General features: G+C 35.7%; 113 protein-coding genes (2 of these 113 cut by a window edge). 63 read left to right on the top strand and 50 right to left on the bottom strand.

What is annotated here, in order from left to right:
• Both DAY19_RS06055 and DAY19_RS06060 read right to left on the bottom strand, forming a co-directional pair.
• Positions 1 to 177, bottom strand: partial view of a GGDEF domain-containing protein gene (locus DAY19_RS06055; protein WP_114706303.1) — the start only. 786 nt of this gene lie to the left of the window's left edge; only the first 177 of its 963 coding nucleotides appear in the window; it begins with the start codon at positions 175 to 177; its stop codon lies off the left edge, out of view.
• Between the two features lie 8 nt (positions 178 to 185).
• Positions 186 to 1,853, bottom strand: coding sequence for a hypothetical protein (locus DAY19_RS06060; RefSeq protein WP_114706304.1), 1,668 nt, complete (start codon positions 1,851 to 1,853; stop codon positions 186 to 188).
• A 213-nt stretch (positions 1,854 to 2,066) separates the two neighbouring features.
• On the opposite strand from DAY19_RS06060, the gene DAY19_RS06065 reads away from it, so the two are divergent.
• Genes DAY19_RS06065 through DAY19_RS06075 form a run of 3 tightly spaced genes read left to right on the top strand, consistent with a single transcriptional unit; the run spans position 2,067 to position 4,218 of the window.
• Positions 2,067 to 3,128: a L,D-transpeptidase family protein gene (locus DAY19_RS06065; protein ID WP_114706305.1), complete on the top strand. Its 1,062-nt coding sequence runs from the start codon at positions 2,067 to 2,069 to the stop codon at positions 3,126 to 3,128.
• Between the two features lie 11 nt (positions 3,129 to 3,139).
• On the top strand, positions 3,140 to 3,874 hold the full coding sequence (locus DAY19_RS06070; protein ID WP_114706306.1) for a hypothetical protein: 735 nt from the start codon (positions 3,140 to 3,142) through the stop codon (positions 3,872 to 3,874).
• Positions 3,874 to 4,218 (top strand): bactofilin family protein, encoded by a 345-nt coding sequence (locus DAY19_RS06075; protein ID WP_114706307.1) that lies wholly within the window; start codon positions 3,874 to 3,876, stop codon positions 4,216 to 4,218. The genes DAY19_RS06070 and DAY19_RS06075 overlap by 1 nt, the downstream gene beginning before the upstream one ends.
• Before the next feature lie 64 nt (positions 4,219 to 4,282).
• On the opposite strand, the gene DAY19_RS06080 is transcribed toward DAY19_RS06075, so the two are convergent.
• Positions 4,283 to 5,671, bottom strand: coding sequence for a M16 family metallopeptidase (locus DAY19_RS06080; RefSeq protein ID WP_114706308.1), 1,389 nt, complete (start codon positions 5,669 to 5,671; stop codon positions 4,283 to 4,285).
• A gap of 5 nt (positions 5,672 to 5,676) precedes the next feature.
• Positions 5,677 to 7,068: a M16 family metallopeptidase gene (locus DAY19_RS06085; protein ID WP_158536814.1), complete on the bottom strand. Its 1,392-nt coding sequence runs from the start codon at positions 7,066 to 7,068 to the stop codon at positions 5,677 to 5,679.
• Between the two features lie 66 nt (positions 7,069 to 7,134).
• Here DAY19_RS06085 and DAY19_RS06090 point away from each other — a divergent pair, with 66 nt between their 5' ends.
• The 13 genes from DAY19_RS06090 to DAY19_RS06150 all read left to right on the top strand — a co-directional run bounded on the left by DAY19_RS06090 (position 7,135) and on the right by DAY19_RS06150 (position 23,968).
• Positions 7,135 to 7,923 (top strand): MBL fold metallo-hydrolase, encoded by a 789-nt coding sequence (locus DAY19_RS06090; protein WP_114706310.1) that lies wholly within the window; start codon positions 7,135 to 7,137, stop codon positions 7,921 to 7,923.
• An 88-nt stretch (positions 7,924 to 8,011) separates the two neighbouring features.
• A complete protein-coding gene (gene ald / locus DAY19_RS06095) occupies positions 8,012 to 9,121 on the top strand; it encodes an alanine dehydrogenase (protein ID WP_114706311.1) in 1,110 nt (369 codons plus the stop codon).
• 195 nt (positions 9,122 to 9,316) lie between these two features.
• Positions 9,317 to 10,555, top strand: coding sequence for a hypothetical protein (locus tag DAY19_RS06100; protein ID WP_133296899.1), 1,239 nt, complete (start codon positions 9,317 to 9,319; stop codon positions 10,553 to 10,555).
• A 309-nt stretch (positions 10,556 to 10,864) separates the two neighbouring features.
• Entirely contained in the window at positions 10,865 to 12,466 is a 1,602-nt protein-coding gene (locus DAY19_RS06105; RefSeq protein ID WP_114706313.1) for an ABC transporter substrate-binding protein, read from the top strand.
• A gap of 13 nt (positions 12,467 to 12,479) precedes the next feature.
• On the top strand, positions 12,480 to 13,505 hold the full coding sequence (locus DAY19_RS06110) for an ABC transporter permease (protein ID WP_114706314.1): 1,026 nt from the start codon (positions 12,480 to 12,482) through the stop codon (positions 13,503 to 13,505).
• Positions 13,505 to 14,404: an ABC transporter permease gene (locus DAY19_RS06115; RefSeq protein WP_233500247.1), complete on the top strand. Its 900-nt coding sequence runs from the start codon at positions 13,505 to 13,507 to the stop codon at positions 14,402 to 14,404. The genes DAY19_RS06110 and DAY19_RS06115 overlap by 1 nt, the downstream gene beginning before the upstream one ends.
• A 17-nt stretch (positions 14,405 to 14,421) precedes the next feature.
• Positions 14,422 to 15,387, top strand: a complete 966-nt coding sequence (locus DAY19_RS06120) for an ABC transporter ATP-binding protein (protein ID WP_114706315.1) — start codon at positions 14,422 to 14,424, stop codon at positions 15,385 to 15,387.
• Between the two features lie 23 nt (positions 15,388 to 15,410).
• Positions 15,411 to 16,346, top strand: a complete 936-nt coding sequence (locus DAY19_RS06125; protein ID WP_114706316.1) for an ABC transporter ATP-binding protein — start codon at positions 15,411 to 15,413, stop codon at positions 16,344 to 16,346.
• Between the two features lie 165 nt (positions 16,347 to 16,511).
• Positions 16,512 to 18,410 (top strand): cellulose biosynthesis cyclic di-GMP-binding regulatory protein BcsB, encoded by a 1,899-nt coding sequence (locus DAY19_RS06130; RefSeq protein WP_114706317.1) that lies wholly within the window; start codon positions 16,512 to 16,514, stop codon positions 18,408 to 18,410.
• Positions 18,403 to 19,209: a hypothetical protein gene (locus DAY19_RS06135; protein ID WP_114706318.1), complete on the top strand. Its 807-nt coding sequence runs from the start codon at positions 18,403 to 18,405 to the stop codon at positions 19,207 to 19,209. Before DAY19_RS06130 ends, DAY19_RS06135 begins: the two co-directional genes overlap by 8 nt.
• A 1-nt stretch (position 19,210) precedes the next feature.
• Complete coding sequence (locus tag DAY19_RS06140) at positions 19,211 to 21,037, top strand: glycosyltransferase family 2 protein (protein ID WP_114706319.1); 1,827 nt, start codon at positions 19,211 to 19,213, stop codon at positions 21,035 to 21,037.
• 250 nt (positions 21,038 to 21,287) lie between these two features.
• Entirely contained in the window at positions 21,288 to 22,565 is a 1,278-nt protein-coding gene (locus tag DAY19_RS06145) for a hypothetical protein (RefSeq protein ID WP_133296900.1), read from the top strand.
• Between the two features lie 23 nt (positions 22,566 to 22,588).
• Entirely contained in the window at positions 22,589 to 23,968 is a 1,380-nt protein-coding gene (locus DAY19_RS06150) for a hypothetical protein (RefSeq protein WP_114706321.1), read from the top strand.
• Here the strand turns inward: DAY19_RS06150 and DAY19_RS06155 are convergent.
• On the bottom strand, positions 23,958 to 25,196 hold the full coding sequence (locus DAY19_RS06155) for a hypothetical protein (protein ID WP_114706322.1): 1,239 nt from the start codon (positions 25,194 to 25,196) through the stop codon (positions 23,958 to 23,960). The two genes, DAY19_RS06150 and DAY19_RS06155, sit on opposite strands and share 11 nt — an antisense overlap.
• A 186-nt stretch (positions 25,197 to 25,382) precedes the next feature.
• On the opposite strand from DAY19_RS06155, the gene DAY19_RS06160 reads away from it, so the two are divergent.
• Positions 25,383 to 25,676, top strand: coding sequence for a hypothetical protein (locus DAY19_RS06160; RefSeq protein ID WP_114706323.1), 294 nt, complete (start codon positions 25,383 to 25,385; stop codon positions 25,674 to 25,676).
• A gap of 144 nt (positions 25,677 to 25,820) precedes the next feature.
• Positions 25,821 to 26,351, top strand: a complete 531-nt coding sequence (locus tag DAY19_RS06165) for a hypothetical protein (RefSeq protein ID WP_114706324.1) — start codon at positions 25,821 to 25,823, stop codon at positions 26,349 to 26,351.
• A gap of 63 nt (positions 26,352 to 26,414) precedes the next feature.
• On the opposite strand, the gene rpmG is transcribed toward DAY19_RS06165, so the two are convergent.
• A complete protein-coding gene (gene rpmG / locus DAY19_RS06170; RefSeq protein ID WP_114706325.1) occupies positions 26,415 to 26,591 on the bottom strand; it encodes a 50S ribosomal protein L33 in 177 nt (58 codons plus the stop codon).
• 115 nt (positions 26,592 to 26,706) lie between these two features.
• Between rpmG and DAY19_RS06175 the strand changes: the two genes are divergently transcribed.
• The 3 genes from DAY19_RS06175 (at position 26,707) to DAY19_RS06185 (ending at position 27,896) form a co-directional block, all read left to right on the top strand.
• The gene (locus tag DAY19_RS06175; RefSeq protein WP_114706326.1) at positions 26,707 to 27,003 is read left to right on the top strand and encodes a hypothetical protein; all 297 of its coding nucleotides are present in this window, start codon (positions 26,707 to 26,709) and stop codon (positions 27,001 to 27,003) included.
• 130 nt (positions 27,004 to 27,133) lie between these two features.
• Positions 27,134 to 27,403, top strand: coding sequence for a type B 50S ribosomal protein L31 (locus DAY19_RS06180; RefSeq protein ID WP_114706327.1), 270 nt, complete (start codon positions 27,134 to 27,136; stop codon positions 27,401 to 27,403).
• A 67-nt stretch (positions 27,404 to 27,470) separates the two neighbouring features.
• Positions 27,471 to 27,896: a hypothetical protein gene (locus DAY19_RS06185; RefSeq protein ID WP_133296901.1), complete on the top strand. Its 426-nt coding sequence runs from the start codon at positions 27,471 to 27,473 to the stop codon at positions 27,894 to 27,896.
• Between the two features lies 1 nt (position 27,897).
• Here the strand turns inward: DAY19_RS06185 and DAY19_RS06190 are convergent, their stop codons facing one another.
• From DAY19_RS06190 to pyrE, 3 genes are all read right to left on the bottom strand, one after another.
• The gene (locus tag DAY19_RS06190; protein ID WP_114706329.1) at positions 27,898 to 28,935 is read right to left on the bottom strand and encodes a small ribosomal subunit Rsm22 family protein; all 1,038 of its coding nucleotides are present in this window, start codon (positions 28,933 to 28,935) and stop codon (positions 27,898 to 27,900) included.
• Positions 28,936 to 29,000: 65 nt separating this feature from the next.
• On the bottom strand, positions 29,001 to 30,272 hold the full coding sequence (locus DAY19_RS06195) for a citrate synthase (RefSeq protein WP_114706330.1): 1,272 nt from the start codon (positions 30,270 to 30,272) through the stop codon (positions 29,001 to 29,003).
• 139 nt (positions 30,273 to 30,411) lie between these two features.
• Complete coding sequence (gene pyrE / locus DAY19_RS06200; protein ID WP_114706331.1) at positions 30,412 to 31,044, bottom strand: orotate phosphoribosyltransferase; 633 nt, start codon at positions 31,042 to 31,044, stop codon at positions 30,412 to 30,414.
• Between the two features lie 178 nt (positions 31,045 to 31,222).
• Here pyrE and DAY19_RS06205 point away from each other — a divergent pair, with 178 nt between their 5' ends.
• From DAY19_RS06205 to DAY19_RS06215, 3 genes are all read left to right on the top strand, one after another.
• On the top strand, positions 31,223 to 32,590 hold the full coding sequence (locus DAY19_RS06205) for an HD-GYP domain-containing protein (RefSeq protein ID WP_114706332.1): 1,368 nt from the start codon (positions 31,223 to 31,225) through the stop codon (positions 32,588 to 32,590).
• 129 nt (positions 32,591 to 32,719) lie between these two features.
• Positions 32,720 to 33,151 carry a DUF3015 family protein gene (locus DAY19_RS06210; RefSeq protein ID WP_114706333.1) on the top strand — a complete coding sequence of 144 codons (432 nt, stop codon included), beginning with the start codon at positions 32,720 to 32,722 and terminating at the stop codon, positions 33,149 to 33,151.
• Positions 33,152 to 33,197: 46 nt separating this feature from the next.
• Positions 33,198 to 35,057, top strand: a complete 1,860-nt coding sequence (locus DAY19_RS06215) for an Lnb N-terminal periplasmic domain-containing protein (protein ID WP_114706334.1) — start codon at positions 33,198 to 33,200, stop codon at positions 35,055 to 35,057.
• Positions 35,058 to 35,066: 9 nt separating this feature from the next.
• On the opposite strand, the gene DAY19_RS06220 is transcribed toward DAY19_RS06215, so the two are convergent.
• On the bottom strand, positions 35,067 to 36,419 hold the full coding sequence (locus tag DAY19_RS06220) for an HD-GYP domain-containing protein (RefSeq protein ID WP_114706335.1): 1,353 nt from the start codon (positions 36,417 to 36,419) through the stop codon (positions 35,067 to 35,069).
• 83 nt (positions 36,420 to 36,502) lie between these two features.
• Between DAY19_RS06220 and sfsA the strand changes: the two genes are divergently transcribed.
• Entirely contained in the window at positions 36,503 to 37,255 is a 753-nt protein-coding gene (gene sfsA, locus DAY19_RS06225; protein WP_114706336.1) for a DNA/RNA nuclease SfsA, read from the top strand.
• Here sfsA and DAY19_RS06230 read toward each other — a convergent pair.
• From DAY19_RS06230 to DAY19_RS06255, 6 genes are all read right to left on the bottom strand, one after another.
• Positions 37,250 to 38,071: a hypothetical protein gene (locus tag DAY19_RS06230; protein WP_114706337.1), complete on the bottom strand. Its 822-nt coding sequence runs from the start codon at positions 38,069 to 38,071 to the stop codon at positions 37,250 to 37,252. The genes sfsA and DAY19_RS06230 overlap by 6 nt on opposite strands.
• A 95-nt stretch (positions 38,072 to 38,166) precedes the next feature.
• A complete protein-coding gene (locus DAY19_RS06235) occupies positions 38,167 to 39,213 on the bottom strand; it encodes a quinone-dependent dihydroorotate dehydrogenase (RefSeq protein WP_114706338.1) in 1,047 nt (348 codons plus the stop codon).
• The gene (locus DAY19_RS06240; RefSeq protein WP_114706339.1) at positions 39,213 to 40,136 is read right to left on the bottom strand and encodes a hypothetical protein; all 924 of its coding nucleotides are present in this window, start codon (positions 40,134 to 40,136) and stop codon (positions 39,213 to 39,215) included. The genes DAY19_RS06235 and DAY19_RS06240 overlap by 1 nt, the downstream gene beginning before the upstream one ends.
• Positions 40,137 to 40,151: 15 nt before the next feature.
• Complete coding sequence (locus tag DAY19_RS06245; RefSeq protein WP_114706340.1) at positions 40,152 to 41,543, bottom strand: hypothetical protein; 1,392 nt, start codon at positions 41,541 to 41,543, stop codon at positions 40,152 to 40,154.
• Between the two features lie 47 nt (positions 41,544 to 41,590).
• A complete protein-coding gene (gene dnaE, locus DAY19_RS06250) occupies positions 41,591 to 45,232 on the bottom strand; it encodes a DNA polymerase III subunit alpha (protein WP_114706341.1) in 3,642 nt (1,213 codons plus the stop codon).
• Between the two features lie 77 nt (positions 45,233 to 45,309).
• Positions 45,310 to 45,747: a YqaA family protein gene (locus tag DAY19_RS06255; RefSeq protein WP_114706342.1), complete on the bottom strand. Its 438-nt coding sequence runs from the start codon at positions 45,745 to 45,747 to the stop codon at positions 45,310 to 45,312.
• A gap of 98 nt (positions 45,748 to 45,845) precedes the next feature.
• Here DAY19_RS06255 and DAY19_RS06260 point away from each other — a divergent pair, with 98 nt between their 5' ends.
• From DAY19_RS06260 to DAY19_RS06295, 8 genes are all read left to right on the top strand, one after another.
• Positions 45,846 to 46,328: a CBS domain-containing protein gene (locus DAY19_RS06260; protein ID WP_114706343.1), complete on the top strand. Its 483-nt coding sequence runs from the start codon at positions 45,846 to 45,848 to the stop codon at positions 46,326 to 46,328.
• A gap of 136 nt (positions 46,329 to 46,464) precedes the next feature.
• On the top strand, positions 46,465 to 47,091 hold the full coding sequence (locus DAY19_RS06265) for a hypothetical protein (protein ID WP_114706344.1): 627 nt from the start codon (positions 46,465 to 46,467) through the stop codon (positions 47,089 to 47,091).
• Between the two features lie 26 nt (positions 47,092 to 47,117).
• Positions 47,118 to 47,744, top strand: coding sequence for a hypothetical protein (locus DAY19_RS06270; protein ID WP_114706345.1), 627 nt, complete (start codon positions 47,118 to 47,120; stop codon positions 47,742 to 47,744).
• 19 nt (positions 47,745 to 47,763) lie between these two features.
• Positions 47,764 to 48,384 (top strand): hypothetical protein, encoded by a 621-nt coding sequence (locus DAY19_RS06275; protein WP_114706346.1) that lies wholly within the window; start codon positions 47,764 to 47,766, stop codon positions 48,382 to 48,384.
• A 38-nt stretch (positions 48,385 to 48,422) separates the two neighbouring features.
• Entirely contained in the window at positions 48,423 to 49,247 is an 825-nt protein-coding gene (locus tag DAY19_RS06280) for a TIGR02147 family protein (RefSeq protein WP_133296902.1), read from the top strand.
• Positions 49,247 to 50,323, top strand: coding sequence for a hypothetical protein (locus DAY19_RS06285; protein ID WP_114706349.1), 1,077 nt, complete (start codon positions 49,247 to 49,249; stop codon positions 50,321 to 50,323). The genes DAY19_RS06280 and DAY19_RS06285 overlap by 1 nt, the downstream gene beginning before the upstream one ends.
• Before the next feature lie 115 nt (positions 50,324 to 50,438).
• Positions 50,439 to 51,359, top strand: a complete 921-nt coding sequence (locus tag DAY19_RS06290) for a hypothetical protein (RefSeq protein WP_114706350.1) — start codon at positions 50,439 to 50,441, stop codon at positions 51,357 to 51,359.
• Positions 51,360 to 51,666: 307 nt separating this feature from the next.
• On the top strand, positions 51,667 to 52,014 hold the full coding sequence (locus tag DAY19_RS06295; protein WP_114706351.1) for a hypothetical protein: 348 nt from the start codon (positions 51,667 to 51,669) through the stop codon (positions 52,012 to 52,014).
• A 602-nt stretch (positions 52,015 to 52,616) separates the two neighbouring features.
• On the opposite strand, the gene guaA is transcribed toward DAY19_RS06295, so the two are convergent.
• The 4 genes from guaA to DAY19_RS06315 all read right to left on the bottom strand — a co-directional run bounded on the left by guaA (position 52,617) and on the right by DAY19_RS06315 (position 57,753).
• Positions 52,617 to 54,170 carry a glutamine-hydrolyzing GMP synthase gene (guaA, locus tag DAY19_RS06300; protein ID WP_114706352.1) on the bottom strand — a complete coding sequence of 518 codons (1,554 nt, stop codon included), beginning with the start codon at positions 54,168 to 54,170 and terminating at the stop codon, positions 52,617 to 52,619.
• 14 nt (positions 54,171 to 54,184) lie between these two features.
• Complete coding sequence (gene guaB, locus DAY19_RS06305; protein WP_114706353.1) at positions 54,185 to 55,663, bottom strand: IMP dehydrogenase; 1,479 nt, start codon at positions 55,661 to 55,663, stop codon at positions 54,185 to 54,187.
• Between the two features lie 91 nt (positions 55,664 to 55,754).
• Positions 55,755 to 57,068, bottom strand: a complete 1,314-nt coding sequence (locus DAY19_RS06310; protein WP_114706354.1) for a hypothetical protein — start codon at positions 57,066 to 57,068, stop codon at positions 55,755 to 55,757.
• Positions 57,034 to 57,753 carry a tol-pal system YbgF family protein gene (locus tag DAY19_RS06315; RefSeq protein WP_114706355.1) on the bottom strand — a complete coding sequence of 240 codons (720 nt, stop codon included), beginning with the start codon at positions 57,751 to 57,753 and terminating at the stop codon, positions 57,034 to 57,036. Before DAY19_RS06315 ends, DAY19_RS06310 begins: the two co-directional genes overlap by 35 nt.
• A gap of 234 nt (positions 57,754 to 57,987) precedes the next feature.
• Here DAY19_RS06315 and DAY19_RS06320 point away from each other — a divergent pair, with 234 nt between their 5' ends.
• Positions 57,988 to 60,189, top strand: a complete 2,202-nt coding sequence (locus DAY19_RS06320) for a cytochrome c biogenesis protein CcdA (protein WP_114706356.1) — start codon at positions 57,988 to 57,990, stop codon at positions 60,187 to 60,189.
• Here DAY19_RS06320 and DAY19_RS06325 read toward each other — a convergent pair.
• Positions 60,186 to 61,007 carry a flagellin gene (locus tag DAY19_RS06325; RefSeq protein ID WP_114706357.1) on the bottom strand — a complete coding sequence of 274 codons (822 nt, stop codon included), beginning with the start codon at positions 61,005 to 61,007 and terminating at the stop codon, positions 60,186 to 60,188. The genes DAY19_RS06320 and DAY19_RS06325 overlap by 4 nt on opposite strands.
• Positions 61,008 to 61,176: 169 nt before the next feature.
• Positions 61,177 to 61,455 (bottom strand): HPF/RaiA family ribosome-associated protein, encoded by a 279-nt coding sequence (locus tag DAY19_RS06330; RefSeq protein ID WP_114706358.1) that lies wholly within the window; start codon positions 61,453 to 61,455, stop codon positions 61,177 to 61,179.
• A 216-nt stretch (positions 61,456 to 61,671) separates the two neighbouring features.
• On the opposite strand from DAY19_RS06330, the gene DAY19_RS06335 reads away from it, so the two are divergent.
• Positions 61,672 to 62,187, top strand: a complete 516-nt coding sequence (locus DAY19_RS06335) for a MotA/TolQ/ExbB proton channel family protein (protein WP_114706359.1) — start codon at positions 61,672 to 61,674, stop codon at positions 62,185 to 62,187.
• The gene (locus tag DAY19_RS06340) at positions 62,184 to 62,585 is read left to right on the top strand and encodes an ExbD/TolR family protein (protein ID WP_114706360.1); all 402 of its coding nucleotides are present in this window, start codon (positions 62,184 to 62,186) and stop codon (positions 62,583 to 62,585) included. Before DAY19_RS06335 ends, DAY19_RS06340 begins: the two co-directional genes overlap by 4 nt.
• Before the next feature lie 11 nt (positions 62,586 to 62,596).
• On the opposite strand, the gene DAY19_RS06345 is transcribed toward DAY19_RS06340, so the two are convergent.
• From DAY19_RS06345 to DAY19_RS06355, 3 genes are all read right to left on the bottom strand, one after another.
• The gene (locus tag DAY19_RS06345; RefSeq protein ID WP_114706361.1) at positions 62,597 to 63,727 is read right to left on the bottom strand and encodes a glycosyltransferase family 4 protein; all 1,131 of its coding nucleotides are present in this window, start codon (positions 63,725 to 63,727) and stop codon (positions 62,597 to 62,599) included.
• A gap of 44 nt (positions 63,728 to 63,771) precedes the next feature.
• Positions 63,772 to 65,244, bottom strand: coding sequence for a lytic transglycosylase (locus tag DAY19_RS06350; protein WP_114706362.1), 1,473 nt, complete (start codon positions 65,242 to 65,244; stop codon positions 63,772 to 63,774).
• 96 nt (positions 65,245 to 65,340) lie between these two features.
• Positions 65,341 to 66,339, bottom strand: a complete 999-nt coding sequence (locus tag DAY19_RS06355) for an enolase C-terminal domain-like protein (RefSeq protein ID WP_114706363.1) — start codon at positions 66,337 to 66,339, stop codon at positions 65,341 to 65,343.
• Positions 66,340 to 66,395: 56 nt separating this feature from the next.
• Here DAY19_RS06355 and DAY19_RS06360 point away from each other — a divergent pair, with 56 nt between their 5' ends.
• From DAY19_RS06360 to DAY19_RS06370, 3 genes are all read left to right on the top strand, one after another.
• Entirely contained in the window at positions 66,396 to 67,328 is a 933-nt protein-coding gene (locus DAY19_RS06360; protein ID WP_114706364.1) for a J domain-containing protein, read from the top strand.
• Positions 67,329 to 67,342: 14 nt separating this feature from the next.
• Complete coding sequence (locus DAY19_RS06365; protein WP_114706365.1) at positions 67,343 to 68,986, top strand: amidohydrolase family protein; 1,644 nt, start codon at positions 67,343 to 67,345, stop codon at positions 68,984 to 68,986.
• Between the two features lie 100 nt (positions 68,987 to 69,086).
• Positions 69,087 to 70,187, top strand: a complete 1,101-nt coding sequence (locus tag DAY19_RS06370) for a type IV pilus twitching motility protein PilT (RefSeq protein WP_114706366.1) — start codon at positions 69,087 to 69,089, stop codon at positions 70,185 to 70,187.
• A gap of 234 nt (positions 70,188 to 70,421) precedes the next feature.
• Here the strand turns inward: DAY19_RS06370 and DAY19_RS06375 are convergent, their stop codons facing one another.
• From DAY19_RS06375 to DAY19_RS06390, 4 genes are all read right to left on the bottom strand, one after another.
• Entirely contained in the window at positions 70,422 to 70,667 is a 246-nt protein-coding gene (locus tag DAY19_RS06375) for a hypothetical protein (protein WP_114706367.1), read from the bottom strand.
• Between the two features lie 20 nt (positions 70,668 to 70,687).
• Positions 70,688 to 72,886 (bottom strand): carboxy terminal-processing peptidase, encoded by a 2,199-nt coding sequence (locus tag DAY19_RS06380; protein ID WP_114706368.1) that lies wholly within the window; start codon positions 72,884 to 72,886, stop codon positions 70,688 to 70,690.
• A 113-nt stretch (positions 72,887 to 72,999) separates the two neighbouring features.
• On the bottom strand, positions 73,000 to 74,190 hold the full coding sequence (gene thiI, locus DAY19_RS06385; protein WP_114706369.1) for a tRNA uracil 4-sulfurtransferase ThiI: 1,191 nt from the start codon (positions 74,188 to 74,190) through the stop codon (positions 73,000 to 73,002).
• 8 nt (positions 74,191 to 74,198) lie between these two features.
• On the bottom strand, positions 74,199 to 75,299 hold the full coding sequence (locus tag DAY19_RS06390) for a cysteine desulfurase family protein (protein ID WP_114706370.1): 1,101 nt from the start codon (positions 75,297 to 75,299) through the stop codon (positions 74,199 to 74,201).
• A gap of 145 nt (positions 75,300 to 75,444) precedes the next feature.
• Here DAY19_RS06390 and DAY19_RS06395 point away from each other — a divergent pair, with 145 nt between their 5' ends.
• Together DAY19_RS06395 and DAY19_RS06400 are read left to right on the top strand one after the other, a co-directional pair.
• Positions 75,445 to 75,927 carry a hypothetical protein gene (locus DAY19_RS06395; RefSeq protein WP_114706371.1) on the top strand — a complete coding sequence of 161 codons (483 nt, stop codon included), beginning with the start codon at positions 75,445 to 75,447 and terminating at the stop codon, positions 75,925 to 75,927.
• Between the two features lie 58 nt (positions 75,928 to 75,985).
• Complete coding sequence (locus DAY19_RS06400; RefSeq protein ID WP_114706372.1) at positions 75,986 to 76,783, top strand: phosphatase domain-containing protein; 798 nt, start codon at positions 75,986 to 75,988, stop codon at positions 76,781 to 76,783.
• 50 nt (positions 76,784 to 76,833) lie between these two features.
• On the opposite strand, the gene DAY19_RS06405 is transcribed toward DAY19_RS06400, so the two are convergent.
• Positions 76,834 to 78,393 carry an AMP-binding protein gene (locus DAY19_RS06405; protein WP_114706373.1) on the bottom strand — a complete coding sequence of 520 codons (1,560 nt, stop codon included), beginning with the start codon at positions 78,391 to 78,393 and terminating at the stop codon, positions 76,834 to 76,836.
• A gap of 47 nt (positions 78,394 to 78,440) precedes the next feature.
• On the opposite strand from DAY19_RS06405, the gene DAY19_RS06410 reads away from it, so the two are divergent.
• Complete coding sequence (locus DAY19_RS06410; protein WP_114706374.1) at positions 78,441 to 81,104, top strand: PEP/pyruvate-binding domain-containing protein; 2,664 nt, start codon at positions 78,441 to 78,443, stop codon at positions 81,102 to 81,104.
• A 27-nt stretch (positions 81,105 to 81,131) separates the two neighbouring features.
• Here the strand turns inward: DAY19_RS06410 and DAY19_RS06415 are convergent, their stop codons facing one another.
• On the bottom strand, positions 81,132 to 82,169 hold the full coding sequence (locus tag DAY19_RS06415) for a DUF3419 family protein (RefSeq protein WP_120404572.1): 1,038 nt from the start codon (positions 82,167 to 82,169) through the stop codon (positions 81,132 to 81,134).
• 63 nt (positions 82,170 to 82,232) lie between these two features.
• Here DAY19_RS06415 and DAY19_RS06420 point away from each other — a divergent pair, with 63 nt between their 5' ends.
• Positions 82,233 to 83,168 (top strand): UbiA prenyltransferase family protein, encoded by a 936-nt coding sequence (locus DAY19_RS06420; RefSeq protein ID WP_114706376.1) that lies wholly within the window; start codon positions 82,233 to 82,235, stop codon positions 83,166 to 83,168.
• A complete protein-coding gene (locus DAY19_RS06425; protein ID WP_114706377.1) occupies positions 83,158 to 84,072 on the top strand; it encodes a GNAT family N-acetyltransferase in 915 nt (304 codons plus the stop codon). Before DAY19_RS06420 ends, DAY19_RS06425 begins: the two co-directional genes overlap by 11 nt.
• Here DAY19_RS06425 and DAY19_RS06430 read toward each other — a convergent pair whose 3' ends face one another.
• Complete coding sequence (locus DAY19_RS06430; RefSeq protein WP_133296903.1) at positions 84,073 to 84,573, bottom strand: hypothetical protein; 501 nt, start codon at positions 84,571 to 84,573, stop codon at positions 84,073 to 84,075.
• 427 nt (positions 84,574 to 85,000) lie between these two features.
• Here DAY19_RS06430 and DAY19_RS06435 point away from each other — a divergent pair, with 427 nt between their 5' ends.
• The 4 genes from DAY19_RS06435 to DAY19_RS06450 are packed head-to-tail and all read left to right on the top strand — an operon-like array spanning position 85,001 to position 90,247.
• A complete protein-coding gene (locus DAY19_RS06435; protein WP_114706379.1) occupies positions 85,001 to 87,367 on the top strand; it encodes a phosphotransferase in 2,367 nt (788 codons plus the stop codon).
• Entirely contained in the window at positions 87,360 to 88,985 is a 1,626-nt protein-coding gene (locus DAY19_RS06440; RefSeq protein ID WP_158536817.1) for an AMP-binding protein, read from the top strand. Before DAY19_RS06435 ends, DAY19_RS06440 begins: the two co-directional genes overlap by 8 nt.
• Before the next feature lie 3 nt (positions 88,986 to 88,988).
• Positions 88,989 to 89,249 (top strand): acyl carrier protein, encoded by a 261-nt coding sequence (locus DAY19_RS06445; RefSeq protein ID WP_114706381.1) that lies wholly within the window; start codon positions 88,989 to 88,991, stop codon positions 89,247 to 89,249.
• Positions 89,234 to 90,247, top strand: coding sequence for a diiron oxygenase (locus DAY19_RS06450; protein WP_114706382.1), 1,014 nt, complete (start codon positions 89,234 to 89,236; stop codon positions 90,245 to 90,247). Before DAY19_RS06445 ends, DAY19_RS06450 begins: the two co-directional genes overlap by 16 nt.
• Before the next feature lie 35 nt (positions 90,248 to 90,282).
• Here DAY19_RS06450 and DAY19_RS06455 read toward each other — a convergent pair whose 3' ends face one another.
• Complete coding sequence (locus DAY19_RS06455; protein WP_114706383.1) at positions 90,283 to 90,651, bottom strand: response regulator; 369 nt, start codon at positions 90,649 to 90,651, stop codon at positions 90,283 to 90,285.
• Positions 90,633 to 91,910 (bottom strand): CFI-box-CTERM domain-containing protein, encoded by a 1,278-nt coding sequence (locus DAY19_RS06460; RefSeq protein WP_133296904.1) that lies wholly within the window; start codon positions 91,908 to 91,910, stop codon positions 90,633 to 90,635. Before DAY19_RS06460 ends, DAY19_RS06455 begins: the two co-directional genes overlap by 19 nt.
• A gap of 115 nt (positions 91,911 to 92,025) precedes the next feature.
• Here DAY19_RS06460 and DAY19_RS06465 point away from each other — a divergent pair, with 115 nt between their 5' ends.
• From DAY19_RS06465 to rpsD, 3 genes are all read left to right on the top strand, one after another.
• A complete protein-coding gene (locus tag DAY19_RS06465; RefSeq protein ID WP_114706385.1) occupies positions 92,026 to 92,535 on the top strand; it encodes a rhodanese-like domain-containing protein in 510 nt (169 codons plus the stop codon).
• Positions 92,532 to 93,401 (top strand): aminotransferase class IV, encoded by an 870-nt coding sequence (locus tag DAY19_RS06470; RefSeq protein ID WP_114706386.1) that lies wholly within the window; start codon positions 92,532 to 92,534, stop codon positions 93,399 to 93,401. Before DAY19_RS06465 ends, DAY19_RS06470 begins: the two co-directional genes overlap by 4 nt.
• Before the next feature lie 172 nt (positions 93,402 to 93,573).
• A complete protein-coding gene (gene rpsD, locus DAY19_RS06475; RefSeq protein WP_114706387.1) occupies positions 93,574 to 94,206 on the top strand; it encodes a 30S ribosomal protein S4 in 633 nt (210 codons plus the stop codon).
• Between the two features lie 82 nt (positions 94,207 to 94,288).
• On the opposite strand, the gene DAY19_RS06480 is transcribed toward rpsD, so the two are convergent.
• Both DAY19_RS06480 and DAY19_RS15310 read right to left on the bottom strand, forming a co-directional pair.
• Entirely contained in the window at positions 94,289 to 94,846 is a 558-nt protein-coding gene (locus DAY19_RS06480; protein ID WP_114706388.1) for an adenylyltransferase/cytidyltransferase family protein, read from the bottom strand.
• Positions 94,847 to 94,849: 3 nt separating this feature from the next.
• A complete protein-coding gene (locus tag DAY19_RS15310) occupies positions 94,850 to 95,164 on the bottom strand; it encodes a hypothetical protein (protein ID WP_199506623.1) in 315 nt (104 codons plus the stop codon).
• Positions 95,165 to 95,233: 69 nt separating this feature from the next.
• Between DAY19_RS15310 and DAY19_RS06490 the strand changes: the two genes are divergently transcribed.
• Positions 95,234 to 95,578 (top strand): hypothetical protein, encoded by a 345-nt coding sequence (locus DAY19_RS06490; protein WP_114706389.1) that lies wholly within the window; start codon positions 95,234 to 95,236, stop codon positions 95,576 to 95,578.
• Positions 95,578 to 95,988 carry an NINE protein gene (locus DAY19_RS06495; RefSeq protein ID WP_114706390.1) on the top strand — a complete coding sequence of 137 codons (411 nt, stop codon included), beginning with the start codon at positions 95,578 to 95,580 and terminating at the stop codon, positions 95,986 to 95,988. Before DAY19_RS06490 ends, DAY19_RS06495 begins: the two co-directional genes overlap by 1 nt.
• A 39-nt stretch (positions 95,989 to 96,027) precedes the next feature.
• On the opposite strand, the gene DAY19_RS06500 is transcribed toward DAY19_RS06495, so the two are convergent.
• The gene (locus tag DAY19_RS06500) at positions 96,028 to 96,594 is read right to left on the bottom strand and encodes a hypothetical protein (RefSeq protein WP_114706391.1); all 567 of its coding nucleotides are present in this window, start codon (positions 96,592 to 96,594) and stop codon (positions 96,028 to 96,030) included.
• 222 nt (positions 96,595 to 96,816) lie between these two features.
• On the opposite strand from DAY19_RS06500, the gene DAY19_RS06505 reads away from it, so the two are divergent.
• Complete coding sequence (locus DAY19_RS06505) at positions 96,817 to 97,038, top strand: hypothetical protein (RefSeq protein ID WP_114706392.1); 222 nt, start codon at positions 96,817 to 96,819, stop codon at positions 97,036 to 97,038.
• Between the two features lie 13 nt (positions 97,039 to 97,051).
• Here the strand turns inward: DAY19_RS06505 and dtd are convergent, their stop codons facing one another.
• Positions 97,052 to 97,486 (bottom strand): D-aminoacyl-tRNA deacylase, encoded by a 435-nt coding sequence (gene dtd, locus DAY19_RS06510; protein WP_114706393.1) that lies wholly within the window; start codon positions 97,484 to 97,486, stop codon positions 97,052 to 97,054.
• Positions 97,486 to 99,417 (bottom strand): hypothetical protein, encoded by a 1,932-nt coding sequence (locus tag DAY19_RS06515; protein WP_114706394.1) that lies wholly within the window; start codon positions 99,415 to 99,417, stop codon positions 97,486 to 97,488. Before DAY19_RS06515 ends, dtd begins: the two co-directional genes overlap by 1 nt.
• A gap of 132 nt (positions 99,418 to 99,549) precedes the next feature.
• Between DAY19_RS06515 and DAY19_RS06520 the strand changes: the two genes are divergently transcribed.
• The 5 genes from DAY19_RS06520 (at position 99,550) to DAY19_RS06535 (ending at position 103,349) form a co-directional block, all read left to right on the top strand.
• Positions 99,550 to 100,005 carry a tellurite resistance TerB family protein gene (locus tag DAY19_RS06520; RefSeq protein WP_114706395.1) on the top strand — a complete coding sequence of 152 codons (456 nt, stop codon included), beginning with the start codon at positions 99,550 to 99,552 and terminating at the stop codon, positions 100,003 to 100,005.
• Positions 100,006 to 100,082: 77 nt separating this feature from the next.
• Complete coding sequence (locus tag DAY19_RS06525; protein ID WP_114706396.1) at positions 100,083 to 100,739, top strand: inorganic pyrophosphatase; 657 nt, start codon at positions 100,083 to 100,085, stop codon at positions 100,737 to 100,739.
• Complete coding sequence (locus DAY19_RS06530; RefSeq protein WP_114706397.1) at positions 100,720 to 101,715, top strand: YceI family protein; 996 nt, start codon at positions 100,720 to 100,722, stop codon at positions 101,713 to 101,715. The genes DAY19_RS06525 and DAY19_RS06530 overlap by 20 nt, the downstream gene beginning before the upstream one ends.
• A gap of 95 nt (positions 101,716 to 101,810) precedes the next feature.
• A complete protein-coding gene (locus DAY19_RS15140; RefSeq protein WP_133296905.1) occupies positions 101,811 to 102,002 on the top strand; it encodes a hypothetical protein in 192 nt (63 codons plus the stop codon).
• A gap of 72 nt (positions 102,003 to 102,074) precedes the next feature.
• Complete coding sequence (locus DAY19_RS06535; RefSeq protein WP_114706398.1) at positions 102,075 to 103,349, top strand: alkaline phosphatase family protein; 1,275 nt, start codon at positions 102,075 to 102,077, stop codon at positions 103,347 to 103,349.
• Positions 103,350 to 103,406: 57 nt separating this feature from the next.
• Here the strand turns inward: DAY19_RS06535 and DAY19_RS06540 are convergent, their stop codons facing one another.
• The 3 genes from DAY19_RS06540 to DAY19_RS06550 form a co-directional block, all read right to left on the bottom strand.
• A complete protein-coding gene (locus DAY19_RS06540; protein ID WP_114706399.1) occupies positions 103,407 to 104,276 on the bottom strand; it encodes a hypothetical protein in 870 nt (289 codons plus the stop codon).
• A gap of 114 nt (positions 104,277 to 104,390) precedes the next feature.
• On the bottom strand, positions 104,391 to 105,614 hold the full coding sequence (locus tag DAY19_RS06545) for a chloride channel protein (protein WP_158536818.1): 1,224 nt from the start codon (positions 105,612 to 105,614) through the stop codon (positions 104,391 to 104,393).
• A gap of 44 nt (positions 105,615 to 105,658) precedes the next feature.
• Positions 105,659 to 106,117, bottom strand: a complete 459-nt coding sequence (locus DAY19_RS06550) for a VOC family protein (protein ID WP_114706401.1) — start codon at positions 106,115 to 106,117, stop codon at positions 105,659 to 105,661.
• A gap of 147 nt (positions 106,118 to 106,264) precedes the next feature.
• Between DAY19_RS06550 and DAY19_RS06555 the strand changes: the two genes are divergently transcribed.
• Entirely contained in the window at positions 106,265 to 106,603 is a 339-nt protein-coding gene (locus tag DAY19_RS06555; protein ID WP_114706402.1) for a 30S ribosomal protein S20, read from the top strand.
• Between the two features lie 31 nt (positions 106,604 to 106,634).
• Here the strand turns inward: DAY19_RS06555 and DAY19_RS06560 are convergent, their stop codons facing one another.
• Both DAY19_RS06560 and DAY19_RS06565 read right to left on the bottom strand, forming a co-directional pair.
• Complete coding sequence (locus DAY19_RS06560) at positions 106,635 to 106,874, bottom strand: hypothetical protein (protein WP_114706403.1); 240 nt, start codon at positions 106,872 to 106,874, stop codon at positions 106,635 to 106,637.
• Positions 106,875 to 107,008: 134 nt separating this feature from the next.
• Positions 107,009 to 108,919, bottom strand: coding sequence for a hybrid sensor histidine kinase/response regulator (locus DAY19_RS06565; protein ID WP_158536819.1), 1,911 nt, complete (start codon positions 108,917 to 108,919; stop codon positions 107,009 to 107,011).
• Positions 108,920 to 109,241: 322 nt separating this feature from the next.
• Here DAY19_RS06565 and DAY19_RS06570 point away from each other — a divergent pair, with 322 nt between their 5' ends.
• A complete protein-coding gene (locus DAY19_RS06570) occupies positions 109,242 to 109,988 on the top strand; it encodes an endonuclease I family protein (RefSeq protein ID WP_114706405.1) in 747 nt (248 codons plus the stop codon).
• Positions 109,989 to 110,040: 52 nt separating this feature from the next.
• On the opposite strand, the gene DAY19_RS06575 is transcribed toward DAY19_RS06570, so the two are convergent.
• From DAY19_RS06575 to DAY19_RS06595, 5 genes are all read right to left on the bottom strand, one after another.
• Entirely contained in the window at positions 110,041 to 110,397 is a 357-nt protein-coding gene (locus tag DAY19_RS06575; RefSeq protein ID WP_114706406.1) for a hypothetical protein, read from the bottom strand.
• Between the two features lie 2 nt (positions 110,398 to 110,399).
• Positions 110,400 to 111,143 carry a phosphatase PAP2 family protein gene (locus tag DAY19_RS06580; protein WP_114706407.1) on the bottom strand — a complete coding sequence of 248 codons (744 nt, stop codon included), beginning with the start codon at positions 111,141 to 111,143 and terminating at the stop codon, positions 110,400 to 110,402.
• A gap of 110 nt (positions 111,144 to 111,253) precedes the next feature.
• Complete coding sequence (locus DAY19_RS06585; protein WP_114706408.1) at positions 111,254 to 111,682, bottom strand: host attachment protein; 429 nt, start codon at positions 111,680 to 111,682, stop codon at positions 111,254 to 111,256.
• 111 nt (positions 111,683 to 111,793) lie between these two features.
• Positions 111,794 to 112,240, bottom strand: coding sequence for a GNAT family N-acetyltransferase (locus DAY19_RS06590; protein WP_114706409.1), 447 nt, complete (start codon positions 112,238 to 112,240; stop codon positions 111,794 to 111,796).
• 2 nt (positions 112,241 to 112,242) lie between these two features.
• The gene (locus DAY19_RS06595; RefSeq protein ID WP_114706410.1) at positions 112,243 to 112,491 is read right to left on the bottom strand and encodes a hypothetical protein; all 249 of its coding nucleotides are present in this window, start codon (positions 112,489 to 112,491) and stop codon (positions 112,243 to 112,245) included.
• A gap of 190 nt (positions 112,492 to 112,681) precedes the next feature.
• Here DAY19_RS06595 and DAY19_RS06600 point away from each other — a divergent pair, with 190 nt between their 5' ends.
• Positions 112,682 to 113,986: a hypothetical protein gene (locus tag DAY19_RS06600; RefSeq protein ID WP_133296906.1), complete on the top strand. Its 1,305-nt coding sequence runs from the start codon at positions 112,682 to 112,684 to the stop codon at positions 113,984 to 113,986.
• Between the two features lie 20 nt (positions 113,987 to 114,006).
• Here DAY19_RS06600 and DAY19_RS06605 read toward each other — a convergent pair whose 3' ends face one another.
• Complete coding sequence (locus DAY19_RS06605; RefSeq protein WP_114706412.1) at positions 114,007 to 114,414, bottom strand: GFA family protein; 408 nt, start codon at positions 114,412 to 114,414, stop codon at positions 114,007 to 114,009.
• A gap of 174 nt (positions 114,415 to 114,588) precedes the next feature.
• On the opposite strand from DAY19_RS06605, the gene DAY19_RS06610 reads away from it, so the two are divergent.
• Positions 114,589 to 115,343 carry the 5' portion of a DEAD/DEAH box helicase gene (locus DAY19_RS06610; RefSeq protein WP_114706413.1) on the top strand. The gene runs 1,234 nt beyond the window's last position, so 755 of the gene's 1,989 nt are visible here — the first part of the coding sequence; its start codon is at positions 114,589 to 114,591; its stop codon lies beyond the right edge, outside the window.

A 115,343-nucleotide genomic window follows, 5' to 3' on the forward strand; every position in this document is an offset into this window, starting at 1 on the left:
GTCTCGGATAATAGGATTACCATCATCAGTTTGGATGGTCGCAAATACCAGAGGAGTCCTTGAGTTAAACTCATTTTTGATAAAATCACGAAAAGATTTAAGAACAATATTGAAGTTCTCTTCTTCCACATTCTGGCAGATATAATTTAATAGTGCTTCGTATTGTTTTTCCAACATAATCGTTTTTAGTTTTCCATTTCAATATCGCTCAAATCCAAATCAATTGTATCTGAAACAATACTTAAAGATCCTCTTAAGTTATTAATTAATCTTTCAAGTTTCTGTTGAGCGAGCATGCGCTCTTTCTTGGCCTGTTTTTCATTGATGGCCATATTTTCCATATTAAACTCTAATGTATCAATCTTTCTCTTAAGTTCTAAGATTTTCTCATCGCGAGCTTTTATTTTATTATCACTATCAATTGCCATAAGCTCTAGCTGACTCTCAAGTTCTTGCTCACGAGCACGAACGCTTGCGTGATCTAATCTCATGCGACTGCCGATTTCATTCATTTCTTCTTTCATCGCTTTATTTTTAGCTTCACTTAATTCAAGCCCATGCTTGTAATTATCCAACTGAGACTTTGTCTCTTCTATTTCAAAAGCATGTCGCTTTTTAGCAATAGTTAATTCAATTGATTTCTCATCTGCTTCAGTTCTTAAATTAAGATTTTCTCTTTTTAAAATCTCAACCATAGATTGAAGTTCATTTATCTCATTTAATAAATTAGTACGATCTGTCTTTAACTCATTTACAGTAACTCGTAGATCCATTAACTGCTCTTCACTCATAGACGAAAGAATATGCCCAGGGTGAATCGTAGCTGCAGGAGACTGTGCAACACCACTAGAATCATGAACAAATGAATCATGTTGTTGTGATTTACTATCTTGGCCAACACCGATATTATAACTTGCTGTTTGCTCATTTGATTTCATCGGAGCATGCACTGTTTTCGTTTCTTCAGCTTCATTTGAAGCAACCGCAGTAACAGTAGCCTCCTCTTCTTGTGGCCTAGGTGTTTCATTTACCATACCATCCAGTTGGGCCAGAGTATCTTCTTCTTGTTCTTGCCCTTGAACTAAGTCTTCATCATGATCATCTTCACTAAGTCCTAGCTCCACTTCTGCTGTATCTTCAACATCAGAATCAAGAGAGTCCAGGTCCTCGTCAAGCTCATCATCAAGACTACTATCAAGATCAATATCCAGATCATCATCCAAATTAGCACTCGCCTCTAAGTCATCGAGTTCGCCTAGATCATCTAAATCACCTAAGTCGTCTAGGTCACCAAGATCATCCAAGTCGTCTAATTCACCAAGATCATCTAATTCATTATCAATATCACTTGAAGCTTCTAGCTCTTGAGTATCTTCTTCAGATGGGAGCTCTTGATCTTCTTGTGTAACTGCTTCGACCTTCTTCTCTACTATGATCGGATTATTATCTAAGTCTAAGTCATCTTCTCTTGCTGCCTCTGCTGGTGCATTGGGAATATCTTCACCTTTGGCAGTTAAATCGATAGAAAGGCTTCCTGAAATATCCAGATCCATATCAGTTGGGGAACTTGCATCTGCTGGGGCATTTTCTACTTCATCACCATCCCCACAAAGAGACATATCTAAGTCATCATCGAAATTTAATTCAATTCCACCCTCATCTGCCTCTTCATTTGAAGAGTTAAATTGAGACAGATCCATATCTGTTTCCACAAGTGTTAATGAAGTCTTATCTTCTTGATCGGCCATTTGAGCTGAATTATCAGAGTCTGAACCTAGAACATCGTCTACAGCGCTCTGAATCTTGTCACTTTCTTCCGTCAATTCTTCTTGTGCTTTCTTGTGTGCTGACATATTTTTCCCCAATAAAGTGCACTAAATTTGTTTAAATCTAAGTTTTCTTGCTTTCCTACACTCTCCTTTTCGCCTTTTTTTGAAAAAAGTTAAGTATTTACGTCGCATAAAGTCATTCTGTTTAAGAATATTCAAAATAGATGAGGTTTCCACTTGAGAACTAGTGAGGAAATGTTCTACAATATTAAGCAGTTATCAAGATAAAGGCTATCCATGATTAAGAAACTACTAATTTTATCCAGTATTTTAACAACGACATTAATTTCGCTAAGAGCGAATGCTCAAGACTTTCTCCCATCAAATCTACTTTTGATGAATGATTACTTTGCTCACCATGTGATTGTTGCAGAGAAATCTACTCATACATTATATCTCTATGAAAATGATGAGGGAAAACCAAGACTAATAAAAACCTTCCAAATGGCCACAGGTCAAAAAGTTGGAAATAAAGAATATCAAGGAGACAAGAGAACTCCTGAAGGTGTTTACTTCTTTAACCAATTCCTAGATCACAATGACTTAATTAAACGTCATGGTGAACTTGGAGCACAATACGGAGTTGGTGCCTTCGTTCTTGACTACCCTAATCCTATTGATAAAGCACAAGGGAAAACAGGTGGCGGAATTTGGCTACACTCAACTGATAATGAACCAAGAATTGATAAAGGTCTTGATTCTAAGGGATGTCTTGTTGCCCACAATGTTAACCTAATTGATATCGCTAGATATATTGAAATCAATAAAACGAATATCGTTGTTGTCCATAATTTAAAATTCTTCAGTGAAGAAACATGGAAAAGAGAAAAGAACGAAGTCATTGATACTTTTAATGGTTGGCTAGATGCTTGGTCTAAGGAAGATACTGATAAGTACCTTTCTCACTACTCTCGTACAGACTTTGAGGACCCATTTAGAGGTCGCTACAATACATTCGCTCAATATAAGAGAGCAGTCTTTTCTAACCCAGGAAAGCCAGAGATTAAAATCTCAAACCTTACAGTATTAAAAGCTGATGACTATGTTGTTGTTACATTTAAGCAAGACTATAAGAGTAACACTGTAAACGATATAGGAAAGAAGACTCTCTATCTAAAGCGTGATCCATATTATAAGTGGAAAATCGTCGCTGAGAGATGGCAGAGAATTCCAATGGATATTACAAATGAGAGGGAGCACTTAAGTTTTGAGCCGTCACAAAGGTTCTTTACTTCACAAGACCCAAAACAAATTTTCACATTGAACCTAACTCTAACTAGGCCATATAGCGAAAATTAAAAGGGAAACGGATGTCTTCAAATACCAAGGAAGCGGCAAAGAATAATCTTTCATTTATTCTTTATGAAAATAATAAGGTGCCAAGATACCTTCAATTAACACCTCGAGAATATAAGGCCATTCTTTATGTGCCTGTTGTCTTAACAGTATTTTCAATCTTTGCTTTGGCCGGTTCATACTTTTATACAAAGAATATCGAAAACCTAATTAAGGCAAAAGAGCCGTTAATTATCAAAAATCTTCGCGACGAGAATTCTGGACTTACTCAAAAGAACTCAGAACTTACAACACTAAACCTTGATCTAACAAACCGACTTGCCAATGAAACGATTAGTGGAGCTTCTGCAAGTTCACTTAATATCATTGCCCCAGTAAAGGGACAAAAAGACTTAACAAGTCCTGCAAGTATCAAGATTGAAGATATTAAGGTTAACAAAGGAAATGAGAAGGTTGAGTTAAGCTTTAATCTTATCAATATTACACAAGATAATAATCGCGTTTCTGGCTATATTCATATCTTCTTATTTGATGGGAATAATTACTTTCACTACCCAGAAGGTGGAGATTCAATCAGAAACTTCTCTCTTAATTACACAAAGGGTGAGTCATTTGCCACTTCACGCTTTCGTCCTGTAACAGCTAAGTTTGATCTTCCAAAGACCAGTACAGCAATGTTTAAGGTTTTTATCTTTAATCGTCTTGGTGATATTGTTCATCAACAATTATTCAGAGAAGAGATCAAATAATGGACTTAAGAGATCAAAACTTCACATTTGTAGGAATTGGATCCGTTATAAAGGGCGATATTGTTCTTAAAGGGCCATCACATATTTGCTCAACGATTGAAGGCGATATTCAAATTGATGAGAGCTTTACTCTCACAATTGAGCCACAAGGAATTGTGGAAGGTCGAATTCGCTGCGGAGACCTTAATATCTATGGAGAAGTCTCAGGAGATATCACGGCCCAAGGTAAGGTAAAGGTTTTCCCTACAGGTGTGGTCAAAGGTCAGATCGTTGCTAAGAATATTAATATTGCTCCAGGGGCAACTGTTAATATGCAAGGGCATACTCTCGAATCACAATCATAAATTTAATATCTTAAATATTTAGAAAAATATTAAGGGTAGGAAGCGAAGTCCTACCCTTTTTTATTTATAGAAAGTTTTTGTAGTTATAGACTTTAACCTTACCAATCTTACGTAAGGCCTTCTTCATTGACTTGTCACCAAGAACAACAATCTTAACTTTATCATATGGAAAGGCTGCATATACTGTTTTTGCGACATCTTCTTGAGAGATTTTATCAACAGAGCTTGTGTATTCAAGAAAGCGCTTAATATCGACATTTGCATTATCAAGGTTAACTAATTGTCTCATAAAGCTTGATGGCTTTTGGAATTGAAAAGCAAAACCACCCTTTACGGCCTTTCTTACCTTTTCAATTTCACTCATTGCTATATTCTTTGCTTCAGAATTATCTTTAAGAATCTTTATTACTTCTTGAACCATCTGCCCTACTGTTTCTTCTTTTGTAAAAGTAGAAAGAATTGAGCGTCCATAGTCTTTTTGCATGCCAGCAGTTGCCCAAGCAGAATAAGTTAAGCCTCTTTTTGTTCTAAGCTCTTTAACAAGAATAGAAGTGAATCCACCACCAAGATATTGGGACATAAATTCAAGGTTCTCAAATCCTGGATCTTTATCTTTTGCCATAAAGATTCCGGCCCTAACTTGTGCTTGATTTGCCTTAGGTACTTCAACAAAGTGGATTACAGGCTTTTGTGGGTCAAATGGCTTTAGCTCCTTAACTTTTGAGTCAAGAGTTCTTGTAAAGCTTGCTTTTGAATTAAATCCACATTCGTTTGTGATAATATTTTTAATATTTAAAACTGTTCTTGGCCCAGTTATATAGACTTTCTTTTTCACATCTTCTCTAAAGTACTTTAGGCGATCTAGAAGATAGCTTCTTCTCATGCGCTTAAGATCACTAAGTCTTCCTTTTACATCAGAGACGTAAGGAGTTCCTCTTAAGCTAATATCACGAAAAGCCGTTGAGGCAAGGGCCCCAGGATTTGAAACTAAGTTTTGTCTTTGAGCACGTAATAGCTTCTTTGCCTTTGCAAGTTCCTTTTTTGGATAAACAGCATCCCTAAAAATATGACAGATCTTCTTTGTTGTAGGAATGATATCTTTAGATAGGCCATTATACGAATAACTTGAATACTCATGAGTAACATTTGAAGATGTTGAAACACCATAGAATTCGAGATTATCTGCGATCTCATTTAAGCTAAATCGATTAGTACCACTCTCCAAAAGGTCAAACATCATATTTGTTACACCTTTTGTGCGGCCATCTTTCATTGCTCCATCTGCAAAGAAAATTGTTACATTATAAGTTGGAAACTTATCATCTTGAATATAAGTGACATCGATATTTTCCCACTTCATTTTCTCAATGCGATCAACTAACTCATTTGCGTAGAGTTGGCCTGCCCCCAAAAGAAGAGATGTGATTAGAACTTTATTTAAAATATTTTTCATATAAATTACCTTTTATTACGATCCCAAATTGATAAGAAGGCATAGTTATTACCCGAGATATAACGCTTACATACGTCTCTCACCTTCTCCACAGTCATTTCATCATAGCTCTTTAGTTGTTTCTTATACTCACGATAATCACCAAAGTAGAATTCAGTTGAGCCTAAGAAGCTTGCAAGGCCATCATTTGTAGAAATTGCTTGGAAGTATTGCTTTAATAGTAAGTTCTTAGTCTTTTGTACTGAACGAGGTGTAATGGCCTTTGAGCATGAACGACGTAAACTTTTTAAAAGCTTATTACGACTTGTGCGAATACTAAATTTTGGAAGAATCTCTCCTCCAATAACAAAAACACCACCATTCTTTAGGCCGTAATTGAAAGCATAAACGCTTGAAAGACGAGGTCTTTTAGAAACGACAAAGTTTTTAACAAGATAAGAGCTTGTACCAGTTCCTAAAATATCAGCTAAGAAGTCCAGGGCAAGTGCATCTTCATGAGTTATTGAAACAGCAGGAAATGCTAAACGAAACATTGGATTCTTTGCCTGTCCATTAAGGCCTTTAATATAAGGAAGCTTTGAAGTGCGCTTATAATTATCAACGTTATCAAGCTTCTCTTTTTTCTTATCAAGGTCACTATTTGTTTTAATCTTTCCAATTGTATCCTTAACTTTATCTAGTACCGAAGAAGGATCGATATCACCAACAATGATCATCGTCGCATTATTTGGTGCGTAGAAGTTATGATAAAACTCCATCATCTGATCTCTTTTAAGTGCCTTTACGTCTTTTGCATCGCCAATAACAGAGCCTCCATATGGAGTTCCTTTAAAGATCGCCTTCATCATTGCAAGATGAATTTTTCCATTTGGCTTATTTTCATAACGCATTTTTCTTTCTTCAAGAACGACTTGTCTTTCTTTTTCAAAAGGAACTTCTTCAAGAACAAGATTTTGCATTCTCTCCGCTTCAAGCTCAATCATCTTCTCAACAGTAGAGGCCGCAATATTTTCATAATAAACAGTGTTATCAAATGTCGTATATGCGTTTGAATCACCACCGTAAGTTTCAATATAATCTGAGAAATACTCCGCTGGATAATTCTTCGTCTTCTTAAACATCATATGCTCTAGGAAGTGAGTCGCTCCAGTCGTGCCTACTTTCTCATATCTTCCACCAACATCGTAGAATGTATAAATTGATGCAATAGGAAGCTTAGAGTCCCGTACTAGAAGTAACTTCAGTCCATTATCTAACGTATGTTTTTGAATATCGATATTTAACTCTAAGTCACCAAGTCCAATATCTTTATGATTTGTGCCCTGATCCTGCGTCGATGAACACGAGACAAGAAATAAAAATACCAGGCAGGCAAAGTACTTTGTCGTTTTAAACATTAAATCTCCAATAAAAGTTAACATAAGTAGTTTAAAAGCTTATAATTTTCATGGCAATATATACTTATGAATTTATCAATCACATTTCTAGGAACAGGAACAAGTACAGGCATCCCAATGTTAGGATGTAATTGCAAAGTATGTACAAGTTCAAATCCATTTAATAAGCGTCTTCGCACTTCTTTTCTCTTGCAAACGAAAAAGACGACTATCGTCTTTGACACTGGTCCCGACCTAAGGACTCAACTATTAAGAGAGAACGTCCAAGATGTTAATGGTGTTATTATATCTCACCCTCATGCTGATCACCTCAACGGGATTGATGATATAAGGCCATTCACATTCAATCATCCAATCAACCTCTACACATCAAGTGATTGTGCAAGAGTTATCCATGAACGATTTGGCTATATCTTTGGAAGTAATAAGGGGCATATCGGCTCAAGTCCCAGACTCTTAATGAATGAGATCAATATTAATGAAAAGATGAAAATTTGTGAGCTAGAATGTGAGTTCCTTCAGCTTCCCCACGGAAATGGAACTTCATTAGGTTTATTAACGGATAAGCTTGCTATAATTTCAGATTGTCATGAGATTGCGGACCAGACACTTTTAAAGCTTAAAAACTCAAACCTTGATGCGCTTATTATAGATTGTGTTCGAGAAGAGCCTCACCGCAGTCACCTAAACGTGGAGAAGTGCTTCTCATATATCAAAGAAATTGGCGCAAAGCAGAGTTTTCTCACTCATATGGGACATGAATTGGCCCATGACTCACTGCAAGCTAAGTGTCATGAGCATTTTCCTACAAAAAATGTCAAAGTGGCCTATGACGGCATGAAATTCGATGTTTAAATTATTGTAATTGCACGTTAAAAACATTATATATTTTAAACTATTTATAAGATTTATTATTACGCCTTTAGCTTTGATGGAGATTAGTATGATTATTGGTGTTCCTAAGGAAATTAAAAATAATGAAAACCGTGTAGGTCTAGTTCCAGGTGGTGTTAGACAACTAGTTCACGACGGTCACGAAGTGTACGTAGAAACAAATGCTGGTTATGGAATTGGTATTAGCGATGAAGACTTCATCCAAGCAGGTGCTAAGATTCTTGGCTCACTTGAAGATGTATTTGCTAAGTCGACAATGATCATCAAAGTAAAAGAGCCACAAGCTAGAGAGATTGCTCTTTTAAAGCCACATCATATTCTTTACACATACCTTCACCTTGCTGCAGATGAGCCACAGACTCGTGGCCTAATGGAATCAGGATCAACATCTATTGCATATGAAACAATCCAACCAGCAGACGGATCACTTCCACTTCTTACACCTATGTCAGAGGTTGCGGGAAGAATGGCAACGCAAATTGGTGCTGCTTACCTTCAAATTGATCATGGTGGAAAAGGTGTTCTTCTAGGTGGTGTACCGGGTACAAGAAGAGCAAAGGTTACTGTTATTGGTTGTGGTGTTGCCGGAACAAATGCAATTAAGATGGCCATGGGAATGGGTGCAGATGTAACTGCAATTGACCTTTCAACAAAACGTCTTGCTGAACTTGATGACTTATTTGATAACAGAATTACAACTCTATTCTCAAATATTGAAAATATTGAAACGACTGTACAAGAGTCAGATCTTGTTATTGGAGCAGTTCTTGTTCCAGGTGCAAAAGCGCCAAAGCTTGTTACAAGAGATATGATTGCAAAAATGGAAAAAGGTTCTGTTGTTGTTGATATTGCAGTAGATCAAGGTGGATGTATCGAGACATGTAAGCCAACAACTCACCAAGACCCTACTTTCCTAGTAGATGGTGTTGTTCATTACTGTGTTGCCAATATGCCAGGTGCCGTTGCTAAGACTTCAACATTTGCACTTACAAACGTTACACTAAAGTATGCTCGTATGATTGCAAAATACGGTGTCGAAGAAGCGGCCAGAATGGACGCCGCATTCAAGAAAGGGATCAATATCTACAAAGGTAAACTTGTTTACAAGCAAGTTGCTGACGACCTCAACCTAGAATACACTCCTCTAAATATCGATTAAATATGATATGGCCCCCAAAGTGGGGCCATTTTCTTACCAAAACCATCAACTTTTTCAAAAAAACCCGCTAATACACAGTCAAAGATCTTACATTACCTTACAATTATAGAGTTGAGCTAAATTAATTTCATTATATTTTTCAATTTTAATAGATTCTCGCTAAAAGTTACTTACTAATTCTTTTAAGGGGGAGAAATGTCTAAGTTTTTGAAAAGCATCATGCTTGTTTTAATCGCACTCACTGCGAATGCTAGTGAGAACCAATTAAACTTCTCATTTAACGGTGGACAAAATGATGTCCAAGTACTTGCCAAAGAAATTGAAGTAACAAAGTACAAGCAAGAGTCCTATGAAGGTACTTGCTACAATCAAGTTCCATATCAAGATGAAGAATGTGGGTATGAAACAAAGTATCGTCAAGAATGTAGTTACCGTACGGGACGAAATGTATGCCACACAGAATACGAAAGACAATGTCGTTATGAAACGAAGTACCGTCAAAGATGTACAACTGGCCCATCAAGACAAGTTTGTCGTGATGTTCCGGGACAAAGAATTTGTCGCGATGTAAACGGACGTCGTGTATGTAACCAAAGACCTGGTCGTCGCGTTTGTGAAACCAAGCCAGGACGCCAGACATGTCGTCGCGAGCCATACCAAGATCGCGTATGTAACTCAAGACCAGTTCAGCGTTGTGTATGGGAGCCAGGAAGAAATATCTGTCGTGACGTTCCTTACCAAGACTACGTATGTCGTACAGTAACAAAGTATCGTTCAGAGCCATACTCTTGTACTAAGCAACGTACAGTAGCTTACAAAGACACAGAAAATGTAACTCATAAAGTAAAAGTAGAATATATTGGAGCAATTGATAAGGCAGATGCAAACTTTGAACTAAGCTTTGCAAATGAAATGAAGAGCTTCCAAACTGTTGTAGAAAACCTTAACGAAGAATCAACTCAGATCAACTTCCAGGTAACTGACTTTAATGAGGTTCAAGACTATAACTATGAATCAACTCTTAAAGTAGAATTCTTTGACCTTGATAAGGCACGTGCACCGATCCTTGTTGAGCCAAAGAAGGTTGAAGTTAGCAAAAAAGGTAAATTTGAATTAGAAGTATCAAATCTTGAAGGTGTTGAATCTTTAAAAACTGAAATCGTAATCTACGACAAAGAAAAGAAGAAACTACACTTTAAGAAGACACTTGAGCTGCTCTCTTTTAAAAAGACTCAACTTAGTAACGGTAATATCCTTCTTACAGGTGAACTTAAAGAGCACGGATTTGAAAAGATTAAGAAGACACTTTTTGGTCCATTTGAAAAAGCTCGTAAACTAAAGGTAACACTGACAATCTTCCCACTGGACTCAACTGTTCCAGGACAAGAATTAAAGTCAGTTACACATACTTTAAATACAGAAGCTGAACTTTAAAAAGTATTAGACCTTAAGCACACACTTAAGGTCTTCATTCAATTGTAGGGGATTGTTTGAAGACCACGATAATACAATGAGAATATGCAGGCCTATGTCACTGACAAGGCCTGCTTTTTTTCATTTCTATACTCGTTTCTTCCTTTTAACTTGTTGTGTCTCTCACAACTCTCCAAATCAATGAATATTAAAGAAAAGCTTAATAAAGCGAGAGTGATCCGTAGCGTTGTTTACGATAGATAAAATGCTACGTATCATTTTTAAATAAGAAATATAGAAGAATCAAATAAGACATTCAGGGAGAAGTTAATGTTTAAGAAGTTAGTGGCCTTTTCACTTATGGGCCTATTAGTTGTCTCATGCACTGGAAATGGTGGAGCAAAGAAGAACACTTTTGTATATTGTTCAGAAGGATCCCCTTCAGGATTTAACCCACAATTTTTAACAGATGGCCCATCTCATAATGCAGCAGCTTACCCACTTTATAATCGTCTTGTAAGCTTTGAAACTGGAAGTACAAATATAATTCCTTCTCTATCTGAGAGCTGGACGGTCTCTGATGATCAACTAACTTACACATTCAACATTAGAAAAGGTGTAAAATTTCATACAACTAAATACTTCAAGCCAACAAGAGAGCTAGATGCCAGTGATGTTGTATGGTCATTTAACCGAATGTACAAAAAAGATCACCCATATAACAAAGTTAGTGGTGGTATCTATGAGTATTGGGACGGCATGGGAATGTCTAATATCATCAAAGAAATTAAGCAAACTGATAAGTACCAAGTACAGATTCGACTTCATTATCCAGAGGCTCCCCTACTTGCAAATATGGCCATGGCCTTTACAAGTGTCCTCTCGCGAGAATACGGAGAGAAGATGCTAGCAGCAAAAACTCCAGAGGAGTTTGACCGCAAACCAGTAGGAACAGGGCCATTTATTTTTAGTTCATATCAAAAAGATACAATGATTCGCTACACCGCCAACAAAGACTACTTTAATGGTGTACCTAAAATTAAGAGAATGGTTTTTTCAATTATTCCTGATCCATCTGTTAGAACACAGAAGCTTGTGGCCGGTGAATGTCATCTGGCCACTCAACCAGCTCCAACAGATATTGCAGCACTTAAGGCCAATAAAGAGATTACTGTCCTTGATGGGCCTGGTTTAAACGTAGCCTATCTTGCAATGAATACAGAAAAAAAGCCATTTGATAATATTCATGTAAGACGTGCAATTAACTTTGCTCTTAATCGTAGTGCATATATTGATCCTATTTATTTAGGCTTTGCTACAATTGCAAAGAATCCAATGCCTCCTACAATCTGGGGATATAACGATGATATTTCCGCTTCAGAATACAATATCAAAAAGGCAAAAGAAGAGTTAAAGAAAGCTGGCCTTCCAAATGGTTTTGAAACAACAATCTGGACTCTCCCTGTTTCACGTCCATATAACCCTAACGGAAAAAAGATGGGAGAACTTATGCAAGAGGATCTAGCAAAAGTTGGGATCAAGGTTGAGCTTGTGTCTTATGATTGGCCAACATATTTGAAGAAGGCCCATGCTGGAGAACACTCACTAATTCAAATGGGTTGGACCGGAGATAATGGTGACCCAGATAATTTCCTCTATATGCTACTAAGTTGTGAAGGCGCTAAGGCCGGATCAAATTATGCTAATTGGTGTAATGAAGACTACGATCGTCAAGTGATCATGGCCAAGCGATTAAGTGATCGCAAGAAGCGTGCAAAGTACTATCAAAAAGCACAAGAAGTCTTTAATAAGGACCTTCCTTGGATTCCACTCTTTCACTCAACAGTTCATCGAGCAATGAGAAGTAATGTGAAAGGATTTAAGATTCATCCACTTGGAAATGACATCTTTACAAATATTTCAATCGAGTAAGTAATTTAATTATATGAAAAACTTTTTAAAACAACGCCTTTTACAGCTAATCCCTACGATTATTGGGATTAGCTTATTTTCTTTTATTATTGTTCGTCTAGTCCCAGGAGATCCTGTTCTTCTTTTACTTGGAGAACGAGGTGCCGATCCCAAGGTCTATGCAGCCATGCAAAAAACATTGGGACTTGATCGTCCGATTCTAGAGCAATACCTATTTTATATGAAGAATGTCTTTTCTGGTGATTTTGGTATCTCCATTGTGACAAAACAAACTGTCGTAAATGAATTCTTCTCGCGCTTTCCAGCAACACTAGAGCTTGGAATTTGCGCTATGATCTTTGCTATCTTAATAGGAATTCCAGCAGGGGTTTATGCAGCATTAAAGAGGAATTCCTTTATGGACTATCTTCTGATGGGAACTTCTCTCGTTGGCTACTCCATGCCTATTTTCTGGTGGGGCCTTATTCTCATAATTGTCTTCTCAGTAAATATGGGAATAACTCCTGTCTCCGGTAGAATGGATGTCTTCTTCGAGGTCCCAAGTATTACGGGATTTATGCTTCTAGATACCTTAAACCCAGAAGTCATTGAGTTTGATGGCCTAGCACCATTTACTTCGGCCCTGAAACACCTCATTCTGCCAACAATTGCTATGGGTACTATTCCTTTAGCTGTTATTTCAAGAATGACTAGATCAAGCGTGCTTGAAGTTTTAAAAGCACCTTATATTCAGACCGCGAAGGCCAAGGGCCAAAGTTATCAAAAGATCGTTTGGAAACACGCTGTTAGAAATGCCCTCATCCCTATTGTTACTGTTATTGGACTCCTCTTTGGAAGTATTATTACAGGCGCAATTCTAACTGAGACAATTTTCTCATGGCCAGGAATTGGACGCTGGCTTGTAGCAAGTATTCATGCAAGAGACTACCCTGTTATTCAAGGAGGAATTCTCTTTATAGCTCTTATGGTTATCTTTATTAATATGTGTGTGGATATTATTTATTCTATTGTTAATCCTAAAATCGCAGGTTCAAAGTAATGAGTGATCAAATCATGAATCAAGATTCAAATATAACAAATATTAAACTTCTTAAAGAATTCTGGGATCACTTTAGTGACAATAAAGGCGCAGTCTTAGGCCTTGCTCTTGTGCTAGGTTTTATCATCATCGCACTTTTAGCACCAGTAATTGCTCCTCATGGTTCAAGTGAGATATTTGAGGGTCAACTTCGTATTCCACCAATTTGGGCAGAAGGTGGAACCACAAGCTTTCTATTAGGAACAGATGACCTTGGACGAGATGTTCTAAGTCGTCTTATTTATGGGGCCCAAATCTCACTATTTGTGGGTATCTCTATTGTCTGTATTTCAGCAGTCATTGGAACAATCCTTGGTCTTCTCTCTGGCTACTTTGGAGGAAAGACTGATGCTGTCATTATGAGATTCATTGATATTCTTATGGCCTACCCAAGTATCCTACTGGCCATCATCGTTGTTTCAGTTATAGGCCCAGGACTAATGAATGCAGTGCTTGCGGTATCTCTTGTTAGTGTCCCATCATTTACCAGACTTATTCGTGCCAATGTTATGGAGATTAAAAACCTTCAATATATTCAAGCGGCCAAAACTTTTGGGGCCTCTCCTATTCGCATTATGCTTAAGGAGATTCTTCCAAATTGTATGGCGACACTTATTGTTCAAGTCACACTTGGTCTTTCTGAAGGTATTCTTTCAACTGCCGCCCTAGGCTTCTTAGGACTTGGTGTTCAGGCACCAACACCGGAATGGGGAATTATGTTAAGTGATGCCAGGCCTTATATTCAAAGTGCTCCATGGCTTGTGACACTACCAGGACTTTGTATTCTTGCTGTTGTTCTAGGCTTAAACCTATTTGGTGATGGCCTAAGAGATGCCCTTGATCCAAAACTTAAGAGATAACAAAAGAGTTAAATGACATGAATTTATTAAAAGTTAAAAATCTAAATATACATTTTAAAACAAAGAAAGGTCTAATTCACGCTGTAAGAAATGTTTCCTTTGAAGTTGAAAAGAGTGAAACCTTAGGAATCGTTGGTGAATCAGGTTGTGGAAAGAGTATCACCAATATGGCGATCATGGGGCTCTTAGATGATAATGCTGTGGTTACTGCAGACGAGCTAAGTTTTGACGGAGTTGACCTACAGAGCTTAAATGAAAAATCATGGCAGCAAATTCGTGGCGGTGAAATAAGTATGATCTTTCAAGATGCTATGAGTAGTTTAAATCCATGCTACACAGTAGAGAATCAAATTGAAGAGGTTCTTCTAATTCACGAACCAACTCTTAAAAAAGAAGAACGTAAGCAAAGAGTTGAAAGGCTTCTTACTCAAGTTGGTATCCCTGCACCAAAAGAGAGAATGAAGTCCTACCCTCATGAGTTATCTGGAGGGATGGCCCAAAGAGTAATGATTGCCATGGCCATTGCTTCTGGGCCTAAACTTCTCATTGCAGATGAGCCTACAACAGCACTTGATGTTACAGTACAACAACAAATTCTTGATCTTCTTATTGATATTCAAAAAGAGACAGGAATGGCCGTAATCTTCATCTCTCATGATTTGGCCGTTGTTAAGGACTTCACGAGAACTCTGCAAGTAATGTATGCCGGCGAAGTTATTGAAAAAGGACCGACTGATGAGATTATTTCTCATCCAAGACATCCTTACACATATGGACTTCTCCAATCCATTCCTTCTTTTACAAATGATATTAATGCTCCCCTCTACTCAATTAAGGGTATGGTGCCTGATCTGGCCAGTAGGCCAGAAGGTTGTCAATTTAGAGAACGTTGCAACTATGCAAGTAATAAGTGCGGCGAATTACCAAAGCTCATTATTCATGATGAACACTCACTACGATGTATTCACCCACTTAATAACTAACCATACATAGAAAAAGATAGAATATGATTGATACAATAAAAGTCACAAATTTAAAGAAACACTACCCAGTAGGAAATAAGGCCGTTAAGGCCGTAGACGGATTAAGTTTCAACCTCCAGGAAAGAACAACTCTTGGAATTGTTGGTGAGTCTGGTTGTGGTAAGTCCACTCTTGCAAAATGTCTCATGGGACTTGAGCCATTAACCGATGGAAGCATTACGATTGCAGGAAAAGACTTTTCGCAGCTAAGTTCAAAAGAACTCTACCACAATATCCAAATGGTTTTTCAAAACCCTCTTGAGTCCCTTAACCCAAGAAAGAAGGCCTGGGAAATAATCGCTGATCCACTACTTATAAATGAGAAGGTCACTAAAAAAGAAGCTTATAACCGTGCATGTGATCTAATGGAAACCGTTGGGCTTAGACGAGAACATGCTCATAAGTACCCACATATGTTTAGTGGTGGCCAGCGCCAGCGTATTGGTATCGCACGTGCCCTAATCTTAAGGCCAAAGGTATTGATCCTAGACGAACCTGTTTCGGCCCTAGATGTATCGGTACAGGCACAGGTTTTAAACCTTTTAAAAGACCTGCAAAAGGAATTTAATCTTACTTATATTTTTATCTCCCACGATCTTTCAGTCGTTCGTTATATAGCAGATAAGGTTCTTGTCATGTACCTTGGAAAGGTATGTGAGTATGGAAAGAGTGATGTGATCTTTAATACTCCTCATCACCCTTATACTAAAACACTTTTAAAGAGTGCACATGCTGTGGATAATGAAGTAATCAAGGCATTTCCACCGCTAAAGGATGTGGAACTACCATCTCCTCTAAATCCACCAACTGGTTGTAATTTTCACACTCGCTGTCCCCTTGCTGTAGAAAAATGCAAAGAAAGCACACCAGAATGTCGTGATATTGATTATCGAAGTATTTTTTGTCATGAAATAATTTAATATTTTAAAAAGCTGTTAACATGGTGAACAATCTTTCACTTAAGTGTAGGTGTATAGACTACACTTAAGTGAAAGAAAGTATGGTAGTACTAAATCTAAAGAAATATACATAACTTAAGTTAATTGTTATTGTAAATTATCACAAATTTACTTTAGGACTACCATATGATGAAAAAGATTTTACTTACTGCTCTAATTCTACTTAGCATTCAAACTTTTGCAGATAAGATAGCTTACAAGATTGAAAAGAAAGGTTTTGCAAAGGGAATTTCTGGGCCATCTAATTTCTCTCAATCAATTTTCTTTGATATTACAGATAAGGAATATATAAACTCTGCCCAGTTAAGTATCAATTTATCATATTCATCAATTTTAAGGCCATCATCTTATGTAAAGGTATTAATTAACGACATTCCTCTTGCATCCAAAGACCTATCAACAGGTAAAAATAATTTCGCATTTAACAGATATAAGAACACGATAAATATACCGAAGTCATATCTATCGGCCGGAGCAATGAAGCTCACAATCACAGCAAATGCTGTTTTAAATAAAGACCAATGTATCAACACACAGCTTGCAAAGAATTTAATTCACATCCTTCCATCAACTGCGATACATATTGATTATAAAAATCAAAGAATGAATATTGCTAATACTCTAAAATCTTTCCCTGAAAAGATAAATATCTATACTGACCATAGCTATAATAATCATCAGATCTTTGACTTAATCTACTACTTAAGAAAATTCTCACATAAGATTAATTTCATTGATAACCCAAAAGACATAAAGAAGAACAAGATTCATATCTCACTAGCTAGCACTGAGACAAATAATAACCTATTACAACTTTTATCAAATGAAGATAGAGATATACTTGCGCTAAAGGATCAAATTGAGTCAAGATTTGTTTCTGATAACAATATGATTTTAATTGATACACAAAGTAGAAATGATACAAGAATCTACAATGCACTTGTTGAATATAGAAACTTACTTTTATCAAAAGGAATAAACTTAGAAAACTCTGAACCAAGTAGTCTTCTTGAAACGAAGGTCTATCGTGACCAACTAGGAATTAACGAAGAAGGTAAAGTATTTAACAATCGCCAAGAGTGGAATTTTAGTATTAATCCTTCACAGTACTTAGGAAAAAAACAACCAAGTTCTCTAACAGTATCAACAACGGTAACACCGACAACAGGTGATCACCCACATAAGCTAAATGTTTTCCAAAACAACCAGCTCATAAAAGTTGTTGAATTAGACAACTCAGGAAGACCAACATTATATAATTTTGAACTTCTACCTTATTTAAAAGAGCAAACTCAAACGATAAAAGTTCTTATTATAGCGTCAGATAAGGATGGACAATGTGGAAGTGGATCATACGGTGCAATTGCATCTCTATTACCAGACACACATGTAACACTAAAAGAGCTTGATCAAAAAACTGACAGTTTAGCAAAAATTAATTATGCATTTAAAGACACTGTTGATTTCTTTATTCCAAAAGACACTAGTAAAATTGCAGCAGCTTACAATAGTTACTTACTTTCAAACTCATACGGTATAAACCCTTTACGCATAAACTTCATTGAATTTGATAACGTTATACCAAAAACGAATAGACCATTCATCGCCATTACAAATAGAAATAGTAACACTGATTGGTTAGCTCCAATTAGAGATAGTAATATAACGACATTTACAACATTTCTTAAAAAGAAAATAATGGCAATAGAAGGCCTAGAAAATCTAAGTTTAATACAATTAGTAAATAAAGACGGACATAGTGGTGTTAACTTTCACTATCTTGGCAAAAGCTTTATATCAGAAGCAAATTATATAACATTTGACGATAATGACATTGTAATGATCGACAAAAGTAGTGAGGTATCAAGATTCAACTCTATGCTTTTAAGTAAAGAGCTTCCAGTCTTCGCCAAATCAAATATTTTAGAAGATCTCTATACAAAGTATAAATTTATACTACTCTTTGGTGTGTGGTTACTTCTAACATTTGGATTTATCAGATTAAGTAAGAGAAACAATGATTAAAGTTATTAACTTCATCATATTCACACTTCTTTCTCAGTCTATTTATGCGAGTGCCACCTTAACAAAAGATGGCGCTTACGAGCTATATACTTCTATAAACTTTTATCAAACAAGTGATAGCTTTAATAATAAGTCAAAATCTGAAAAGTATCCAAACAATGGAAGATTTAAAAAATATGAGCTTAGTTATTACTACCTTTATGGATTAAGCAATACGACTTCCCTGCTTGTAAAAGGAAATATACTTACAGACCTTAGTTATAAAGATGACTTCAATCAACTTGATAATACACAGATTGGAGAAAATGCAATTGGAATTAAGAAGCATATTAAAAAATACAAGCATGGAACCAGTGCCTGGATGGCCACAATAAGCTTTCCTTTATTTGATAAAGAAAAAGCACCAAGGCCAGCTGCTCATCAAAGTGACCTTGAGATAAGATATCTGCATGATATCTACTCAGCTTTCAAGTTGGATTTCATAAGTATTGAAACAGGGGTAAATTTTAGACTAGGTATTCCAGTAAACCAGTTCAAATTAGATATTACTATTGGAAAATGGTTCAACAACTTTCTACCAATGTTTCACAGCTACTTCGTAAAGAGTTTAGATGAAAGTAACAGTAACCTAACAAACTCTCCTCTGGATGCTGAAGACTGGGACCAATGGAAGATCGGACCAAGCCTTGCATACAAACTAAGTCGTACCTACAGTATTCAACTAGGCTACTTAAATGAAGTTTGGGGACGTAATATAGGTAATGGACACTCTATATTCATAAGTCTTTGGTGTAATTAAAATGAAGATCGGTCAACGTCTAATTCAAAAAGGATTTATTACCCCAGAGAAGCTGGAAGATGCCCTATTAATTCAAAGTAAAACAGGTTCTAGACTTGGTAGAATTCTTGTTGGTAAAGGATATGTAAAACAGAGAGACATCGATAAGTTAATGGCGGAGTACTTTAACTTACCATTTAAAGAAATCTCCACAGAGGATGTCGACACTGATAATATAAAACGCGAAGACTTTGATCTATACTTAGAGAAAAACCTCTTACCATTAAAGAATAATATGATGGCCATATGTGAACCACAATATGAGCAAATATCATTTATCGAATCAAACTTTAAAGAGTATGAAATAATTGTAACATCCCAAGACAGTTTAAAGCAGGCGCTACACCTTCACTTTGGAGGTAAGCTAAGCCATGAATCAATCTACTCTTTGGCAAATACATATCCTGAATACTCTGCAGCACAAGTTTTTATCTCCAAGCAATTGATAGGAATCTATTGTTTAGCAATACTTTTTGCTTATTTAGTATTTTACAACACTGATACAACATTTCTTACAATCAATATTATAACGACATTTTTTTTAATTATAAGTTTCATCTTCAAATTCAGTTTAACTTGGATAGGTTCTGATAACTCATTTGAAAAAAAAGTTACCGATGAAGAAGTCAATAATCTTGATGAGTCATCTCTTCCAGCTTATACAGTGCTAATTCCAATGTACAATGAACCAGAGGTATTACCTATTATTGTTAATTCAATTAGGAATCTTGATTACCCGAAAGAGAAACTAGACGTTAAATTAGTACTGGAAGAAAATGACGACAAAACTATTCAAGCTGCAAAAGACCTAGAATTAGAAGATATATTTGATATCTGCTTAGTTCCCCACTCTTTCCCAAAGACAAAGCCAAAGGCATGTAATTATGCACTTAAATTTGCAAAAGGAAAGTATGTAACAATATATGATGCTGAAGATAAACCAGAAAAGGATCAATTAAAAAAAGCAATTATTGCTTTTAAAAAGTCTCCAAAGAATACTGCAGTAATCCAAGCTAAACTTAATTATTACAACGATAAAGAAAATATTTTAACCAGATGTTTTACATTAGAATACTCTCTATGGTTTGACTTTTTTCTACCGGCCCTTGAGAAACTAGATGTCCCAATTCCATTAGGGGGGACATCGAATCATTTTGTTACAAAAATCCTTAAACAAGTTGGTGGATGGGACCCATTTAATGTAACGGAAGATGCAGACTTAGGAATTAGATATTCTGCTCTAAATTATGTCGTTAGAGTCGTAAACTCTACAACCTATGAAGAGGCAAATACAAAAGTTGGTAATTGGATTAGACAAAGATCTCGTTGGATTAAAGGTTATATGCAAACCTACCTCGTGCATATGAGGACTCCACTAAAGCTTTATCGTTCCATAGGATTTAAGGGATTCTTCTCTTTTCAATTCTTTATAGGGATGACAATTCTAACTTCTTTAATAACTCCTTGGCTTTATTCAGTCTACATATTTTGGTTATTCACTAAGACGACTATGTTTGATCCTTATTTTACAGAGAGTATTATCTACCTTAGTAACTTGAATCTATTAATGGGGAATGCATTCTATGTATATATTATGATGTTAGGAGTAACAAAAAGAAATAAGTTATACTTAATCCCGTATGCCCTAGCTGTTCCATTCTACTGGATACTAATGTCTATTGCAGGTTATAAGGGGCTGTATCAACTTTTCGTAAATCCATTTTACTGGGAAAAGACACAACATGGCCTTAGTAAAGTAACTCAACAAGAGGTACAAGACCTTGCTTAAAAAATATGCTTCCCCTATTGTATTCTTACTTGGCTTTAGTTTTCTGATAACGGTGTATTATTTATCACGTGTAAATGGATATCACTCAGATCTAGAAATAAAGACCTGGAAGTATCTGTACCTACTAAACAACAATAATAATATTTACTCTTTATTATCCAGTACCGCCCCCTTATCTTTATTCAATATTATAAACATATACAGATTAACTTTTTTCAATCTCACGATATTCGCTCCGTTCTTTCTTGGGATGCTAGCAATATCACTTGTGAGTTTCTTTAATAGTATTGATAAAAAAGGAAACTTCTTACAAATAAACAATACTCGTGCCTATGTACTTTTAGCATTTATGTTAAATCCATATGTATTGAATGCCATTAATAATGATGTTCTTAGCTTAATTGCTGCTTTAACATTATTTTTAATTTTCAAAGGTGTTTTTTATTACGATGTTAAACGATCATCAAAGGGAATATTTCTAATAGCAATAGGCTTAGCTGTCTTACTGACTTCAGGTGGAATTGGAGTTTCAAACTTCTTGTCATTATTTATATTCTTGCCACTGCTACTTCATACTTTATTTAAAGACAAATATACACTTGGCCCACTTTTCTTGATAGCCTTTCCATCCATGGCCACATTATTTGGTGTCTTTTATCTATCTTGGTTAGCTAATATTAATATTGAAGAACTCCTTTTTATTCATGAACATAGGTTTATCAATTATAAATCACTACTATATTGGACAATCTTTATACCTATCATTATCTATCGTATAAAGACGATTGGCCTAAACGCTAGGCAATTACTGATTCGTAACTCCGCAATTATTATACCGCTGCTTGCTCAAGTAATACTAATTACTCTTGATCGCTCTTATCAAAACTACTCTTTTTTAGCAATTGCACTTATATTGACAGCATTGAATATGCTTTCATCTAAGAGTAACAAAAAGGCTATTTTATCAGCAAGCTTGTACTTAACCTTTTCATCATGGCTTATCTTTTCTTTTGCACCTAAAGGTGAAATTGATAATTTCTACAATTCAATTTTAAATGATCACCCTTATAAGTCTTCACTTGATTACGATGTACAGAAATGGTTTATAAATAATAAAACGAAGAAGGCCATTGCATTATCTAATGATGTTTATAGACTCTCAATGTTGGACTCAAGTAATGATATACTGACTCCAATATCTAAGAATTTTCAAAAAGAGTTAGTCTACTCATTAATCGAATACGATACAATTATTATTTCAAAAGAATACCTTGATAAGCAGTCACTACCAAATATTGACTACATACGAGACTTACCTAAAGAAGTCACAGACAACTACTATAAAGTCTTTAATAATTCAAAGTGGAGTATTTACCAAAGCTCTTCAATGATAAGAGCATATTCAAAGGGTGAAAACACGCTATCACGTGAATTTAACTGGATTTTTGTAAAAGAATTACTCTATTTTATGATTATTTTTGACTTAGTTATACTCCTTTATATATTTTACAAAAGAGAACGAAATTAATTAATTTGTGTAAGGTTGAAGAAATGAAAGCATTTGTACTTTTTATATTTTTCTCTATTCAAGCAATGGCCGACTTGAGCCTATCTTATAATGACTTCAGACTATTCAAGAGGCCAATTTCACAAACTAAGCCAATAAGTGAAACTGTAATTAATCTACATGATCCAGAAAAGCCGATCGCCTATAATGCCGTTTTAAAAATGAGTGCTAATATATTAAGCTACAGTGAAAATGCACCACATATCACTCCTGAGTCATTTGACTGGTCAAATATTGGATTATTTCCAATTTTTAATTCTTACCTGAAATTAAGTAAGAATTTTGAAAATTACGAAGATTATAAAAACTATAAGATTAAAATTCCATTTTATGCAAAGGATATTAATTCTTGGAATATTGGAGATTCAATATACTTTAATGTTGTTGGAGGTCTTGGGCTTTACCTAACAACAGGAATTGGTGCTTCAGGGCTAGGCCCAAAAGTATACGCTGAAGGTGGATATAGTATTTATGTTGAAAAGAAATCGGAAAACGAAGTCTTCGTTGAAATCCAAAGAGTTTTTTCAAAAAGCATTTCTCTCTTAGCTGGAACTTGGGGAGTTTTTGCAGAGACTTCTCGTCTTCACCAGGCAACGAGTGGAATTAACTTTTTGATTGATATCTCGACTCAACAAGGTCAAGAAGCCTACCATGAAATAGTAACTCATGGAGATGCTACTATTGCACAAGAAAAAGATGAAAGTATAGTAAAGACCGGAAAAGTAAAGTCAGACGTATTAAGCTTAACTAATAAGGCCGCGCTAGTTACGCCATTTATTCCATTCATTGAGTTCTTGGCCCAAAAACAGCTTAAGGTTTACAAAGAAGAAAGAAATAATATTTGGAATCAAGAAAGTAATAAAACCATTATTACCAGAGGACATAGTTACGACTATCGTTTATTTAGCAAAAAAGGTGTTTTCAATCGCCAATTAACTCTCAATTTAAATAATAATAAACTTAGCTCTGCAAAGTATGAAATCTATCGTGAAAAAAACCACTTTAGAACTCACTCTCTACAGCTTGCACTCAATAAACTCGAGCGCTACACTGACCAAGCTTTTTTCAAAGATTTAAGTATTGATTTTCAAAAGCAAAGACTGGGATATGCAATTGTAAAAGCTGAAATAGAACTAGGCCCAACAATTATAAAGAACTTTAAGAAGCTAATGAATGAAGATGATTACAAAAGCTCGGCAAGAAAATTTAGAAAGTACTTTAGAAAAGGTGGTTTTGATAAGCTTTTAAAAGTTGTAAAGAATTGTGGTGGAAGCCTAAAATTGCTAGTTCAGGGTGAGAAGATTACAAATCATCAAGAAGTGCATACATTCCCATTAACGAATAAGTGTGAACTTACTTACTAATCAATAATTCTTTATAAAAACGCTTAGAGTAAATCGTTCCATCATATAGAGCATGATGGTCCCACTTATTATGATTCCAATATGTCACGATGATGGCCTCTTTATTATTAAAAAACTTCGTATAGGATTGCATTTGACTCGTTTGATCTAAAGCAAACTCTCCAAGAGATATCCTCTTACTAGCAATGCTGATTTTATAATTTTTGTTATTACATAATTCATTTAATTTCTTATTCATTCTCTTAGAAAACAAAGCCTTTGTATCTGTATAAGTTGCCATAGAATTATTAAAACCAACATGACCTCTATCACCATAGATTGATGGAGAAATGTAGTCCATTTCTTCAATCAGCTCCTTTAAGTAAAAGCATGAGCTAACCTGCTTGCTTTGAGGTAGATCCCAACCATTATAGAAATCACCATTGGTATTGTAAGAAACCTTAGGTTTATAGCCTAAGCGATCAAAAACATCCTTCTTAAGTTTTTTTACTATTGATAGTGAACGCTTGGGATATGATAAAACCATTGGATCAATTTCAGAGAAAGCAGTAACCATCAAGTCACCCTCTTTAGAAAAGTTCTTAGTTAACTCAAGATAGTCTAAGAACTGACCAAAAGCACTCTCGTAGTAAAAATCATCAAGAGGAATGCCTGACTTAAGTCTCCACTCAGAATTTTCTGGATCAACAAGTGTCTTTACACTTTCCAAGTGAGGAATAAATTGTAGATTAAGCTTATTTTTTGAGATTACATTCAAGCAATTATATAATTCACTTCGACTAGGACGATTTAACTCTTCAAAGCGATAATGACGTCCATGCAGAGGCTCAGAAGGCATATTGTACTGTTCAGAGTTCCCCCCTGAGAAATGGACAGGATAAAATAAGCTAACTCCCTTAAAGCCTAATTTCTTAGCGCTACTGACCTGCTTTTCACATAACTTGGCCATATCGCCTTTTTTAAAATATATCAAACCAGCAAATTGGCTTACATTCTTAAATTCCCTAATTTTATATAGATTAAACTCATCAACTTCGGTGGCATCATCTACTGAGGCCGGGCTTCGGTAGGACTTGGCCTGACGATAATATTCAGACAGATCTGATTTATAGCTACTTTCATAACTTATACGCTCTAGAGCTAAAAATGGTTCAGCATATGTACCAGTTACACATAGTATTGAGATAAAAATCTTATTTAAGTATTTTAAATGATTCTTAAAACTCACGTTACCCGACTCCTTTAATCAATTATCGGTCACAAACAGCAAGTTCCTGAGCATTAAATTCAAGTAATTAAATATTTTAATATTTTCAAGCACTTACAAATAGCATCAATGAAAAATATTTGACAGTTATTAATACATTCGTTAGTAGTCGTTTAAAAAATACATATTTTTTACTTAGGGGCCCTTATGAAATCAGTTTTAATTGCAATGACTTTAATTCTTTCCACTACTTCAACTCTTGCATGGGTTGAAAATGAAGAGCAATTCTCATCACATCCTTACTATGAGGAAATGATTGAACTTTTGTGCTTTAATTGTGGTCCAAATGAAGGCGGGTATAGAATTAATGATATTCACGCCATTGAAGAGACACAGGCTGACGTTTGTTACGTTATAGACTACACAGTGATTTACGATGATGACTACGGACCTGTTAACGAGAGTTACTTTCAAGAATTCTGCTTTGTACCAGAGTTATAAATGAAAAGGCCTCGTATAGCGGGGCCTTTTTTTATGTTCACAACAAAAAAACAGTGCAAAGCACTGCGATCTTTTTAATCAATATTTATTTAAAAATAATCTGTGCTACAAGTCCTAAAACAAGAATCAGAATGGAGAGATCGTATGAAGAAAATCATCGCAAAAGCACTTATTATTGCAACAATTTGCACTACGGCATTAACATCGTCAGTATTTGCTGGCTTCTGTGCAGACGAACTTCTTTTTGACCCAAGTTGGCCACAGAATAAGATCTCAAATGTCCTCCAATGTGAGCGAGTAAAAGCAAAGTCTTATCAGCTAGAAGAAAACCTTCTACTTGGTCAAACAGCTTGTTTTGGAATTATTAAGAACCAATATGCAGACTTTAAGAACACTACATATAAGGTATCTTTTTGGAACACTCAAAAAGATTATGAAGGACTTAGCATTATTCCAACAATTCTGGAAAATGGAAGAATGTTTGAAAAAGCAAAAGTTGTCGTTAGTAACGATGGTCAAACTCACCTATCTTTTCGTGATTCAGGCCGTGGATATACAACAGAAGTAGGCTTTAATATGGACAGTCCTTCGACAATGAAGGTGCATGTTTTTAATAAGAAGCTCTTTTCGAAGAAGTCCATAGAAACTGCAGAATACGAATGTAGCTTTGAATAAGCAATAAAATAAAAAAGCCTCGCATTGCGAGGCTTTTTTTATATCTGAATTTAAATAATTAAATTACTTAATTTCTTTATGAAGTGTATGCTTTCTTAGGAAAGGATTATACTTCTTAACTTCAAGTCTTTCTGGTGTTGTTTTCTTGTTTTTTGTAGTTGTGTAACGAGATGGAGTTTGTCCGTTCTTTCTCGCTTCTGTACACTCAAGTGTAATAATAACTCTAGGACCCTTTGCCATAACTGTCTCCTGAAAAAATATTTTTTTTAATCTTATTTAGTAAATTAGTATTCGTAGGATAGAAACTTACTAGAAATACGTTGTCATGGCAAGGGCCAACTGCTAAAAATACATTATGGAAACACAAAATCTCGTCAACTTAAAGAATTGGAACTTCGCCCACTACAATAGTGAGCATTTCAAGGCATTTATTGGAATGACGGGAGATGTAGAAGAGACAAATGGTGACTTCAAAGAGATCATCCTCTACTCGGTAACGGTAGTCGATGGTGAAGATAAGGAAGTCTTCCAACGTGATTTCAAGTCGTTAAAAGCGGCCATTACTCTTATCAATGAGAACTATAGTCACTGGCAATTTAACGACCCAACAGATAAGTCAGGAGGAGGCTGTAGTTCTTGCAGTGCTCACTAGCCGCGAGGGGCAAAACCCTTGACAAATCTGGCCATATAGGCGAAATTGCTCAAATCTCAAACTTAAATGTTGTAAAACTTAAACGTAGAAATAGCATTGTAACAAGCAATGCGAGAAAAAGAGGTTTAAAATGAAAAAAGGTATCCACCCAGAGTACAGAGAAGTTCTATTCCACGATATCTCTGCAGACTTAAAATTTATCACTAAATCAACAATCAAAGCTGATGCAGAGCTTGAGCACGAAGGGACAACTTACCCATACGTAAAGCTTGATATCTCAAGTGCATCTCACCCATTCTATACAGGGAAAACTAAAGTTCTTGATACTGAAGGTCGTATCGATAAGTTCAGAAAGAAATTTGGTACTTCTTACGCTTCTCTTGGGAAGAAAAAGTCTTAATTTAGATTTCAAATTTAAGATATATAAAGGCCTCGCATCGCGAGGCTTTTTTGTTTATAATAAGAATATGAAAATTCTTATCCTTCTTCTTATCTCTCAGGTTGCACTTGCAAAGCTAGAGAACAAAATCAACTATATTGCAGACATTCTCATTCGAGAACAATACCTCATTAACGACTCAAAAGAGCGAGCAGATTTCGTTAAAAGACAACTCATTGAAAAGTCAGCAAAGAGTATCGACAATAAAAAGCTCGAAAAAATTATTGATGAGAATACAAAGTTCTTAGACCTTAAAGAGCAAATCACAAAACGCTTAAAAGAGAATTACTCAGAAGAAGAGATTAATAAGCTAATGGCCATCCTTGAAACAAAGGAGATGCGAAAGCTTGCAAAAGATGTCATTGCACCAATCTTAGTTACGCCTCTATACACAATGGATAAAGAGAAGATCATTTATGAATTAAAAGAACTAAGAAAGTCTTCTAACAAGTAGATTAGTCGATTTCAATCTCTATGTCTTTCACTCGAAATGTATCATTCTCTAGCTCTTTAGCTACCGTATAAGAGACTTCAAGCCCAGATGATATACCATCAAGTTGCTTAAGCATCTTCTTCTTAAAAAGCTTCTTAGGAACTTCTAAGGTAATAACTTTATTTTCGCTAGTACATACTTCCCATAAGTAGGCGTGTTTTACATTTCGTTTTAAGCGAACAAGGCGAGCCTTGTCGGAGCTCTCAGTACTTGTGGCCTCTTCATCAAATGAATAAAAGTGAATGGTTGCTGGCATAACCTTACGGTCAAGCTTTGCCACTTGAGAAAGGGACTCGAGCTCGTAATCTAGAGTTGTCTTAATAGATTGGTGACACCAGTCATCCATGTTTTGGAGAGGACAACTCCCCTGCCCCATACAAGGATATTGAATCTTATAATCAATAAGAAGAAGCTTTTTTCTTAGCGCTAGTAGATCCTTGAAAACCTCTTTTGTTCCAGGCTCAATACAGATAATAAACTTAGGCTTATAACGCTTAATGATTTTGAAAGCTGCCGGCATCCCCATTTCATTAATAGAGTTTCCAAAAATAATAGTTCTTGGTGCATCATCTACAAGAGGAAGACTTTCAGAAAAACCAATTTTAGAATTTTTAAAATACTCATCGTTAAGCTTATTTGCTTGTTTAAGCATAAGCTTAGACTCATCAATACCAGTGAATGAAAGAGCATCAGGAAAGAGCTCACTGGCCGAAAAGACATAAGTCCCAGGCCCTGTTCCAATATCTAGAATATGAGTTTTTGAAATTGCGCTTATTTGCTCATCACTTAAGTTTTGTGTGAGAAACTCAAGCTTCAGTGCATTTGTTGGAAAGTAAAATGAAGTATATGCACTAATAAGATCTTCATCAGAGTAATTATTCTTAAGCTTTGTACGCTCACTTGTAAATTGTGTGGACTGAGTCCCAATTAGTTTAGCAAGTTGCTGCTTATTTAAATTTGGATTCAGAAGAGAGTTTAAAATAGCATCATAATCAAACATATTACTTCCTAATAATAAGGGCCTCAAAAGAGGCCCTCGATTATTGATAAATTTTAATTTTAAAATTATCTTTTGATTACTGGTGTGTAATCTCTTTCAGTCTCACCCATGTAAACCTGACGTGGACGTGAAATACGTGCACCATCTTCTCTTAGTTCTTTCCACTGAGATAGCCAACCTGGAAGACGCCCTAGTACGAACATTGCTGTGAACATATTAGTTGGGATTCCAAGTGCCTTGTAGATGATTCCTGAGTAGAAGTCTACGTTTGGATATAGGTTACGTTTAACGAAGTACTCATCTTTAAGAGCAACTTCTTCAAGACCTTTTGCAATGTCAAGAAGAGGGTCTTGAATATCAAGCTTTTCAAGAATTGTATCACATGCTTTTTTAATGATTTTTGCACGTGGATCAAAATTCTTGTAAACACGGTGACCAAATCCCATAAGACGGAATGGATCTTCCTTGTCTTTCGCTTTTTCGATGAATTTTTGGTAATCACCACCATCTTTTCTAATTTCTTCAAGCATCTCAAGTACAGCTTGGTTTGCTCCACCGTGTAATTGTCCCCAAAGAGCTGTAACACCAGCTGCAATTGAAGCAAATACGTTAGCATGAGATGAACCAACAACTCTTACAGTTGATGCTGAACAGTTTTGCTCGTGGTCTGCGTGTAGAATTAATAAAGTATCAAGAGCATCTGCTACATCTTTATCAACTTCACCATCAAACATTAAGTTTAAGAAGTCTGATGAGTAATCAAGCTTAGCGTTTGAAGCTAGAGGGCTTTTCCCCATCGTCTTGCGATAGAATTGCGCCATCATAACTTTAACTTGTCCCATCATTTGAGTAATTGCCTTATTCTTAATTTCCTCAGTTGCCTCAGGGTTTAGGAATTCAGGATAGAACCCACTTAATGATGAAATAGCAGCAGCTAAAACACCCATTGGGTGTGCTGAACCAGGGAATTGATCAATGATCTTCTCGACTCCACCTGGAAGCTTACTTGAAGCAGCAATATCTTTGTTGAATGCTTCTAATTGAGCAGCTGTTGGAAGCTCCCCGTTGTATAGAAGATAAGATACTTCAGCAAAGTTTGAAGATTCAGCAAGTTGTTCAATTGGGTAACCACGGTATCTTAGGATCCCCTTTTCTCCGTCAAGAAAAGTGATCTTTGACGTACATGATCCAGTGTTTACAAAACCGATATCTAGAGTAATTGCTCCAGTTTGTGCTCTAAGCTTTGAGATATCTAAAGCGAGCTCATTTTCAGTTCCTTTAAGAGTTGGAACTTCGATCGTTTGACCATTGATTTCTATTTTTGCACTTTCGGCCATTTGTTTCCTCCAAAATTTAAGTTGGAATAACTTAAAAACATATAGATGTTAAGGTAATACGAATAATATTAGTATGATACATATATTCTTTTGCAAGATATGTCGACACGTCTTGCGTCTAAAACATGCGTCGCACAATTTAGACCTGCCAATTATCAGGGTCTTGCTGCCATCTCATCAGTAATTGATGGCCTTCTTTATTAATAATATCTTCAGACAAACAGATATCGGCTAATTGATTTAAATTTATTAGTGAAAAGATATCAATCTCCAACTCTTTTGCCACCTTCTTCGCATTAGGCGTCTGGTAGTCCACCAAACACAAAACAGAGTCTACCACATGGCCTTGATCACGAATAAGCCTTATGACTTTTTCAATACTTGAGCCTTGGTTTACCAGGTCTTCAACTAAAAGTAGTTTACTGTTTTCGCCAACTTTTCCTTCCACTATCTTACCTGTCCCGTGAGACTTAGGTTTTGAGCGAACATAATTCATTGGCTCGCTTCGATGAAATGCTAATGCGGCCGCATGTGAAATTCCAGCAGTGGCGACACCAGTTATAAAGTCATATTTAAGATTTTTATTATTTATCGTCTCACTTAAGAGCTCTATTGCTAAGGCCCACATTTTTGGATCTGAAGACATGAGACGATTATCACAATAAATCGGCCCTTCTTTACCAGAAGCATATTTAAATGGATTTTGTGGTGAAATTTTAATTAAGCCAAATTTTATCATCTCTTTTACAAGATCTTGAATTTTAGAATGCATGCTAACCCCTTTAAATTAGTTTAATCAAAATTATCCATCTTAAAAAGAAGAATCATTGTATAATAATCAACTGATTTACAAATATTTAACTAACTAAATTTTATTATTTCAATAACTTACCGATGAGTGGGCATAAGAAATACATAATTAAGATGAAATAATGAATTAAGGGGTTATTTTGAAGGCATTGTATATTTGTGATGAGAAAGATGAATGGGGATATATAAGAGACTCATTTTCTAACTGCTTTCCCGATATTCAACTACACTGTGCAATCAGTGGTGACGATGCAATCGATTTACTAAGCTTCGAAGGTCCATTTGCTATGATTCTAATCGAAGTCTCATTAAAGAATGAGGACCCTTCTCAACTTGCTGGAAAGATTCTATCCATTACTGGTCAAAGACCTTTTATCTTCCTTGGTATGGAGGCAATGGTAAAAGAAAGGATTCCTGATGCACTATATGCAAGAAGTGAATCTTCTTCGGCCCTTTTTAGACCTATCGAAGAAGAAGACTTTGTTACGGCCGTCAATAAAGCACTTGCCTGGGTAAAAAGTGAAGATTTTGGTTCAAGTATTGAAGAATTTGAAGAAGATGATCTTCTACCTATGAAGATTAGAGGCTTTTATCTTTTTGAAACATTGGCCTATGATGTTTATCTAGAATTAACTCAGACTAAATATACGAAAATCATTTCTGCAAATAAGAAATACTCTCATTCAACAATCCATTCTTATGCAAGAAAAAATATTAAGGTACTTTATTTAAAAAAGAACGATTACTTAAAATTCTTAGAGGAAGGAATTGAGAACTTATTAAAAGTCTTTGAGAGTAAGAAGAAGTTAAAGCAAGAAGAGGTTATCGAAAATCAAATTAAGGCCGTACTTCTTATTCATCAATATGTGAAGACAGTTGGTGTTTCAGAGAATGTGATAAACCTATGCGATAAGGTTATTCTTTGTAGTCGCGATATTGTTCTTGAAAATAAGAAGTATCGTAACGTACTCTCTTTATTTCCAAAGAGTGGGCCATTTGATATCGCCACTCAAGCAATTATGACTCTTTATTTATCACACTTTATTTTACAAGCGCTTGGCTGGGCGTCTGAGACATCTAAGAAAAAACTTGGTCTTGCCTCTCTTTTATATGATTCAATGCTTGAGAATGAAGACCTTATTAGTATTCAATCATTAGAAGATCCACAGCTGAAAATGTTTAAAGAAGAAGAACAGGAAAATTATCGTATCCACCCTATTAAGGCAGCAGAAATAGCACAGTATTTTACAGGCTATCCTGAAGCAGACTTTGTTATCGCGCAACACCACGAAAAACCTAAAGGTGACGGTTTTCCTAATAACCTAAGTACCAATAAACTTACAGCACACTCATGTGCATTTATCTTAGCAAATAATTTTATTCTAAGACTTTGTACAAGTACTGGTGGAAAGAAGAATCTTCTCAATATCTTTAGAGAGATGAAAGAAGTTTACAACCAAGGAAACTTCAAAGACCCACTAAATGCATTACAAAGAACGATTGTGTAAGTAAAAAAAATCTTAATTTTCATTATGATTTCTCATCTAAAAAACTTCCGTTCTTTAGTTTACATTTATTGGCCCTGAGATAAACTCTATTTATTGTAAATCATACATTCAATATTAAGGAGTTTATTGATGAAAAAATTATTATGCGCAGCTCTTTTTACAGTACTTACATCAACTGCATTTGCGGCCCATGGCCCAGCAGGTTGTGGTCTTGGTGCCGTAATCTTTGAAGGAAAGTCAGGTTTAGCTCTTAATGCTTTAGCTGGTATTACAAACGGAATCTTTAGTAACCAGACATTTGCAATGTCTACAGGAACTTTAAAATGTGAAGATGCTAAAACAGCAAGAGTTGCTGCAGTTTCATTTGTTGAAAACAATATGATTGCACTCTCTTCTGATATTGCAAAAGGTGAAGGTGAAAGTCTAGATGCTTACCTTGCCCTTATTAATGCAACTAACGCAGATAAGAACATTTTAAAAAGTAATTTTGATCTAATCTTTGCAGACAATGCAACTGCACAGATGGTTCATGAAAATATTAAGTCTGTTTTATTAATATAAAAAAAAGAGGGAGATGCCTCCCTCTTTCTTATTTTAAAGAAATACAATGTTAAAACAAGTTATCATAATAATATCTCTTTTAATCTTAGGGCCATATACCTATGGCCAACAAAGTAATATCGAGTTTTCTTCACAATTCTTATCATTAATGCGTTATCAAAAAACACTCTTTGGTGGTTATCAGTCTGCTGTTAAATCAAAAGAGTACTTTTTGGCAAAAGATGGAATGACAAACCCAACCAGTGAGCTGAATGCATCGATAAGAGAAATCACTTCCCCCCCTATTAAAGACATGAATAAGCACCCTAAATGTCTTTTTCCAGCAAGAGTGAAATTTCTAAAAAAGTATAAAAAAATACCTTCATCGATTAATTTAAAAGACTGTGAAGTCTATCAGGCCTTTGTAAAAAAACTCAGTGTCGATTCTGTTTCTCTAATTTTTTCGTCTTATTTTATAGAAAAACCCGCATCAACATTCGGTCATACATTTTTAAGGCTAAGATCAAAAACTTCTATTAAACAAAATAATGATCTCCTTGATTATGGAGTTGATTTCTCTGCCCAAGTAGACACTGTAAATCCTATTGTCTACGGATATAAAGGAATTACAGGTGGCTTTAAAGGCGAATTTACCCTTATGCCCTATTACGTGAAGGTCAAAGAATACAATGATATGGAATCTCGAGATTTATGGGATTATGAATTAAATTTATCTGATAATGAAGTCGATTATTTTCAGGCCCATCTCTATGAAATGAATAGGGCCTATTTTGATTATTACTACCTTAGTGAAAATTGCTCTTATCATATTCTAGCATTCTTAGACGCGATAAAACCAGAATGGAAGCTTCTTGAAGAGTTGGGTATAGCGGTACCTCCTGTTGATACAGTTTATGCTCTTTATAAGAATGACGAAATTATAAGAAACGTAAAATTTAGACCAGCTTCTTATACCAAAATAAATTTAAATATCAAGAATATGGATAAGTATCAAAGTAGCCTTTTTCAAAATCTCATAAATAAGAGGTATCAATTAAGCGAAATTAAAAATAATGAAAGTGATATATTTGTCCTAGACACATATAATCTCTATGTTGATTTTGAAAATGCAGAAGTCGATACGACGACAACATTGGCCAATAAAGAAAAACTTGAATACCGAAAGCAGAAATTTCAAATCAATAAGGCAAGATCTAAATTAACCGCAAGGCCAAAGCAAATTAGCTATCAGGAGGTTTATGATAAAGCTCCCCATAAAGGACACCTAACTGGGCGATTTGATATTAGAAATAATGTTGATACTAATGGAGATTATTTACAAATTGGCTGGCGTGGAGCTTTACACGATAAACTTGATACTCCAAACGGCTTCCTGCCAATGAGTACGACAGAACTCTTTAGTCTAGAATTTACATATAATAAATATCAAGATCAACAATTTCGTCTAAGTGAAGTGAGGCTTGCCAATATTGAAGCTTATCGACCAGTAAGAAGCTTTGCTAATAATATTAGTTTCCAACTCGAGGTTGGATACAAAGAAAGAGAAATGTTTAGTAATCGTAACTTGAGTCCATACTTAGATCTAAATATTGGACAAGTATATGGTAGTGATAGCTTTATATTTGGACTTTTAGCAGCTACTCAGAATGCTTATATATATAATTCAAATTTAGATTATATATTAAGCTACGGCCCAAAGCTATTCTTCGTTTATAGTCACGATAAATACTCTATTCATAGCTCCTACCAATACCTATTTCGTAATCAGTCGAAATTTAATAAGACACAAGAAGTTGAATTTGAAAGTCGTTATCACTTAAATAAGAAAATGAGTTTTAAAATTGGATACGAATATTTAGATAAGTTTTATCAACAAGGTTATGCAGGACTAAATCTATTCTACTAGCTTCATATCTTATATTTTAATATTTGCCAGTGTATTGATAATTTTCTTATAAGTGTGCTTTGTGAAGCGCTCTTTTAGTTTTTCCATTATCTCTTCAACATTTACAGGAACTTTATTTTCAATTTTTTGATAGATCTCTTCCGTAAAGGCTTCAGCGATAATAAGAACTTTTGCTAGTGGTGAAATATCATCTTTATAGCTTGTGGCAAAACCTTGACCATTAGGAGTACCATGATGTTGCATAATAATAACATCTGCACCTAGTGGACAACCTGGATAGCGTCTAATAGCATCTGCTGCCTCACTTGCGTGATTGATAATGATTTCTTTTTCATCTTCAGTGATATTTGGATCAAAGATAAGCTTATCCTCATACATTAGATCAGGATGTTTTTTGTAGATTTGAACTAGATACATATCATGAAAATAAAGAACAAATTTTAACTTCTCTTTGTGCGCATCACCGCCCCATTCAACATTATCGAGAATATGAGTAGAAACGTAACCTGCAATAATTGAGTGACTATAGAGAAATCCAGACTTTAGTGCCGCAAGGTCTTTAAGCAGAGATTTAAGATCAGGAACATCCTCAATAACCTCTTCCATTGTATCCATACACATCTGAGATAATTGAATGACTTCTTTTGTAACTTCTTGATCTTCAAATAATTGTTCAGCAACAGCATCAATACTTTGTTCAACAAAGTCTAAAGATTCCTGTTGTGGAGTCTCTGGAGTTATTTGCTCCATACTTTCTATAAGTAGTTGAGTAACTTTTTTTGTGAAAGCAAAACGCTCTTTAGCTGGTATGAGTAAATTTGATACACCTTGATCAAGGAATTCTCTTACCTTTGGCCACACATCACTTTCTTTATCAAAGATTTTAGTTGGAGCAGATTGGCCATTATTTTCTAGCATATAATACGTGTCACAGAATGCTTTCTTAAATGGGAAGAAAAGTCGGATTGGCATCTCATATAAGTCTTCAGTAATAACTGCTAAGACCTCTTTTGGATTCATTCCAAGTGATTTGAAAATATTTTGAATAATTCCAGGAATATCAAATTGGTTTTTAACGATATGATTCTCATCTGGGATCAAGTCTCCTTCACCAATTACAATAGAAGGAATATCTCGGTCGTTTTCAATGCAGTTATGATATGCCAATAATGCAGTATCCTCTCCATCAATACTTGCCATCGTAACTAATACATCAATTGCCACATCTGGATCTTCAATATGAATCAACGCCTTGTCTAAGCTCGATTCAAAAATAAGGTTCAACTCTGTATAGGTTTTCAAATTAACGCTATAAATTGAATTTAAGACCTCATTATCGCAGATAATTAATGCAGTTTTCACAAATTCCTCTTTAAATGATATTCTACAGATATTGTAGCATATACAATTACAGATAGTTAGCATTACAAACCAAAAGGAAAAAAATGCATTTGAATAAGAAAGATTTAGTAACAGGAAAAATTGTTGAGCGCTACAAGCGCTTCCTACTCGATTTTAAACTAACTAAGAAATTCAAGGATTACGATAAGAATGAAATTCACACAGCTCACTTGGCCAATACAGGGAGCATGAAAAGCTGTTGGGAGCCTAATTGGAAGGTTTTGATGACCCATAGTGATGACCCAAAGAGAAAACTTAAGTTCTCTGCTCAGATGATCTCAAATGGAGAATCATGGATCATGGTCAATACTGGATTAACAAATAAACTTGTTCAAGAAGCATTAGAAAATGGCGCTATAAAGGAGCTTTCAAAATATTCTCACTTTAAAAGCGAAGTAAAAATTGGAAAAAGCCGTATCGACTTTCTACTTAGCAACAAAGAGATTGATAAGAAAAACCTTGAGTTGGATAACTCACAAGTAAAGTACAACTTTGTGGAAGTAAAAAATGTTACTCTAAAAGTTGATGATCAAGCACAATTTCCAGATGCTGTATCCACAAGAGGACAAAAGCATTTAGAAGAGTTAATGCAATTAAAAGAACAAGGCCATGAAGCAACCATGCTCTACGTTGTTTCAAGGGAAGATATTAAAAGCTTTAATGTAAGCGATGTGGACAAAAGATATAAAGAGCTTCTCCATGAGGCCAAGAAAAAAGGAGTTAAAATCCTCGCCTATCAGCTAAGTATGAATGAAGAAGAAATAAAATTAGCAAAGAAAATTCCAATCAAATTATAAGTTAGTTGATTCAATCTTTTCAATTTGACCAATAATACTTGAGTAGACCTTACTCTCAGTTGGAATCTTTGTTAGTAGTTCTCCAAACTTAAGATAATTCTCTTTAGTTATAAAACGAGACATCTGAGTTGCAAGGATAGAGTCACTTGATGCAGGAGAAGCTTGTATTTCACTAATAATCTGATCACTTACCTTATGCTTAAAACTTTCGGACTTAGAATAACGATCTAGCTCATGAATTAGTAAATTAGTAAGCTCTCGATTTTGAGATTTCTTTGCAAGCTTAACGATAGCATTGAGAGATCTAATATCACTCTTTTGAGTACTTAATAATAAAACTGAATTCTTCTTTAGTTCATCATGTGGAATATCAATTAGATCAAGGGCCGTTGTAACAATAGAATGGGACCTAAAACCTCTTTTAAGTGTGAAATTATAAAGCTTATTAACCTTATCACTAATCTTTGAAGCAACTAATTGCTCATAACGATCATAATTTTCAGAAACTTCATCACTTTTAAAATATTCATCACAGATAGTGCGCAAGCATGATTTTAACTGAGAAAGAGATTCTTCATATGACTTATAAATATGCATATCTTCAACTCTTCTCTTCTTTAATGCTCGTGTGTTAACATCGTCAGAAATCGAAGCAATTGTTCTTTTAACGAAATCAGGTGAGCGATCCACATGCTTATACGGATTCGTTCCTTGACCAATTTCTTGCATAATTGTTGTTTCGATATCACTGCTTGTTAGAAAAACCGCCCCACATATAGAAGCGAGAACGACAGTGTTGATAAAGCTCTTTATCATTGCTTTCCTTTAATATTAACCAACCTAATCACTTGTCGGTCAAGATCAAGAAAATATTAAGCAATACTTTATCTCTCGCTCTAAAAATCAAGCACTTAGAGCGCTTTTCTTTGATAATAATTTATGAGTTCATCAATAGACTTTAACTCAAGACGGGCCAAATCACTTTGAATTGATTCATTTATAGAAGAAAGTAATTTAGGTCCTTGAAAAATGAAAGCTGAATAAATTTGTAGTGCTCGCCCACCAGCTCTCCAATACTCAACCACATCATTGTAGCTAGCAAAACCACCAACACCGATAAATTCAAGTGAGGGATAGTTTTTAATCTTTTCTAAACAGGCCTTACGAATATTATGTGCTTTCTTATAAAGAAGCTTTCCGGAAATGCCACCAACTCCCCTTTCTGGCATAATCGTTGTATTCGTAGCGATTATACCTGTTAGACGAAACTTAGCAGCTGTTTCTAGAATTGCATCGATCTCATCCATTTCAATATCTGGTGCTATTTTTAGATAGAGATCCACCTCTTCTTCTTTCCTATCTAAGGCCTTAAATAATTTCTCTAACGCATCTTTTGTTTGGTGAGAACGAAGGCCAGGAGTATTAGGAGAAGATACATTGATAACAATATAATCCGCTATATCCTTAAACTTTTGATAAAGAAGTCCATAATCCTTAGGAGCTTCTTCATCAGGTGTTGTTTTATTTTTGCCAATATTGACGCCTAGAGGAATACTTAGGCCTTTTGATTTTAGCTTTAATACTTGCTGATACATAAAGTCTGAGCCCAGATTATTAAAGCCCATACAATTTCTAATAGACTCTTCTTCTATGTAGCGAAAAAGCCTTGGCCTTTCATTTCCGATTTGTGGACGAGGTGTAACAGTTCCAACTTCAATAGCGCCAAAGCCAACTTGAGATAAGAATTCATAGGCCCTTGCATTCTTATCAAGTCCAGCAGCAAGTCCAACGGGAGACTTCCACGTTAGGTTCCCAACTTTTAAACATGTTTTGGGATCAATATGAGTATTAAATAAAGATGCAAAAAGAGGAAAGCTCTCCATTAACTTTATCGTTAAATCATGAGCATCCTCGGCATCGAGTTTAAAAAGTAGAGATTTTAATGCTGAATAAACCATTAGTATAACTTTACAAAGTCACCTTCGTGAACAGAGCCCCCAGAATGGAGAATACCAATTGAAGCATCAGGTCCAACATAGTCAATGATCTCAATAGTTCCCTTCACTTCACCTTTAGAAACACCAATTAGAGCTCCAGTTTCAGGATCGTAAATATCAACACCTTCTGTTACAACTTTTAAGACGTCACCAATATTAAGTCCTGAATCTCGTCCAGCATTAACATAGATATTATTTCCTATAATCTTTGCAACACGACCAACCCATTCAAGCTTTGCGGCCGTATCTAGAATTCGAGGAATAGACCTTCTAACTGCAACCTTAACGACATACCTTAGAAGGTCTTGTCTATATTTTGATTTAGATTGTTGATCTGATTTAAAGAATCGATAACTCTTATCATCAGCATAACCATTTAAGGTGTCAGTATAGATTTCTTTATTTGAATTTACATCAAAGATGCGGATTTCGACTTTTGCCTCACTATAACTCTTTGTACTTCTAACAAAGCCAACCTCATCTGATTTTTCTCTGACTCGGGCCTCAATGATACGCCCAAAAATCACAAAGTTAATTCCTTCACCTTTGGCCTTTCTTGTCATCTGTACAAGCTTAGACCCACCTTGTGAGTAAACCTGTTTTGAGGAACCAAAAAGTCTTGCAGACATTGGATCAACAATAAATTGACCTGTTCGATTTATTTCACGTCTAAGCTCTTCTGTTGCCACAACACCAAGGTCCTGGCCTCCAAACGGCGACTCATTGAAAAAAGTTAAAAGGGCAACTTTCTTCTTAACACCTGTAAAGTGTGTCCTCTCCATTGGTCTCGCTTGACGTCCACGATTATCTCTTCTTTGAGGTGGAGCAAGCAGTGAACAAGAAGTTGCTAAGATTAATAAAATTGGTAAAAAATACTTCCTCATAACTCTTATGCCTTATTACTGTCTCTTTGATTCAACTTTTTTTGTTAATGGACTTTCATTATTATGAATAACATTAAAAACAAATGGAAGAGTATCATCTCTTTTTACGATGGCCTCATCACCAAGTTTAACTGTTTTAAACTTTTCTAAGACTTCCATTGCCTTATCTTTATCACCAGAAAAAGTGATTGTTATATTAACAACATTACGAAGAGTTGCAGAAATTTGAGGATCAAAGAAATAAACAACACCTTCTTCTTTTAGCATTCCTGCAAAATCAAAAGCTTCATTAATATTTTTCGTATTTTTTAATACGATCTCAAATGAGTTCTTGATAGAGACTTTTTCTTTAACAGTTCTCTTTAATGACTTCATTTCACTAATTGGAAGCTGATAAACAAAACTTGCGATCTCAGAGCTTTGCTTATGAGGATCTTTTGTCGAATACTCCTGAGAAGCTGGAGCAAAATCAGTAAAAGTAACCACAGCACCATCACGTAAGTCAGTTAGAACAAAACCACCAAAGGTTTTGATATTAATGAGCTGCTGCTTTTCGTCCTTGTACTCTTTAGATAATGTAATATCTAAGTTCATCATAAGAGAGTTTCTAAGTTCATTTTGGCGTGAGCCAAAAATAGCAGTGTCATTGCCCTCTCTTAGTTGAGCAAGGGGCTGTTTTAAATGCTCATAGATTTCTTGTCGAGTTGACGGGTTTACAACTTCAATACCATCTAGGAAAACACCACCAACGCTGGCAGAAAGCTCTTGCAACCAATGTTCTTCAACAACATCAGTAAATTTTGATTTTGAACTTACACCTACTTCTTCCCAAGTCAGATCATTTAACTTGTAATTGATATTCAAATATAGTCTTGAGAATGTACGGTTCTTACCTGTACCAATAAATCGATAGTAGATCTCTGAAACAAGTTTACGATTAACTTTAGCGTTAATTGTAATGTAGTGAGTATCAGCTCGAGATAGAGACTTCGACATCTTCTTAATCGCATATGAAGTGATAATAGAATTGAACTTTCCATAAGAAGCTTGTGAAGTAAGTTTCTTATATCGAAGTCCTCGATCGTATCGATCTTTTTGGGCAGCACTTAATTGAACAGGATTCCCCTCTTCATCTACTGCACCAAATTTTTGATCATAATTTTCTTTTATAGGAGCAAAGTGCTCTTCAAACTTTGTTTCGTAATTTTGCCAAAATGTTTTTCGATCAAGGCCAAGTTTTTGAAGTTCTGAATCTAATACATTACGAACTGTATTGGCATAAAGTTGCTTTTTTATGAAAGAGAGGGTGTCACCTGGTTTTGATGTGAATTGACCCTTCGCTGTTACACTGGCCGCAAAAGTCGCACTTGTGCCTAAAAAAGCGAGTAAAATTATCAGTTTTCTCATATCCATCCCTAGATTTATTCTAATCTTTAATAACTTACGTGTTTATTTTACCTTACATCACTGATTTTTCCATCAATAATAAACTTCACCGCGTCTGCATCAAAAATCTCATTAATTTTCGCGGCCATCTGTGGCGTTGGGTTAACAAGATAATCACTTCCAAGTGGCATACGGGCCTTACCATTTTCATGTTCAAAAATAATATGCAGTGGAACAGTCCCTCTATGACCTAATATTGTTTGCTTAAGACGGTTTAGACGGCCTTCATTTAGTGAACCTGTATCAACATTTAGTCTAACTGATGACACTCGCTCCTCGGCCTGTTCTTTAAGTTTTTGTATCTTAGATGGGAAGAATTTTCGCGGTTCTTCTGCCAGGTTCACTTGTCCAGTCATAATGAGAGGATCATCTGTTGCCAGAATTTCTTCATACTGAACAAAGGTCTTTGGGAAAATGATACATTCAATCTTACCCGACAAATCTTCTAGGGTAGCAAAACACATGCGGTCCCCTTTCTTTGTCATGATATTCTTACGTTCAACAATCATCCCCGCAAGAACCATATCCCTTTTTGACTGCCCATCAATATCTTGAATCTTCCCAATTGGCATCGATGCCATTTGTTCAATAACACCTTGGTAGCGATCAAGCGGGTGACCTGAAACATAGACTCCGATTAGCTCTGCTTCTTGAAGGAGTTTATCTCGATCATCCCAGTCGCTAACATAATCAATATCTAATTTATTTGCACCTGTATCTTCTGCACCTTCTCCAAGATCAAAGAGATTCGTTTGTCCCATCTCTTTTTCTTTTTGACGCTTCTGAGCAAAGGCAACAACCATCTCCATATTCTCAACCATCGTTCGACGATTAAGTTCTTTTTCACAACCATCAAATCCACCAACGCGAATTAATGCTTCAATAGTTCTCTTATTAACTTGACGTAAATTTACACGCTCACAGAAGTCAACAAAGCCAACGAATGGCCCATTTTCTGTACGCTCTCGAATAATTTCTTCGACAGCACCTTCACCAACACCTTTAATGGCACCCATACCAAAACGAAGGTTTCCATCAACAACGTTAAAGAGCCAAAGGGACTCATTAACACAAGGAGCAAGCACTTCAATATCATGCTTTCTAGCATCGTTAATAATTGTCGTGATCTTATCTGTATTAGAAAGTTCTGTACTTAGAAGACCTGCATAGAACTCTGGTGGATAATAAGTTTTTAAGAATGCTGTTTGATAAGCAATATATGAATAAGCAACAGCGTGTGATTTGTTAAAACCATATTCCGCAAACTTTGCCATTTGATCATAAAGAGTTTCTGCAATCTTTAGATCGTAATTTCTTTCTTTTGCACCATCTAAGAAGATTTGCTTATGGCGCTCCATCTCCTTAAGTTTCTTTTTCCCCATGGCCTTACGAAGCATATCCGCTTGTCCAAGAGAGTAACCAGCAACCTTACGAGCAATGTTCATAACCTGCTCTTGGTAGATGATGATTCCGTAAGTATCGTTTAGAATTGGCTTAAGATCTTCAAATGGATAAGTCTCTTCTTTTCGGCCGTGTTTGATCTCAACGAATTCATCGTGCATTCCCGAGCCCATCGGACCTGGACGATAAAGGGCGTTAATGGCCGTAATATCATCGAGAGTATCTGGTGAAATACGACGACATAAATCCTGCATCCCTGAAGATTCCAGTTGGAAAACACCAATTGTATCCCCTTCAGAAATCAAGTCATAAACTTTCTTATCTTCGTAGTCGATTGCCTCGATATCAAAGTCAGGCATATAGTCACGCTTAATAAAATCAGAAGCGTAGTCAATAACGGTTAGAGTTTTAAGCCCAAGGAAGTCAAATTTAACAAGTCCAATTAACTCAGAGAAGTCCTTATCAAATTGAACAACCTTCTCACCCTTTGCCCCTTTAAATAATGGACAATAATTTACAAGTGGCTCAGATGTAATGATAACACCTGCAGCGTGAATACCAGCGTGACGATAGAGGCCTTCAAGTCTTTTTGAGATGGTAAAAATTTGGCGAATCTTAGGATCAGTTTCAATTAGCTCCTGAAGTTTTGGCTCCATCTCAATTGCTTTATCAAGTGTAATTCCAATCTCATCAGGAATAAGTTTTGAAATCATATTGGCTTCAGCAAATGTTAAGTCATATACACGAGCAACGTCTTTTACAACTGCCTTTGCTTGAAGCTTACCAAAGGTAATGATTTGTCCTACTTTATCTTCACCATATTTTTGCGTTACATATTCAATTACACGCTGGCGTCCCGCTTGACAGAAATCGACGTCAAAGTCAGGCATGGAAATACGCTCAGGGTTAATGAAACGCTCAAATAGTAAATTATATGGAAGTGGATTAATATTGGTAATCGTTAAGGCATAAGCAACGAGAGAACCTGCTCCGGAACCACGTCCTGGACCTACAGGAATTCCATTATCTTTTGACCATTGAATGAAGTCCGCAACGATAAGGAAGTATCCAACGAATCCCATTTGCATAATGAGATCCATCTCATACTGGAGACGCTCATAATACTTTGGTTTCTGCTCTTCCCAATCCGGTTGGTTAACAATATTTCTAAACTGAGGTCCATCAAAACGAGCTTGAAGTCCTTCTCTTACCTCTCTTATGAAATACTCATCAAGAGTTTCACCTGTATCAATTTCAAAATCAGGTAGATGATAAATTTGATTTCCATCATCATCATGCCAAGAAAGTTCAACATTACACTTATCTGCAATTTCCAGAGTATTGTCACAGGCCTCTGGGCAATAATGAAAAGCGGCACGCATCTCTTCTGGTGATTTGTAATAAAATGCATTTGAAGTCATGCGCATTCTATTCTCATCGGCGTAAGTCTTACCTGTTTGAATACAAAGTAGAACTTCTTGTGCAGTTGCATCCTCTGGCGTCATATAGTGAGAGTCATTAGTTGCAACTAATTTGATATTATTTTTCTTAGCAAAGTCGATAACCTTTTCGTTAACAATTTTTTGCTCAGGAATACCGTTTTCTTGAATTTCTAAATAGAAGTCTTCCGGTCCAAAAATATCGCTTAGTTTCTCAATTGCACGAATGGCCTTTTCATCTTGACCAGTAAAGAAGTTATAACCAACCTCACCTTTTAAACAAGCAGTCGTACAAATGAGACCTTCTGAATATTCACGAAGTAATTCTACATCCGCTCGAGGCTTATAGTAGAAACCTTCAAGGTAGGCTTTTGATAGAAGCTTACATAGGTTTTGGTAACCAGTATTATTTTTAGCAAGAAGAATTAAGTGGTGAATTTGTCTTGAAGACTCTTCAGCATCTTGAGAGCTAATATTAGCAGACTTCTTTGCAGCACGACGATCAAAACGAGAACCAGGAGTGAAATAAATTTCAGAACCAAGAATTGGTTTTATACCTGCATCTTTACAACGAGTGTAGAAATCAATAGCACCAAACATATTTCCGTGATCCGTTTGTGCGATTGCAGGAACACCAAGCTTTTGAGCTTCAGGTATTAAATCCTTTAAACGGATCGCTCCATCCAGTAGTGAATACTGTGTATGAAGGTGTAAATGTACAAAACTATCAGGGTGTGTTTCTTTTAATGATTTCTGAATTTCGTTGGCTTCGGTAGTGTCATTCGATTCGATGTTACTATCTTGTTCCATGGATTCCTCAAAATGTCTTATTTTATTAGTGTGTCGTGCATTTAATTATCCCATTTTCCAGGTGTTTTGTCATATTCTTATAATTCATTTGCTAACCAAATAACAAAGACATAACGCAACGCTTTACCGATGAACATCATGATAAAAGTAGGCGCGACGCGACATCGAAAGTATCCTAGTGCCACGGCCATGGGATCACCAATTATTGGCATCCATGTAAGTGAAGCAAGTAAGGTCCCAAAGCGTTGAATGTGGTGTTGTAAATTAAGAACTTTCTCTTTACTAATTTTAAAGAATTTTTCACACCAACTTAATTTCCCCAGATGGCCAAGGTAATAACAACTCACTCCACCAAGAAAATTACCAAAGCTTGCGGCCAAGAAAATTGAAGTCTTGGGAAGTCCTAGTTTTACAGCGCTAAAGAGAAATACTTCAGAACTAAAAGGCAGGATCGTCGCTGCTGCAAATGAGATTAAGAAGAGGCCAAAAACCCCATATTCTTGAATAAGGTCCATTGTTCATCATTATGATTATTTTCAAACAATTAAGCAAAATCTTTTAACAATTCCCCAATAAAATCAGCATAAAGCCAGATACAAATTTAATTCAAGGAATGATCACCATGGTAAATTATACTCCACCAATTGAAAGGGATAAGGCCCCAAGACAACGAGAAAAGGATGAGCACTTTACATCAAGCTACAATATTATAAACCGAGTTATTAAAGAATCGCTGCCACTTCATGCAGATATGGATATTCAGCAAGCTGGAGAATTCTTTATTAAGCATCAAATAACAGGACTTCCCGTTGTTGATGAACATGAGTGTCTTGTAGGATTTCTTTCTCAAAAAGACTGTCTCAAATACAGCCTTGATGCCAAGTACTATAATCATGCATCATCTAAGGTCGAACATTATATGAGCGAAAATGTTGTGACGATTCCAAAAGAATCAACTCTAACATTCATCGTGGAATTATTTCTTCACTACCCCTACCACACCTTTCCCGTTATTGAGAATGGACAAGTCATTGGAATCGTTGAAAGGACAACCGTCTTTGAAGTAATTCACAACATGAAGGGAACCAACTGGTAAATCTCTATAAACACGTAACATTTACAAGAAATCAGGCTGACTGTTTACAAATTTGATACAGATTGTATACATTCGCATTTTAATTCTTCGTCGCACTGGATAAAAAGCCTCAACGAAATAATGTTGGAGGTTTGTTATGAAGAATTTATTAGTTTTGGTTTGTACATTTTTAGCGTTAACGGCAAATGCTGAAGTTAGTAAATGGTGTAAAGATACGAGTTTTATTTTAGAGAATGCAATCGTAAGTGGTTTTGACACAACTACATATGAAGAAGAACTAGAAATTCTTCTCGATGCATCACACTTTGTACTTGAAAGTACTCCTAAGAAAAACTTCTTCTACTTTTACACAACTCTTGCAAGTGCAGTAGATGGAACTCAAGTATATGAATCAACTGAGCATCAAGTACTCTTCCTTAGAAGACACTTAAGGGATGCCATTAGTGACCTTGATAAATTCCACTACCGACTAACAAGAAAACTTTGTCTTTGGTGTTACGGTAATCACAAAGAATATGTACAAGACGTTCTCTCACGTGGACTAACTGAAGGTGAAAGAGCAAAAAATGATGAGACAGAACTTGCTGTTCTTGATCGAGTATCAACACTGGCAATTGATCTTATCGAGGATAGTACATTCTCAAGAAAATATGAGTGTGCAAAAAAGAGTTTAACTTTTGCACTTCAAACTAGAGATGTCATGAGTAAGAGAAGAAACGTACTGAGTGCATATCGTTTAATGAGAAATAACGGCTGTAACTAAGAAAAAAAGAGTTAATTGGAGAGAGTATGAAAAAGTTAATTGCAACGATTTTATGTGTATCAGTTATGAGTACCAGCTCAATGGCCTTCTTTGGCAAGGAAAAGGGAATCTCTGGTAGATACAAAGGTAAAGAAAGGATATCTCTAAACTATAATGGAATTAGATTACTTGGTGACTGTAATGGTGATTCGAGATTTGGTTTTAATGTTGCCTCTGTTGCAGCTGCAGGCTTAGCGACACTACTTTCTCCTGCTGCATCCGTAGCAACTTTTGCCCTTATGCAAGGCTGGAAACAAGCAGCCTGTGTCGATAAGAGCGTTGGCCGCACGAATATCTTCAAAGTAAAACTTGAGGCAAAAGTAGTTGAAACAAACTCAGAAAGAATTACGTTAATGATCTCTTCAAAAGATAAGAAGAAGTGTGCAGGTTTTTCTATTAAGTTAATCGGTGAACCAGATGGTTTTGGCGCATATGACCTTTATAAGAATAAAGATTCATATTTAAAGAATGAAGTCTTTGGTACTGCGACTTATGCTGACAAAGAACTTGATATCGCTGTTACTGAGGCACTAGAACTTTATACAAAAGGTCGCAATGGACACAATTGTCTTTGGGATCTTAGGCACGGTCTAAATATTAGTCTAAAAAAATAATTTATTAGTGGGGGAAAAAATGAAAAAACTAATAACGATTTTCACATTACTAACGCTTGCAAGCTTTAACACAAATGCTTTCTTTGGAAAGAAAGAAATCAGTGGAGAATATAAAGGTAAAGAAAGAATCGCTCTTGAATATCTAGGTGCTTCATTTTTAAAAGGCTGCTCAAGTTATAAATTGGGTGACTATGAACTCCTAGCACTGCTAGGAACTGGAATTGCTTATGCCGTTAGTCCAATCACAGGATTAATAACACTAGCAGCTTCCCAAGGAACGATTGGTGTTCTTTGTTTTGATCAATCAGTTACTAAAACGAAAAACTACAATATTAGACTTAAAGCATCTGTTACAAAGACAAGTTCTGATCGTATTTCGATGGTTATCACATCACAAGATAAGAAAAAGTGTGCTGGATTCACTCTTAAACTAATCGGTGAAGGTGATGGTTTTGGAGGTTATGATCTCTACAAGAATAAAGATTCGTATCTTAAAAACGAAGTCTTTGGTAATGCAACTTTTCACGGCGGAAAGTTTGACTTATCAATCTCAGAAGATATGAGCATGTTTACAAAAGGTCGCAAAGGTTACAACTGTAAATGGGATCTAGAGCACGGACTAAACGTTAGGTTTAAATAGACTTGAATTTAGAAACAAATTCCCCAAATTCAAATAATATGCATCACGTAGATATATTCAACTACGTGAATGCATCTTTATACCTACGAGATACTTGGCTAAAGAAGAAAGAAAATAACCCCAACTTTTCAATAAGATCTTGGGCCAACAACCTCGGTATCAAATCACATACTCAGCTACACCAGGTTTTAAATGGAAAGAGAAATCTTCCAAGCAAGTATATTATAAGCATTGCAAAGAATTTGAAACTAACGACAAGTGAAGCTGATTATTTTGAAAAACTCGTTAAACTTCAAGCGGCAAAGTCGGAAGAAGAAAGACTGTTTTATCTTCAATCGATACAAAAAAATAATGAATCAATTGAGGTATATGAAGTCGATAGCTACGAATTAATAAGAAGTCCTCTAAACTTCTTTATCTTAGAGCTATTTTGCCTTATTGATGGGCAACTAACACCATTAAAGATTCAAAAGAGTTTAATCCATCACTACCCTTTAAATGAGATTAGAAAGAGTGTTGAATTATTAACAAAACTCAAAATGCTAATCGTTAAAGATGGTTCCTACCGAAAGGCACATGGAACTGTTTTTACGGCCAATGATATTCCTAACCTAGCAAAGCAGGAATATCATAAAAATATCGCAGAACTTGCAAAAGAAGCAGTTTCTAAGCAGGCACCACTTGAAAGAGAGTTTTCTGGATTTACTTTCGGTATTAAAGCAGAAAATCTTCCTCAGGCCAAAGAAGAACTAAGAAAATTCAGAGAAGAGTTTTCACAAAAATTTATAGAAAAGGATTTTGAAGGTAATCAATTATATCATTTAGCAATTAACTTTTTTGCTATTTCCAATAAGGTTGAATAATGAAAGTACTTTTAATTTTAGCACTATCGATTTTAACAATTTCAAATACTGTACTTGCAAAACCAACAGTTCGCTCTGGTGGATCAGGTGTGGGAAATGGTGGAGATACAGTTAGACTAAGATTTATTAGTACTGGCCAAGGAATCATTGAATATTATAAAGATGGTTTTAAATCAATAGATGATGTCCTCATCTCACCTATTCTACTTAAAAGACATCTAAATATTCAAACAATTAGAACATCTAAAGATTTATTAATTGATAATCTTGGAAACCCTGTTAGTGCAATTGGAGAGCCAGGAAGTATTACTCTTTATGTGGGAGATGAGATACCTGAGCTACATTGGGATAATATATTTAAGAACTCGCGCCTAGCTAATATAATGGTTTTACATGAACTACTTAGGGCGCAAGGGATTAACGATGATAATTATGTGTACTCAAGCATTGTTCTTAAGAAACAAGATATTCTAGACATTGGTAACTTCAGAATGAAGTGGGCCAAGCAATCTTTTGATATTGTGAAAACGACTCAACTTCGCTCATTTCATTCAAAGTCAATTGAAGAGGAATTAAACTACTTTGAACAAGCAAATAAGAAGTTAAAAAACTATAATACAATTGAACTAGCAAAACTGATAAAGCTTAATATTGAATTTTCAAAAGCTATAAAAAAGGATGCCGGTGAGCTTTCTTTATTAAAAACAATGAGAGCAGACTACAAATTATTAAGAGATGTTATACCTATGGTTGATAAGCTTTCATACCAAACGATTATGGGTGAAAATAACTATAAGATACTAAACTCTTTAACACTGCTTCTATTAAAGGACTTCTATTTTAAGGTAAGAATGGCCAACCTTGAAGTGAATCAAGAGAGTCTTTCAATGCTTAAGAATTATACATCTGAGTTCATCAGTGCCGTAAGCATTGCATCTGAAAATTGGCTTATCTGCACAGGGATTGAGCAAAGCCTCAATTCACTATCGAGTGAGTCATATGTAGTGGATAAGAGCGATATAAATATGATTATCTCTTCTCTATTAGGTGTTTTAAGAGACGAGCGTTGTATATAACTTAAGATTTCAACACCTTAGCATCTGTAAAAAATGCGCACTCCCCTCTCTTTTGTTGAACACGACCATCTATTCTGCGATTATGCAACGATAAAGATAATAATGAGAGAGGGAAATGGTTTTTACCAGAAGACGCCATCGACATAAAGTCCCAAAGAATAAGGAACAGCTTGAGCTAAGTTTCGATTTGCCACGTGAGCAAGATCGTAACTTTCACTTAGGTGGAAAGTCTTTTTACTTCTTTGACTTTGACGATAATGTTGTCTTCCTTTCAACACCTATTATTATCTTTCATAATGAAACTGGCGAAGAGAAGCTTCTTTCTTCTCACGAATTCGCTGCTCACAACAAAATTATTGGTAAAGAAGGTTTATATAAAGATTATCATATGGACTTCGATGATGAGACGGGAACTTTCCGTAACTTTAGAGATTCAGATCTTTCGCTTACTCAACGACTAACCGGAAGAAAGCAGTCACTAATCACCGATATCCAGAATGCACTTGAAAGAAGTGATTCTACTTGGAAAGCTCCAAGCTGGAATCACTTCTATCATGCAACTTATAACAAAAGACCTGTTTCTATTATTACTGCTCGCGGCCACCGAGAAGATACCATCAAGCAAGGAATTGAGGTTATCTACAATGAAGGCCATCTTCCGAATATGCCAAATTTTCACACTGTCTACGCCGTTTCAAATCCTGAAACACGAGTACGTCTTGGTGGTGAAAGTGAAAACTACAATGTGCCAGAATTAAAGTACAAGGCCATTATTGAATCAGTTGAACTCGCTATAAAGCAATACGGATACTCTGATTATCACCGCTTTGGGATGAGTGATGACGATGCTGGAAATATTGATCTCATTACAGATGCGATGAAAGAGCTTAAAGCAAAGTTTCCACGTATGTCATTCTTTGTCATCCAAACTTATGATAACGGTTTCGAAAAACGTGAAGTTCTTGAACACTCAGTTGAAACAATCTTTTCTAAGAGCGAATCTCGCCTTGATCAACTTAACCTTTTTGCTCAGTAACTAAGTAAAATTCTGAACACTGCCTAGGCAATTATTAAAAAAGTATTTCCTATTGTTAAAATTTAGTAAGATTTCTTTCATGGAAAAGAAATTTATCAAACAAGTATTGGCCACATTCTTTATATTCTTATTCTCAGCTCTAATGTCACGTGCTTTTAGTGGAGAACTCGTAAAACTTATCCAGTAAGTTCAAAATCCACTAAAAATCGAGAAAAATCTTACACTTTCTAACTAAGCTTAGATTATCTTTGCTTAATAACCGTTCATTTCTTAGAATTTGAAGTCCCCAAATAAAAAGGAATTTCAAATGAAGAAAATGACACAAATCACACTCGCACTAATTCTTGCTTCAAGCACTTTTGCTATGGAATGCGTTGGATCAAAAACATTTCGAGATAATCTTGGGAATTCACAACGTAAAGAAGTGATGCTTGAGAAGGCATTTGATTACTCAGATGACAAGATTCATGCAGATATTGAAGAAGCATACTTTGTCTTCACTAAATACGATCAAGAAAAATACGTCGCTAAAATCACTTTTGGGCCAGATTATACAAAAGGTATTGCTTCAACAGCAACTTTCGACATGAATAATCGCTTTGAATTGGCCAGTGTAAATGGTGGTACTGTTTATAAGCTAGTCTGTCGAAAATAATCAAAAAGAACTTTTAATGAGTAAATACTGGGCCAAGGGTTAAAGTATTCGCTAAATTAATCACGAAGTGATTAATTGGCGCTGGCTGGGTGGTACTCAATTGCGGGGGCTTTTTAAAGTACGCGACACCTTTATGCATTTTTAATTAGTTATACAAAAAAATATTAAGCCAAAAGAATATTCATGATTTCAACAACTCATTAAATTAGAAAAACTAATTTTCACACTAAAACTTAGTTAGAATTAATAATATCTAAGACAATTATCTTAAAGAAATAATTTTAAAAAATGAAAATAAGAATATAACTTGTTTAAATTGTATAAAGGTGTCGCGTACTCTTAGGCGCAAGGTTGGGTGGTACTACAATTCGTAGACCTTCCCATTGCGCCTGAGGCAACAAAGCCTGCTTAAAAGCAGGCTTGTTGGATAAGTATTAAAATTCAAGCATGAGGCGCTATAGCCGCGTCTTTTGCGAAGTATTTCCCATACCGCCAGAAACAACACGACCGACATAAACGTCGGTCGGTTGAAGTATTGTTTCATTTCAAGCCACGGGCGGTAGCACCGCATGCCATTTTGCGTATGCAAAATGATGCGGGTGCTATTCCCATTCAATGGTGCCAGGAGGTTTAGACGTAATATCATAAACCACTCGCGTGATTCCCTTAACCTCATTAGTGATACGAGATGAGACGCGAGATAAGAATGCATGAGGCATATCTGTCCAAGTAGCAGTCATTCCATCACTAGAATTAACCATACGAAGACAAATAACTTCTTCATAAGCACGTCCATCACCTTTTACACCAACTGTTTTAACAGGAAGTAAAACTGTTAAGGCCTGCCATGTTGATTGGTATAAATTATTTGCGTGTAATTCTTCAAATAGAATTTGATCACTTTGTTGAACTTGTGCAATACGAGTCTCTGTGAGCTCTCCTAGAACACGTATCCCAATTCCAGGACCAGGAAATGGGTGGCGATGAACCCAGCCGTGCTCAAGACCTAATTCCTCTCCCATTTTTCTTACTTCATCTTTGAAGAGATAACGAAGAGGCTCAAGTAGCTTTAAGTTCATTCTTTCAGGAAGTCCACCAACGTTGTGGTGAGACTTAATTGTTACTGACTTTCCATCTTCTTCATGTGGAGAAATTGACTCAATAACATCTGGATATAAAGTTCCCTGAAGAAGGTATTCAAAATTAATATCGTGGGAGTCCTGATATTCTTTTACTTTCTTTTCAAAGACATCAATAAAAGTTTTACCAATGGCCTTACGCTTATCTTCTGGATCTGACTTACCTTTTAGATTGGCCATAAACTCATCCTTAACATCGATAACTTCAATATTAAGATTTGTTTTTTCTTTTAATATTTCGATATGATTATAATCTTGTGGACGAAGAAGTCCGTGATCAACAAAGAAACAATAGAGATTATCTCCAATAACTTCATGTGAGAGTTGAGCTGCAACTAGTGAGTCAACTCCACCAGAAAATGCACAAAGAACCTTTGATTTTTCAATTCCGCGTACAAGATCTTTTGCTTCTTCAAGCATCTCTGTAGCATCCCAGTCTTTTTCAAGCTTTGCTACATCTTTAAAGAAATGATTTAAAATATCTTTTCCATGTTCACTATGTTCAACTTCAGGATGAAATTGAAGCCCCATCATTGGACGCTCTTTATGTTCAATAGCTGAAACAAGACCGTTTGCAGACTCCATGACCAAATCAAAGTCTTTTGGTAGCTTCGAGATATGATCAGAGTGTGACATCCAAACATTGACTTCATCAGGAACACCATCCATTTTAAATCCATTTAAAAGATGGATTTTAGCATGGCCATATTCACCGATTGTTCCCTTTTCAACAACGCCGCCAAAGTACTTCCCCATAAGTTGCATACCGTAGCAGACACCTAAAATTGGAAGGTCCTTATTATCAAAGACAAAGTCATAATTGGTATCATCTTCAAAAACAGATTGTGGCCCACCTGAAAGAACTAAAGCATTAGGTCTTTTGCCTTCTTTGAAGAATTCACGGGCCTTCTTTACTGTGATAATCTCACTTGAATAACCAAGTTCTCGAGACTTTCTTGTAATTAATTGTGTGTATTGTGAACCAAAGTCCACGATCCATATTTGTCTTGCACTCATCTTTTTAAAACCTTTTATTTCTCAATTTGATAATTTGGTGCTTCTTTTGTAATCATGACATCATGTGGGTGACTTTCTTTTAAAGACGCCGCTGTGATTTTTACAAATTGTGCTTTTTCTTGCATTTGAACAATTGTTTCTGCACCGATATAGCCCATACCACTTCTAATACCACCATTTAATTGATAGATATTTGAAGCAAGGCTTCCACGATAAGGCACTTGTCCTTCAATTCCTTCTGGAACGAGTTTTTGATCATCAACATCACCTTGACCATAACGATCCTTAGAACCAAGTTTCATGGCACCAAGAGATCCCATTCCGCGGTAAACTTTATAAGTTCGTCCTTGATATAAAACCATTTCACCTGGAGTTTCATCACAGCCAGCAAACATTGAACCTAGCATGACACAACTTGCTCCAGCAGCAAGGGCCTTAACAATATCTCCAGAGTACTTGATTCCACCATCTGCGATAAATGGAATAGCTGCCTTATGACAAACTGTTGCACAGTCCATAATGGCCGAAAGTTGAGGAACCCCAATACCGGCAACAACACGAGTTGTACAAATAGATCCTGGACCAATTCCTACCTTTACTCCGTCTACTCCGGCATCAATTAGGGCCTGACAAGCTTCAGGTGTTGCAATATTTCCGGCGATAATATCAACATTTTGATCTTTTTTAATTAATGAGCGTACTGTTTTAACCATCTCAATGACACCTTTAGAATGTCCATGAGCAGTATCAATAATAATGCAATCAACATCTGCATTAATTAAGTGTTGAGCACGCATAACTTCTTTATCTCCCACTCCAATTGCAGCAGCAACACGAAGTCTTCCGAGACTATCTTTATTAGAATTTGGAAAATTAATTCTCTTTAAAATATCCTTAATCGTAATCAGCCCTTTAAGCTTACCTTCCTTACAAACGATAGGAAGCTTTTCAATGCGATTCTTATGAAGGATCTTTTGTGCTTCATCTAATTCAATTCCTTCAACAGCAGTAACAAGCTTATCTTTTGGCGTCATGATATCTTTAACTTTCTGATTGAGGTTTTGCTCAAATCTAATATCTCGACTTGTTAGGATTCCGATTAGATAGTCCTTATCATCAACAACTAGAACACCTGTAATTTTATTCTTACTTGTTAATCGAATGACATCCTCAAGATGCATATCTTCTTTAACTGTAATTGGATTTAAGACAACACCTGATTCAAATTTCTTAACTTTTTCTACTTCCCAGGCTTGGTCTTCAGGTCTCATATTCTTATGAATAACCCCTATTCCACCTTGTTGGGCCATAACAATTGCAGTTTTTGATTCTGTAACTGTATCCATTGCCGCAGATACAATTGGAATATTCAAATGAATATTTCGAGAAAATTTTGTGTTTAGATTTACATCCCCTGGTAGGACTTCAGAATAGCCTGGCTTAAGTAAGACATCATCATAAGTTAAGGCCTGTTCAATTGGTGTGTTTGACATTTTTTAATCCCAGCTAAATAGTTAAAATATAAGCAAAATAATTGCTTATATTTTAACTGAGATCATTTTTTTATAATAGCTGGATTTTTTTTTAGTACGCTTGCTTATAATCCTGACTATAACTCTCAAGATCATTAATTAAGCTATTGATAGCATCGTTATGCTTCTTTTGATTGATATATTCACGACGCAAAGAACTCTCAAAGATATCGTTCTTTAGATCATCCCTAACAGGACTTGGAACAGATGCCGGATTACGAGATGAGCTCTTCTTTATTGGAGTTGGAGCCGCCTGTGGCGCAGGCTTCGCTGGACGAAACTTTCTTACTGGTGCCGGCTTTTCCGGAACGATCTCAGGGGCCATTTGTGGCAGATCTGGAGTTGAAGAATCATCAGAGGCCGGAACTCGCAAGTTCGAACGATGAATATTTACTTCTACATCAGATTTCTTTGTATAACTTGGCTTAAACTTCTTTTTTACAGGCTTTTTCGCAGGTGCCTGTGAAGCAAGTTTTCTCATTTTTTCTCTATAAATTCTCTCAAGTTTTTCACTTCTGCTGTTTTCTTCTACTGGAACAGAAGCAATATTACGTCTTGTTTGATCATAAGTTGAACGACGTACAACAATTTCACCAGGCTTATTAGATACTCTCATCTCCTCTCTTAAATGAACTGAGGCCGTAGAGCGCTTTGCCTTCTTTGAATAAAGCTCTTGTTTGATTTTATTATCTTTGTGTGTTGGTGCCTTTGCAGCAATTCGTCTCTCATCCATTGGCTTAACTGCTGGGAATAAAGATGTGACTGCCTGATATGCACTTGAAGAAATAGGCGTTGGAACTCTTGGCGCACCATTTTCATAATCTTCTTTTATAAATGAAAATCGTCCTGGCCCAACTTTTTCTTTCATAAATTCATAAACATTATTATTAAAAGTATGTGTTCCTTTAATACTTAGAATTTGAGTTTTTCCATTATCTGGATCATAAGAAGCAATGAACTCTCCATTATTGTAATTTATTGTCGAGTTTACTGTTTGTAATTGAAATGAATCATCAGTCTCTTCCATTGACTTAACCCAGATATATCCAGACTTAAGTTCAACAATCTTATTTAGAACTGAAATATAACTTGAACCAGAGACATGGTATTCGTGATCGAAGTAATCTCTAAAAACAAGCTCTGCTCCGACTTCTGTAAAGATATCATCGAAATCATAAAGATAACTTCCAGCATCGACCTTCTTTGTCTTATCGCCATTAGTAACAAAGACATTCCCTTGAACCTTGGCAACAACGGCACGAGGAGTTCTCTCAACTGAGGACTCAGGTGCGGCCATAACAAAAGAGCTTATTAATGTTAGAACGAGTAAACTAGTTCTTTTTATACTTCTGTACGATTTTCTCATAGTGCCCACTTAAAATATTCCATTCAGGAGTGTTTCTATATTTCTTTCTGAATTCTTCAACGACAGCAAAGAATTCATCTCTTCTATTTTGCTTTAGGTAACTCATTCCAAGCCAAAGCTTAGCACCTAAGTAATACTTTGAAGTTGGATACTTTTTTGTAAGATATGTGAAGTACTTCTCACTCCAATCATAATGCTTACCTGACTCGTAACTTGCGACACCAGCTTGAAAGAGGAAATCAGCATCGACATCTTTTGAGTTAGGAAAATTCTTTGTGTATGAGTTAAAGAACTGTGCACTCTTTTCATAATTTTTCGCATCAAATTCTTTTTGAGCAATAGAGATCATCTCTTTTGCATCCCACTTATACACGTCATACTTAACAAGGTCGTTACTATTTACCTTTGCAACACTTGCAATCTCACGTTGCTTATAAGTCTCTTTCTTTGGCGCTTTATCCTTCAATTGTGTTTCAAGATAGAAATTGCGACTTTCAAGAGTCTTAACCTTATAATTGGCCTGCATCAGCTTGTTCTTTAGATCCTGATTCTCTTTAGATAAAAGAAGAATTCGATCCTCTAGTCCGTTAATAACTTGAGCACGTTTTTCAAAATGCTCAACATAACTACAAGATGTTAGCGAAACCACGGCCATTGCAAAAAATAATTTATTCAAGGTTTTCACGTTTTTTTCCTCGTTTATTAGTACCTCTTCTATTATCTCTTCGGATATCAGACTAAAATATTTAGTAAAAATTAGACCAACGTAATTTCAAGCACTTAATAAATTTAAGCTTTTAAATGTCTTTTCTCGGTTTTTAACGTCAAATCTTTGTCAAATCATGGATTTAGCGTGAATTTTTAGCGTATAATTACCGCTAAGGCTTTATCAGTTATTAAGAATCATTAAGGATAAAAGATGAATAAATTAAGACTTGTGCTCTCTATAGTATTTACGGGAGTACTCCTAAGCAGTTTTACAGCTCATGCTCAAAAAGAAGACTACTCTGATCTCCTAAAGACACAAGTAACCTCAACTAAAATTAATGACTCCAACTTTCTCGTCATCAACCTACGCAATAAAGAAGGATGGCACACCTATTGGGAAAATCCTGGTGATTCTGGACTTGCCACAGAGTTTGAGTTTAAAGACCAAGGAGATAAGATTGTCCTTGAGATGGTTGAATGGCCTACTCCTCATAAGTTCATTGAAAAAGGAGATATTCAAACATTTGGTCATAAGAACGACTACTCTTACTTCTTCTATTTAAATAACCAATTTAAAAATAGTGATAACTTTCAAGTTCATCTTAAATATTTAATCTGTCGTGATATTTGTATCCCACAAGAAAAAATCATTAAAGGTACATTTAGCGATGGAAAATTTTCATCAAGCCAAAATGATATTACGATCTCTGAGAGTGAAATTGTAGAGCGATTCAATAATCTTCCAAGAAAGAGAACTCTACCAACATATTTAAATATCACACTAACTCAACATGGTGATGATATGGCCCTTTTCTACAATATTACTGGAGAAGGACAAAAGCTTAAGAGAGCTCAAAATATTCTGACACCGTATACAACGAGTCCATTCACTTTTAAGAGAGAAAAGATTTATAAAGATAAAAAGGGAAATCATTACGGCTCTTTCATGATGGACTGGGATGGTGCATATCTTGAGCCAGAATATCCCCTACCAGAAGATGGTAACTTTAAAGAGCCTATTACGTTCAAATTTGTCTTTAATGATCCAGTGACTAATGAAAGTTATAGAGTTGATTACGAAGTGGCATCTTTTGGAAAAAATGGTGAATCATTTTCTAGTTTCTATAAAACCCTAACACCAGTAGATAATACTCAAAAGAAAGTTGATTCAAAAGTAATGAATAACCAGTCAGGTTCTTCACTACCTTACTTTCTACTCATGGCCTTTATTGGTGGTTTAATCTTAAATATCATGCCGTGTGTATTACCGGTAATTTCACTAAAGCTCTTTGGCTTAATTAAACACTCAAAAGAAAGTCGTGGGCGAATCTTTAAGCACAATCTCTTCTACTCTCTTGGTGTTATGGCCACATTTGTAGCATTAGCAGCTGCGATTGTTGGATTAAAGGCATCAGGTGAACAAGTTGGTTGGGGCTTCCAATTACAATCTCCACTCTTTGTTTCTTTAATGGTCTTTGTCATCTTTATTATGGCCCTTAACTTATTCGGACTATTTGAATTCAAAACTCCAGGAGGTTCAACCTTAGGAAATGTTGAAATTAGGAATACGTACTCAGGTGATTTTATCAGCGGTGTTCTTGCAACGATTCTCTCAACACCATGTTCGGCTCCTTTTTTAGGAACAGCGCTAACTTTTGCATTTTCTGAGTCGACGTTAAATATCTTTTTAATCTTTTTATTTATCGGTCTAGGACTAAGTGCTCCATTCTTATTAACAGGATTCTTTCCTGCTCTTATCCGTTTCTTACCTAAGCCAGGTATGTGGATGGAGCACGTTAAAAAGCTACTTGGCCTAACACTTATCCTTACAGTAGTTTGGCTACTAGACGTTTACTCAGCTCTTGTTGGTTCTGCTGTTGCCATGATGTATATAAAATCAGCGCTGGTATTTACTTTCTTCTTCTTTTACATGAGAAAGAAAATGACCAAGAAAGTCTATGCGACAATTCTCGTTCTAATCCCTACTTTATACTTAGGCTATACTTCTGTTACAACTCCACTTAATACTAGTGGAAGTGGGAACTCTCTTATTGAAGACAAAAAGCGTGAAGGCCTAGAGTGGGTTAAGTGGACAGAAGATGCTATGAACCAGCGAATTAATGAAAAGAAATTAACTTTTATCGATTTCACAGCACGTTGGTGTATCACATGTAAAGTTAATGAGAAGCTCGTTATAAATACAGATTCATTTAAAGAGATGGTTGATGAGAATAATGTCGACTTACTACTTGGAGACTGGACAAAGAAAGATGGGCATATCGGAAAATGGCTTAAGTCACAAGGAATGGTAGGAGTTCCGGCCTACTTTGTTATTGATGATAAAGGTAATCTTATTAAACTTGGTGAGACAATTTCATTAAGTGAAGTTAAAAAGGCACTTGGTGTAAACTAATCAAGTAACTTAGCAACTGCTGAAGGCCCAACATTTGCTTGTGCTAAAAAGGCAGTTGCTGACTCCAACTTTATTGACTCCAAGGCCTTTTTAGCAGCAGACTCTCCAAAGTCAGTATCTTCAATCTTTGATCTCGCAGACTCTGAGTTTTCATAATTAATTTGTAAGTTTGTTGTCGTACTCTCGATTCGCTTCATTGTTGAACCAACCTTTGAGCGAGAGTGTGAAATCTTCTCTATCATATCATCGGCTGCTTGCATGGCATTTCTAGCACTCTCCTTGGTATTAACAGAGTGTGCACTAAGGTGGCGATTTGATGTCATAATTTCACTAATATTGTAGCGAACTCGATCATTCTTAGCATCATTTCGAATCCCCACCTGCATCTCAAGGTCTCGACCTGTGCCATCGAGAAGTCTTGTTCCATTGTATTGTGCATTTTCTTGGACTCGAATCATCTCATTAGTAAGCTGCTGAAATTCTCTATCAGCATTTCTTCTCTCACTTGGCGCATATGTGTCGGAGGCCATTTGGATTGAAAGTTCTTTTAGACGTATTGCAATATCATGCATCGTCCCCATCGTTGCATCAGCAATTTCTAGCATTGAGTAGCTATCGTTTGAATTTCTTTGGGCCTGGAGATTAGAGCGGTTCTGGGCCGTCATTTTAAGCGCAATAGCAGAACCTGCAGGATCTACTGCAGCTTCATAGATACGCTTAGCGCCTGATAGTTTGCGAGTCTCGCTCATATGGCGATCATTCACATTACCTAACATTCGCTTCGCTAATTGCGATGTGACGTTAGTACCTACTCTCATCCTTGATATTACCTAGTTAGTACTTGTTAAATTCACTCTAACCTTGAGTGAAACTGAATGTTATTGAATTTATCGGAAATTTTTGCCCAGAGCTTAAGAAAATTCCTTGAGCTCTGGGCGGTGTTTGGAAGTTAAAATGAAAAGATTATCTAATACCTAGTAATCTCAACTAACTGGCAACTTTTTGATCTCGATACCAGTTTTTAAAGGCCACTAGAACATCTGCTGCGGCTTGGTAAACGTTGTCTCCTTTAGCTTTTTTATGGAATTGATGCTTATGACCATTAACATTTGCAGAGAACATATATTCTGGACCTTTTTTATCGGCCACGAATTGGATATGCCCCACATTTCTATGATCGTGTGAGATACCTTTTAATTTCTTTGCAACATAGTCTTCAAAAGCATCTGAGTGATCGACATTGTGAAAGCTTAAATTGTATTTCATAGGACCTCCGTTTGTTTTTTCCTATTTATCTCTACAAATACATAATAGCACTCTCATCTTTTTTGAAATCTGTTTTATGTTAGGTTTTTGTCAAAAAGATTTAAAGTAATAAATTGTTTGAAAGGTGTATGAAATAGATCATATTTTAGTGTTCTCATGACACCATATTTATCATAAAATTAGATAGTTACATTTATTAAATTAGAAGGAGTTTTAATGCGCTTATACGAATATATCCAGCAAGGTGGATTGATTATGTACATTCTACTATTCATCAATATTGTTGGATGGGCAATTATGTTATCTAAGGCATACTTTCTCTCTGTGGAGATGAAGATGACTTCTCAAACATCAAGTGACATTCAAAAAAGAATTACTGATGTTGGAGAAAAGGATGCAACGTCAAAAATCGAAATTGCAAAGCAGTATCTAGCTGGTCACGTTATGGGTGCAGAAAAGGGTCTAAATACAGTTAAGATTATTGCAACAATCTCTCCACTACTTGGACTACTTGGTACCGTTGTTGGTGTATTGAAGGCCTTCCACGTAATGTCTCAAACAGGATTATCAAATCCAGCATCATTTGCTCAAGGTATCTCAATGGCCCTTATTACAACAGTTGGTGGGATGATTGTCGCAATTCCTCACTTTGTTGGTCACAACTACCTACTAGGAAGTGTGGATAAATTAGAATCAAAATTAGAACAAGAAATTATGGAAAAAATTCTATGAGTTCCAGAAGTAAAAAAAGAACAAGACAAGAAGCAAGCGCGGATATCACCCCCTTAATTGATGTTGTCTTCCTCCTTCTTATTTTCTTTATGACTTCAACTGTCTTTAAAAAGTCAGAATTAGCGCTACTGTTAAATCTACCTAAGACAGAGTCTGGAGAGAAAGCTTCCCAAGACTCTAAAGTTTTAACAATAGAATTATCAAAAGAAGAAGTGGCCATTGCTGGAAAGAAATTTACAGTGGATGAGCTTGACGAAAAACTGGCAGCAATTAAGGATAAGAATAAGCCTATTGATCTTCGAGTAGATAAAGAAGTTCAGTATGCAAGACTTGTAAAGATTCTTGATGTCTTAAAGAAGTACAGTCTTACAAATCTTTCACTTATTACTGAAAAGTAGATAATAAAGAATTATAGAGAATTATAAAGATCAACTAAGTTCTGGGCCGTTTGACGACGATGAAATTTTTCAACAAAGTTACGGCCCATTTCAACCATCTCAAAAGCAAGATCATGATTAGTTAACACATTGCTAATCTGCTCACTTAACTCTTGTTTGTTATTTGGATCAACATAAATCGTATTTGGGCCACCAGCTTCTGGAAAGACAGATCCTTTAGACGTAATAACTGGTGTCTTTGAAAATAATGCTTCAATAATTGGAATTCCAAATCCTTCAAAGAAAGATGGAAAACAAAAAAGATCACTACGTTGATAGAAGGCAGGAAGATCATCATTGGTCACATTTGAAAGGATAATAACTCTATCTTCAAGTCCCTTTGAATGAATATAGCTTTCAACCTGCTTCTTATACTTACCGCCATTTCCAACAATAACGAGTTTGTGATTAATTGATTTCTTAAGATCAGCGTAGGCCTTAACCAACGTCATGGTATTTTTATTTGGCTCAATTGCACCAACATAGAGAATGAATTTATCGTGGATTCCGTAACGCTCCACTGTTGCCACTTGTTTTTCAACAGGTATTGGCGAATAAAAACGTGGATTACAAGTTTGGTAAACGACACGAATTTTTTCGGCCGGACAACCGAGATAATTAATTAAGTCCGTTTTAGTTTGTTCACAGATTGCAATTACCACATCTGCAACTTCTGTAGCATACTTAATTTTTTTTAAATAAACCTGGCGATCAAGCCATTTAAAGTTTTGAGGAAAACGTAAGAATAATAGATCATGTATTGTTACTACTGTCTTGATTCCTGTTTTCTCTATACCTTGAGGGAGTTCGTGACTTAAGCCGTGAAAGATATCTAATTCTAAATCCTTGGCCTCTTGGGCAACTTTAAATGAACGCCATGAAGCTGGAAACTTACGTGAAACAAAATCTTTAGGCCTAACAACATTAAGGTTATTGTATTGATCGAGCCAATGAATGGCCCTATCGTCATTAAAGTCTGGCGTAAATAAGTAATATGAATGTTCTGTGTGATAGCGACTTAAACTTGCAATTAAATCTCTAGAATAATTCCCTAGTCCACGAAAGTTATGAAATGCTCTTTTAGCATCGAATCCAATTTTCATCTTTACAGTATAAGGCCCGGCTTAAGGGAAGACAAGCTATTTGCCTATCCCTCACTTGGTACTTTAATAACCTGACCAGCATATAAAGCACTTCCTCTAATACTATTAACTTTCTTGATCTTTCTTATAGAAGTTTTAAATTTACGAGCAATTGCAGTTAGATTGTCACCGCGTCTAACACGATACTTTTTAAGAGCAACTCTTTTTGCATTATTAGAAGCGATCTTAAGCTTTTGACCAATAAAGATCTTACTTGAACGAAGGCCATTTAGTGACTTAATACTTCTAACTGAAACACCGTAGCGTCTAGCGATCTCAATTAAGTTATCACCTCTTCTTACACGGTGAGTAACCATTTCACCACGAGTTGAATACTTAAGCCTTTGTCCAACAAGAATCTTAGACCCTCTAATTCCATTGATTCTCTTTAAATCAGAAACTCTAACTCCTAGACGGCTTGCAATCGTACTTAGGTTATCACCTCTTCTTACTCGGTAAACACCAGCTGTTTTAGATGAGCTTGATGCTGATCCCTTTAAATACTTACGAGTCTCATATTCAGCAAGTGACTTATAGTCTGTGAAGTTACTTGAAGGTAAGAAGATATCTTGAGCACGTCTACGATTTACTTTAATCCACTTTCTCTTAAGATCAGGATTTAATACTTTTAATGTTTTGGCAGAAATCCCGCGAGCTTTTGCAAATTTATAAAGGTTAAATGAACTCGATACACGATGGGCCTTTACTTTTTCAAACGGACTATCTTTCGACTCAGTAATCTTGATTCCGTATTTTTCAGGATTATTATAAATTTCTCTTACGGCCGCAACTTTTGGAACATAATAAATTGTTTCAGTTGGAATTAACTTTCTTGAAACTAATTTCATATAATCACGAGTCTTTCCCTTTCTGATAGAGCGAATAATCCCGTACTCACCTTTATTATAAGCAACTAAGGCAAGTTCCCATGAACCAAAAATATTATAAAGGTCTTTAAAGTATTGGGCAGCAGCTTCTGTTGATTTAATGATATGAGTTCTTTCATCAACATAGCTATCAACTCTTAGCTTATATCTTTTACCAGTGGCCTTAATAAATTGCCAAGGTCCCACAGCAGCTGCTTTTGATTTGATAAAAGTATTATAACCTGATTCAATAAGTCCTACGAAGAATAAGTCTTCCGGTAGTCCATGTGAGCGCATAATTTTTTCGATAACATTTCTATACTTAGCTCCGTTATTTACATAACGAATAAAAAGATCTCTTTGTTTTTCAGTAAAATATTTTACCCAAAAGTCAAAGTGCTTCTTATGATAGTGTAGCTCTAGCCTATCCATATTATTGATGGTGTAAGACTTAAGGCTTTCTAATTCTTTTTCTTTATATTTTACAACTTCTTTATAAACAACACTCGGTTGTTCTACTTTTTCGTGGTCAATACCTTTAGTGTATTTAGGTTTAACGTTCGCGCAAGATACAAGAATAATTAGTGGTAGTAAGATATTGATTTTTTTCATGGGCCCTCAAATTTCGTGCTCAAAAATGTGTTATAAAATAATAAAACAACTTGTCCTATTATTTTAAATGAACACCCTAATTTTTCGAGGGGGAATTTAATTCATATTAGACAAAAAGACTTTTCCATTTTCCCAAATTACCTGAGGATCTGACTCATCTTTAATTTTAGTGAAACCATCAAAATCATAGTAATCAAAACCATAGGCAATATTGAATAACGATGAAATTCCAACAGTTGACTCTACCATACAGCCAAGCATCGTTTTAAGCTCTAGCTTCTTTGCTTGTTGCAGTTGAGAAAAGCACTTCATAAGGCTATTTGCCTTTGAAACCTTTAAGACAACACCATGACATAGGTCCTTAAATGAATCGAGATAGCGATGATCTTCAATTCCTTCATCTAAAAAGATATCAATTGGAGATTCCTCTTTTAGCTTACGATAGCCACCAAATTCAGAGCGATACAGCGGTTGCTCAATAAAGAGGACATTATCCCCTTTAATTAAAGCAAGATGTTCTAAAACAAGCTCTGCATCAGCTTCATAAGATTCATTTGCATCAAGAACAAAAGTTCTAGCAGACGTATTTATTAACTCGACTTGCGTAGGAAAAGTTTCTTTAGTTATTTTAAGTTTTAATACACCATCTGTTTGTGCTTCTTTTACAAGCTTCTCGCCTTCTTCAAGAGTTGAAAAAACAGGCAATGACTCAAGTGAGCTAACACTTTTTACAGTATTTGTTCCTAGAATCTTCCAAGGAGATAAGTCAGTGGCCCTAACAAGATAATCAAGAAAGGCCGTTTCAATTCCTAGTCTAAGTCTAGGCGTTTGAAAGTCGTACTGATCTAAATATAGGTTTAATTCATTAAATTGAACAACACTGTGATTTTCATAATCACGAGCAAATTCATCAAGTTCTAATCTTAATGAATCCACATCTATGTCTTCTTTAGATCCATAGCTAACTTCACCTCGACCAATGTATTGCCCATTTTTCAATGTGACATAAATAATTTGTTTTGCATTAACTTCTGCCCCTGAAATCTTCCAAGGTTTTGTTAGTGTTACGAGTTGAGTATCTATTGCCCATTCCATATTGTGACCTAAAGCTTTAAAATAATAAGTATATTGATAACTAATAAGACAAAAGTATGTTACCAAAAATAATTTCAAATATCACACTAGCATTTATTGCCATTGTTGTCCTATATACCCTGGCCCCACTTTTTAAAGATATTCTTGATAGTATCTTTAATTCAAATAGACCAAAAAAGAAGTCACATTCAAAAGAAGAATTTGATGAAATGGTTAAAAGAAAGATCGAAAGAATGTCCATGTCAGGTGGAGCACAAGGAGTTAAAGGACAACCAGGACAAGGCCCAAAGGAGAGATCATTCCTTTCATATTTTAAAGAAAAAGACTTATTTTCTTCACCAGAAGATGAGCAGTTCTTTGAGGGAATGAATTCTTCAATGCAATGGGGTGATTTTCAAGAAGCAAAGAAAATACTAAATCAAATTGAAAATGACTTTGAAATAATTGATAAAAGCGCAAGCGAAGGAATAAATCAATTTATCAAATCAATATATAATAAAGAAACTCTACTATCATTGAAAAAGTTAAATGGTGGAAAAATAGACAAACAAAGCTTTCTAAGCCTAGCATCAACTTTATTTGTTTTCAGGCATATTAATCAAATAAAGAGTAAGCGCTTTGCTGATCAAAACCAATTGCTTCTTATATTGAATTTAGCTGCAATCAAAGACACAAAGGCCAAGATCAAGTTAATAGAGAGTTATATCAGCGCTGAAGCAATCGATTCCATAAAAGAGTCCCCTATTTTGTACAGGGATTTGATTAGTGGCCTAAATAAAACGTTTGATCAATTATATCCACTACTTCCTCTAAAAACTGAGAAATTAGAAAAGGAATTTAATAATCTTAGTGAGAGTGACCGAAAAAAGAAATATAAGAAATTAGTGCAGATCTATCATCCAGATAAATGGCATGGAGATTTAAAATCACAGGCCATCGACGATAGGCTTAGAGAAAATTTTAATTTAATTCAAAAGCTTTATAAGTAATAAAAGAGAAGATTATGCAAAAGAAAAAAGAACAGATTATTAGCAGTATTGAAAAAGAGCTCATCAAGATTATCAGTGAGACAAATGGAATCTCATTAAGTGATACTCTTGAGCTATTGGCTCACTCTCCAAGTATTCGCGATAATCAGTTACTGGAAAAACCAGTTTTGGAATTTATGAAGCTTCTTTCTTCTTTTCAAATTGACGAAGTTGATATTGAAACAGTTTTGAATCATCCGGTATCTGATGCTGTCTTTAACTTCTTTAAAAAATTTCCACTGCCATATTATGAAGAACATATCCACTTAACAGGATCACTCAATGCAGAGTTCATATATCCTCGATTGAAAAAACTATTAAACGGTAAAAATAAGGCCATTTATGAAAAGAGGATTAAGGCCGTTTATGGAAAAGATGCTATCCCAATTGAGAGTGTTGAAGACGTTGATAATCTCATACGCCTAAAAGAAGGCGAGCAATTTGCGACATATTTAAGAATCCTATTTCTTGCAAAACTCATTCTAACAAATAAGAAGGCACATAAAGATGCTGCCTATCACATGGCAAAAGAACTTTATGAAAATTATAATGTGGGAAGTATTCGACTTAAATTCACGCTTTCTCGTGCCTCAAAAATGGACTCAGAACAAATTCCAGGCATTAAAGAAGTAACAGAAGAGGATGTTGTTCTAGGACTTTATGAGGGCTTTAAGAAATTTCAACAAGAGGTTCCAAGCTTTAAATTTATCCTCTCACCTTCGTTTAGAAAGGAATTAAATTTCTTTGATAATGATAATTTTAAAACAAAGAAAGATCACTTTGAGCATCAAGTTGACGCCCTACTTGAGCTTTTAGAAAAGTATCCATACTTAAAAGAAAACTTAGTTGAAATTGATACCGTTGGTGATGAGAAGGCCCTTTATAGAAAGGCGCATTTCAAAGAGCTTAAAAGTGGTTTAAGAAAGCTACAATATCGTGGACTAAAGATTCGTTCTCACCATGGGGAGACATGGCTAACTCTTAAAAAAGGTATCCAGTCCGTTGATAATGCGATGAATATTTGGCATATCGATACACTTGAGCATGGACTAAGTCTTGGGATCAATCCTAATTACTACTATCATAGACTCTTTCAACGAATCATAGAGGTTAATAGCAAGCATCAGCCAATTGATGCGAAATCAATTCAAGGATTAGAACTTGAAGAGATGGAATGGGAACAAGATGCGGCCCATGTAAAAGAGAAGCTTTTAAAAGGAGAGCTTTTAAGTGAAGAAGATATCACGCTATTTTTAAAAACTAAATTTCATAACGCTCGTGAAGTTGAGCACTATCAACATGATATTCTAAACCGAATTATTCAAAAACGAGTCTCTCTCGTTGCACTTCCCTCTTCAAACTTAAAGCTTACTGGAGCTTTTCCAGATTTTAAGGACCACCCATTTTCTTGGTGGGAGAAGAAAGGTGTAAACTTAGGTGTTGGAACAGATAATTACATAACCTTATCCACTGACTTCATTAGAGAGATGCTTATTCTTCTCTACTCTGATGCAAATAACCTAAAAATCACCAAGCTTCTGATGCTCACAACAAAAGAGACCAGAAGGCCTTATATTAGTAACCTCCTGTGGGAGATGAGAAAAAGGTACGCTAGCTAAATCCACGCTAAACTACTGAAATGTTAAATAATACTAAACTTTTCTACGCGGTTTTCCGACAAGTGTTTAGACAGATTATTTAGACTTTAGGAAGAAAGCGATGGGTTTTGAATTCTCTCATTTTAAATCACTAGTAAATGTGGCAATTGATAATAATGCCAGTGATATTCATATCCGTGCTGAAGAGACGCCTTGTTTTCGAATTAATGGCGATATGGTTTCAGTAAAGTCCAATAAGACTTTAACAACAGAAAGTGTTCTCGACATTCTAAGACTACTTACAAAAGATAATAAACAAATTGGAAATCTTGAAGATATAAAAGATCTTGATGGTGCAGTGGACTTTGAAGACATATGTCGATTGCGCTTTAATTACTTTCGCTACAATAATAAAAATGGAATCGTTTTACGAGTTGTAAAAAAAGAAATTCCATCATTTAAAGAACTAGGACTTAGTGATTCTTTAAAACAAATTATAAGGGCCAAGCGAGGCCTAATTTTAGTAACTGGTGCAACAGGATCCGGTAAATCTACAACCCTGGCCAGTATGATTGATTATATTAATTCAAAAAGGGCCAAACATATCATTACCATTGAAGACCCAATTGAATTTATCCATACTCAAAAAAAGTCTCGTATTACTCAAAGAGAAGTTGGAATCGACACAGAAAACTTTGAAGACGGTTTAAAATTTGCTCTCAGACAGGATCCAGATATTATCTTACTTGGTGAACTCAGGGATCAAAAGTCTGTTGAGATTGCTCTTAAGGCAGCTGAAACTGGACATCTCGTTCTAGCAACTGTTCACACGACAGATGCCATCTCAACAATAAGTCGTATTATTTCAATGTTCTCATCAGATGAGCAAACAGAGGCAAGAAAGCGCCTATCTGACGCTCTTTATTCAACGATTTCACAGAGAATGATTAAATCAAAAAAATCACCAAATGGTGTGCGTGTTGCTCAAGAAATTATGGTAACAGGACCAGGTGTAAAAGAATGTATTCGAGGCGATGAACCAATTGACCGAATTCTATCAATTATTGAAAATGGTGGAACAAACTCTGGTGACATTCCTTGTGAAAGTTTTGATCAAGCAATCTTCACTCTTTTGGAGCGTGGATATATCACTGAAGAAGATGCATCTAAAGAGGTTCGAAGCGCCGGTGACTTTATGAGAAAACTTATGCTTACAAAATAAGAAAGGCCCCGGTGGGGGCCAGGGCCAATCCGTCTAACAAAATTAGACTAACTTGATGTGAGGATAGTAAGAAAAGACTTACATGGTACTTATTATTCGTTACTTTTCGTTTTTTTTTAAGTGCGCAAAATTAGTGCTAATAAAAACTAAAAGGCCAAGTTACGAGAACTTGGCCTTAGTTAATTATAAATATATTTTTTTATTGAAAGTTTTACTTCATTTAACCTGAAATAGTTATTTCTGATATGAAAATATTTCTTTTACGACTTCTTCTACGGCCTTTTTAGCGTCATCACACTGGGCCTTCCAATGTCCGTGATCAAGTTTTGGATCCTGATTCATGATCAACTCCCCTAACTCCTTGGTACGATCATTAAACTTTTTTAGAAGCTCAACTGAAAGTTGCTCATCTTCCATATTCTCGAGCACTTCCATTACCTTATTCATATCTTGATTATCTATTAAGTCCTTTAAGTTCATTTTTCTTCCTTAATCGATTCTTACTTCTTTAGCTGATCGATCATATCACGCATGATATGGATCGCCTCTTCAAGTCCAGCATCCTTACGAAGAGATGATACCCACTCTTCCTTACGTTGCTTAAAGTCGTCCTTCCACTGCTTCTCTTCACCTTTCTTAACAGTTTCATGAGACTTTAATGACTCTTCAAAGTGAGTGATAGTAAGCTTCGTATTTTCTTCATCTAATTTTAATTCTTCAAGCTTCTTCTTATTCGCTTCTTCTTCTTTCATCCACGAATCGATGTTTAGCTTAAGCTTTGTATCTTTACGTCTTTTTCTTAAATAATCAACACTTTCTTGTACTTTTTGTAAGCGATCATTCTTAGCAACACGCTTTTTAGAATTAGAAATTAGTTTCTTAAGATCATACTGATGCTTCGTCCACTTTTGAAACTTCTTAGGCTTAATTTGATCCCACTTAAGTGAATAAGTTAGATCTTGCTCACGATTTTCAGCGTAGGCCATTGGATCTGGTATTACGATATCAGGAGTTACACCCTTATATTGAGTTGAACCACCTGTTATACGATAGAACTTTTGGATTGTAAGCTTTAGAGCACCAAACTTCTCACCAAGCATTTTATCAAGGCCTTGATCAAGGTTGTAAACAACTTGTACTGTACCTTTACCGTGAGTAACTTCACCACCAACTACGACAGCTCTTTTATAATCTTGCATTGCTGCTGCTAGAATTTCAGATGCCGAAGCAGAGTAACGGTTAACCATAACAATTAATGGCCCATCATATTCAACCTCAGGATCTGTATCAGCAAGTGTTTCTACTTGGTGCATATAGTTCTTCGTTTGAACAATTGGACCCTTCTTAATAAATAGCCCAGACATTAATTGTGCATCAGTTAAAGCTCCACCACCATTATTTCTAAGATCAAGAATAATTCCATTAACCTTCTGTTTCTTAAGTCTCTTAATTTCGGCCCTAACATCGTCTGTACAATTAATTGTTCCATTGAATTCACGATAGAATTTTGGAACATTGATATAACCATACTTACCTTTAACACCATCAAGTTCAAGAACAGAAGACTTAGCAAATGAAGCTCCGATCTTTACAACATCACGAGTAATACCAATTGTCTTTCTTGTTCCGTCTGCTTTTTTAACGTGTAGGCGAACAACAGTTCCTTTCTTACCTCTAATATAGCGAACAGCATCGTCAACTCTCATCCCTACGAGATCAACAGGCTCTTCTTTTGAATCACCTTCACTTACAGCAAGAATAAGATCATCAACTTCAAGTTCTTTTTGACGCCAAGCTGCTCCACCAGGAACGATCTCAACAACTTTGATATATCCTTCATCTTCAGATAAAACGGCACCAATCCCTTCAAGTTGACCTGACATATCAATATCAAAATCTTCTTTCTTCTTTGGAGCTAGGTAGGCCGTATGTGGATCAAATACAGCACCAATTGAGTTATAAAAAATTTCCATATAATCTTCACGTCTCTCTTTTAATAGTCTTTCAAAATAGAGACGGTATTTTTTATCAATTGCTTCATGTGCCTTAGCTAGAATTTCTTTTTCCGTTAAGATTTTTTCAGACTCTAGCTTCTTTTTTGATTTCTTTTCTTTTTTATCTTTATCTTTCTTATTTTTTCCATTTTTAAGATCTTCTTGATCTTCTTTGATAGAAATATAACGTGCCATTACCGATTGCTTGAAAGTTAAGCGCCAGTTCTTTTCAAACTCACTCTTATCCTTTGCAAAGTGTCTTTTTTCAGGGTCAAGTTCAATAACTTCATTTCCTCTGAAGTTAAACTTATTTTCCTTAAAAAGCTTCTTACGTAACTCGTCTGCTTGGTTGATTCGATCAACCTTAATCTTCATGGCATCCAGAACTAACTTATAATTTCCAGAACGCATTTCATCGTCCATAAGAAGTTCATATTTTTCAAGTTTTTTGACATCAGACTTGTATAGGAATTGCTTAGAGAAATCTATTTTCTTAATGAATTCTTGAAAAGCATTTTTTGATAAGTCGTTATTAACTTTCAACTTTTTATAATGAAGTTGCTCAAGGACTTCGATTAAACGATTTCCTAAGACTTGATCTTTATTGATACTAAAAAGGCCATTCTCTGCATGAAGCGCAAGTGGCGTTGACAACAAGGCAAGACCTAATACTAGGCCAAAAGTAGTTCTTAATTTCTTGTGCATTGAAGCTCCGATTCTAATAAAATTAGGTAGTTCCTAACCTCTATTTTAAAGCTTCTTATTAGTTTATGAAAGGACAATATATCAGGAATAAATTACTCGCCCATTAGCGAATGTCATTTTTGTGTAAAGTTCCCTTCAATGTCATAGCGATACACTTCAGCATTATTGACACAATCTCTAATCAGTTGATGCATATCGTGCTCTTCCATAAATTCCATAAAGTATTTTATATCTGCTTTAATCACTGGGTGCTTTGGCGCAAACATAGAACACGCATCATCATGTGGAATAATCGATGTCTCGAAAGTTCCAATTTCTTTTGCATAAGAGATAATATCAATTTTATTCATACCTACTAAAGGCCTTAGTGTTAACATCGGACAAGAACGATCAAGTACACTCATATTATGAATTGTTTGACTCGAAACTTGAGCAAGCGCATCTCCCATAACGAGAGCATTTGCCTTTACTCTCCTTGCTAGATAGGCCGATGCATCCATCATTAACTTTCTAAAAAATAATGTGCGGTAATCTTCTTTACAATGTTTTGCAAGATAGTTTTGAATATCACCAAAAGGAAGGACATAGAGTTTGATTCCATCATTTTGAAAACGAGATAGACTCTTACCAAGTTCAATAATCTTATCTTTTACTTCTTCACCCACATAAGGATAGGCCCAGAAAAATGCGAAAGTTTGTCTCATTCCACGTCGTGCCATCATATATGAAGCAACAGGAGAATCGATCCCACCAGAAAGAAGTGTCACGCCGTGACCACTTGTTCCAACAGGAAGTCCACCAACACAAGGAATCTTCTCCCATGAGAGATAGATTTCTTCATTCATGATTTTTATATCAACCATGATATCTGGATTGCGAACATCAACTTTAAGATCAGTATTTTTTAATAAGGCCGTGGCCATGTAGCGATTAATTTCATCACTATTTTTAGGAAATTGTTTTAATGCTCTTTTAGTATGAACTTTAAATGTTTTTACATTTTCAAGGGCACCAATTTCTTTAACGGCCAGCTCACAAACATAATCAAGATCAAGTGGACAGCTTCTCATTGGAGTAACAGAACTTAACCCTGGAACCCAACGAAGACGATCAATTAGCTCATCGCTAAATGGCTCCTCACTTTCTACAACAAGTCTTTGTTGATTATTCTTTAATTTCCAACTCGTGTGATGAAACTTACTAAAGATTGGTGAAAGATTTGATTGCAGCTTACGATAGTAATTCTTGCGATTCTTTCCCTTTAGCCATAATTCATCAACAGTTAAAATTAAACTCTTATACATATTTAGTCCTACTTAATTAAAAAACCAATTTCATCTATCACTTGCTTAAATCCATCTAACATTGCATCCACCTCTTCTTTCGTCGTGGACTTACCTAATGAGATACGAAGGATATTCTTATGATATTTCTCATCAATACCAAGGCCTACAAATAAAGGATTCTTTCCCTTTATCTTTGCCGAACATGCAGTTGAAGAAGAGATCATAATTTGCTTCATTTCTAAATGGCGCATTAGAACGTCACTTGCAATACCTGCAAATTGAACACACAAAATATAAGGAGAAGTATTACGCTCTTCAAATGGATAACTGATATTATTGTGAAACGAAGCTAGCTTCGTTTTTATTTCTTCTTTTAGCTCACTAACTCGGGCCATATTCTTATCTAAGTCAGCAAAGGAAAGCTCGCATGCTTTAGCAAGTGCTAAGATAAGTGAAGTCGCTGGAGTTGAGGCTCGTAGCCCCTTTTCGTGTCCACCACCTCGTAAGTAGCGCTTAAGTTTTTCACTTAGACTTGAGCGATAAATTAGCCCAGCGATACCGCGCGGACCTCCCATTTTATGGGCCCCGAATGATACAAAATCAATTTGTGAATTCTTAAGAGTGAATGGAACTTTACCAAAGCCTTGAGTGGCATCAACATGAACAAGACAACTCTTATTCTTCTCTTTTACTTTTTGGGTAATTGATTCTACATCAAATAATTGTCCAGACTGAGAATTGACAAGGCTTATGCAAACGAGCTTTGTCGTGTCATTAACGGCATCAACAATTTCATCTATTGATCTTAGGCCTTCACCACCATCAATAACCTTAGTAACAGATGGATGATCTCCAGCAAGGTAGACAATCCCATCCTCAATACTTCTAATAACCTGGTTATTTGACTCCGTAGCAGAAGAAGTAAAAATGATTTCAAATTGTCCCTCTCCAGAAAGTCCTAAACCTTTTAAGATTTCTTGGCGGGCATTTTCGATTTTTTTAGCGCAGGCCTTTCCAGCTGCGTGCTTGGCCGCAGGATTTGGGTAATCTAATTCAAAACTCTTAGATAGCACTTCCACAACTTCTGGATAAAGCTTTGTGGAGGCCGCGTGATCGAAATAATACATAAGATGCCTTATAACACGAAATAAAAACTAAGTACCCTAAATAACGATATTTTTAGACACTGTCCATAAAATAAACGGCCTAAGGCCCTGAAACCCCGTCTCATCACCCCTGTGAAATTGGCATCGTCGTTGCATATTATTTAGTATGAAAATACGTTACTTCTTACTCATATTAATTGGAGTCTACCACTTTAGTTCAAACGCTTCACAAGCGGCACTGGCAAGTCGTTATCTCTACAATACGCAAGCAAATCTTGAGGAGTTCTCAAGGCTTACTTCACGCGGAATGGGAACATTAGCAAAGAGAAGTCTTTCAAATGGAGAGCAGTATTTAGAGCAGCTTAATCTCATGAAAAATGAGCTAAACCGAGACCAATTAAAGCTATTAAAAGAGCTAGAAAGTGAATTATTAGAAAAGAAGAAACTTACCACAGAAACAATTAGTACCTGTGATTACCGAAATATTGAGCACTTTAAAGAATTAGAAAGATTAAAGGAGCTTAAGGCCCGCGGCGAGATTCTAAGCTTTAACGGACATAAAAAACTCTATATTTTAAAGACCCTAGAGGTGCGAAATTGTAAGCAATTTGCCACTTGGATGGAAAACTTTAACGAAATCTCTGTATAATGTTCAAAAATTAGCTATGCGTCATGATTTTGAGGATTTAATTTCCTAACATCAAATCATGAAGAAACTTATTCAAAATTCGATACTTACACTTCTTATTTCCACTTTCTCAACTGCAGGGCTTGCAGCTGAGACAATCCTAATTTCTGATATCGACGATACAATTAAAATTGGTCATATCAGAGATAAGATCGATACCGTAAAGAATGCATTCAAGGTCAATAATATCTTTCTAGGAATGGCAGATCTTTATCATATTATTAAGGATCGAACTGGAGCAGAAGTTTACTATCTTACAAATGCTCCAGAAGAATTAATGAAGTGGTCTCATTCAACTCTTTTATATCTTGGTGACTTTCCACAAGGAAGTCTTGAGATTAGGCCAATTAAGGTATCAACTAAAGTATTTAAAGCACAAAGGCTAAGAGAATTAATTGAAAGAGAAGATCCGAAAAATGTAATTCTAGTTGGTGATAACGGAGAGCATGACAATACTTTCTATCACGATATTGCTCAAGAGTATCCAGAAGTTAAATTCTATACGTATATTAGAGCTGCATACCACTTTGACGAGAGCAATGCTCTTTATCCAGACCAAAGAAGTTTTGTGACACCATTTGAAATTGCAGACAATCTGTATCAAAGAGATGTCATTGAAAAAAGAGACTCTCAGGAACTTCTTGATCTCCACCTAAAAGACTTTATGAGAGAAACAAATGTAGATGATGATGGACCAATGTACATACCAGCATGGCTTCGTTGTCGTGGACACAAAAGAAGTTTCTGGTCGATCTTTAGAAGTACTCTACCAAGTAAGCTAACAAAGAAAATTAATTATATCTGTAATAAATATTAGTCCTGTGAGCAGGGACTAAAATAGTGATTCGAAGCTTTTTATCCATTTCCTTATAAAAAGCTTCGAATCTCATTTCGATTAACTCTTGAAAAGTGTCTCGTATCAACAGGAACTTCTCCAAAACGAATCTCAACATTTCCTAAGTTCCACTTGGCAATAAATTCACCTACAGCGTCTTTTGAGCTCTCCTGTCCCTCGACAAGACATAAGACCTTTGTATCAACTTGAACAAATGCAACACGAGAGATTCCATCAACTTTGGCCAATTCATTTTCAAGATGAAATGTAGGAATTAATTTTTCATCTATCTTCAGACAATCTTTTAATCTTCCTAAGAGATAAATTTTATTATCTTTAAGATAACCCACATCCCCAGTTAAATGCCAAAGAGTCCCGTTCTCATCTCTATGCTTTGTGGTTTTATTTGCTGGATGATTATCAATATATTCTTTAATTACATGGGGCCCACTTAAACATATCTCACCCCACTGCACATCTTGATTAAAGTCAAAGGCATTATCAACTTCTTTAATTTCTACATCTAAAACATCGATGACTTGACCGAGTCTAAGCCCCACACCATCATTGTTAATATACTCATCAATAGGAGTGAAACTTATAGGTTCCACTTCAGTTGAGCCATAAATGATATGGATTTCAACTTGTGAAGAAGCTGACTTAAAGGCATTTAAGACAATACTTGCATCCTTTGTCGTTATCTCTGCCCCACCGATGATAATACTTCTAAGGCTTGGAATTTTTATCTCATTTTCACTTATGTACTTGGCAAGTTTTTTAATGATCATAGGAGTAGCACTAAAGCGCGTAACACCATATTGATTCATTTGTTTTACAACTCTTTCAGGTTCAAACTCTCTAATTTTTCTAAAGTCCATATCAGGAAAGATTGTGGTTATTCCAAGTCCTAAATTCTGCAGAACAAGAGTTGGAAAAAATGGCATATCCACTTCATCGTCTTTGTGAAGCCAAAAATATTCAGATACTATTTTTTGGGATAAAAAGATATCAAGACTTCGATTTGCGGCCTTAGGCCTTCCTGTTGAGCCACTTGTAAAAGAAATAAGAACCGGAGCATCTGATTGGAGAGGAACTTGTTTAAACTCCAATGTTGGATCTTCTTTTATCTTAGTTAATTGAGTTGAAAAAAGACAACTTTGATCAAAAGTAAAACGCTTCATCTTCCAAAGAGCTGGTAGAAAAGGTGTCCACTTGAGAAGCTCTTTTACTGAAATGATTGCCTGTGCATTAGCATCCACGAGGGCCTGCTTTAACTTCTCTTTAGGCATTGTAGAATCAACAGACACCACAACTAGTCCCAAATAAAAAATAGCACACATGAGTTGATAGAGTTCCAGTCGAAGAGGCATAATAACAATTATGCGATCCCCTTTCTTTAGGCCTTGAGACTCTAGTGTCTTGATCCATGCTCCAACTTCTTTCATGAAGTCTTCATAATTAAGATCTTGGCCTTGATAAACAAGACAGCGCTTATTTAACTGAGAGCGAAAATGCTCGTCTAAATAATGGCAGCCATTTATTGGTATCCCCGAGTACCCCAGAGTTTTCCTTATATCCTCAATTTTTTTCATATGATAATATTAAATGAAATCTATTAAAAAGTAATGTTGGGTAGGAAATGTATCTATTAACGAAATCGCAAGCATTGCTTGCAACAACGAATGACATTGGTGGAAAGGCTTTTAATTTAGCTAAACTTGAGAAGTGTAAAGTACAGACCCCTGATTGGTTTTGTCTCTCTACTCATTATTTTCAAACATTGATTGACAAAAATGATAAGCTAAAGAGTCTTATTGATGATTATACAAGATTAGAAAATCTCGACTCACTAAAGCAATTGATCGCGGCCATTTATAGTGAAATTGATAAATGTGAAATTGATATAATTGAAGATGTCATGGCCCATGTTAATGGAGAGCTCCACTACGCTATAAGAAGTTCTGCAGCTGATGAAGATGGAAGTCATTTCTCATTTGCAGGACAACTGGAGTCATTCCTCTACGTCCAAGGTAAAGATAGAATCGCTCAGGCCATTCGAAACTGCTTTAAAAGTAACTTTTCACTAACTGCACTTACATATCGATTTAAGAATAATATTCATCATACAACACCCAAGATGGCCGTTATCATTCAAGAAATGATTGATCCTCAAAAGTCGGGTGTTCTCTTTACTGCAAACCCTATAAATGGGCACAGAGATGAAATGCTAATTTCAGCAAACTTCGGTCAAGGTGAAGGTGTTGTAAGTGGTGAATGTAATACTGATGAATTCACTATTGATGATCGCGACGTGATTAAAAGTGAAATTAGAGAAAAAGATTTCAAGATCATCGCTGACTTTGAAAATAAGACCACAAAGAAAATCGATGTAGAAAAAGATGAAGTTAAATCACCGGTCTTATCTCATGATGAAATAAGAGCAATTAGAGAACTTGCCTTTTCTATCCTTAAAATTAAAAAGAAGCCTCAAGATATAGAGTTTTGTATTCAAGATGGTGAAATCTACATAGTACAAACAAGAGATATTACCTCTTTACCTATGGATAAAAGACATGAATTTATGAATGTCTTTGATAACTCAAATATTCAAGAATCTTTTAATGGTGTTACAACTCCCCTTACTTTCTCATATGCATCTAAAATGTACTTCAAGGTTTATCATCAACTTCTAGGTCTAACGGGGCTAAGCGAGAAAGAACTAAAGAAACACGAAAAACGACATAAGAATATGATTGCGCTTATCAATGGGCGCGTCTTTTATAATATTCAATCATGGTACAAAGGCCTTTTACTACTTCCATCTTTTAAACAATCAAAAGGTGATATGGAAAAGATGATGGGAATTACAGATCCAGTCGACTTTATCGAAGATAAGGACCTTTCATTTTCCCAGCGCATGGCCATGATACCAAATATGATTAAATCTTTTGGTAGCCTACTGTGGTATTTTTCTAAAATAGATAAGGTCGTTGCTGATTTTATGGATGGCTTCTACGAAGTATATAATAAAATCGACTTTTCAAAGCTTAATCGTCTTAACCTTACACAGCTCTACGATCTAACTGAAGAGCTGGATCAGAAAATCACTGAAAAATGGCATGCCCCTCTCATCAATGACTTCTACGTTATGATGATGAATGGAAAGATGTATCGTTGGATGGATAAATTAGGCTATGAAAATCCAGATCTTGTTCTAGGAAATCTCCTCTCTGGTGAGTCTGATATTGCTTCAACACAGCCAACTAAGGAATTACTAAAAATAAGTGATGAGATAAAAAAGTGGGACAATACTCTTATTGATGAATTTCTTAAAGTTGAAAATAAGAATGTCTTAGACTTTATCTATTTGAATGATAAGAAGGTTTATCAAATGTGCTTAGATTATATTGAGGCCTTTGGTGATCGTACAATTGGAGAATTAAAACTTGAAAGTCTTTCTCTACGTGAAGATCCAAGTTTCTTAATAAATATTTTAAAGAATTATGTCGTTAAAAAGAGCTTAGGATATGAAACCTTCATTGCTGGCGAAGTCGAATTAAGAGAAAGTGAAGAAAAGAAAGTTGCTCCTGTTGTAAAAAAGAAATTATCATTCTTTGCAAGAAAGCGCTTCTATAAGGACCTTGCAAAGCTACGTAAGGCGATTCGCTACCGCGAAAATACAAGACTACTTCGTACAAAATCATTTGGTATTTCCCGTCAAATTTATCGAGAAATGGGAAATCAAATGGCCTCTTTTGAGCTTATTAATTCACCAGAAGATATTTTCTTTTTAACTTTAAGTGAAATTGAAGAATTAAAAGATGCAAGGATTGTGCAAACACGATTAAAAGACTTAATTGAACTTAGAAAGGCCGAGTACGAGTCATATGAAAATGATGAGCCAGGACATCACTTTAAAACTTTTGGTTTCGTACATGCTGGTAATGACTTTATCTATGAAGGACACACAGAAATCGATCCAGATGGTGCCCTAAAAGGTATTGGTTGCTATCCTGGACAGATCAATGGTGAAGTCGCCCTACTTTTTAAGCCTGATGAAGGAATTGATGTAAATGATAAAATCCTTTGTACAGTTAGAACAGACCCAGGATGGGCCCCGCTCTTTCCTTCGATCAAGGGCCTATTAGTTGAGAAAGGCTCAACTTTATCTCACTCAGCAGTCATTGCAAGAGAGTTAAAGATACCAACAATTGTAGGTATACCAGGCATCACTAAAATTATTGAAAATGGTGATGAAATTGAAATGGATTGTGAAAGAGGAATTGTAAAGATAGTAAAATAAAAAGGACCTAACTAGGTCCTTTTTTTATTATGCGATTCTTCGATAAAGTTTAATATTATAAACACCAACCTTCTCATTTTTAATCTCTGAAGAAAATTGATCTGTAATATCCTCAAAGCCTGCAAGATCAGGCTCAAATACTCTTAGATAGTAGCGAACACAAATTACTCCACCAACTTTAATTGAAGGCTTGGCCTTTTGAATAAAGTTATTTCCAAGCTCATCATCAAAATAACTTGGAACATCAGAATATGAAAAATAATCATATTGTTTTTCGCCATTTGATAAAGTAGAGACGATATCACCTATTTGATAATGTATTTCAGATTCTTTTACACTTGTTTGAAGGCCATTGAAGCTTCGACACCTAAGAGGCGTATTCGTCAACGTTACTTCACCAAACAGACATAGACTTAGGAAGAAATTATCCTTTATCAAAGTTGTAGAAAAAAGTCGGGCAAAGCGTGAACGATAGAATTTCACATAACTTTCTTTCAAGTTCTTTTTAATAAAATCCCCACTATAAAGTAAAGAATTCATCATGGCCTTATTACCAACAATGGCCAAAACCACCGTCCAGCGCACGCTAAACGAAGTTGAAGTGATGATATATTTCTGCTCTTCTATACTTTGGCAATTCTTTAACTGGCGAATAAGTTTGTGGCCAAGAATCTTTCTGGCAAGTTTAGAAAACTTAAGAAAAGTTTTCTCCCAACTTCCGGCCAGGGCAGCAATTTCATTACTATCAAGAATATCGTGAAGCTCAATATTTATTCCAATACTCTTTAAAATCGATGAATCATCGTGATAAGCACGAAGAAAGCTTACTTCATCTAGCTCACAAATGGCCTTCTCATAGGCCCTCGCCCATTCAATCTGAATCTCTGAGACATCGAATAAATCGAGCTGACAGCCAGTTTGAGGTAATAAGTAGAGACCGCGAGGTCCTGCTCCACAAATAGAACCAATGCTCTTGGGCTTCAACTTTTTACAAATATTGGCCTCTAGCTCAATGTCTTCGTTAGCTAATGAATAATTAAGTTTATCAGTAAAATATTTCGCCATAGTCCAATTATAAATGTTTTCATTATATAATGATATTAAGAAAATAAATTCAAATGAGGGTGTATGAGTAAAGACATTAGTCACATTACAATGGAAGATTCATTTTTAAAGAGATACTTCGCTTGGTCACAGGAAAGATTTCCAATCGATAATGTTATCTCAGGTATCATTACATATTTTGTAATGTCTCGTATCGCACTCTTTCTAACTGATCAAAGTCTCGATTTTGTCGTAATGGATCTTCTTGGAGCCGTTGCAGTAATTGGACACTATTATATTTTAAGAGTCTTTGATGAGCACAAGGACTTTGAAATTGATTGTATCAATCATCCAGAAAGAGCACTTCAAAGAGGACTTATAAAGCTCTGGCATCTCGATATCATGGCCGCCATCTTCACTGTCATCTGTGTGAGCTTTTCATTGTTAATCTCAAATAATTATTTAAGTCTTATTTGCTACGGGATCGTCTATATTTGGTCCGTTCTTATGGCAAAGGAGTTCTTTGTTGGAAGCTGGCTTGAAAAAAGACTAACTCTTTATTCTTTCTCTCACATGCTGGTCTCTCCTCTTATCATAATTTGGATCTTTTCAACAAAGTGGCAGGTTCCTCAATTTGAAACTTATTCTATTATTGTTCTCGTCATGGCCTTAACTTCAGGCTTTTCTTACGAAATTACAAGAAAGACAAGAGGTCCAGAAGAAGAAAGCGAAACTCTTGATTCTTATACAAAAATCTACGGCATTGGTGGAAGTGTGCTCATTATCTCAATAATGAATATTATTACACTTGCCTGTTTTCTATATTTCACAACACTTATCCCTAACCTTCGTGGTGTTACTGTAGGAATGGGAATAGCTGGCTTTGCAGCAGCACAGTCAACTCTTTTAAAGTTTTTAAAGAAACCTAGCCTAGATGGAAGAAAGAAGAATGAAAAATCATTTGGACTCTTTGCTCTTCTTCTCTACGTTGCACTACTAGTAGGTATGTATGGAAATTAATTTAGAAGGCCTATCAATTCAACATAAACAGGAATTTGAACTCTTTAAAGACAATGATTCCATCTCAAGCATTGAGCAATTTAGTGATGATGACTCAAGCGCTGTCTTTTTCCTAATTGATAACAAGGCCTATTTTGGATTCTGCCAAGGTAAGCTTAATAATGACTTCATTGATGCTGCCAGAGAATATAAGACCAAGCATCAAAGTGAGAAGATTGTAGGGCCATTAAATTTTTCAACTTATAATACATATCGCTTAAAAGAAAATGAAGACCTTCCCCATCACCTAATGGAGCCACCATACGAGGCTGAGCTTTATCAATTATTAAAGTCACATGGTGAAATCTTTGAAAGTTATCTAACGTATGAAATTAATGACTTTGAAAAGCTCTTAGACTGGTCAAAGCAATTTGATGAAATCGATGATAGTGTCATGAAAGATCAATACACTCTCCAAGTCATTGATACAAAGTACTGGATGGATAATATCGAACGCTTTTATAAAAGTGCAGATCAAGTCTTTGGAGAAAATCTAGCTTATTCAACCCTTTCATTTGAGACTTTTAAAGCAAAGTATGGAGAACAAGCAGCGGGACTTATCTGTCCATTTACTTCTCGCTGTCTCGTTTCAAAAGACAACCAACAAATAGTGGGAATAATTTTAAACTTCATTGATATCACGGCCGCTGACCGAAAGAGACTTCTTATAAAAACGATGGGAGTTCATCCAGATCATCGCCATATGGGGCTAAGCTTTATCTACTTACTTAAAGAAATAATTCCTCAAGTACGTCAAAACTACGACCAGGCATTTCTCTGTCTTATGCGAGAGGGAAATCTACCATCACTTTTTGCTAAGGATATTTCACAAAAGGATCGCCATTATCACTTATTTAGTCTTTGATTAGTCTTTAACTTCAACAAGTTTTTTTGGCCATAGCCTATAAAGAAAGAATATTAGAAGGCCAACAATTGCCACAAGAAAGCTAATTTTACTTGATACACTTTGTATCGATAGTAAGAACACCCCCACTAGGATACTGATCATAGCAAGACAAAAGCAGAATCGATTCTTACTTTCAGGAATAACACCGACAAATCGTCTTGTGCAATTCCCACAAGTCTGAGGCCTTTTTATTGCATGCATCCAAGAGATTGTGCGCTTCCCGCAACTTGGACAAGGACGAATATTGAAATCCTTAAGTGCGGGCTCTGTCATTTTCAAATCACCATCTAATGTCATCTCAATATCCATACTCTTCTCTTTTGCTCTCTCATCAATAAACTTTTTTAAACAGTAAGTTATTAACTTCAACCAGATCAACGCAGCTATGGTGACAATGAGAAGTAGTAATACTTTCTCTGTATAGCTTCCTACAGGAATGAACCCTTTCAGTTGCGTCATTAAGTAGTTATAAAATTCAATAATCATAAATATTTTGATGTATCCAAAGTAATTCGTATAAGTCGTATCTCTTTTAAAATCTGACTAATTTTCGAAATACACATCTAGTAATATACGACACTTTATCGTTTGATAGTCAAAAAACATGAGCAATATCAGTAACTTAAGAAAGATCATAGTTACAAACGATAAACTACTGTAATCATAGAAGTTACAAACATCAAAATTTTAAGAAAATCCTAAACGATAATTCTTCAACAATAACAAGGGTTTATAAACAAAGCCTTATTCAAGAAAATTTATGTTCAAGTTTTTAAAAAGTTTAATCCTCTAGTTAATAGAGCAAAGCAACGTAAAAACTCTGAACACCTATAGTATTAATTTCAAACTCCCCCATGTGAAACGCTCAAAACGCTATATTAGAAGGATGAAGATAGAACAAACACACACAAATCCTGCAAATGCGGAGCTTGCTCCTGCCCCAAAAACTGCCCAGAAAGCGACAAAGAAGAGGCTGTCGGCCCCATCTCGTTTTGACTACTCTGAGGCAGCTCGTCTAAAGCGTATAGAGCTTCTAGAAGAGCAATGTGGGCAAGACCTTGATGCCATTGCAACAACGGACCTGGATGGCCTAAATTTAAAGGGAAATATCGAGTCCTACGCTGGAAGTATTTCAATTCCTATGGGAATTTGTGGGCCACTGAAAATGAATGAAAAGGGAGAGACGGAAGAGCTCTACATCCCTATTGCAACTTCAGAGGGTGCTCTGGTTTCTTCAATTACACGTGGAGCACTTGCTGTTTCACTATGTGGTGGATTCAAAGCAAAGGTCACAAGAAAGCGCATGTATCGCGCACCTGTTTTTACATTTGAAGATATTGATCATGCTGATGAATTTAAGGCATGGCTTGAAGATAATTTTAATACAATCAAAAGTATCACAAAGAAATATTCTAATTTTGCTGATCTAAAAAAGATCAAGACGACTCTTATTGGTCGAAATGTTCACGCTAAATTCATTTATGAATGTGCAGATGCTTCTGGTCAGAATATGACTACAGTTTGTACTTGGCAGTCATGTCTATGGATTAAAGAAGAACTTCTTACTTCAAAGATTAATCTTATTGAATTTTTCTTAGAAGGAAATGGCTCAAGTGATAAGAAAGTTTCAGTTGGATCGGCCATGCAAACTCGCGGAACTTACGTGACTGCAGAATGTGTGATCACAGAAAAAGTACTAAAGAGAATCCTTAAAACTTCAAGTACAGACTTGATTAACCTATATCTTAGATCACTTCCTATCACACGCCTTGAAGGGATGATAGGATATAACGTAAACGTTGCCAATGCAGTTGCTGCAATCTTTGCTTCAACGGGACAAGACCTTGCTTGTATCCATGAGTCATCTACGGCGGTTTTAAATTTTGAAAAACACGAAAAAGGTTTATATGTAAGCTTAACTCTTCCATCTCTTGTAATCGGTACAGTTGGTGGTGGAACAGGACTTGGCCATTATAAGAATTGTCTTCAAGCAATTGATTGTGCAGGAGCTGGAAAGGTTGAGCGTTTTGCAAAAATTATTGCAGGAGCTGCTCTATCTCTTGAGCTTTCAACAATGTCGGCCATCTGTGGTGGACAATTTGCTTACGCTCACGACAAGCTTGGAAGAAATAATCCAAAAGATCAGCTTAAGACAAAAGATATAACAAAAGACTTTATCAAAGAAAATTTCTCTGATCTTTCAGAATCTCTAAAAGAAAGTGAGACTATTGAACACGATGTAAAAGTTAACGTTGAAAATGGAATCATCACAGAAGCAACATCAAGAGTTGTAAATAAGTCGCTGGGCTTTACTGCACTTGAAGTGGATAAAGAAAAACAAGTTATTTTAAAATCAAAGCCACTAGACACTGATGTTATTGCAGGCCTTGCAGCAATTGCTGGTTTTGCAGATAGTGATATAAGACGCAAATTCTTAAAGACTATTCGAGATAACGAATTTACAAAATGTCATATTAGAGAAATAGAGGCTTACCGAATGGTATCACGTGATTTTTCACGTTATATACCGACTCTACACGGTACCTATATCAATACTCAAAAAGAAGCATATTTAATTCTTCTTGAAAATTTAAACTTCTCACAAGTAGAGCTTATTAATACTGAAGCCTCTCCAGAGCTGTGGATTAGTTCAACGAGAGAGCTTATTTATGATGCCATTTCAAAGGTACACACAAGCTTTCTTTCAAGTGAAGAAGTTAGTAATTCTTCACTAAACTTAGGAAAGACGAAAGTTGACGCTGATTTAACTAAATCAATTATTACCTATATCCGTGCTCAGCGCTACATAAGTGCAGAAACAGAAAGTAAATTAGAAGAAATTCTTTCTAATATCAATAAATGGGCAAAGCTTATTGATGAAGGTCCAAAGACTCTTACACACAATGACTTTAACCCAAGAAATATCTGTTTTAAGAAAGGTCGCCCATGTTTTTACGACTGGGAATTATCAAGATTTAATTCTCCATACCGTGATCTAGTAGAGTTCATGAGCTTTACAACTCCAAGTGAGGAGATTGCAAGTGATATTGAATTATTCTTTGAAAAAGACGGTATTGAGCTAGAGAGAAATGAAAAATTAGAAAATATGTTGGCATGCTCATATGAGTACTTACTTAATCGCGTACTCTTCTACTATGTTGGTCACAGTGTAAATGAATATGTATTTATGCCACATATCTTTAATAAAACGCTTGAAATCATCCAATTCATTGAAGGAGAGCTTGATGCATAATCTAATTCAAAAGCTACTTTCACACTCGATTGAAGAAAGAAATAAGAAAGTCTTATTCTTTTATAAGAATTATAAGCTTGTGTCTTCTCTATCCATTAATGAGATGATGGAAAAAGCATGTCAGATTGCATCTAAGATTATTGAAAACGATATTAAAGATGAGAATATAATTCTATCTTTTGAAAACGAAGAAAACTTTGTCACTTACTTCTTTGGGATCATCTTATCTGGAAATACACCAGTTCCAATGGCCTCAAATGCCCTGATGCTAAAGAAAGACTTTGAAGAGCTACTCTTTCAATTTGCCTCTAGTGCAAAAACAAAGTATATCGCCGCAAAGAAGACACCAGCGGGCTACACAAATATATTAAAATTAGACGAAGCAAAAAAACTGGCATCAAGCTTTGCAAACCCAACACTTGAAGATACTTGTTTTATTCAATACTCTTCAGGTTCTACTTCTGCACCAAAGGGCGTTGTTATTCGTCATAAAAATCTACTGGCAAATAATGAGCAAATTAATATTGGGATTAAGCTAACAGATAAAGACTCGATTTGTACTTGGCTTCCGCTTCATCACGATATGGGACTAATAGGAAGCCTAATGACAGCACTTCTAAGTAATTTAGAATGTCATATTGTGCGAACTCAGGATTATGTTATTGCCCCTCACAAATGGCTACACCTTGTGAGTGAAACAAAGTGTAGTGCCCTTTGTATACCAAATTCGGCCTACTATGTTTGCGCCACAAAGATTCCAGAAAGCAAACTTGAAGGGCTTGACCTAAGTCATATTCGTTTTGCTCAATGTGGAGCTGAGCCAATCAAGGCAAATGTTCTCGATGCTTTTAGCAAACGCTTTAAGAAATATGGATTTAACTCAAAGGCCATAATGCCTGTTTACGGACTTGCAGAAGCAACCCTTGCTGTTACCTTCCACGAAGTAGGAACTCAGTATAAAAAACAGTCTCGTGACAATGAAGAGTATATCTCATGCGGCAAAGTCCTCTCTCCTACTGAGCTAGAGATAAGAAATAGTGAAAATGGAATTGGAGAAATCTATATTAAGGGGCCATCAATTTCAGACCACTACTATGGCCGAGCCACTCACCTAGAAGATGGATGGCTCAATACCGGTGATCTAGGCTTTCTAGATGAAGACAAAAACCTCTATATTACAGGAAGAAGCAAAGACTTAATTATCTGTAATGGAGTCAATATTTATGCCAATGATATCGAGTTTGAGGCCGCAAAAGTACCTCAAGTAAAATTAGGTCGCATCGTGGCCTTCAGTGTACCAGGACTAGATGGTGAACTGGCCAAAATCGTTATTGAAACAAATGAGAAGTCATTAGAGGGCCGCAATAAGATAAAGGAGCAAGTTATTGAAATCCTTAGATCTAAAATTACACTAACTTTAGACAGTATTATCATTGTTCCAGAGTTGACCCTAAAGAAGACCACAAGTGGTAAAGTAAAGAGACAGGATGCGAGACAGCGCTTTCTTAAGGGAGAGCTAAATAAAGTTGAAAAACGCTTTGGCCTTAACTTACTTGCATCAAAGTGGATTAAAAATAAGTTTAAGTTTAATTTCTTATTAAGAGAAAAAATAGGATAAATAATGGCACAAAAACTTCTTACATATTTAAATGAAGCAATAGCAGAAGTTTCAGATAAAGAAGTTGTGCTAAGTGAAGACACAAAGTTTGCAACTCTTGGACTAGATTCATACGATGCCATGAGTTTTATCGCCAGACTTAAAGAAGACTTTGAAGATCTACCTGTTACGATCTTCTTACAGTGCCAAACAACAACAGACTTAATAAAATACTTAGAAAATAATCATAAAGAAGAGATGGAAGAACTATGGAAACAAGATTAGTAGAAAGACTGCAAAGACTTAATAAACAATCTGTGGACCGTGCTTTCACTGTAGAAGCTCTTGATTGGACAAAGCCAATTGATAAGAGTTTAAAGTGGACACCAGATGAGATGATTACAATCTCATATCTTCCTAGTTATGACTTATTAACTGATGCTCAAAAGCTTCGCTTTAACCAATTAATTGGCCTTTCAATTTGCGAGCAATTTATATGGTTTGAAAATGTACTTCTCAATCCAGCTCTTAGAAGCTGTAAGAGAATCTATAAGCTAAATCCAGAAATGAACGAGGCCATCGATCACTTTATGGAAGAAGAAGATAAGCACGGTGAAATCTTTCTTCGTATGCTAATGAAAGCAGAACCTGAGAATTACTCAAAAGAGAATCCTCTAAGAATTTTTAAGCTTTCTAAGACTCAAAACTTTATCATGAAAGTTGTGACGAAATTTCCACAAATCTTTCTATGGTGGATTTGGATTGCCCTATTCTTTGAAGAGCGTACATTAGATATTTCGAAGAAATATAATAAGGCCCTAAAAGAAAAAGATGTTGATTGGAACTTCTGGCAGTGCCATTACTACCACATGCTTGATGAAGTGAGACACCAACAGATTGATGAATGTTTCCTAGCAACTTTCTACAATAAGGCCAACCCTATTCTTAGAAAGATTAATGCCAAGGTATTTATCAACTTCATCTCTAGCTACTTTGGACCTAAGAGAATGGCCACTCGAATTCTTGAACTAATGCAAGAGGAATTTGATGACCTAAGTACTGAAACAATTAATACTCTAAAAGATGAATTTGATACTCTTCGTACAAATGTTGAGTTTCAAAGAAGTGCTTTTTCAAGACAAGGCTTGGGCCGTACTTATGAACTGCTTGCTCAATATGATGAAATGGATGACTTTTGGGATCTATTAATTGAGGAAAGTAAGGAAGAACACCTTGGAAAAAATCGCTTTGTTCGCGGTACTCACTCAACAATTCTAAACTAAAAAAAAAGGCCCTGTTAAACAGGGCCTTGATATATCTATTGGCTTAAATCGCCTTTTAAACTCGTTAGTAATTCATCAAGATCAAATGGCTTATAGAAGAAGCGAGTTACCCCTTCTTTCATGGCCTCTTTAAGAGAAATATCTGCTTGGCCAGAGACGAAGTAGAAAACCTTATCTTTTTGTTCTTTGTGACTATTTGAACAATCAAGTACGACCTTTCCGTTACCATCAGGCATCTTATAGTCAGAAATAATCGCATCAAAAGTTCCACCACTATTGATTAATTTAACAGCGCTATTTCCCGAACTTGCACATTCAGTCTCATAACCTTCAAACTGTAATTCTTCAGCTAAAAGCTCTAAAATATCTGGTTCGTCATCAACGATTAGTACTTTGTAAGGCATGTTTTAATTTCTCTTCTAAATGTATAAGTCGATAATAATGTAATGCATCCTATTATAAATACTATATTTTGTAAAACAAAATAAATTGATAAACTATACAGTTTAATAGTATAGGCCAAGGCTTTGTTTTCTAAGATATATTTTACAAACTTTGGCGCTGTTCCATAATAAAACTCGACAAATAATTGCCCTGCTCCAAAGCTCATTAAGTATTCATCTCGAATATGGCGAAAGTAATTTAAGACATAGTGGTCATGACCAAAGCCTGCAGTGACTAAATAACATTGATTCTTGGCCAATAGTTTCTCAATTGGTTTAGGGTTAATATCACTACTTTCAACAAGTGGTCCGATAAAACCAAAATGATCAACATAAGCGATGGCCGCACGATAATTTAATCCATTTGTCAGCCTAGAAACTTTAATTGTTCCATCTTCACCTTTTTCTTCAATAATTTCTCTGAAGTTAGTCTTTGCTACAGCGGCCGATGGATTAACTAAATATAAGGCCATTCTAGAAATATAAGAACCATTTCCTCCGTGATCACCTGTATACTCAATGATCCCAGTTGCATCCCCGTCAAAAGTTGCATTAATAACAAGAGAGGATTTTGTCTGAATATCTTCTGAAGCAGCACTCATGACTAATTTAAAATAAAGTGCTTGCCCGACAGTATCTGGAATGACGATATTATCTTCATTTGGTGGATAGTCAGTTCCATCAGGCTTTAAAAAGAAAACCAATTCGATCTCATCTTTAATTGTTGCAAGCTTATCTGTAAAACCAGCGCAATTTAATTCCGATGTTGAACATAGATCAATGAAGCTGACAAAAGGAGCCTCCACATCAGAGCTAGGAATTTGAGTCACAATTCTAAAGCTGGCATCTGATCCATTACTATTATCTTTTACAGCAACATATAATTCCTCATCGCTGTAACCTTTAGTATCGATATCCTGAAAGTATAATCCTCCATCAGTAGAAACGACATCCGGTAGATCACTTGAAGTATCAAAATAATAAGCTGCTTCTTGGCTGGCCGTAACTTTTACTGGAACATAAAGTGTAATTGCAGCCTCTGGAGTCGAGCTATCACCACCCATATTAATAAAAAGCTCATTAAGGTTGGTACCTGAATCACCTCTTAATCTAAAAATAGGTTCCTCTATGTCATCAAGTCCCAAACTGGCAGCGTGTGAGAGTTGACCTGCGATGAAGAATAAATTTAATAAGATGAGTGATTTCAATAATTTTTGCATATTAAAATTATGGTTTATCTTTTCTTCTTGGTCAAATAATAATAGATTTGATAAGAATGAAGTCACTTATAAGTTACTTAAATAACATAGATTCAAAGAGCAGATAGGAAGCACAATGAAGTATATTATCTTGTCATTATTATTTCTTACTTCGTGTATCGACACTGAAGGTATAAAGAACCAAAAACAAGTTATAACAAGTATGGCAACGGCCCTTGGGAAGAAGTACCCAAGTGTAAAATCTGTGGACTGCCAATATCTTTCAAAAAGACTATTACGCCGCGACAACAGACTCGTTCTCGTTGATGCTCGAAATATCTATCAATACGATGTCTCTCATATTCAAAGGGCCATTCCCCTTTCAAAACTCCATGAGACTCACCAAAGCCTAGATGGACGCGAAGTTATCGTTTACTCAACGATTGGAACACGTGCAACAAAGGCCATTCTTGAGCTAGCAAAGTCAAATCAGAAAACGGAATTTAAAAACCTCTTTGGAGGAATTCTAGACTGGCTTCAATGTGGGGAAAAGATTTATAAAGATAATAAAGAAGTGAAAAAGATACGCTTTGAAAATGACGCTTGGAATATCGTTCCTAAGGGATATGAGTCGATTCTTCCATGAAAGTAATTAGTATCAATGGCCAAATTATTGATGAAGAAAATGCCAAAATCTCAGTATTTGATCGAGGCTTTCTCTATGGTGACTCTGTCTATGAGGTAACTGAAGTTCGAAATGGAAAGATTGGTTTTCTCGACGAACATCTTGAACGTCTTCGTAACTCAGCTCTTAAGATGCATATGCACCTTCAATTCACGGCCAAAGAGTTGGAAGAACAAATTATGAAAGTTGCCACAAAGCTTCATAAAGAGGGATTCCAGCGTTGCTATATCCGATTAGTTGTTACCCGAGGTGAAGGTGAAATTACACTTGATCCAAAAGCGGCCAGCAAACAAAACCTCATTATTATTGGAAAAGACTTACAAGAAAATCCAAAAACTTGGTATCAAGATGGTGTTGAAGTCATCGTCTCTTCAACACTTAGAAACCCAGTTAAATCAATGGACCCAAATATAAAGTCAGGAAATTATCTCAACAATATCCTAGCTTACAACGAGGCCCGTGAAGCCGGCTACTTTGATGCAATCATGCTCAACCAAGACGGTAATGTAACTGAATGTACAACAAGTAACCTGTGGATCGTTAAGGATGGCGTCTTTAAAACTCCCCCAATTGCAGCCGGACTTTTAAAAGGTATTACTCGAGAAAATGTCATTAAGATTCTAGGTGAAAATAATATCCCTTTTGAAGAGACAAATATCACTGGCTCCCAATTAAAAGAAGCAGATGAGTGCTTCCTAACTTCCTCTACAAAATACCTTGTTCCTATTGTAAAAATTGACAATCAGGCCATTGGCGGAGGGCGTCCAGGAGCAAAAACGTTACAAGTACTTGAAATCTTTAAAAAGCAACAAGGCATTCCTCTATAATTTCTTGTATTTACGAATTTATTCATTGACAAAAGTAATGACTATTAGCTATAAAGCTTCAGTTGCATCCGAAAATATTAGATAAGATTGATGGGCCTAAGGCTTTGTGCCTTTGAGATGTGATGCAACTTTATCCTTGTCCCACCCAATCTTAATTCATAAGGAGAGCCTCATGGCAAAGAGTACTACAGCGAGATCACGCTTTAAAATCCAAAGAGCACTAGGTGTTGAACTTCCAGGTCTTGGTAAAGGTGGAGCACTAGCTCGTCGTCCATACGGTCCAGGTGTTCACGGTAACAAAAGAAAGAAAATTTCTGACTATGCCGTTCGTCTAAAAGAAAAACAAAAACTAGTATTTCACTACGGTCTAAGAGAAAAGCAACTTGTTACTTACGTTAAGCAAGCTAAGAAGAACACTGCTGGTAAGCCGTGGATGGAAGTACTTCTTACAAACCTTGAGTCAAGACTGAACAACGTTGTTTTCAGACTTGGATTTGCACCATCAATGATGGCAGCTTCTCAAATGGTTTCTCACGGACAAGTACAAGTTAACGGAAAGAAAGTTGACCGTTCATCATACATCGTTAAAGAAGGTGATGTTGTTACTCTAACTGAGAAAGGTTACAACAACCAACTTTACAAGCAAACTCAAGAATCTCCACGTTTCGCAGCTGTTCCAGCTTGTTACAATGTTGAAGGTTCAGACAAGAAGAAAGCAACTATGGTTGCTGCACCTCTTGAGTCAGATGTACCATTTGACTTCAACTCTCAGCTAGTAATTGAGTACTACTGGAAGGTAAAATAGTAGGTCCTAATCAAAATAGACTTATATACAAAAGGCTCCCGATTGGGAGCCTTTTTTATTTTGATTTTTTAACTTTAGCTTCTTATTTATTTTCTCGAATCTCAGTAGAACTCAAGTCCTGAAACTCATGAGGCTCTAGATAAATCACCTCTAGCTTAGGGTTATATTCTTTAATAACCTTCTCAACCTCACGATATTGGGCCATCTTCTCTTCTCTAGGAACAACATAGACCTTGCTAAGCTTTTGACATACTTTCTCAACTTCATGCCATTGCAAGAACGAACCAAATGTATCATCACCCATAAGCCAATTAACCTCAGGGTAGTCGACTTCTTTTAACCATTCATACGTAGGCCGACGCTGCTTCTTTGCCCAAAAGCCCGTATAGATCTGAAAACGATCTTCAGTCATGTACTTAATCTTCAAGTACTCTCCATATGGATCGTCTTGCTCATTAGACTTCCAATGACTGTAGTCGAGAACAATAATGATATTATCCTCAAACTTAGAACATTGGTTAAGACATTCAAGATGTCCTTTATGAAATGGGTGAAAGCTCCCACCAAAGAGAGTTACTGAAGTTTTTTCTTTTGAGGAAAAAAGCTCAACCTGATTTGCAATTTCTTCTAATTTACTCATTTATTAGAAGTCTTTATCTTGTAGAGTCTTGCGGCCATTTTGCATCGCGCGCTCAGCTGCTGCATCACACTTTACTCTAACAATATCAGATAGAACCTGCATCACGTTGGCCGAAGTATTAAGGCCATGTTTGTCTTTGATATATTTCTTAAGTTTTGAAGCAACAATTAAAATTTCTTGATCATTAAGCGGCAGAGTTTTCTTATCTCCACCAACTAAAATTCGTCGCGGCTCTCGCCTTTGCTTGTTATCCTGCTCGCTCACGTTATCTCCATTTGAGTCATCAGTATTTTGTGATTTAAGATAATCAACTTTCACATATATCTCCAAGTCTAGTATAATTATATTGTATAGGAAATTTAAATCTAATAAACCAACGAGCAAATTATGAAGTTCTCTTGCGAATTTAACGATATTGAGTATTTTTTCCGAACAGAAATTGGTGCAAATACTAATGATAAATACCATCTCTTTCTTTCTGGTTCGAAGCTTACCAAGTATCAGAATGAAGAAATGCGCTTTCACACACTTTACATCAATGCAAAATGTGAAGGTAGTGAACTAAATTTCATCATCACTGGAATTCCCCTCTCTTTAGAAGAAGAGGAACAAATTGAAGAATTGGAAGACTTCTTTGAGGCAAAAGAGATTTTTGAAAAGATTGAAAACTCATTTGATCAAATGTTATCTGACAGTAAGGCACCTCCATGGGCAACTAAGGAGTATAAGTAATGAATCAAAATACACTACCTAATAATACTCACAGTAAAGTCATGGGCTATATTCTATGGCTATTTGGCTTTATGGGCTCTCACCGCTTCTACTATGGTAAACCTGTTTCAGGAACAATCTGGATGCTAACTCTAGGTCTTTTTGGTGTGGGATGGCTTATTGATATTTTTCTCATTCCGGCCATGGATGAAGAATGTGATGTACGCTACTACGACGGAGTATTGGACTACAATATTGCTTGGGTTCTCCTAACTTTCTTAGGAGTCTTTGGTTTTCATAAGTTTTACCAAGGTAAAATTATTATGGGAGTTCTCTATCTCTTAACTGGTGGATTCTTCCTATTCGGAATTCTATACGACTTCTGGACTCTTAATGAACAAATAGATGAAATAAATAAAAAGGGCTTCTAAAAAGAAGCCCTTATATTTTTGCTTGAATATTTTTTTAGTCTAGTAAATAGCGCAATGTCCTCTATAAAGATAAACAGTATCTCTACTAACATCTGTTGAGCTAAATGTTGAATAAGTCTGACCTGCATCAGTAAAGTCTAGAGCAAATTCCTTAGTCACTGTATCAACACGATATTCAACGTGAGTACGTCCTGGGAATCGACGATAGATTGTACGACACTCTCCACGTCTGTTACAAACAACTTGTGGATGAGTAATTTCACAGAACTCACTACGATGACGGATTGGACCTGTTTCAACTTCAGTTGAAATTGTTCCAGCAATGTCATAATTTAATGAAGTATCAAGCTTGTCTAAAAAGAATTCACCATTTGATGGAAGCTTAAGCTTATCATCAAACTTAACTTTTAGTTTTTCATCTGCAACTTTAATAACCATTTTTCTCTTACCTACAAATTTAACCTTTGTACGGTACTCACCTGGAGCTAGAGTTAGGCTATCTTTTGATGTTTTTAAGTTTAATTCTGAAGTGACAGATAAATTACCCTTAAATTCCTTACAGCTAAATAAAATAGTCATAAGAAGGGCCATTTTTAAAAATTTCATTTCTCCCCCTAAGTTAAAATAAAAAATATTTATCAAACGTAATTTTGTTTGTCCATACTGGCATAAATACTATGAAATATGTACTCATTTTTAAAACTTCTGAAAAGATGACCTAGAGCATGTTTCAAAAAGTTAAGAGAGGTTAAGATATTACTAGACTTTATTTTAAAATTGTTTAATATATTCGGGATATCGACAACTTAAACCTACTACGGAGACCTTATGGCAAACGCTAAAGTTTACGAAACTTCTATTGTACCTAAGGGTGAAATGCTTGAGCCTGTTAGAAATCAAGAAATGATTGCTTCATCGATGACGATCGAAGTACTTCACATCGCAACTTTCTTTGTTATCTTTGCTTTTATTTTTGCAGGGATCTGGAAAGCCGCTGTTGCTATTGAAAGAAAAGAAAAAGCATCAGAAAACTCAAAAGTTACAGCATAACTTTTATCAATTCTTAGAATTCAATATGAAATGTCACTGGCCCGTCGTTATTTATGACGACGGCCATGCTTTCTCCAAAAATACCAGTTTCTACTGGAACTTTTTCATTTAGTAATTTAACAAATTCATTAAATAAATTCTGAGCGACTTCAGGTTTGGCACTTCCATCAAAACTTGGACGATTCCCCTTCTTTCCATTCCAAGAAAGGGTAAATTGTGAGACGGCCAAAATACTTCCCTCAATATCAACAACGGATTTATTCATGCGTCCGCTTTCATCAGAAAAAATTCTTAAGGCGACAATCTTATCAGCGGCTTTTTTAAGAGTCTGCATTGTATCATCGTGTTCGATACATACTAAAAGGTTAAGACCTTTTTCTATTTGGCCGACGATTTTATTATTAACTTTGACTTGGGAACTTGAAACTCTTTGGACAACTATCTTCATTAAACTTTCTTATATTCTTCAATTTGTTTTAATTCATATTGTTTTTTTAAGTTTTTAATTTTTTCTTCGTAACTAGATACGAGTTGATCTCTAAGTCTTTTAGAATCACTCATCTGACGCTCTAATTTCTTTTGGGCCATATTTAGCTTACGGCGCATATCTGTATTATGATCGGCCGTCATTTTCTGTTTTTCCATATTATGGTTATGAGTCATACGTGAAAGCTTAACTTCATTTTCTTGTTTCATCATCTTAAGCTTTGTGTTGAAATCATCACGAAGTGATTGGAAACGCTTCTCATACTGATCCTTAATATGATCAACACTATCCTTCATTTCAGCTCGTTGCATACGGCTTTGCTCTTGAAAGAACTCATTTTCAGCTTGTTGTCTACGCTTGCCTGTTTCAGTAAGCATATGAAGTTTCTCTTCTGTTTCAGCAAGTGTTTTCTTTAGCTGTGCCTGTTGGTCTTGAAACTTCTTTTCATAAGAAGCTTGAATATCACCGATCTTTTGATCCATCTCTTTTTGATGAGTCATAAGTGTATCTTCATACATACGACGATTACGAGCATTAATCTCTTCTTTCTCTTCTCTAAATGATTCCTGAAGAGAGTTTACGGTTTCCACACTCTTTTCTTCTGTACGAATAAGATTATCTCTAAAGTGCTCTCTTTGACTCTGCATTAGATCACGATATTGATTTTCTTTATGAAGCATATTATCTTCAGCAACTTTCTTTTCATGAGTGATATTGCGATTATATTGTGCTTTCTTTATCTCATGTTGTTTTTGAGAACGTGCCTGAATCTGATCCATATTCGCTCTCATATCATCTTTAAAATTAATAAAGCGCTCTTGTTGATCAAGGGACTGCTCTTTAATTCTCTTTGTAACACCAATATCTTTTTGAACTAATTTTCGTTCAAAATCATTAATAATATCAGCGTTTAATTGCTTTAGACGCTCAAGCTTCTGCTCGTAAGTATCTTTTATGCCAGCATCCTCAACGGCCTTCATTGATTGAGAACTTTTAAATCGAGCAATATCAACATTGTGGTTACTCTTAATATCCTCACGTTTATTCTTTTCTGCGCGAAGGATATCACTGACTTCAACTTGATGAGCAAGCCTTTGTTCCTGAAGATTTTTTTGTGTTTTAAGGTGTAGGTCGCGAGCAATCTGATCAACGCCTTCTTGCTTCTTATTTAATTCTCTAACATATGATTCGTTGGCCTCTTCTAAAGCTTGCTTCTTCGTTTCAACAAGGAAGTCTTCACGTCTTTTGCCTTCATCAACTACCTTACGTAGTGTTTTATTAGCATCATTTTTTAACTCATGATTTTCTAGAGTGAATTGAGACTTTAATTCATTTAATTCTTTTCGATTCTTTCTAACTTGCTCTTTTTCAAGTTTAGCAAAGTCATTATTTAACTTCTCAGTCGATTCTTCACTATGCTTATGAAGTTCCTTAATCTTATCTTGAAAGCGGTCTTGGTTTAACTCGACACGCTCATCTGCTCTTCTTTTTTGAGAAGTTAGGCTATTAGAGAATGTCTTCTCTCGCTGCTCAATTGTATCTGAATATGACTTTTTTAAAGTAGATAGCTTTTCATCAAAGTTTGTTTTTTGCTCTTTTGAAACTTTACGAAATTCTTCTTGTGTTTGCTCATTCTTATTGCGAAAGAATTCTTTAGATTTAGCGATGGCCTCTTTGGCCTTCTTGGCAGCAATCTCTAATTTCGATTGATTATCTTTGATGAGAGCATCTTGTTTTTTCGAGTATTCGTGCTTTAGAGTATTTAACTTCTCTTCGTTATTATCCTCTAGGTTCTTAAGATTTTCACGATATCCTGAACGAATACGATCAAGCTGCTTGCGCTGCTCACTATTCATCTGTGAAATTTTCTTAGAGTAATCTTCTACTTTCATAAACCTATATGCGATAAAAATAATCGCCCATTAAAACACTTCTTTATTATACCTTCTTTATAGGATGCTTTTTACTAGGCAAAGTATATCCTCTATAAGTCATTGAATTCTCAATTATGTTAGTATTTTTATATGAATGAGCTAACAGATACAAAGAAATACGAAAGTTTCCTTAATATGTGGAGAACCCTAATTGCGCTCTCTCATCTCGATAATATTGTTTCCGAGCAAGAAAGAGAGCTTATTCAGGAATTTATCCATAATGCAAAGTTAAGTGAAGAGGATAAGGAGATCTTACGTCAGGATCTTGAACAACGTCATCGACCAGACGAGTTCATTGGGCATGTTAATTATCCGGCCCACCTCTCTCAACTGCATCACTTAGCAAATATTCTATTTCGTTCAGATGAGCTCGATCCTAAAGAAGAAGCTTATCTAAAGAAGATTCTTGCAGAAATAGAGACTAAGATTGGTATTTACAATGCCACGACACAAAGCGCCGAAGCACTGAAAAAGATGTCTCAAAGTGAGATTGAAGTCAAAAGAAAGTCGGCCTTTGCTGAAATCATCAAGTTCTTTACCAAATAAGATTTGAGCTCCTATTTACTTCCTAGTTAATTCTCTTTGTGCTAAGTTATTGGCAAATATTTTTCAAAGGATTAATAATGAATAACGCAGAGCTTAATGAGTTTTTAGAAAAGTACGGACAAATGTTTAGACCAAATCCATGGCATGGTATCAAGACATGGGATGACGAATCAAAGAGAGTTCTAAACGCATATATTGAAATCACACCAAATGACCGTGTTAAGTATGAAGTTCATAAAGAGAGCGGTTACCTAATGGTTGATCGTCCACAAAAGTTCTCAAATATTATTCCACAACTATATGGATTAATTCCACGCACTTACTCAGATAAGAAATCTGCTGACTTTGCTGAGTCAGAAACAGGAAGAACAGGAATTGTTGGTGATCTAGATCCAATTGATATCTGTGTTCTTACAGAAAAGAATATTAAGCAAGGTGATATCCTAGTTAACTGTGTTCCTATTGGTGGTTTCAGAATGCTAGATGGTGGTGAAATTGATGATAAAATCATTGCTGTTCTAAAAGACGATGCAATGTTTGGGCACATCACAGATGTAGATCAAGTTCCAACTGCTGTTTTAGAAGAACTTAAGCACTACTTCCTAACTTATAAAGAAATTCCTGTAAAAGAAGGTGAAGCAAAAGTTGAAATCACAGACCTATACGGTGCTGAAGATGCAATGAAAGTAATTAACCTTGGAATTGAGGACTATAATGAAAAATACGTTAAGTAAGAAATATAAAGGGTGCCAAATTTGGCACCTTTTTTTTGCACTAATTCTTTGCCTGTCTTTTGTAAATGTACATCCAGCTTCATATATAGTTAACAAAGAGCATTCTAAGTTAAAGTTCAAAGTTAAGTATATGGCCTTAACAGACGTTGAGGGACAATTTGAAGATTATAAAATCTACTTTGATATGAAAGATAAGACCATCTCAAACCTTGTTGGCCAAATCAAAGTTAATTCGATTAATACTTTTGATAAAAAGCGTGATCAACACCTAAAAAAAGACGATTTCTTTGATGCAAAGAAATATCCTGTAATTAAGTTTCAGTCTGTACAACCATTTTCAATAAAAGAAAAAGAAGTAAAAACTGAGATCCAGGTCAAAATTAAGAAAGTTCAAAAAACAGTACCTGTGAAAATCACTTATCTTGGTAAAAGAAGCGATCCATGGACAGAAAAAGAAGGACATTATTTTCAAGGCAGCTTTATCATTGATCGTTTTGATTTTGATATCAACTGGAGCAAAACTTTTGATGGCGGTAACGTCGTGGATAAAGATATTCATATCAATTTTACAATTGAGGCATACCAGTCCAATGAAAAGCCTGCGTTTTCGAGATTTTATCTACCAACAAACTCGGTAAAAAGAGAAGTATCCCTTGATGCTAAAACATCAGGGGGAGATCTCATTATGCCAGAAAAGAAGGCCACAAAGTCCCCTGCTCCACAAGAGTCTAGTAGCTATTCAGCGCCTATGAATATCACACTCACCCTTTTTTCAACGGCAATTGTTTTCGCATTGGCCATTGGTGGAGGCATTTGGGGTCAACAGAAGCTCGTAAAGCTTATGGAGTCCAAAAATATCTCAGATAATTTAACGTTCTTACTATCCACAGTTATCGTAACAACTTTTATTGCAGTTATCTTCTATATCACTACTAAATACACAGGGATAGGAACTCACCCACTTTTTAACAGATAACAAACCTTAAGAAATCCTTTAGAACTCCTCTATTACCGGCTTTCTTAAGAAAAAATTTACTTGTTCTTAAACTTTCAAATTATTAGAATTCTTCAATGAAGAAGATTGAAAGGGAGGTTTCTACCATGACGATAGAAACAGTAGAGTACCAAGTAGTTGACGGGATCATTTTTACAAAAGATATCGATGGCCTATTTCGCCAAGAAATTGATATTCCACTTGATCATATAAGAACATTGAAATTCGCCTATCAAGATATCGAGTTTGATGATTATAACTGTTATTAATTCCTAATATACAAAAGTTAGGATCATCCCTTAAAATGTCATTATTAATGACTTAAAATAAGGGATTTATTCATGTTAAGAATTATCTTACCTATTCTTGTACTCTTAATATCATGTACAAAGAATGACTCAGAATTTAAAAATAGCTATCACATAGAAGAGAAGAACCCCAATGCTGCTTCAGTCGAAGAACTTCAAAACATCAACCCAGTTCTTCTCATCTCTCTTGACGGTTATCGTCACGACTACACTAAGAAATATTCACCGAAGTTTATTTCTCAGTTTGCAAAGAGTGGGACACAATTAAAGAGCCTTGTTCCAGCATACCCGACTAAGACTTTTCCTAATCATTTATCTATTGCCACTGGCAGATATCCAATGAATCATGGAATTGTGGCCAATCACTTTTATGCACCTGATTTAAACCAAAGTTACTCACTTAGAGATCGCAAAGCAGTTAAAAACTCAGACTTCTATCTTGCCACTCCAATCTGGTCAGCTGTAGAAGAGCAAGGACTTAGGTCTGCGACTCTATTTTGGCCAGGCTCTGAAGCCGAGATCAGTGGCCAAAGGCCAAGTTATTGGTATGACTATATTCACACAATGCCACATGAGGCGCGAACGAAACAAATCATTGAATGGCTAAAACTTCCTCAAAAGGAAAGGCCATACTTTATTACACTTTATTTTCCAGACGTAGACTCAGCAGGACATCACTATGGAACAAACTCCAAAGAAGTAAAAGAAGCGATTTTAAAAGTAGATAAAACGTTAGAAAGTTTTATTGCCACTGCAAGAAAGATTGTCCCTAACTTAAATATCATCATTGTCTCAGACCATGGAATGAAGGATGTAGACGAAAATAAGAAAGAATTAATTCTTAAGAATGAGGAACTTCTTAGCATGAAAGAGGATTATCGAATCTACGGTTCAGGTCCGATTGTTCAATTCTACTTAAAAGAGAACAAAAGAAATATCTCCCAAGATATTAGCTCTATCAATAAGTTAGCACAGAATTTTAAATGTTTTGATAAAGATTCAACTCCAGAAAAACTACACTTCAGATCAAGTCCAAGAGTTGGTAATTTTGCCTGTATCGCTCAAGATGGATATTGGATTGCCGCAACAGAATTTAAAATGCCTAAGGCCTCTCATGGTTGGGATCAATATTCAGATATGGATATGCATGGAATATTCTATGCAAGTGGCCCCGACTTTAAAGAGAGTTACTTAGGAGAATCAAAAGAGAATATTCATATCTTCCCTCTTATCCTTAGAATCTTAGGTCTTGAAAATCAATATACGATAGATGGAAATCTAGAAAAAATAAAAGAAGTTCTAAAATAAAAAAAGGCAGGTTTTCACCTGCCTTTCTTTTATATCAATATCTAACTTAATAAGAAATTACATATTTTTTGGCTTATACCAACATAGTGGTCTAATACCTGTTTCGTAATTATCGATTCTATTACAAGTACCAATAGTTGCATCTCTTTTAGATACATCTTCATTTAGATCTTTATCACAAAGAGCTCCTTGGAAGTAAGTATCTAGACGACACTGACCTGCTGGGTGCTTATCATCTGTTTTTCTAACTACTGATGAATCTGGAGTTGTAAAAGATACTGGACGTCCAGAGTTTAGAAGAGTTGCTAAACCTTTAGAAGCTTGTGCCATTCTCTTACATAGTGCATTTTCATTTTCATCAGACCATACTGAATCACACTTCTTTTCAACTTCTGGATCGATTTCCATTTTTGAAACGATACGAGCATTATTGTCATCTTGAAAGATTCTTCTGAAACACTTAAGTGATGCCCAGTAATCAGATTGACCTTCGTTTGATGCCCATGATGGGATCCAAAATCTCTTGATCTTTGGAGCACCTGCTAGGTGGTGTCCTAATTCGTGACATACTACTAGTGCAAATCCATCTGGAGATACAAGCTCATGACGAGCTAGACCACCAAACATGTGAACATTCCATACTCCGCCAGCTTGGTTAGCGTATGCATTTACTGTTCCGTCTTCCCACTTGCGGTGAAACTTAAGAGTTGCACCCTCTGTTTCTACTACTGGAGCATAAACTTCATTTGCACGATCGATAATGATATTGAAAAGCTCTTCAGTCATTCCATTACCTGTTAGAGCATCAACTCCACGATACATATCGTTTGTTGGCATGAAACCTGTTTTTCCGTGAATATCACAAGAATAAGATTGAATTGAAAAGATTGCAGTGATTAGTGCAATCAATAGCGTTGATTTTCTCATCTCTTTCCTCCCTGAAAGTATATAATTAAATGTAAACAAGTCATTATAGAAATTTTGAAAACTATTTGAAAAGAAAAAATTTTTATTTGCGAGTTTAAGTCAGAAGCATTTTACTCAACTATTAATCTTTTTAAGAATTTGAGCTGAGTAAATACTTTCCTTACCTGAAACAATTTGAGCAATAATCATGGCAACGATCAGATAGGGTAAAATATGATGGCCAAATATTTCAGCTCCCATAACGATACAAGCGAGAGGTGTATTTGAAGCTGCTCCAAAGACGACACAAAAGCCGATTGCGGCCAAAAGATTAGGGTTTATCGTTAAAACTGATGAAAGCCATGAACCAGCAGTCGTACCGATATACACTAAGGGAGTAAACTCTCCCCCTTTAATTCCAGATATTAAGGATATCGCAGTAAGTAGAAATTTTAAAATAACATCCTTTATTGATACGAACTCAACAAGGGCCTGCTGAATAACTTCGATACCAAGCCCTGTATATCTTTGTTTAGAGATGTCATCTAATACGTAGTAAATCATTATTAATAATAAACTACCTAGAAAAGTTATAAGTAGAGGCTTACCAAAGCTTTTAATAAATGACTTCACATTATCGATCAGTAAAATAAATCCTCTAGCAAGAGCACCAAAGAATAGCCCTGCAATGATTGAATACCAAAGCCAATGCCAATTAAAGTCCAAACTTGTAAATCGTATATAAGTTGAATGAGGTGCATATAGTAAATGAGTCGTGTAAAAGCCAATATATGAAGCGATCAAACATTCTAGAAATGTTGAAAGCTTTATCTTTACATTTAAATAAATTGCCTCAATACCAAAGATCGCACCTGCCAATGGTGCACCTATGGCCGTTCCAAATCCGGCCCCACAGCCGGCCATTAATAGAACGGCACGCTTTCTTTTTGAGTGCTTAAAGAGTTTTGCCAATTGCTCGCCGATGGCGCCTCCCATTTGCACAGCACTTCCCTCTCGTCCAACACTTGCTCCAAATAAGTGGGATATAAGAGTTGAAAACATAATGAGAGGAATCATAATAAATGGTATTTTTCTTTTAGGTCGATGAACCTCATCAATGATCAGATTATTTCCTTGCTCACTAATTGGAGAAAACTTTTTATAACAAAAATTTGCAACGACCATTGCAATAGGTAAGAAATAAATAAGAGCTGGGTATTTAAATCGCGTTGTAGTAACTAACTTTAGAAGATGTAGAAAAACTGAAGAAGCAATTCCTGTTAAAACTCCTAATACCACGAAAGTGAAATAGTATTTTAAGTCTCTTTTTTCATTTAGTTCATCATCTGAAATTGCCATAATTCCATTGTAAGTAGGAATCATGGCAACGTCTATTTATAATTCTACCAAGTTCCAGTGTTTTCCATTTCTTTCCAAGGAGACTTTGGTTCAAGAGCTTCACCTTTTTGAAGTAGCTCAATTGAAATATCATCAGGAGATTTTAAAAACGCCATATATCCATCACGAGGTGGACGATTTATCGTTATCCCCATTTCTTGTAAACGCTCACAAGTTTCATAAATATTTTCAACTCTAAATGCTAGATGTCCCCAATTACGGCTACTATTTGGCATTTGCTCAAAGCTTCCATCTTCATTTGGCCAATTATATGTCAGTTCAATAAGTGGAGACTCTTCTTTCTTTGCTCTTTCAACATCACCAGGAGCACTTAAGTAAACCAGTGTAAAACGTCCAGCTTCACTCTCAATACGATGGACTTCTTTAAGCCCTAATTTATTGCAGTAAAAGTCCATACTTTCATCAAGATTAGTTACACGAACCATTGTGTGGAGAAATTCCATCACGACCTCCTATTTTATCCAATTTTTGTGGTCAATTTTAAACTCATATTAACAAGAAAAATGGCGATAACGTACTAAAATTTCGTAAGGTTTTTGTAGGCCCTGGACCTTATCGTATAATTTTGTGAAGTAAGAAAAGGATACAATATGAAGTATTTAGGACTAGTTGTTTTTGGCCTCTTTTTTAATTTCTCACTACAGGCCAGTGGTGTTGATCGAAATATGACTGCCTCCATGATTGATAAGATGGTAGCAAAAGGAATTATTGGCCCAGAAGAAGCAAATAATGCAAAGTCTAAACTTGCGGCGATGCCTGACCAAGAATGGAATCAATTATCTGACTTAGGAAGAAAGCTTGCTTCAAAGCAGATGAATAACAAAAATGTTGATTTTGATGTAGAAAGCGCGGCAAAGAATATTGATTTTGACTCAAAACAATTCAAAGATATTCAATCTCAAGTAAAGAGCATAATGAATAGTAATTAAATAAAAAGGCCACTATAAAAGTGGCCCTTGTTTAATCTTCTCTAAATTTTTTATCGTGTATTTCTGGATGAACATATTTTTCAAAATAGTCTCGAGATATCCTTTGGCGAGAGTCATCCTTCTCTCTTGAATCTTCAGGAATCTTGTCTTCGACATAAGCCGCTGAGTTTGAGTAACTACCTTCATTTCCTACGCTTGAAATATTTCGATCTTTTTCAGCGTATGAAAATAGCGAACTAAAAATCATGGCAAACAATAATAAACGCTTCATAAATAACCTCCCATTTCCTTCGGGAATTGAAATGCGTTAAGTTTCCCTACAAGTTAATAATACTGCACCTTGGGAGCATTTTAAAGGGCCCGGCAAAATAATGATCAAATCTTAACATTAAGTTTACATTGAATTTATGCTGCCGATTTAAGTTCCTGATTAGACAAGACTTCATTGATCTTTTCAATCAACTGTTCTTCAGTAAATGGTTTATAGATAAATCCATTTACATATTCATATACATCCTTGTCTGAACCTTCAAAATTTAAGTTTACGCACCCACTGGTTAATATGAACTTGGGTTGATTAAGGTTCTTATGTGAGCGAATTTCTCTCAATAACTGTGGGCCATTCATATTTGGCATCTTTAAATCAGAAATGATGATATCGAATTCCTTTGGATCATCTAAGTACATCTCTAAGGCAACTTTTCCATCTTCAGCAGTCTTAGTATTAATTCCCAAGTCCATTAACATCTCTTGTAATAATTCTCTAATACCTTCTTCATCATCAACGACTAAGGCATTACATTTTACACATTTAATTTCTTTAGCTTTAACTTCGACACTTTGATTCATCATTTCTTGCTTTATCTCCTCTTTCTTGGACTCGTCCATATATGCAGGAACGACAACTTGAAACTCAGTCCCCTTTCCAATCTCACTACTAACATTTATTTTTCCATGAAATATATCCTGGACGAATTCACGAGTTAATGAAAGTCCAATACCTGTCCCACGTCCAACGTCTTTAGTTGTATAAAATAGATCAAAAATCCTTTCCTGATCTTCCTTAGTAATACCAGCTCCATTATCTAAAACTGAAACGGCTATGTTTTCGCTATCTGACTTTACGATAACTTTTATGAGTGCATTTTTCCGATTTTCAACGGCATCTCTTGCATTAGAAATTAGATTAATCAGCACCTGTTGAAACTTACCTCTATCTCCTTTGATATAAAGGTCTTCATCAATTGATAGTGAAAGAAGAACTTTAATACCGTCTTTTTCATATAATTCCTTAAGCATTGAAACAGTATCAATACAAAGCGCACTTACATTAAAAAGTTTTTCTGACTCATCAGCATCATCTCTAGACTGACGTGAGAATTTTCTAAGTGCAGAAACGATTCTCTCAATTCTTTTAACTGATTTATCTACCTTTAAGAGTCTTTCGCCGACATCAGTTTGACGATTAACTAGCTCTTTTAACTTCCCTAGTTGTCCAATAATAATAGATAAAGGATTATTTATCTCATGACCTATTCCAGCTGCTAAAACTCCAATTGATGCCAGCCTTTCATTCTGACTAGCTATTTTCTTCTGCGTCGCAATTTCATCATATTGTCTCTCTATTGCTCTTTTTTGCTTTTTAACTTTTAAAGAAATTAATTTCTCTCGTTTTAAAGCTGATTCCACGTTGTAGATAACTAGTCCAAATAAGGCCGCAAATAACGTAAGAATTAAAATATAGTCAAAAGATAAAGTTAGAGATGAGAAAGAAACAGGTTTTGTGACTTCTATATAGTAATTTTGATTACCGTCAACAATAAAGACTTCTTCATTAAAGTAATTCATCATCCCTGAATCTAGATCACTTTGACTAGTTCGTAAGTTAATCCTAATCCCTGAAAGACCACCTTCCATAAGGTCTCTAGGTATTAGTGAATTAAATTTAAACACCATTAGAGCGCGACCTTTCGTGCCGTCAACAGAGCTTACATCTTGAAAGATATAAACATTAGAGGTGTCTTTATCGAAACCAGAAGAGTTTTTACTTTGATATTTACCGCAATTATCTCTTCTACTATTTAGAGTTTTATATGTTGTTCCATCTTCGCCAAAATAACAGATTGAAGAAATATTTAATTTTGAGAGCATATTATTTGTGAAATTATGAAATTCCCACTTATTCACATTTAGTGACGATGAAAAAAATTGTGCAATTGTACTAAGTACTTCGCTCCTTAAATTTCGAGCGGCCACAATCCCTGCAGACAGCTTCCTTGCATCACTTTTAAACTCTTCATGGTACTTCTCCCTCAACACTCCATCCCTTTGAAAGTAGAGAATGACAAGGAAGGCCAACCCAGAGAGTAATAACACAATGGAAATCTTAGATAAGCCACGCATCATTAAGGACCTTTTTTTATATTTACCTAACTCACATCGTCATCTACATAACATTCTAAACTTAATTATTTGTTAACAAGTGTTGTCAAAAAAAAGGCCTTCAAAATATTAAGATAAGTTCCTAATATTTTATTACATATAAGGGGGTCTAATTTTTCTTATTAGACAGATTAATTAAACTCGCTTATAAATTAAGTACACACACAAAGAAAAAAAAAGACCACTGGAGAAAAAAATGAAGATGAAACTACTCTTCGTAACCCTACTGTCGTTCGCTGCGACAGCAAGCTACAACCCTCAACAACTTAAAACCTTAATTTCAAAATCTTATTCAAATTCAGACTTAAAAAGTAATTTAAAAAGAATGACTTCAGATGGGCACTACAGAAACTCTTATCGTACGGCCCGTGAATACCTCTTTGGTGAACTTCACTTAAAAAGAGATGGAGGCCATGGACAATATATTCGCGATGTTTATTGCGATGAGGTCTACACGAACTCGACACCAAATATCGGAACAATTGGAAGAAATAGAATACCAAATCACCAAGTCGTAAATTGTGAGCATACATGGCCACAATCAAAGTTTGGAGGAGCTGATCAAAGATACCAAGTGTCTGACCTTCACCACCTCTTTCCTACTCAAAGTCGTGCAAATAGCATCAGAGGAAATTATAACTTTGGTGAAGTTGATAGTAAGAATGCAAGACTTGATGATTGTCAGGTATCAAAATTTGACAACCACACTTTTGAGCCACCAGAATTTCACAAAGGAAATGTCGCTCGTGCAATGTTCTACTTCTCAGTACGTTATGGCCGCAGCTTAAACTCTCATCAAGAAAGACTATTTCGCCAGTGGCATAAGCAGGACCCAGTAGATGCTGATGAAAGAGAAAGAAATGAAAAGATTGAGCGTATTCAAGGAAATAGAAATCCATTTATCGACGCTCCTGAACTTGTTTCAGAAATTCAAGACTTCTAATATATTTTTAAATTATAGAAATATGAAGGGCACTTATAAGTGCCCTTTTTTATTATTTTGAATAATAGACTTGGCAATGAGATGAACACTCTTCGAAGTTTTGAATATCACCGCGCTGACTTAATCTCAATCCTCTTAAATTTGCTAAGAGATCCTCTAACTCCGGTGTCCCTCCACCAAATAAGTCATAAAGCTCTTTTGCTACACCAATCATTGCCGTAGGCTTAACTCCACATTCAATTCCAACAATACAAGAAATTGTACAATGCTTATACTTATCAACTTCTAGATTCTGTGTTTCAAGAACTCTTTTATAATATGTAGCTGATTCAATTGCACAGATTAGTCCATCAGAAGCAAATGACGGAAGTGAAACGCAAATTAATACAGATAAGAATAGGTTTTTCATACCTAAAAACTTAATGCATATCCTATGCTTAGGCCATCTAAATTCTCAGTAGGAAGTACTGTGAACCAATATGGTTTTCCATAATCCATATTATTGAAGTAAATCCCCCATGCATAGCTCATCCCAATGGTCATACCAGCTGTAACATCATGAAGATAATGCCACTCGTCGTTTATACGACTAAAAGAGATAAATATTGCAGCGAGATGGGCCAAACTCCCCCACAAAACACCATCCTGCGCTAAAACGACAGAAGCAAATGCAAAAGACGCCGAAGCATGCCCAGAAGGAAAAGAGTCATGCTCTTGAGGATAACCAGGTCTCGTTTCATGAATCATACTTTTTAACGCTACTGTTGTCCCTACAGTATAGAAAGTGGCCTGAAGCATATGAGAAGCTTTTTTAGCGCCTCTAGCACCACCTAATAAGTAGTTGCCTAAGATATATGTTCCATTTAGATAACCATAGCCAATATCCCCGCCAAACTTACCTAAGCCTTTTAGGTGATTCTTAGCAACTGCTCTTCTTTGGATTTCATCAAAGCCTTTAATTTGTTTAAGTAGACTAAGACCAGCAGTAATTGTTGTTCCGGTCCAAAAGATATACTTAGCATCAGTACAAACAGGTGAAGTGAAATCAGATAGGAACCAACCACACTCATTCGCACGAGAGCTGACTGGATTATAGATAAGAAAAAAGAATAAAATTAGAACTCTTTTAAAAAATGTAGACTTAATAAATAGCAAACTTAAACTTCCTTGTTTCTAAGCTTACTTATTTTACAGCGTATTTAGGATGTTTGCCTACACCTACATTTGTTTCAATTAAAAGTCTTAAATACAATGAACTAAATCACCTAAGAAGCGATTAACTTTTTGATTTCACGATCAGAGCGTTCACCAAAGTCCTTATTTGTATATTGAGTGACTTGCTTGCCTAGCTCTTTATCTAAGTTCTTTTTAAGAATACCTAGAAAGGAAGGTGCCGCTACGATTTCAAGTTCATCAAATTTATTTCTTGTACGATTCTTTTCAAGAAAATCATTGATCTCTTTTGCAAAGCTAATTTCATTATGCTCTTTAGCAGTTGTCTTTGGGGAAAATGATTGTTGTCCATGACTATGACTTTGTGACATTGAACCTCGACGATCAGAAACCTGTTCAGACTCACTTCTTTTGGCCGTAGGATTTTCTAAACTTTCTATTAGTTTTAAATCTTTTCGTTTAATACGCTCATAAACTCGAGCACTAGATTTATTGGCGACAATTACCCATGAACGATTCATAGAGACCTCCTGTATGAGACTATAACCATCATCGCCTGATTTTATAAAAACTACTAACTAATTAAGGTAAAGAATAAGCTTTTTACTTACAATGTGAACATATTTGGAAACTTATATTTCCTTTTCCATGATGATTTGCTCGATACCATCATCTTTAATACGCTTTTCAAAAATATAGAAACCAAATTTTAAATTAAGACTTATCATTTCAGGAAAACGATCATCTGTATGAGTACGTAATTTTTGGAATCCCTGCTCTCTAACCCATTCGTGTTGTCTTTCCATCAGCTTAGTTGCTAACTTTTGTCCACGATAAATTGATGAAACACCACCAATCCAACTATAGAAATAATCCTCGCGATCATAACCGATTTTAAAGGCAATAGGCTCATCACCATCAAAGAAGAACTGCGCTAGAAACTTCTTACAATGGCGAGTTTTATCTCGCATTTTTTCTATACTATATGGAAGACTAAAGATATAGCCATTAACCTTTGAAACGATTTCAAAAACTTCATCGGTATTCTTTGTATATTCTCGGTACTCATAATCTGACATATTTATTCAATCCAAACTCGATATGATTTTTTAGGGTCATTAATCTCAAAAAGTGTTTGAGGCCTATAATCACTATCTTTAACTTTTTTGACAATACTCTCAAGATCAATATTTCTTTCTTTTAATTTAACTAATGCAACATCTGGCATTAATGTTTCGATATGCTTTAGAGAATAAATAGGAAGTTTTATATTCGCTTTTTCTTTGCCATCTCTTTTTATGACAATTCGAAGTTTTGTTGCCTTCTGCATATCTCCTCACTAAATTAACACTTAAAAAAATTATCATAGGGTATTCTTTTTGTTTAGGGAATATAGCGACTTAGAATATAAGATAATTTTATTCTACATATACTACACTTGATCATTATTTAGACACAAGACTCACGTAACCCATTGAAATAACGATCGTTTTTTTGGCACCTCATCTGCAACTAAACTAATGATGATAAGATTCTTATTTATACTATTCACATTCAACCTCTCAGTTTGGTCAGCAGATCTTCATCTGTTTAATTCAGATGATGTCTTCAATGACAACTTTGCACAAAGTATTCTTTCAGGGGAGCTTAAAGCTGGCGAAAGTATCCATCTACGTGGAAAGAGCGTCATCTACAAAGAAGTCCTTGGAAGTGGGAATACGACCTTAATATTAAAAGTACACGACAATGAAATGGGACAAGATTTGGCCCTTAGACTTCCCCATGGAAACCAAGAAAAGAATTATAATATTCATGATGGAAAGCGATTTATAAATCATTCCTTTGCTGGATTTAGTGAGCTAGAAGAAACCAAACTTCCAATTCCAATGATTCATTCATATGAGGATAGCTCTTACCTTCTTGTAGATGTAATAGAAAATGACTTTGACTTGAAAGACTTTCTTACAAATAACGAATCAATACCAGATGTAGAAAAGGCTCATATTGAAGAAGCTCTTTTTGACTTTGCAAAACAAAGTGCAATTTATCAAACTATTGGAGATTTCCATGTCGAACAACTTGTCTATTCAAAGGCAAAAGATAAATGGTTTCTATTAGATTGGTCATCTGGCCATGAATTAGCACGACTGCCATCATCACCAACTCTATTTACTCAACACTTTTTTACAAATAGCAAACGTCCTATCACTGAATACGAATCGAATTTACTAAATAGCTTAAACGAGATTGTCAGTGAAGAAAGAACGAAACAATCAGAACTAGATACAATTGAGCTTGAAAAAATAAAGCAACAACTTAGTGAAATAACAGATTACAAGGGAATCTTAGAAGTTTACAAAGACATTGAAACAAAGCATTTAATGTCTTTTTATACCTTATTACAAAAGGACTTTATCTCCAATCACTTAAACAAATTCCCATCTGGTGAGTTAAAGAAACAAGAGTTAGAGCTACTCCTTAATCACTTAGGAAAGTTTTCTCCTTACTACTTTTCTCAATTTGCAGAAAAGGTCATGGCCAATATTTATGACCTTGATGCATTTATGTTCATCTATAAGAAAATGAATGAAATTGGATTAGACGAAGAACTTGAAGACGATATCTCAAATATTATCTCTGATAATATTCAAAGAATACTCTCTAATACAACAGAGTCGCCAGAGGCCACAGAAACAATTGAAAAGCTTAAGGGTGATTTTGGACTAATCAGCTATCGAACTAAAGATATTCTTGCAAAAGCCCCCGACTTTTTAAGCCCGCCCCAAAGCTGCCAAGAAGTACTAGCGGAAATTCTCAATTCATAAGAATCATAAACTTAGCAACACTACCTAGGCAGCCCTTCAAATGAAGGTAGTTCATCTAACTCATCTTCCCAATTCGCTTTACTTCCAATAAACAAATGAGCATTAGGTTTTATACTAACAGGAACGTCCAAACTACCTGCAGGTACTACAATCAAGTCACCATTATTTTGAATGCTAGGAACAGCTGAACCACAATTAGTACAAAAACTTTTAACGTGTCTTGTTTGAGGTAAATTAAATGTCTTAACGAGGTCTTCTCCAGATAACCAACTTAGCTTTGAATTTGTCGTAAAGAGGTTTGCCGCATGAGCAGATCCTGTATCTTTTTGACAATACTTACAATGACAAAGAAAGAAGCTTTCAAAACTTCCTTCAAGGTCAAATTTAATCTTTCCACATAAGCAAGACCCTGCATTCTTGTTACTCATACTTATCCCTATTAAATAGTTTGAAAGTTGAACAAATGGTATTTATGGCCCTTGTTCTACTATAGTATGCAATAATTTAATAATTGTTGGCAAAAAAGTACTGAAACGCAGTTATTATAAGGAAAGTTAAGAAATTACTTAGATTAATGTTTCATATAGCGTATATTCATTGCTATGACAGATAATATACCATTTGAAGACTTTAATTTAAGCGCAGGCCTCCTTGAATCCATTAAAAAATGTGGTTTTACAACAGCAAGCGCCATCCAAGAACTTACAATTGATCCAATCTTAGAAGGTAAAGACATACTTGCCCTTGCTGAAACAGGCTCTGGAAAGACTGCGTCATTTGCCATTCCTATCATCGAACACATCATTCACGATGACCTCGTGAAAGTTGATGATGTTCACTATGTTGTCCTATCTCCCACAAGAGAACTAGCGCAGCAAACTGCAAAGGTCTTTAACGATCTCGGTAATGACTCTGGAATTAAAACGATTTGCGTTATTGGTGGTGAAAGCCTCGCAAAGCAAAAAGAGCAAATAAATAAGGGTGTGCATATCATTATTGCAACTCCTGGCCGCTTAGTGGACCTACTTAAGCAAAAGGCCGTCCTCATTGATCGCACATACGGAATCGTATTTGATGAAGCTGACCGTTTATTTGATATGGGCTTCCAAAAAGATATCGAATACACTCTTGCTCAAATGCCAGATGACAGGCAATTAATCATGGTATCGGCCACGACTAATATGGCAGTTTTAAATACGGCCTATAAATTTAACTCAACGCCGATTGAGCTTAAGTTAAATGAAGATAATATGGTTGTTGATCACATTGATCACAAGCTAGCGATGGTTAACGAAAATGAAAAGATGGGCCTTCTCGTAAACCTCATCCGAAACCACGAAGACGCATATGCACTTGT

It is taken from the genome of Halobacteriovorax vibrionivorans (assembly GCF_003346865.1).
In the GTDB taxonomy this organism is placed as follows: Bacteria; Bdellovibrionota; Bacteriovoracia; order Bacteriovoracales; family Bacteriovoracaceae; genus Halobacteriovorax_A; species Halobacteriovorax_A vibrionivorans.

Bases quoted from the DNA above. Each gene is read 5' to 3' on its own strand.
- DAY19_RS06060 (WP_114706304.1), bottom strand. From the start codon at position 1,853: ATGTCAGCACACAAGAAAGCACAAGAAGAATTGACGGAAGAAAGTGAC.
- DAY19_RS06065 (WP_114706305.1), top strand. From the start codon at position 2,067: ATGATTAAGAAACTACTAATTTTATCCAGTATTTTAACAACGACATTA.
- DAY19_RS06070 (WP_114706306.1), top strand. From the start codon at position 3,140: ATGTCTTCAAATACCAAGGAAGCGGCAAAGAATAATCTTTCATTTATT.
- DAY19_RS06075 (WP_114706307.1), top strand. From the start codon at position 3,874: ATGGACTTAAGAGATCAAAACTTCACATTTGTAGGAATTGGATCCGTT.
- DAY19_RS06080 (WP_114706308.1), bottom strand. From the start codon at position 5,671: ATGAAAAATATTTTAAATAAAGTTCTAATCACATCTCTTCTTTTGGGG.
- DAY19_RS06085 (WP_158536814.1), bottom strand. From the start codon at position 7,068: ATGTTTAAAACGACAAAGTACTTTGCCTGCCTGGTATTTTTATTTCTT.
- DAY19_RS06090 (WP_114706310.1), top strand. From the start codon at position 7,135: ATGAATTTATCAATCACATTTCTAGGAACAGGAACAAGTACAGGCATC.
- ald (WP_114706311.1), top strand. From the start codon at position 8,012: ATGATTATTGGTGTTCCTAAGGAAATTAAAAATAATGAAAACCGTGTA.
- DAY19_RS06100 (WP_133296899.1), top strand. From the start codon at position 9,317: ATGTCTAAGTTTTTGAAAAGCATCATGCTTGTTTTAATCGCACTCACT.
- DAY19_RS06105 (WP_114706313.1), top strand. From the start codon at position 10,865: ATGTTTAAGAAGTTAGTGGCCTTTTCACTTATGGGCCTATTAGTTGTC.
- DAY19_RS06110 (WP_114706314.1), top strand. From the start codon at position 12,480: ATGAAAAACTTTTTAAAACAACGCCTTTTACAGCTAATCCCTACGATT.
- DAY19_RS06115 (WP_233500247.1), top strand. From the start codon at position 13,505: ATGAGTGATCAAATCATGAATCAAGATTCAAATATAACAAATATTAAA.
- DAY19_RS06120 (WP_114706315.1), top strand. From the start codon at position 14,422: ATGAATTTATTAAAAGTTAAAAATCTAAATATACATTTTAAAACAAAG.
- DAY19_RS06125 (WP_114706316.1), top strand. From the start codon at position 15,411: ATGATTGATACAATAAAAGTCACAAATTTAAAGAAACACTACCCAGTA.
- DAY19_RS06130 (WP_114706317.1), top strand. From the start codon at position 16,512: ATGATGAAAAAGATTTTACTTACTGCTCTAATTCTACTTAGCATTCAA.
- DAY19_RS06135 (WP_114706318.1), top strand. From the start codon at position 18,403: ATGATTAAAGTTATTAACTTCATCATATTCACACTTCTTTCTCAGTCT.
- DAY19_RS06140 (WP_114706319.1), top strand. From the start codon at position 19,211: ATGAAGATCGGTCAACGTCTAATTCAAAAAGGATTTATTACCCCAGAG.
- DAY19_RS06145 (WP_133296900.1), top strand. From the start codon at position 21,288: ATGCTAGCAATATCACTTGTGAGTTTCTTTAATAGTATTGATAAAAAA.
- DAY19_RS06150 (WP_114706321.1), top strand. From the start codon at position 22,589: ATGAAAGCATTTGTACTTTTTATATTTTTCTCTATTCAAGCAATGGCC.
- DAY19_RS06160 (WP_114706323.1), top strand. From the start codon at position 25,383: ATGAAATCAGTTTTAATTGCAATGACTTTAATTCTTTCCACTACTTCA.
- DAY19_RS06165 (WP_114706324.1), top strand. From the start codon at position 25,821: ATGAAGAAAATCATCGCAAAAGCACTTATTATTGCAACAATTTGCACT.
- rpmG (WP_114706325.1), bottom strand. From the start codon at position 26,591: ATGGCAAAGGGTCCTAGAGTTATTATTACACTTGAGTGTACAGAAGCG.
- DAY19_RS06175 (WP_114706326.1), top strand. From the start codon at position 26,707: ATGGAAACACAAAATCTCGTCAACTTAAAGAATTGGAACTTCGCCCAC.
- DAY19_RS06180 (WP_114706327.1), top strand. From the start codon at position 27,134: ATGAAAAAAGGTATCCACCCAGAGTACAGAGAAGTTCTATTCCACGAT.
- DAY19_RS06185 (WP_133296901.1), top strand. From the start codon at position 27,471: ATGAAAATTCTTATCCTTCTTCTTATCTCTCAGGTTGCACTTGCAAAG.
- DAY19_RS06190 (WP_114706329.1), bottom strand. From the start codon at position 28,935: ATGTTTGATTATGATGCTATTTTAAACTCTCTTCTGAATCCAAATTTA.
- DAY19_RS06195 (WP_114706330.1), bottom strand. From the start codon at position 30,272: ATGGCCGAAAGTGCAAAAATAGAAATCAATGGTCAAACGATCGAAGTT.
- pyrE (WP_114706331.1), bottom strand. From the start codon at position 31,044: ATGCATTCTAAAATTCAAGATCTTGTAAAAGAGATGATAAAATTTGGC.
- DAY19_RS06210 (WP_114706333.1), top strand. From the start codon at position 32,720: ATGAAAAAATTATTATGCGCAGCTCTTTTTACAGTACTTACATCAACT.
- DAY19_RS06215 (WP_114706334.1), top strand. From the start codon at position 33,198: ATGTTAAAACAAGTTATCATAATAATATCTCTTTTAATCTTAGGGCCA.
- sfsA (WP_114706336.1), top strand. From the start codon at position 36,503: ATGCATTTGAATAAGAAAGATTTAGTAACAGGAAAAATTGTTGAGCGC.
- DAY19_RS06230 (WP_114706337.1), bottom strand. From the start codon at position 38,071: ATGATAAAGAGCTTTATCAACACTGTCGTTCTCGCTTCTATATGTGGG.
- DAY19_RS06235 (WP_114706338.1), bottom strand. From the start codon at position 39,213: ATGGTTTATTCAGCATTAAAATCTCTACTTTTTAAACTCGATGCCGAG.
- DAY19_RS06240 (WP_114706339.1), bottom strand. From the start codon at position 40,136: ATGAGGAAGTATTTTTTACCAATTTTATTAATCTTAGCAACTTCTTGT.
- DAY19_RS06245 (WP_114706340.1), bottom strand. From the start codon at position 41,543: ATGAGAAAACTGATAATTTTACTCGCTTTTTTAGGCACAAGTGCGACT.
- dnaE (WP_114706341.1), bottom strand. From the start codon at position 45,232: ATGGAACAAGATAGTAACATCGAATCGAATGACACTACCGAAGCCAAC.
- DAY19_RS06255 (WP_114706342.1), bottom strand. From the start codon at position 45,747: ATGGACCTTATTCAAGAATATGGGGTTTTTGGCCTCTTCTTAATCTCA.
- DAY19_RS06260 (WP_114706343.1), top strand. From the start codon at position 45,846: ATGATCACCATGGTAAATTATACTCCACCAATTGAAAGGGATAAGGCC.
- DAY19_RS06265 (WP_114706344.1), top strand. From the start codon at position 46,465: ATGAAGAATTTATTAGTTTTGGTTTGTACATTTTTAGCGTTAACGGCA.
- DAY19_RS06270 (WP_114706345.1), top strand. From the start codon at position 47,118: ATGAAAAAGTTAATTGCAACGATTTTATGTGTATCAGTTATGAGTACC.
- DAY19_RS06275 (WP_114706346.1), top strand. From the start codon at position 47,764: ATGAAAAAACTAATAACGATTTTCACATTACTAACGCTTGCAAGCTTT.
- DAY19_RS06280 (WP_133296902.1), top strand. From the start codon at position 48,423: ATGCATCACGTAGATATATTCAACTACGTGAATGCATCTTTATACCTA.
- DAY19_RS06285 (WP_114706349.1), top strand. From the start codon at position 49,247: ATGAAAGTACTTTTAATTTTAGCACTATCGATTTTAACAATTTCAAAT.
- DAY19_RS06290 (WP_114706350.1), top strand. From the start codon at position 50,439: ATGGTTTTTACCAGAAGACGCCATCGACATAAAGTCCCAAAGAATAAG.
- DAY19_RS06295 (WP_114706351.1), top strand. From the start codon at position 51,667: ATGAAGAAAATGACACAAATCACACTCGCACTAATTCTTGCTTCAAGC.
- guaA (WP_114706352.1), bottom strand. From the start codon at position 54,170: ATGAGTGCAAGACAAATATGGATCGTGGACTTTGGTTCACAATACACA.
- guaB (WP_114706353.1), bottom strand. From the start codon at position 55,663: ATGTCAAACACACCAATTGAACAGGCCTTAACTTATGATGATGTCTTA.
- DAY19_RS06310 (WP_114706354.1), bottom strand. From the start codon at position 57,068: ATGAGAAAATCGTACAGAAGTATAAAAAGAACTAGTTTACTCGTTCTA.
- DAY19_RS06320 (WP_114706356.1), top strand. From the start codon at position 57,988: ATGAATAAATTAAGACTTGTGCTCTCTATAGTATTTACGGGAGTACTC.
- DAY19_RS06325 (WP_114706357.1), bottom strand. From the start codon at position 61,007: ATGAGAGTAGGTACTAACGTCACATCGCAATTAGCGAAGCGAATGTTA.
- DAY19_RS06330 (WP_114706358.1), bottom strand. From the start codon at position 61,455: ATGAAATACAATTTAAGCTTTCACAATGTCGATCACTCAGATGCTTTT.
- DAY19_RS06335 (WP_114706359.1), top strand. From the start codon at position 61,672: ATGCGCTTATACGAATATATCCAGCAAGGTGGATTGATTATGTACATT.
- DAY19_RS06340 (WP_114706360.1), top strand. From the start codon at position 62,184: ATGAGTTCCAGAAGTAAAAAAAGAACAAGACAAGAAGCAAGCGCGGAT.
- DAY19_RS06345 (WP_114706361.1), bottom strand. From the start codon at position 63,727: ATGAAAATTGGATTCGATGCTAAAAGAGCATTTCATAACTTTCGTGGA.
- DAY19_RS06350 (WP_114706362.1), bottom strand. From the start codon at position 65,244: ATGAAAAAAATCAATATCTTACTACCACTAATTATTCTTGTATCTTGC.
- DAY19_RS06355 (WP_114706363.1), bottom strand. From the start codon at position 66,339: ATGGAATGGGCAATAGATACTCAACTCGTAACACTAACAAAACCTTGG.
- DAY19_RS06360 (WP_114706364.1), top strand. From the start codon at position 66,396: ATGTTACCAAAAATAATTTCAAATATCACACTAGCATTTATTGCCATT.
- DAY19_RS06365 (WP_114706365.1), top strand. From the start codon at position 67,343: ATGCAAAAGAAAAAAGAACAGATTATTAGCAGTATTGAAAAAGAGCTC.
- DAY19_RS06370 (WP_114706366.1), top strand. From the start codon at position 69,087: ATGGGTTTTGAATTCTCTCATTTTAAATCACTAGTAAATGTGGCAATT.
- DAY19_RS06375 (WP_114706367.1), bottom strand. From the start codon at position 70,667: ATGAACTTAAAGGACTTAATAGATAATCAAGATATGAATAAGGTAATG.
- DAY19_RS06380 (WP_114706368.1), bottom strand. From the start codon at position 72,886: ATGCACAAGAAATTAAGAACTACTTTTGGCCTAGTATTAGGTCTTGCC.
- thiI (WP_114706369.1), bottom strand. From the start codon at position 74,190: ATGTATAAGAGTTTAATTTTAACTGTTGATGAATTATGGCTAAAGGGA.
- DAY19_RS06390 (WP_114706370.1), bottom strand. From the start codon at position 75,299: ATGTATTATTTCGATCACGCGGCCTCCACAAAGCTTTATCCAGAAGTT.
- DAY19_RS06395 (WP_114706371.1), top strand. From the start codon at position 75,445: ATGAAAATACGTTACTTCTTACTCATATTAATTGGAGTCTACCACTTT.
- DAY19_RS06400 (WP_114706372.1), top strand. From the start codon at position 75,986: ATGAAGAAACTTATTCAAAATTCGATACTTACACTTCTTATTTCCACT.
- DAY19_RS06405 (WP_114706373.1), bottom strand. From the start codon at position 78,393: ATGAAAAAAATTGAGGATATAAGGAAAACTCTGGGGTACTCGGGGATA.
- DAY19_RS06410 (WP_114706374.1), top strand. From the start codon at position 78,441: ATGTATCTATTAACGAAATCGCAAGCATTGCTTGCAACAACGAATGAC.
- DAY19_RS06415 (WP_120404572.1), bottom strand. From the start codon at position 82,169: ATGGCGAAATATTTTACTGATAAACTTAATTATTCATTAGCTAACGAA.
- DAY19_RS06420 (WP_114706376.1), top strand. From the start codon at position 82,233: ATGAGTAAAGACATTAGTCACATTACAATGGAAGATTCATTTTTAAAG.
- DAY19_RS06425 (WP_114706377.1), top strand. From the start codon at position 83,158: ATGGAAATTAATTTAGAAGGCCTATCAATTCAACATAAACAGGAATTT.
- DAY19_RS06430 (WP_133296903.1), bottom strand. From the start codon at position 84,573: ATGACGCAACTGAAAGGGTTCATTCCTGTAGGAAGCTATACAGAGAAA.
- DAY19_RS06435 (WP_114706379.1), top strand. From the start codon at position 85,001: ATGAAGATAGAACAAACACACACAAATCCTGCAAATGCGGAGCTTGCT.
- DAY19_RS06440 (WP_158536817.1), top strand. From the start codon at position 87,360: ATGCATAATCTAATTCAAAAGCTACTTTCACACTCGATTGAAGAAAGA.
- DAY19_RS06445 (WP_114706381.1), top strand. From the start codon at position 88,989: ATGGCACAAAAACTTCTTACATATTTAAATGAAGCAATAGCAGAAGTT.
- DAY19_RS06450 (WP_114706382.1), top strand. From the start codon at position 89,234: ATGGAAACAAGATTAGTAGAAAGACTGCAAAGACTTAATAAACAATCT.
- DAY19_RS06455 (WP_114706383.1), bottom strand. From the start codon at position 90,651: ATGCCTTACAAAGTACTAATCGTTGATGACGAACCAGATATTTTAGAG.
- DAY19_RS06460 (WP_133296904.1), bottom strand. From the start codon at position 91,910: ATGCAAAAATTATTGAAATCACTCATCTTATTAAATTTATTCTTCATC.
- DAY19_RS06465 (WP_114706385.1), top strand. From the start codon at position 92,026: ATGAAGTATATTATCTTGTCATTATTATTTCTTACTTCGTGTATCGAC.
- DAY19_RS06470 (WP_114706386.1), top strand. From the start codon at position 92,532: ATGAAAGTAATTAGTATCAATGGCCAAATTATTGATGAAGAAAATGCC.
- rpsD (WP_114706387.1), top strand. From the start codon at position 93,574: ATGGCAAAGAGTACTACAGCGAGATCACGCTTTAAAATCCAAAGAGCA.
- DAY19_RS06480 (WP_114706388.1), bottom strand. From the start codon at position 94,846: ATGAGTAAATTAGAAGAAATTGCAAATCAGGTTGAGCTTTTTTCCTCA.
- DAY19_RS06490 (WP_114706389.1), top strand. From the start codon at position 95,234: ATGAAGTTCTCTTGCGAATTTAACGATATTGAGTATTTTTTCCGAACA.
- DAY19_RS06495 (WP_114706390.1), top strand. From the start codon at position 95,578: ATGAATCAAAATACACTACCTAATAATACTCACAGTAAAGTCATGGGC.
- DAY19_RS06500 (WP_114706391.1), bottom strand. From the start codon at position 96,594: ATGAAATTTTTAAAAATGGCCCTTCTTATGACTATTTTATTTAGCTGT.
- DAY19_RS06505 (WP_114706392.1), top strand. From the start codon at position 96,817: ATGGCAAACGCTAAAGTTTACGAAACTTCTATTGTACCTAAGGGTGAA.
- dtd (WP_114706393.1), bottom strand. From the start codon at position 97,486: ATGAAGATAGTTGTCCAAAGAGTTTCAAGTTCCCAAGTCAAAGTTAAT.
- DAY19_RS06515 (WP_114706394.1), bottom strand. From the start codon at position 99,417: ATGAAAGTAGAAGATTACTCTAAGAAAATTTCACAGATGAATAGTGAG.
- DAY19_RS06520 (WP_114706395.1), top strand. From the start codon at position 99,550: ATGAATGAGCTAACAGATACAAAGAAATACGAAAGTTTCCTTAATATG.
- DAY19_RS06525 (WP_114706396.1), top strand. From the start codon at position 100,083: ATGAATAACGCAGAGCTTAATGAGTTTTTAGAAAAGTACGGACAAATG.
- DAY19_RS06530 (WP_114706397.1), top strand. From the start codon at position 100,720: ATGAAAAATACGTTAAGTAAGAAATATAAAGGGTGCCAAATTTGGCAC.
- DAY19_RS15140 (WP_133296905.1), top strand. From the start codon at position 101,811: ATGAAGAAGATTGAAAGGGAGGTTTCTACCATGACGATAGAAACAGTA.
- DAY19_RS06535 (WP_114706398.1), top strand. From the start codon at position 102,075: ATGTTAAGAATTATCTTACCTATTCTTGTACTCTTAATATCATGTACA.
- DAY19_RS06540 (WP_114706399.1), bottom strand. From the start codon at position 104,276: ATGAGAAAATCAACGCTATTGATTGCACTAATCACTGCAATCTTTTCA.
- DAY19_RS06545 (WP_158536818.1), bottom strand. From the start codon at position 105,614: ATGGCAATTTCAGATGATGAACTAAATGAAAAAAGAGACTTAAAATAC.
- DAY19_RS06550 (WP_114706401.1), bottom strand. From the start codon at position 106,117: ATGGAATTTCTCCACACAATGGTTCGTGTAACTAATCTTGATGAAAGT.
- DAY19_RS06555 (WP_114706402.1), top strand. From the start codon at position 106,265: ATGAAGTATTTAGGACTAGTTGTTTTTGGCCTCTTTTTTAATTTCTCA.
- DAY19_RS06560 (WP_114706403.1), bottom strand. From the start codon at position 106,874: ATGAAGCGTTTATTATTGTTTGCCATGATTTTTAGTTCGCTATTTTCA.
- DAY19_RS06570 (WP_114706405.1), top strand. From the start codon at position 109,242: ATGAAGATGAAACTACTCTTCGTAACCCTACTGTCGTTCGCTGCGACA.
- DAY19_RS06575 (WP_114706406.1), bottom strand. From the start codon at position 110,397: ATGAAAAACCTATTCTTATCTGTATTAATTTGCGTTTCACTTCCGTCA.
- DAY19_RS06585 (WP_114706408.1), bottom strand. From the start codon at position 111,682: ATGAATCGTTCATGGGTAATTGTCGCCAATAAATCTAGTGCTCGAGTT.
- DAY19_RS06590 (WP_114706409.1), bottom strand. From the start codon at position 112,240: ATGTCAGATTATGAGTACCGAGAATATACAAAGAATACCGATGAAGTT.
- DAY19_RS06595 (WP_114706410.1), bottom strand. From the start codon at position 112,491: ATGCAGAAGGCAACAAAACTTCGAATTGTCATAAAAAGAGATGGCAAA.
- DAY19_RS06600 (WP_133296906.1), top strand. From the start codon at position 112,682: ATGATGATAAGATTCTTATTTATACTATTCACATTCAACCTCTCAGTT.
- DAY19_RS06605 (WP_114706412.1), bottom strand. From the start codon at position 114,414: ATGAGTAACAAGAATGCAGGGTCTTGCTTATGTGGAAAGATTAAATTT.